Origin of the sequence: Salinicola sp. DM10 (assembly GCF_017306975.2) — a bacterium.
Taxonomy (GTDB): Bacteria; Pseudomonadota; Gammaproteobacteria; order Pseudomonadales; family Halomonadaceae; genus Salinicola.
Genome location: NZ_JAFLEN020000001.1, coordinates 1,216,367 through 1,328,650 on the forward strand (window position 1 = coordinate 1,216,367; position 112,284 = coordinate 1,328,650).

A 112,284-nucleotide genomic window follows, 5' to 3' on the forward strand; every position below is an offset into this window, starting at 1 on the left:
CGCTACCGCGAGGCCCTGGTGGCCTACTTCGAGGCCCATCGCGAGGTGCTCGACGAAGATTCACAGCGGCGCCTGACCAGCAACCCGCTGCGCATTCTCGACTCCAAGAACCCGGACATGGCCGAGATGCTCGCCGGTGCCCCGCAGCTCTTCGATCATCTCGACGACGAGTCGCGCGAGCACTTCGAGCAGCTCAAGGCGACCCTGGACGCCGCCGGTATCGGCTACCGTCTCAATCCGCGCCTGGTGCGCGGGCTCGACTACTACTCGCGCACCGTGTTCGAGTGGACCACCACGGCGCTGGGCAGCCAGGGCACGGTGTGTGGCGGCGGCCGCTACGATGGACTGGTCGAGCAGCTCGGCGGTAAGGCCGTGCCGGCGGTGGGCTTCGCCATCGGCCTCGAACGCCTGATGCTGCTGCTGGAGACCCTTGACCTGATCCCCGACGAAGCCATGGGCGGTGTCGACGCCTACCTGCTGGCGATGGGCGACGGCGCCGAGCGCCAGGCGCTGCTGCTGGGCGAGCGCATGCGCGACACTCTGCCGGGGCTGCGCCTTCAGGTACACTGCGGCGGCGGCAGCTTCAAGAGCCAGATCCGGCGCGCCGACCGCAGCGGCGCCCGGGTCGCGCTGATCCTGGGCGAGGACGAGATCGCCAACGGCCGTCTGACCCTCAAGCCGCTGCGCGATGACGGCGAGCAGCAGACCCTGGACCAGGACGCGGCCATCGCCTGGCTCGCCGAGCACATCGTCGGCGAGGCGTGATGCCAGGAAAAGCCCAGACGGCATCGATAGCGCGCCTGATTGAGCGGGCGCCGAGTCACACAGTGTAAGGAGACCGCCCGTGGCGGAGCTGAGAAGCGAAGAAGAACAGCTGGATGCGATCAAGGAGTGGTGGAAGTCCAACGGCACCGCGCTGCTGGTCGGCATCGTCGTCGCCGTAGCGCTGGTGCTGGGCTGGCACGCCTGGCAGCGCCATCAGGAGAACCAGTCCGCCGAGGCCTCGGTGACCTATCAGCAGCTCATCGCCATCGCTGCCAGCGATAGCCCCGATGACAAGGCGCGCGCCCAGGCCTTCGAGCTGGCCGACAAGCTCGAAAGCGATCACGCCGGCACGCTCTATGCCGATCTCGCTGGCCTGATCGAGGCCAAGCTGGCGGTGGGCGGCAACGACGACGCCCGCGCCCGGAAGGCGCTCGAACCGGTGATCGCCGACAGCGACCGCCCCTACATGCAGGGGCTGGCCAAGCTCGAACTGGCGCGCCTGCAGATCGCCGCCAAGGACGCCGACAGCGCCTTGAAGACCCTCGACGGCAGTTTCCCCGAAGCGCTCGAGGCGCAGCGCCAGGCGGTACGCGGTGACGCCTTCGTCGCCCTCGACCGCGACGACGACGCCCGTCAGGCGTATCAGGAAGCGCAGAACCTGGCGCAGGCGTCGGATCAGACGCTCTACGGCCTTCAGCTCAAGCTCGACGACCTCGGTGCAAAGGACGCTACCCCATGAAACTGACCCGCCTACTGCTGCCCCTGGGGCTGACCGCGACCCTGCTGGCCGGCTGCGCCGGTAGCGTCGAACCCCAGTATCCGCCCAAGGAGCTCAAGGACTTCCCCGCCACCGTCGAACTCGACGAGCGCTGGAGCCAGGACATCGGCGAAGGTCTGGGCCGCGCCCAGTATCCGCTGACCCCGCTGGTCGATGGCGGCACGATCTACGCCGTCGACCAGACCGGCGATCTGCGCGCGATCGACACCGACAGCGGTGACACCCAGTGGGAAGTGGAGCTCGGCACGCCGATCTCCAGCGGCATCGGCGCCGACCCCGGCCGCCTCTATCTGGGCACCCGCAACGGCGAAGTGCTGGCGGTGGACCGCACCGACGGCAGCATCGCCTGGCGTTCGCGGGTCTCCAGCGAGGTGCTGGCACCGCCCCAGGTCAACAGTCAGTTGGTGATCGCGCAGAGCGTCGACGGCGCGGTGACCGCCCTCGACCGAGCCGATGGTCAGGAAAAGTGGGTCTACTCCAGCGCGATCCCGGCGCTGACTCTGCGTGGCACCGGCACGCCGCGGACCATCGAGCCGGTCACCTTCGCCGGCTTCGCCAACGGTCGCCTGGTCACCCTCGACAACCGTAGCGGCCAGCCGCTGTGGGACATGCGTGTCGCTGTGCCCCAGGGCCGTACCGAAGTCGATCAGCTGGTCGATCTCGACGGCCAGCCGGTGCTGACCCGCGACGGTCGCCTGTTCGTGACCAGCTACAACGGCCGTCTCGTGGCGCTCGAAGCGACCTCCGGCAAGGTGCTGTGGGAGCGCAAGGAGTCGAGCTACCTGACTCCGCTGGTGGTGGGCAACTACCTGTTCACGGTCAATGCCGCCAGCCACGTGCTCGCCATCGAAGCCGACTCCGGCCGCGTGATGTGGGACGCCGACACCCTCGAAGGGCGCTGGCTGACCTCGCCCGCCTTCGTCGACGGCAATATCGCCGTGGGCGACTACGAGGGCTACGTGCACCTGCTCGATGCCACCACCGGCGAGATGAGCGGGCGCGTCCATGTCAGCGGCAGCGGCATCACCCTGCCACTGCTGACCGGCGACAAGCGTCTCTACGTCTACGCCAACGACGGCCGTCTGGTCGCCTACGACCTCAAGACCGTCAAGCCCTGAGACGCGCACTCTGCGTCTTGACGACGGCCCCGCCTAGGCGGGGCCGTCGTCGTCTGGGGCCTGGCGAGATCCGGCACACGCCGGTGAAGGATCGTGGTCTGTGCCCAGCGGCGGTGTATGCTAGAATCGCGCCAGAACGCGAGGCTGGTGCGCTTTCATCCTCGCCCATACCCTGACGTCGTCGGCGCTCTTCCCGCGTCGGCGCCATTCTCCCGCTGCTCGTTTGCGAATCGCCATGACCCCCGTTATCGCCCTGGTTGGCCGCCCCAATGTCGGCAAGTCGACGCTGTTCAATCGCCTGACGCGCTCGCGCGACGCCCTGGTGGCCGATTTCCCCGGCCTCACCCGAGACCGCAAGTACGGTAACGGCCAGCTCGGCGACAAGGCCTACACCGTCATCGATACCGGTGGTATCAGTGGCGATGAGCAAGGCATCGACGCCGCCATGGCGGAGCAGTCGCTCACCGCCATCGACGAAGCCGATATCGTGCTGTTCCTGGTCGACGCCCGCGCCGGGCTGATGCCGGCGGATCAGGCCATCGCCAATCACCTGCGGGTGAACCAGAAGAAGACCTGGCTGGTGGTCAACAAGACCGACGGCCTCGACGAACAGATCGGCATGGCCGACTTCTGGGGTCTGGGCCTCGGCGACCCGCGGCCGATCGCCGCCTCCCACGGGCGCAATGTCACCACGCTGATCGACGAAGTGCTCGAGCCCTTCCCCGCCCGCGATCCGCTGGCCGGCCCGCAGGGTGGCCACCCGGGGGTGCACATCGGTGTGATCGGCCGCCCCAACGTGGGCAAGTCGACCCTGGTCAACCGCATGCTGGGCGAAGACCGCGTGGTGGTGTTCGACGAGGCCGGCACCACCCGCGATGCCATCGAGATCCCCTTCGAGCGCCGCGGCAAGCCCTACGTGTTGGTCGATACCGCGGGTATCCGGCGACGCAAGAACGTCACCCTCACCGCCGAGAAGTTCTCGATCGTCAAGACCCTCGAGGCGATCAAGGAGTGCCATGTCGCGATCATGGTGCTCGACGCCCGCAGCGGCCTGGTCGAACAGGATCTGCACCTGCTCGACTACGTGCTGTCGAGCGGCCGCGCGCTGGTGCTGGCGGTGAACAAGTGGGATGGTCTGGAGCAGGAAGCGCGTGAGAAGATGCGCGCGGACATCAAGCGCCGCCTCGGCTTCGCCGACTACGCCGATCTGCACTTCATCTCGGCACTGCACGGCACCGGCGTGGGCGATCTCTACAAGTCGGTCGACAAGGCCTTCGCCAGCGCCAACAGCCACTGGTCGACCAACCGCCTGACCACCCTGCTGCAGGACGCGGTCAGCGAGCACCAGCCGCCGCTGATCAATGGTCGTCGGATCAAGCTGCGCATGGCCCACCAGGGTGGCAGCAACCCGCCGATCATCGTCGTCCATGGCAACCAGACGTCGGCGCTGCCGGAAGCCTACAAGCGCTATCTCACCAATACCTTCCGCAAGGTGCTCAAGGTGCGGGGTACGCCGATCCGCTTTGAGTTCCGCTCCGGCGACAACCCCTACGACAAGCACGCTGACGCCAACGATCGCGAGAAGGCGCGCGCGCGTCAGCTCAGCCGAACCAAGGAAGCGCGCAAGAACCGCCGCTGAAGTGCCCTGGAGGCAGGCACCCAACGGCAGCGTGCTCAGGTCTGTGGTGTGGCGTCCCGCGCCACCCGCACCTGATTGCGTCCGCCCTGCTTGGCGTCGTACATGGCGCGATCGGCGGCCTCCAGCAGCGCGCCGGCGTCGGTCCAGTCAAGGGTACTGGCCACGCCGGCACTGAAGGTGGCATGGAACACCGCCTGCCCCGCCACGCACTCGAGCTGAGCGAAACTCTCGCGGATACGTTCGATCGCTTCGCGCGCGTTATCCAGCGAGCATGCCGGCAATACGGCGACGAACTCCTCCCCCCCATAGCGGCCGATATGGTCGACCCGACGCAGGCGCTGGCGCAGCAGGTTGGCGAGCAGGCGGATCACGTAGTCGCCGGTGCCGTGACCATAGGTGTCGTTGATCGTCTTGAAGCGGTCGATATCGATCATCACCACGCACGCCTCGGCGCCGCTGCGCTGGGTGCGTGACTGCTCGATCTCGATCAGCTCCTTGATCGCCGGGTGCTTGATCAGCCCGGTCAGGCCGTCACGGGCCAGCGCCTGGCTCAGCTGGCGCGAGCGCTGGGCGCGTGCGGTCACCGCCGCGGTCAGCGCCACGTCGGAGATCGGCTTGACCAGGAAGTCGTCACCCGCCTGGGCCAGTGCCTGGGCCTGGCGCTGGGCATCGGACTCGGCCGAGAGATAGATCAGCGGAATGCGCAGCCAGTCGTCGTCGAAGCGAATCAGACGCGCCAGTTCCGGGCCCGAACAGCCCGGCATGTTGATGTCGATCAGCACCAGGTCGGGGACGAATTCACGCAGACCACGCAGCACGTCACGCGGGTGTTCGATCACCCGCGACTCGATGCCGGCGATCTTCAGCGTCAGGCGGAAGTGCTCGGCCAGCTCGGTGTCGTCGTCGACGATCAGCACGCGGTAGGGATCCTGCTGTGGCTGGCTGACCAGATGGCGCAGACGTCGCTCCAGCGCCGGCACGTCCACCGGATGGGTGAAGAAGCCGTCGGCACCGTCGCGCACCGCTTGCAGCCGGGCGTCGAAGCCGCCATCGGCGCTGAGCAGGATACGCCGGGCGCCGGGCACCGCCGCGGTGCATGCCTGCCACCTCGCCGGACTCAGCGAGGCGGTATCGATCACCGCCACGTCGGGCTGCCACTCGCGCCACTCGCTCGGGGTCGCCAAGCGCCGGCAGGCATAGCCGAAGCCGCTCAACGCCTGCTCCAGCACGTCGCTGGCATCCTGGCTCATGACACCTACCCGCACCGGGCGCTCCTCTCCCCCCGCGGCATGGCTGGCATGGGGTTCGGCCAGCGCTGGCACCTGAGTATCGGTAAGCACGCGATAGCTATCGCAGAGGCGGTCGTTGAGCGCGCTGAGCATGGGCGACGTCGGCGCCACCGCGGTCTCCAACACGGTCTGCACCCACAGCTCCATCTCACGCGCTTCCCGCCCCAGCGCCGGATAGCCGAAGGTGCCGGCGGAGCCGGCAATCCGGTGCAGCCCCTGGCGCAGCGTCTCCAGCGCCGCGGGCTCGACGCTGCGCTGGCGTGCGGCGAGTTCGCGCGCCTGGGCGATCAGCGTCTGCAGGTCGTTGCCGAGGCGCTCGGCGTACTGCACACGCAGTGCCGCCAGCCGCGCCTGGACGTCCTCATCGCTCATCCGTGCGCTCCCAGATCTCGCGTAGCTGGCTCGCCAACGTCATCGGATCGAACGGCTTGATCACCACGTCCAGCCCGCCGATGCTGCGGTAATGCTCGATCTCGCTGGGCTGCACCTTGGCGGTCATGAAGATCACCGGGATCTCCCGCGTGGCGTCCTGCTCGCGCAGTCGCGCCAGGGTGGTGGGGCCATCGATACCGGGCATCATCACGTCCAGCAGGATCAGGTCCGGCTGCCATTCGGCGGCCTTTTCCAGCGCCGACTGGCCATTGTCGCAGCTGGCGACCTCCATGCCGCCGACCACCTCCAGCGCGATCCGTGCCACCTCTTGGATCGACGGGTCGTCCTCGACGTGCAGAACCCGGTGTAACGCTTGCATCTCAGCTATCTCCTTGCGTGTCTTTGTCATCATCGCGGCGGCGACCCTGCAGCTGGCGGTCGAAGGCTTCACGCAGCTCCTCGGCGGAGAGCCCCGGGCGCGCGATGGCGGTATCGATCCGGCCGAGCAGGTTCGGTGCCAAGGTCTGCTCGGAGAGAATGATCACCGCCGGATGATGCGGCAACTGGCTCAGCAGCGGGATGATCTCCCAGCCAGGCCCATGATTTCCGGTCAGATCGAGTGAGATCAGGCCGTAGTCGTTGCTGTCGAGCAGATAGCGCGCCTCGGCCACCGAGCGCGCCACGTCCAGCGTCATGCTCGCCGCGATCTGACCGGCCACGCGGCGGGTCAGCTCGGCATCGCTCTCCACGTGCATGATGCGCTCGCGCTGCGGACGCCCCTTCAGCGAGCCCTTGAGCGCATGCGCCAGGCGTCGCTCATCGAACGGTTTGGCCAGCCAGTCGACGGCGTTGAGCTGCCCGCCAATCTCCAGCTGCCCTTCGCCGGCGATCGCCGACACCACCAGCACCGGCAGGTCGCGCGTCTCCGGCTGCTCACGCAGCTGGCGCAGCAGGCTCAGGCCGCTGCCATCGGGCAGCATCAGATCGAGGGTGATGGCATCGAAGCTGCGCCGCTCGATCCAGCCTAGCGCCTCCTCCAGGGTGTGCGCGACCTCGGCCTGATAGCCCCAGCGCCGAATCAGGATCGCCAGCAGCAGGGCGGTATCCGGATCGTCCTCGACGATCAGCAGGCGTGTCCCCGCAGCGCTCCCGCCCTCCTCCGCCTGCCCCGCCAGGCGCTCGGCCAGCGCCGAACGCTCGGCGGCATCCGGACGCACCAGACGCGGTAGCTCGAAGAAGAAGCAGGCCCCCTGGCCCTCCTCGGAGAAGAAGCTGATCGAGCCGCGCATGCGCTCGACCAGCTCCCGGGTGATCGCCAGGCCCAGCCCGGTGCCGCCCTGCTTGCGCGTGCTCGAACCGTCGGCCTGGGAGAACTTCTGGAAAATACGCTCGTGGAACGCCTCGGGGATGCCCGGGCCGTGGTCGATCACACTGACCCGCACCCGCTCACCGACCGCCTCCACGCGCACCTCGACCTGCATGTCGGGGGGCGAGAACTTGGCGGCGTTGGAGAGCAGATTGCTCAGCACCTGCTGCAGCCGCATGGCATCGATGTTGACCTCGGCCTCGTCCAGGCGCTCGGTGACCACATAGTGCACCTTGAACTGATCGGCGTAGGCCTGATTGGCCTCGATCGCCTGATCGATCAGCGGCATCAGCGGCTGTTCCTGCATCTGGAACGTCATCTTGCCGGCGACCAGCTTCTCCATGTCGAGCAGGTCGTTGATCAGCATGATCAGGCGCTGGGCGTTGCTGTGGGCCACGCTCAGCATCGAGCGCATGCTCTCCGGCGGCGTACCCAGGGCACCGCCCTGGATCAGCCCCAGCGAGCCGGAGATCGAGGTCAAGGGCGTGCGCAGCTCGTGGCTCACCGTGGAGATGAACTCGGTCTTCAGGCGCTCGCTGCGCTTGCGCTCGGTGACATCGTGCAGGAAGCCATGCCAGGTGGTGCTGCCATCCGCCTCGCGCTCGGGGATCGACTGACCCGACAGCCAGATGATCTCGCCATTGGCTTGCTGCACCCGATACTCGCAGTGCCATGGCGTCAGATTCTTCTCCGACTCGCTGATCGACGTCAGCAGCCGCTCCATGTCTTCCGGCACGATATGCTCGAAGACCTGCGTCGCATCGAGCTTGGCCTCCTCCGGCGTGACGCCGTAATAGGTACGTATCGCCTCGCTGGCATAAGGAAACGAGGGGCGTCCATCGAGATCCTGATGATACTGATAGATCAGCCCGGGGATCTGGGAGGCGATCTTGGCCAGGCGCTTGGCGATCTCGTCACGCGCCTCGACCTCCTGCCAGCGCATCAGGGTCGCCCCGACCCAGCGCGCCAGCAGGCGCACGAACTCGCGGTCGGCCTCGTCGAACGGCCGACCGCGGATTTGCTCGCTGCTGAAGGCGAGCGCGCCGAAGCGCTGGCCGTGGACCCAGATCGGTGCGCCGATATAGCTCTTGAGCCCGAACAGCAGGCGGCAGCGGTGGTCGTTCCAGCCCTCGGTGTCGGCGTCGGTGAATGCCACCACGTCGCTGCGCGCCACCACCGCGCTGCAGAAGGTATCGCTGGTCTTGAGCACCTGCCCGCGCGCGAAGCGATCGTCCGGAGAGTAGGCGGCCTGGATGATGTAATCGTCGCCATCGATCCGGTTGGCGATCGCGTACGGCATGTCGAGATGCGCCGCCCCCGCCTGGAGTGCGCGCTCAACCAGCAACGGAAAGGAGGTTTCCTGCAGCGCAGCGATATCGTTGAGCGTCTGCAGCGCCTCCTTCTGCGCCTCGAGGCTATGGTTGAGCCCGACCAGCGAGCGCTTCTGCTGCTCCAGGCGCTGCTGGTGGGCGAGCATGGTCTCACGCGTGACCCGACGCGTGCCCCACAGCAGCAGCAGCAGACAGGCTTCGGCGATCAGCCAGGCCAGCCCCCAGCGCAGCCAGGTGGCCATGACCAGCTCGTCGCGCTGCTCAAGCTGCTGCGAGATATCCTTCCAGATCGCCACCGCGGTGACCGGGCGCTGCATGACGTCACCGGCCTGGCTCAGCGGCACCAGGGTGAGCAGATAGCCGCGGCCGTCGTCACCCTTGACCACGCGCCAGGCGCTCTGCGTCGCAACGCGAGGCGCCTGCTGCTGGTCCAGCCACTGCGCGATCGGCCCAGCGGAACTCTCGCTTACGCGCCAGCGTGGCGTGGCATCGTCGCCACCGGCGCGAAGGAGAATGGCGACCCCGCTTTCCAACTGGTGCGACAAGGCTTCGACGTTGGGCACGACGCCGAACTCCACCTCGAGCAGACCGACCAGCGGCCCGTCACGCCCTTCGTCAGGATGCAGCACGGGAGCTACCCCACCGGTAGTGGCGCGCTGGCCGTCGAACTCGATGCCGAAGACCACCGTGCGCATGTGCTGCGCCCGGCTTAGTAGATAGTCGCTGTCACCCGTATGCTGCTCGTGCGTGTCGGGTGGATCCATGCTCACCAGCGGGTCGATGTCGTTGGCATCGGGGAGGAACAGATTGAGCTCCAGCGCCCCGCTCTCGCGCAGCGCCTCCCAGTAGGGCTGAAGATTGGCCCGCAGGCGATCGCGCAACATCGCATTGCGCGCCGGCGAGGCCGGCATCTCGCGCGCCGCCTGCAGCAGCAGGTTGCGGATCACCGGATCGGCGGCCAGAGTATTGGCGAGCACTTGCACGCGGCGCTCGAGCCCGGCGCGGGCAGCACTCACGGTGATGCCCTGCTCCTTCGACTGGAACGCCAGATCGCGCCGGAACGCCTCACGGTCGTTATGCAGTGCCTGGACCAGCATCCAGCCGAAGAACAGCGCCAGCAGTAGGCTACCCAGGAAAATGAGCAGCAGGGGCAGACGTAGGACTTTCACGCGAATCCTCTCGAGCAGCAAAGGTATGAGCGCGAACCTCATACCTTTTGACCAGAGGAACGCTCCTCGAGAAGAATATCGTATTCTATTGATATTGCATGGGCCGAATAGCCTGCGTTCCTACCCACTGACAGGCGAATTGCCACGCCGCACGTCCGCTGCGCACCCCGCGCAGGGTGGCGTAGCGCTTAGCCTCCGCTTGCGCCGCCTCGCCCCAACTCTCGGCGCCACCGAGATGCTCGACCCAGTGGCGGCACGCCTCGAGATAGGCCTGCTGGTCGAAGGGATGAAACGCCAGCCACAGCCCGAAGCGGTCGGAGAGCGAGATCTTCTCCTCCACCGCATCACCGTGATGCAGCTCGCCGTCGACCAGTTGGGTCTGCTGATTGTCGGCCATCGACTCCGGCAGCAGATGGCGACGGTTGGAGGTAGCGTAGAGCAGCACATTCTCCGGCGGCCCGGTCAGGGTGCCGTCGAGCACGCTCTTGAGCGCCTTGTAGGCGTCGTCGCTGCCCTCGAAGGAGAGATCGTCGCAGTAGACCACGAAGCGATGCTGGTGATCGCGCAGGCGCTGGACCAGCACCGGCAGCGCGACCAGATCGTGGCGGTCGACCTGGATCAGGCGCAGCCCCTCGCCGGCCAGGCTGTTGAGCAGCGCACGCACCATCGACGACTTGCCGCTGCCGCGTGCGCCCCACAGCAGCGCGTGGTTGGCCGGGCGCCCCTGCAGGAAGGCGCGGGTGTTGTCGACCAGCGCCCGCTTCTGGCGTTCCACGCCGATCAGGTCGTCGAGCCCCACCGCATCCCGCGGCGCCACCGGCACCAGTTGGCCGCCCAGCGGATGCGACTGCCACAGCGCGGCCACGTCACGGGTCCAGTCCACCGCCGGGGGCTGCTCGGGTAGCCACGCCTCGACACGTTCCAGCAGTCGGCTCAGCCGTTGGGCCAGCTCTCCATCCATCTTTCGGGTCTCCTCGGGTCGATATCGCACGTCAGGCGCTGGCGGGGGATTGCCAATCGCCACGATGGGCGTATCTTGTGCCGCGCGCGCCGTCGGGTCCAGTCGAGTCCGGGCTCGTTTTCCCCCTGACTCCCTCCGAGGAGAGACGATGACGTCTCGTATCCGCCTTGCCTGCGCTGTGCTGATGGTCTCCCTGCTCGGCGGCTGTCTCGCCCTGCCCCAGGTCGGTGTCCTGCTCGGACGTATCGCGCTCTCCTCGCTCGGCGTCGATAACGTACGTATCGGCAACTACCACTTCGCTCCCGGCCTAGAAGGCATCGACGAGCTGAGCCTGCTGAGCTCGGGGCTGGCCCTGGCCGGGCTGCCGGTGAACGTCGATCTGCCGCTGGCGCTCTCGCTGCCCGCCAACGTGCCGTCGCTCGAACTCCAGGGCTTTGCCTGGGAACTCCAGGTGCCCGGGGCAGAGCCGGTCGCCGGCGAATTCGATCAGCCGGTGCCGCTGCACGCGGGTGAGACCACCACGGTGACGCTGCCGGCGGCGCTGGAACCGCGCGGCATCGACGCCCTGTCCAGCCGCGAGCAGAAGGTCGCCGCGCTGCTCGATCTGGCACGCCGCCTCAGCGCCAGCGGCGAGCTGCCGCCGGGCAGCCACCTCAGCCTGACCCCGGCACTGCCGCCGGCGCTGGCACGGGTGGTCTCTGCCCCGACCGTGCAACTCGATGTCGGCACGCAGACCAGCGCCGAGACCGCCCCAGCGCCCACGCCTTGACGCCGGAGCCGGCCAGTGAGCGGTGCTCGACGCCCGGAATGCGCCCCGGTTGACCGCCCGGGCAGGCCGGGTATCTTGGACGGGCTGACGCGACGAACCGACTCGGTTACCGCCCTACCGGCCCGCCCTCGACGTCAGCCAAGACAGCAACGATAACGCCAGACTCGTATTCGGAGACCCGCATGTCACTCACCCTCTCGCGCCGCGCCCTGGGCGTTCTCGGCGTCGCGGCGCTACTCAGCGCCTGTAGCACCTCACCTCTGGGGCGCAACCAGCTCGCCTTCTACTCCGATGACGAGCTGGCCCAGATGGGCAAGCAGAGTTTCAGCCAGTACGAGCAGCAACTGCCCACGGTGGGCGGCGCCCAGGCGAGCTACGTGCAGTGCGTGGCCGACGCCATCACCGCCCAGGTGCCGGCCAGCGCCGGTATCGGCAAGTGGCAGGTGAAGCTGTTCAAGGATGACACTGCCAACGCCTTCGCCCTACCCGGCGGCTATATCGGTGTCAACACCGGGCTGCTCAAGGTCGCCACCAACCAGGACCAGCTCGCCGCGGTGATCGGCCACGAGGTCGGTCACGTGTTGGCGCACCATGCCAACGAGCGGGTCTCCACCCAGGCCGCCACCCAGACCGGGCTGTCGGTACTGCAGAGCGCCGCCGGGCTGCAGGGCGCGGGCGGCGAACAGGTGATGGGGCTGCTGGGCGCCGGGGCGCAGTACGGCGTGATCCTACCGTTCTCGCGCAAGCAGGAGTCGGAAGCCGATCTGGTGGGTCTGGATCTAATGGCGGACGCCGGATTCGACCCCCGCGCCAGCCTCGATCTGTGGCAGAACATGGCCGCCAACAGCCAGGGCGAGCCGCCGGCGTGGATGTCGACCCACCCCAGCAACGACCAGCGCATGAGTGGGTTGAAGAATCGTCTCGACGAAGCGGTACCGCGCTACGAACAGGCCAAGGCGGCCGGGCGGCGGCCCAACTGCAAGGCGTGATTCCAGGCAACCCCAACTGGTCACGACAACGGCCGCCGCCGGAATCCTCCGGCGGCGGCCGTCTGCTATCTGTGCCTTACGACTGGGCTTTACGCCCGCACTCTACGTTCGGCGACTGCACCAAGGGCTGAGATCGCAAACGGTTGACCGAGCGCGACGAGCAACGCGCGGTCTTAGGGAAAGCTGAATAAATCGCCGAACGAGATGAAGGGCCAGGCGCCCGGAACGCAGAAAGCGAGACATAACTTGGGGTTAGGCGAGCTTTCGAGTACCGCGTAACGCAGCCATTCGCGCGTGCAGGCATTTATGCAGTGTTTCCCTCAAAGCTCGGCGCGCAGCGTCTCGAGTAGCGCCGCAGTCTCCGGGCGTACCTGACGCCACAGCCAGAACGACTCCGCCGCCTGCTCGATCAGCATGCCCAGGCCATCCACCGTGCGCGCGCCGTGCGCTGCGGCCCAGCGCAGGAAGACCGTCGGCTCGGCGCCGTACATCATGTCGTAGGCCAGCGCCTCGGGGGCGAAGAGTGTCTCCGGCAGCGGCGGCAGCTCACCGGCAAGGCTCGCGCTGGTGGCGTTGATCACCAGGTCGAAGCCCCCTTCCAGCGCCTCGAAGCCGCAGCCCACGACCTGCCCGCTGCCGGCGAACAGCGCCGCCAGCGCCTGCGCCTTGGCCGGGGTGCGATTGGCCACGCGCAGGCTCTCCACGCCGGCCTCGAGCAGCGGCTGAATCACCCCGCGCGAGGCGCCACCCGCCCCCAGCAGCAGCACCCGCGCGCCCGTCAGCGGGGCGGCGTGCGTCTGCAGGTCGCGCACCAGCCCCACGCCATCGGTGGTATCACCGTGGACCCGGCCGTCGGCGTCCAGCCACAGGGTGTTCACCGCACCGGCGAGGTGCGCACGCGGGGTATGCACCTCGGCCAGGGCAAAGGCCTCCTGCTTGAACGGTACGGTCACGTTGGCCCCGCGCCCACCGTCGGCGACGAAGGCACGCCAGGCGCCGGCGAAATCGTCGCTGGGTGCCTCGATCGCCTCGTAGACCAGCGCTTCGCCGGTCTGCGCGGCAAAGGCGGCATGGATGCGCGGCGATTTCGAGTGGCCGATAGGGTTGCCGAAGACAGCGTAACGATCGCTCATGCGGGTTGCGGCTCCTGGGTGGCGTTCAGCCAGTCGTGCGGTTTGAGATAGGCGAGCAGGCGCGCTTCCGGAGTGCCCGGCTCCGGGGTCCACTGGTACTGCCAACGCGCGAGCGGCGGCATCGACATCAGGATCGATTCGGTACGCCCACCGCTCTGCAGCCCGAACAGGGTACCCCGGTCCCAGACCAGATTGAACTCGACGTAGCGCCCGCGGCGGAACGCCTGATAGTCGCGTTCGCGCTCACCGAACGGAGTCTCGCGGCGGCGCTCGGCGATCGGCAGATAGGCATCGAGAAAGCTGTCGCCGACCGCGCGCTGGAAGGCGAAGCACTGCTCGAACGGCCACTCGTTGAGATCGTCGAAGAAGAGCCCACCGACGCCGCGTGTCTCGTTGCGGTGCTTGAGGAAGAAGTAGTCGTCGCACCACGCCTTGAAGCGCGGATAGACCGACTCGCCGAATGGCTCGCAGGCGCGCTGCGCTACCTGGTGCCAGTGCTGGGCGTCTTCGAGGTAAGGGTAGTAGGGGGTCAGGTCGAAACCGCCGCCGAACCACCACACCGGCGCCTCGTCGGGCTTGTCGGCGATGAAGAAACGCACGTTGCCGTGGGCGGTGGGAATGTGCGGGTTGCGCGGATGCAGCACCCAGGAGACTCCCACCGCGTGGAAGCTGCGCCCAGCCAACTCGGGGCGAGCGGCGGTGGCCGAAGCGGGCAGCTCGGCGCCGTACACATGGGAGAAGTTGACCCCGCCCTTCTCGAACAGCGCGCCCTCCTCGATCACCCGGCTGCGTCCCCCGCCGCCTTCGGCGCGCTCCCAGCTGTCCTCGGCAAAGCTCTTGGCGCCATCCAGTGCCGCGAGCGAGTCGCACAGGGAGTCCTGCAGCGAGAGCAGGTAGGTCTTGACGCTATCGAGGTGCGAATGTGCCATGGTCGATGTCCTTCTGCGGGGTACGGGAAATGGGGCGCCGGCTGCCAGGGGGCGCGTGGCGGCTGTCAGGCGGGCGCGGCGCATGACAGCCGCCCGGTTCAGGGGCGCAGCACGCGGTCGCTGAGCAGGTCGCGGATCGTGCTGGGGCGATCGCGCCCCCCCAGCGGACCGTCGACGATCGCCGCCACGTCGCCGCCGAAGGTCTCACGCACCGCCTGCGCGCTCATCGCCGGCGCTTCGCCGGCACGGTTGGCCGAGGTCGAGACCAGCGGCCCGCCCCAGGCAGCACACAGTTGCTGCACCAGCGGATGGTCGCTGACCCGCACCGCCAACGTGGTGTGATCACCGCGCAGCAGCGGCTGAGCGCGCCCGTTGTCGGGGATCAGCCAGGTATTGGGGCCGGGCCAGCTCGCCGCCAGGCGCCCGCGCTGCTCGGCGTCCAGGCCGGCGAGCCACGGCTCCAGTTGCTCCAGACTGCCGGCGATCAGAATCAAGCCCTTGTCGCTGGCGCGCCCCTTGAGCGCGATCACTCGCGCCAGCGCATCGGCGTCGTCCGGGTCACAGCCGAGTCCCCAGACCCCCTCGGTGGGATAGGCGATCACGCCCCCCTGTTTCAGCGCCGCAATCGCGGCGGCCCACTCTGACATCTCTGCTTCCTCGAGTTGCCTTGTTCAAGCTGCGGCGATGGTAACACGCCGCCTCAGGCTCGCCTCCGCGCCCGAGCGTCGCACCCTGACGCAAGGCGCACCCAAGATCAGACCTTGGGCGCCAGGCATCGGACTGCGGCCAGCGAAGATGGCGCCCGCGGCGAGGGCCGGCCATAGTGAAACGAGTGGCAGCGTACCGAAACGTGCCCGGCGTCACCCCGACTCTCACCTTGTTGCAGGAGCCCACGATGACACGATCGCCTCTATCCCTCGCGCTGCTCGGCCTGGTCTGCGCCGGCAGCCTCAGCGCCTGCGCCCAGCAGCCGGCCCAGCAGACGAAACAGCCGCCGGCGCCGGCGCTCTCCGATCAGCTGGTGATGGCGACGCTGTGGATGCAGACCTCCGGTGAGTACGCCGCGCTGAGCCATCAGGCGTTCAATCTCGCGCGGCGTAACCTCGACCGCGCGCTGGCCGCCGCCGACGGGCAGCAGCGGCCCCCGGCGATCGTGGTCGATGTCGACGAAACGGTGCTCGACAACAGCCCCTACGAAGCGTGGCTGATCGCCAGCGGCGAGAACTATCAGAGCGATACCTGGCACCAGTGGGTGGACAAGGCCAGCGCTCGGGCGATGCCCGGAGCCAAGGCGTTTCTCGACTACGCCGCCTCGCGCGGGGTGGCGGTTTTCTACATCACCAATAGGCGCGCCGACGAGACCCAGTCCACGCTGCGCAACCTGCGCCAGGTCGGCTTCCCAGATGCCGACGAGGCGCACTTCCTACCGCGCATCGAGAGCAGCGACAAGACCGCACGCCGCCAGCGGGTGGCGCAGTCGCACTGGGTGATCCTGCTGATGGGAGACAATCTGGGCGACTTTTCGGCGGGCTTCGAGCGTGCCAGCGCCGAGGCCCGGCGCGCTGCCGTCGAGGCCCAGCCGGACGCCTTCGGCAGCCGCTACATCGTGCTGCCCAACCCCGCTTATGGCGCCTGGGAGGGCGCGCTCTATCACAATGACTGGAGCCTGGACGACGCGCAGAAAGCCAGCGCCCGGCGCAACCATCTGCAGCAGTGGGGTGGTCCGGAGACGCCCTGACCTAAAAGCCCATGTCCAAACCCTCTGACGATGGGCGCCGGGGGCAGGGCAAAGCGAGGGTCCTTTGCCAGGGATGGCAAAGGTAGCGCCCAGGGAAGGGTTCACAGCGCCCTCGCGACGCCCTGCCGCCGGACAAGCCCATGTCGTCAAGCGGTTGTGAAAGGCACTCTAAAGCGCATAGTCCCACGTAAAGACCGCCGGGCGGTGATCCGTCCAGCGGTCTGGCGCTGGCTCGGTGTCAACCGCGGCGGCGTACCCACCCTCCCGCGGTCTGCGCCGCTTGCCCTTCCAGCTCGAGTTCGAGCAGCGCCAGTTGCAGCGTGGCGACCGACTCGCCGCACGCTGCCACCAGTACGTCGATCGGCGTCGGGGTATCGCTCAGCTGCGCCAATATCCCGGCGTGCGGCCCGACCGACGCCTCCGGGCTCGTGACCGGTGGCGTGGCAGCCTCGGATGGCGCCATGTCCAGCTGCTCGCCAGCCGTTGTCGGTGTCCAGTGGCCCAGTTCGGCGAGTATGTCGTCGACGTTGCGCACCAGCGCCGCCTCGCCGCGCTGGATCAGCCGCAGGCAGCCGCTGGCCTGGGGGTTATGGATCGAGCCCGGCAGGGCGAACACCTCGCGCCCCTGTTCGAGCCCCAGGCGTGCGCTGACCAGCGAGCCACTCTTCTCCGCGGCTTCCACCACCAGCACCCCCTGAGACAACCCGGTGATCAGCCGATTGCGGCGCGGAAAGAAGCGCGGATGCGCGGCGGTATCGGCCGGATGCTCCGACAGCAGCAGCCCACACCCTGCCAGCAGATCGCGGTACAACCCGGCGTGGCGCGGCGGATAGACCACGTCGACGCCACAGCCGAGCACGCCGACAGTAGCGCCGCCGGCCTGCAGCGCGGTGTGCTGGGCGATGCCATCGATACCCAGCGCCATGCCGCTGACCACGCCGAAGCCGCGCGCGATCAGATCGCGTGCGAAGGCCGCGGCGTTGTCGCGCCCCTCACGGGTCGGCTTGCGCGTGCCGACGATGGCGATCGCCGGCGTCGCCAATGCGCTCAGATCGCCCTTGGCCCACAGCACCAGCGGCGGGTCGGGGAGCTGATCGAGCAGCACGGGCCAGGCAGCTTGCCCCGGATGCAGCAGATAGTGGCGCGGGCTCTCGGCCTGCCATGCCAGCGCCGCCTCGACTGAAGCCTCGAGCGGGCTATTCGTGGGGTGATCGAGCCACAGCCTCAGCGGCTGGGCCAGCCGAGCCGGTAGTGCCGCCAGCCAGCCCTGGGGCCAGGCTAGCGACTCGGGCTCGCGCCAGCGCTGCAGCAGCGGCGACAGCCGCGCGGGGCCGAGCCCAGGCAGTGCGGCCAGCGCCAGCCAGTCGCGCAGTGTCGGCCCCGCCGAGCTCACGGCGCCTCCGCGCGCGCCAGCGTGGCGCCAAGTGCCTGGGGCGTGATCAGCCGATCGCCCACCGCCAGCGCCTCGGAGGCCCGCATCACCAGCGCATAGGCGAGATGGTCGAAGACTCGGAACACCATCACCGCGCCCGCCTCGTGTGGCGGCAGGGTGATCCAGCCCTCGCCGTCGGCGGCGCGCACCCGCTCGCCCTGGCGCATCACCTGCAGCACGTGCCCCGGCGCCAGCCCGTCGGCACGCCCGCGATCGATCGCTACCACGTCGTCACGGCCGATGAAGCGCACCCCGCCAGGCACCGCGAGCAGGGTCGCGGTGATCGGCAAGGCCGGCGCCCGCGGCAAGAACTCGGTGGTGATGCCTCCATCGTCCAGCGTCAGCAGCGCATCCCCGGCGCGGATCTCGCGCCCGGCCTCGAGCACTTCCAGCTCGCTCACGTCAGGCTGGCGCTCAACCACCCGCGCCTCGCCCAGGCGCTGCAGTTCACGCCCCAGGGGAGCGCCGTCGGCAGGGGCACGATAGTCGTCTCCGGCGCGGTAGATGCCCAGCCGCGAGCCCACCGGCGGCAGCCGCCCCTGGGCGTAGAGCCGATCCCCGGCGCCGCTGAGCAGACGCCCGCCCTGCCCCGCCACCACCCGCGGCGCCGAATCCAGCAGGGCGGGGTCGACGATTCGGTAAGCCTTCAGGAAGACCCGCACCCGCTCCAGCGGCAGGCTGGGCAGCGCCTCTCTTACCGGTGCTCGGCGCACTTGGGGCGAGAGCCTGACCGTCTCGCCGCGGCCGCGCTCGACGCGCAGCGCGGGCCCACCGGCGCCGGGGTCGAGCACTAGCACATCGCCGGGGTAGAGCTGCTCGGGCCCGGCCACGCCGGGGTTGTGCCGCAAAAGCTCGCGCCAGGACCAGGGATCTTCGAGAAAGCGCGCCGCCACGCCCCACAGGGTGTCGCCCGGGCGAATCTGGTAGCGACTCGGGGCATCGGGCTTGAGGGTGTAGGCCAGCGCCGGCGCGGCACCCGGCCCGGTCAGCGTGAACAGCAAAAGCCCACAGCCGAGTGCCGATGACGCCAGGCGGCGAAAGAACCGAGTGGGTGAGAGCCGCAGGCCGTTCGCCATCGCTTTGTTCCTGACGCTGAATATCGGGCGCGCGGCGGTGCCGCGCCTGTCAGGAGTAGATCGGCTACTGCCGACGGGACTTGAATGCGCCCTCGGCTTTGCACGAAAACTACCTGCGCTCGGCAATACGGCGTTAAAAATCGTCTCAGAATGCTCATTTACACCCCGTAAACTCCGCGTTTTCGCCGATTTTTGCCTTGTCTTGCCTTCGCTCGCTGACTTTTCGTACAAACCCTAGAAAGGCGCGATCGCGTCGCGGGATTTTGAGAACGCACCGCCGCGGCTCTACAATAGAGGATTACGTCAACCATGCCGACGGGCACCCAGAACGCTATGGCCATCAGAACCATCCTCGAATATCCCGATCCCCGCCTGCGCACCAAGGCCGCCCCGGTGGCGCAGGTCGACGACGAGATCCGCGCCCTGGTCGACGACATGATCGAGACCATGTACGACGCCTCGGGCATCGGTCTGGCGGCGACCCAGATCGACGTACACCAGCGCGTCATCGTCATGGATGTCAGCGACGACCGTAGCTCGCCGCTGGTGCTGATCAACCCGAGCTACACGCCGCTGGATGACGAGCGCCAGCCGCTGCAAGAAGGTTGCCTGTCGATCCCCGACTACTACGCCGAAGTGCCGCGCGCCCTGCGCGTTCACCTGAAGGCGACCGACCGTGACGGCAAGGCCTACGAGCTCGACGCCGACGGTCTGCTCGCCCACTGCATCCAGCACGAGTGCGATCACCTCGAAGGCGTGCTGTTCGTCGACTACCTGTCGCCGCTCAAGCGCGACCGCGTGCTCAAGAAGATGCAGAAGCGCCACAAGCAGGATCAGGACGCCTGATCCGGATTCGCCCACGTCAGTCTTCGTTCGAGGCCGGCCGTCACCGCGACGCCGGCCTTTCGTGCTTCGAGAGGAACCCCGCCGCATGAGCCACAGCACCGACGGCCGCGCGCTACGCATCGTCTTCGCCGGTACGCCCGACTTCGCCGCCGAGAGCCTGCAGGCGCTGCTCGACTCGCGCCATCAGGTCGTCGCCGTCTACACCCAGCCCGACCGCCCCGCCGGTCGCGGGCGCAAGCTGACGCCGAGCCCGGTCAAGCAGCTGGCGCTGGATCACGCCCTGCCGGTGTGTCAGCCGACTTCGCTCAAGACGCCCGAGGCGCAGCAGACGCTGGACGACTTCGCGGCCGACGTGATGGTGGTGGTCGCCTACGGTCTGCTGCTGCCGCAGGCGGTGCTCGACCTGCCGCGGCTGGGGTGTCTCAACGTGCACGCCTCGCTGCTGCCGCGTTGGCGCGGTGCGGCGCCGATCCAGCGCGCCATCGAGGCCGGCGACAGCGAGAGCGGCATTACCCTGATGCAGATGGATGCCGGCCTGGATACCGGCGACATGCTGCTGGTGCGGCGCACGCCGATCGATGCCACCACCACCGGCGGCACACTCCACGACACCCTGGCCGCCCTCGGTGGAGAGACCCTGATCGCCGGCCTCGACGCGCTGAGCGAGGGCGACCTGACACCGACGCCGCAGCCTGACGACGGGGTCACCTACGCCAGTAAGCTCTCCAAGGCCGAGGCCGAACTCGACTTCCGCCAGCCCGCCGCGGCGCTGGCCCGCCGGGTGCGCGCCTTCAATCCGTGGCCGGTGGCCTGGACACGGCTCGACGGCGACAGCGTGCGCCTGTGGCTGGCCGAGGCCGAGACGGGCACCGCCCAGCCCGCCACGCCCCCCGGCACCCTGCTTGCCCCGGCGGACGATGCCCTGCGCATCGCCTGCGGTAGCGAGGGACGCGAGGTGCTGCGGGTCACCCGGCTGCAGCTGCCGGGCGGCAAGCCGCTGGCAGCACGCGACCTGCTCAACGCCAAGGCGTCACGGCTCGGCGCCGGGCAGCGCCTGGGCCAGCCAGACCAGGGCCAGTCAGAAGAGTCGACAGGAGCCGACGCATGAGCGCAATCAGTGCACGGGCCGTGGCCGCCAAGCTGCTGGTGCCGGTGATCAACGGCGAAGGCTCGCTTGCCTCACTCGACGGCGAGATCGCCGCCCACGCGGTGGCCGAGCGCGACCGCGGCTTCGTCAAGGCGCTCTGCTTCGGTGTCTGCCGCGCTTATCCGCGCCTAGATGCATTGGCCGCGGAGCTGCTGCGCCAGCCGTTCAAGAAGCGCGACAGCGACGTGCAGGCGCTGCTGCTGCTGGGTCTCTACCAGCTCCTGCACATGCGCGTGCCGGCGCACGCCGCCGTCAGCGAGACCGCCGGTGCCGCCCGCGGGCTGGGCAAGGCCTGGGCCACCCGCGTGCTCAACGGCTGCCTGCGCCGCTTCCAGCGCGAATCGGTGGCACTCCAGGCCAAGGTCGACCGTGACCCGCCGGTGGCGCTGTGGCACCCCGCCTGGCTGCTCAAGGCGCTGCGCCAGGCCTGGCCCGATGCCTGGCAGACCCTGTGCGCGGCCAACAACGAGGCCGGGCCCATGACCCTGCGCGTCAATCGCCGCCGGAGCACGCGCGAGGCCTACCTCGAACGCCTCACTGCCGCCGGCATCGAGGCCAGCGCCTGCCAGTTCGCCGCCGACGGCATCCAGCTCGCCGCGGCGGTGGACGTGCACCAGCTGCCGGGCTTCGACGAGGGCGACGTCAGCGTGCAGGATGAATCCGCCCAGCTCTGCGCCGACCTGCTGGCGCCAGCGCTCGACGGCCGCGATGGCGCCCGGGTGTTCGACGCCTGCGCCGCCCCCGGCGGCAAGAGCGCGCATTTGCTGGAGCGTTTCACCCTCGATCTCACCGCCAGCGATATCGACCCCGGCCGGCTGGCGCGGGTCGGTGCCACCCTGGAGCGGCTGGGTCTCGACGCCCGCCTGAGCGCCCTCGATGCCAGCAGCGCCCCGCTCGCCGAGACGCTGGGCCAGACCCCGCAGAATACCGACGCCGCGGCGCCGAGCGCGGGCTTCGATGCCATCCTGCTCGACGCCCCCTGCTCGGGTACCGGGGTGATCCGCCGCCACCCGGACATCAAACTGACCCGCCGCGCCAGCGATATCGGCGAACTCGCTGCGCTGCAGGCGCGCCTGCTCGACAACCTGTGGCGCCAGCTCGCCCCCGGCGGCACCCTGCTCTACGCCACCTGCTCGGTGCTACCGGCCGAGAACGCCGAGCAGATCGCCGCCTTCCTGGCGCGCACCCCGGATGCCCGCGCCACCACCCCCGACGACCTCGCCTGGGGCCAGCCCGCCGGCCAAGGCCGCCAGCTCCTGACCGCGCAGAACGGCCACGACGGCTTCTTCTACGCGCGGTTGGAGAAGGCGACGCCGTAACGGGCGGACCTCGGCGGCGGGGAGCCTGATCTCCCCGCCGACTTGCGCCCTGGCTGGTGCGCTTCGATACTGAGGGTGGATACCGGATCAGGGAGGCCGCCCGTGCCCGCCAAGAGCGTGTCAGGTTCCCGCGTGTCAGCCACTACCACCGACACGACCTGTGCGGTGGCCGCCAGCGAACCCGAACCCCAGAGCGAGACCGCGTTCACGCCGCACGTCCAGACCCAGCCTGCCTTGGCGTCCCTCGACGGTATCGCCGAGAACAGCGCGCTGGTGATCGTCGACGTGCAGCCCGACTTCATGCCGGGCGGTGCCCTGGCCTGCGCCGAGGGCGATGCGATTCTCCCGGGTATTGCCTGGCTGCTGGCGCAGCACGCCTTCGGCCACGTGGTGGCGACCCAGGATTGGCACCCCGCGCGACACGTCTCCTTCGCGTCATGCCATCCACCGCACCAGCCGTTCGAGGCGATCGAACTCTACGGCCACAGCCAGACCCTGTGGCCGGACCACTGTGTACAGCGCAGCGAGGGCGCGGCGCTGCACCCGGCCATCGACTGGTCGCCGTGCGACGTGATCATCCGCAAGGGCACCGACCCGCGCACCGACTCCTACAGCGCCTTTCGCAATAACATCGGCCCCGACGGCCATCGCCCCGCCACCGGGCTGGCCGGTTGGCTGCGCGACCGCGGCGTGAGCGATGTCTACGTCTGCGGCCTGGCCCGCGACGTATGCGTGCTGTGGACCGCCGAGGACGCGGTGGCCGCCGGTTTCCGTACCCATTTTCTATGGCCGCTGACCCGACCCGTCACCTTCGACACCGACGCCGACGTGCTTGCACGGCTGGCGGCGCTGGAGATCGCGGTGATCGAGGCCTGACGGCTGTCATTGCCCAGAAAACGTCATCACCCAGAAGGAGTAGCCCTATGAGCAACCACGTCTACAAGCAGGTCGAGATCACCGGTTCTTCCCCCGACGGCATCGAAGCCGCGGTGCAGAACGCCATCGCCAAGGCCAGCGAGTCGCTGCACGGCATGCGCTGGTTCGAGGTCACCGAAACCCGCGGGCACATCGAGAACGAGCGCATCGCCCACTGGCAGGTAACGGTCAAGGTGGGTATCTCCCTCGACTGATCGTTGCCCGACCGGCGCGGGCAGCGACACTGTCGCCGCCCGCGCCGGTGTTTGTTTTTCTCTTGCTTCCCGGCGTCACGCACCGCCCACGTGCGGGGTGGTGTCATTCGCCGTCCAGGGTCGTTATGCTACGCGCTGATCGAGGCGCGCCCGACCCCAGGCGGTGAACGGGCATTTCTCTCCCGCGCTTTTTTACTCAGTGCTTCCCTGACGGTTTGGCATGAAAATCATCATTCTAGGGGCCGGCCAGGTGGGCGGCACGCTGGCCGAACATCTGGCCAACGAAGAGAACGACATCACCGTCGTGGATATCAGTGAAGTGCGTCTGCGCGAGCTGCAGAACCGCCTGGATATCCGCACGGTCGTGGGCACCGCGTCCTACCCCAACATCCTGCGTCAGGCCGGCGGCGAAGACGCCGACATGCTGATCGCGGTGACCAGCTCCGACGAGATCAACATGATCGCGTGCCAGGTCGCGCACTCGCTGTTCCGCACGCCGACCAAAATCGGCCGAGTGCGCTCGACCGCCTATCTGACGCGCAAGAGCCTGTTCTCCAACGACGCCATTCCGGTCGACGTGCTGATCAGCCCGGAGCAGGTGGTCACCGACCATATCCGCCGCCTGATCGAGTACCCCGGGGCGCTGCAGGTGCTCGACTTCGCCGGTGGCCTGGCTCAACTGGTGGCGGTCAAGGCCTATTACGGCGGGCCGCTGGTGGGCCAGGAGCTGGGCTTTCTGCGCCGCCACATGCCGGATATCGACACCCGCGTGGCGGCGATCTACCGCCGTGACCGTCCGATCATTCCCTCCGGCGACACCGTGATCGAGGCCGATGACGAGGTCTTCTTCATCGCCGCGCGCAAGGATATCCGCACCGTGATGGGCGAGCTGCGCAAGGTCGACCGCGACTTCCGCCGCGTGGTGATCGCCGGCGGCGGCAACATCGGTGAGCGTTTGGCCGAGACCCTCGAGCACAAGCACCAGGTCAAGATCATTGAGCACGATCTGAGCCGCTGCGGCACGCTCTCCGAGAAGCTCGACCGCACCGTGGTGCTGCACGGCAGCGCCACCAGCAAGCGGCTGATGCTCGAGGAGAACATCGAGGACTGCGATATCTACTGCGCGCTGACCAACGACGACGAGGTCAACATCATGTCCTCGATGCTGGCCAAGCGCCTGGGCGCCAAGAAGGTGCTGACGCTGATCAACAACGCCGCCTATGTGGATCTGGTCCAGGGCGGCGAGATCGATATCGCCATCTCGCCGCAGCAGACCACCATCGGCAGCCTGCTGACCCACGTGCGCCGCGGCGACATCGTCAACGTGCACTCGCTGCGTCGCGGTGCCGCCGAGGCGATCGAGGCGATCGCCCATGGCGACAAGCGCTCTTCCCGGGTGGTCGGGCGCACCATCGGCGAAGTCGATCTGCCCAGCGGCACCAGCATCGGTGCCATCGTGCGCGGCAAGGAGGTGCTGATCGCCCACGATGACGTGCTGATCGAGAGCGGCGATCACCTGATCCTGTTTGTGATCGACAAGCGCCGCATCCGCGACGTCGAACGGCTGTTCCAGGTCGGGCTCACGTTCTTCTGATGCTGTTCGTCCCGATGTCGTTTATCTCAATGCCGTTCGCGAGCGTGTGCGCATGAATCTGTTCGTGACCCTGCGCATCGTCGGGCTACTGCTGATGCTGTTCAGCCTGACCATGGTGCCGCCGATGGTGATCGCGCGGATCTTCCACGACGGCAACTGGCACGCCTTCGGCATCGGCATGGCGATCTCGGTCGTCACCGGCGCCCTGCTCTACTGGCCCAACCGGCGCGCCCGGCGCGAGCTGCGCACCCGCGATGGGTTCATCATCACGGTGCTGTTCTGGGGCGTGCTGGGGCTGTTCGGTACCGTGCCGTTCATGGTCTCCGAGGCACCGGCGATGAGCTTCACCGATGCGGTGTTCGAATCCTTCTCGGGGCTGACTACCACCGGCGCCACGGTGCTTCACGGCATCGACCAGCTACCCGCGTCGATCCGCTTCTACCGCCAGCAGCTGCAGTGGCTCGGTGGCATGGGGATCGTGGTGCTGGCGGTGGCGATCCTGCCCACCCTGGGCATCGGTGGCATGCAGCTCTACCGCACCGAGATTCCCGGGCCGCTGAAGGACTCCAAGCTGACCCCGCGGATCACCGAGACCGCCAAGGCGCTGTGGTACATCTACGTGATCCTCACGGTGGTCTGCGCGCTGGCCTACTGGCTCGCCGGCATGGACTGGTTCGACGCCATCGGCCACAGCTTCTCGACCATCGCGGTGGGTGGCTTCTCCACCCACGACGCCAGCATGGCCTACTTCGACAGCGCCACCATCGAGCTGATCTGCGTGCTGTTCATGATCGTCTCGTCGATCAGCTTCGGGCTGCACTTCGCGGTATGGCGCGAAAAGCGCCTGCTGCAGTACATCCGCGACCCGGAGTTCTGCTTCTTCGTCTCCTTCCTCGGCCTGCTGGTGCTGATCACCGTGGTCACGCTGTTCGCCACCGGCACCTACCACGACGCCACCGGCCTGCGCCACGGGCTGTTCGAGGCGGTCTCGGTGGCCACCACCTCCGGCTTCAGCGTCGCCGACTTCACCCTGTGGCCCGGGGTACTGCCGATCATGCTGTTCATGGCGGCCTTCGTCGGCGCCTGCTCCGGCTCCGCCGGCGGCGGGATGAAGGTGATCCGTATCCTGCTGATCCTCAAGCAGGGCATCCGTGAGGTGCACCGGCTGATCCACCCCAATGCGGTGTTCGCGGTCAAGGTGGGCAAGATGCGCATCTCCGAGGGCGTGGCCGAAGCGGTGTGGGGCTTCTTCTCGGTTTATCTGATGCTGTTCGTGCTGATGCTGCTGGCGCTCTCGGCCACCGGGCTCGACCAGGTCACCGCGTGGTCGGCGGTGGGCTCGGCGCTCAACAACCTGGGCCCGGGGCTGGGTGCGGTCTCCACCGACTACGGCGACATTCCCGATCTGGCCAAGTGGATTCTGGTGCTGGCGATGATGCTCGGGCGCCTGGAGATCTTCACCGTGCTGGTGCTGTTCACACCGGCGTTCTGGCGCCGCTGAGCGCGGCGTCCCGCTGTTCGCGGCCGCCTTCCACTATCCACGGCGGCCTCCCACTGTCCACGGCTGCCTGCCACCACTATCCGCAGCCGCCTTCCACTAAAGGATAACGAGCGCGCTATCGCCAGGGGGGAAGCCCGGGGGTCGCCAATGATAGAATGCGCGGCTTTCCGGCGCCGCCAAGAGGCTCACGAGGCAGCGGTAGTGCCGTCCCCTACCTTTCGCATCACGAGAGAGTCATGTCCGTCAATTCGCAACGCCGCTCTTCCGCCCCGTCGTTCCTGCGGCTGGGTCTGATTCCCCAGATCGTCATCGGTATTCTCCTCGGCCTGCTGGTCGCCCAACTGGCGCCGGCACTGGCGCAGTCGTTCGAGATCCTGGGCCAAGTGTTCATCAGCGCGCTCAAGGCGATCGCGCCGATTCTGGTGTTCGTGCTGGTGATGGCCGCCATCGCCAGCCACGAGCGCGGCCAGCCGACCCAGATTCGCGGCGTGCTGGCGCTCTATCTGATCGGCACCCTGGTGGCGGCGCTGGTAGCGGTGAGCGCGAGCTTCCTGTTCCCTACCACGCTGATCATCGACGCCCCCCAGGCCGACGGTACCCCGCCCTCGGGGATCGCCGAGATCCTGCGCAATCTGCTGCTGAGCGCGGTGGACAACCCGGTGGCAGCGCTCACCAACGCCAACTTCATCGGCATCCTGGCCTGGGCGGTAGGTCTGGGCCTGCTGCTGCGGCGCGCCAACGACACCACCCGGCGCGGCCTCGCCGATCTCTCCGACGCCGTCTCTGGACTGGTGCGCTGGGTGATCCGGTTGGCTCCGCTGGGCATCTTCGGGCTGGTCGCCAACACCTTCGCCACCACCGGCATGAGCGCGCTGGCGGACTACGCCCATCTGCTCGGGCTGATCATCGGCTGCATGCTGTTCGTGGCGCTGGTGACCAACCCGCTGATCGTGTTCCTGTATACCCGCCAGAACCCCTATCCGCTGGTCTTCACCTGCCTGCGCGGCAGTGCCATCACCGCCTTCTTCACCCGCAGCAGCGCCGCCAACATCCCGGTCAACATGGAGCTGTGCAAGCGCCTCGACCTGCACGCCGACACCTACTCGGTGTCGATCCCGCTGGGCGCGACGATCAATATGTCCGGCGCCGCGGTGACCATCACCGTGATGACCCTGGCCGCCGCCCACACCCTGGGCCTGAGCGTCGACTTCTCCACCGCGCTGCTGCTGTGCATCGTCTCCGCCCTCGCCGCTTGCGGCGTCTCCGGGGTCGCCGGCGGCTCGCTGCTGCTGATCCCGATGGCGGCGAGCCTGTTCGGCATCTCCGCCGACGTCGCCATGCAGGTAGTGGCGATCGGCTTCGTCATCAGCGTGCTGCAGGACTCCACCGAGACCGCGCTCAACTCCTCCACCGACGTGCTGTTCACCGCCGCCGCCTGTCGTTCGCCCAAGGCCCGCGCAGCGCAGGAGACCAGTGGCGCAGTGGAAGAGGCGATCTGAGCCCAGCCCGGGCCAAGTCGGCCGGTTTTTCACCGGCCGGCTTGGCATCGCCGCCGTGACGTGCAATATGGGGCGATGACTTTTCTCTAGCCTTTGGAATTTCCCCTCGATGTCTGACTCCACAGCCGGCCCCCGCGAGGTCGTCGCGCTCGCCGAGCACGAGCTGACCCTGCTCGGCACCGCCCATGTCTCCCAGGCCAGCGCCGACGAAGTACGCGAGCTGATCGACTCCGGCGAGTTCGACGCCGTGGCGATCGAGCTCTGCACCTCGCGCCACCAGAGCCTGACCCAGCCCGACGCCATGGCCAAGCTCGACCTGTTCCAGGTCCTCAAGCAGGGCAAGGCGGGCATGGTCGCGGCGAGCCTGGCGCTCGGCGCCTTCCAGCAGCGGGTGGCGGCCCACTCCGGCATCGAGCCGGGGGCGGAGATGCGCGCCGCGGTCAAGGGCGCTCAGCGCGCCGGCCTGCCGCTCTACCTGATCGATCGCGAGATCGGCGTCACCCTCAAGCGCATCTATCAGAACGTGCCCTGGTACAAGCGCTTCGGGCTGATCTCGGGGCTGCTCGGCAGCGTGCTGTCGCGGCAGACGGTCTCCAGCGAGGAGATCGAGAAGCTCAAGGAGGGTGATGTGCTCGAATCCACCTTCGCCGAGTTCGCCGAGCAGTCGGAATCGCTCTATGTGCCGCTGATCGCCGAGCGCGACCGCTTCATGGCGCTCAAGCTGGTGGAGTCGCTGCCCGATGGGCAGGCCCGCCGGGTGCTGGTGGTGATCGGCGCGGGGCATCTCAAAGGCATGAGCGAGCACCTGCGGGCGCTGGACGCCCAGCCGCCGGCCGCGCTGGCAGTGCGCGAGGAGCGCGCGGCGCTGGAGTCCACCGCGCCCCGTGCGCGCTGGTGGAAGGCGCTGCCTTGGATCATCGTCGCGCTGGTGCTCACCGGCTTCGCCATCGGCTTCAGCCGCGATACCGCCTTCGGCTGGTCGCTGGTCGCCGAATGGGTGCTGATCAACGGCAGCTTCTCGGCGCTGGGGGCGCTGATCGCCCTGGGCCATCCGCTGACCATCGCCGCGGCCTTCCTCGGCGCCCCGCTCACCTCGCTAAACCCCACCATCGGGGTCGGCTTCGTCACCGCCGGGGTCGAGCTCTACTTCCGCCGCCCCACGGTGGGTGACTTCTCGCGCCTGCGCAGCGACGTCAGCCACTGGCGCGGCTGGTGGCGCAACCGGGTCGCACGCACCCTGCTGGTGTTCCTGCTGTCGAGCCTCGGCTCGGCGATCGCTACCTGGGTCGCCGGCCTGCGTATCGCCGGGCAGCTATTTGGCTAGCTCGGCGGCTGCGTCCTTCGCGAGCAAGCTCGCTCCTACAGGGGAAACCATCCAGCCGAGGTAGCGTTGGCTGCGGTGGTGTAGACACTCGCCTGGCTTTCATCTCTCTGAACGCTGCAATCTATCTGCTGTAGGCGTGAGCTCTGCTCGCGAATCGTTGGGTTTGGCCACCTTCGTCGGGACCGCCACAACGTTAGGGAAGTGCTGCATAAATGCCTGCGCTAGCGAGCTCGCACCTGATAGGGGGAGCCGTGCGGCTGCCCCGGGGCGTGCGCCCATAACGCCTGCCGCGCATTCGCCTGCTCTTCCATCTCCCCCTATTGAAAGACCTCCAACTGCCACCATTGTCTACTCCGGGTGCCGCCGAGGCCGCTGATATCGGGGCCGAGGACTGGGGAAGAAAAAATATCGCCGCGTGATGCCCTCCCCTCTTGAAAGCCGTTCAGGCGATCCTATTTAACATAACGTCGAGAGAGGAGCAGTCAGCCGACGGCATCTTGCATGCGTCATCCCCTCGACAGCGGACGCCGCCGAGCGGGTCCGCGACCGGTGGCCTGAGATGGGCTCGGGCACCCCAAGACTTCGCTGTCATTCAGGAGGTTGCACCATGAATACGATGTCTCTTTCTCCGCTGTTCCGCCGTTCCATCGGTTTCGACCGGCTCAACGATCTGTTCGAGACCGCGATGCAGAACGACGTACCCAGCTATCCGCCCTACAACGTCGAGAAGTATGGCGAGAACGATTACCGCATCGCCGTCGCGGTCGCCGGCTTCGGCGAAGGCGAGCTCGATGTCAACGTCGAGAAGCGCGTGCTGACCATCAGCGCCGGCAAGAACGGGCGCGACGATCAGGAACGCGTGCAGTACCTGCACCAGGGCATCGCCCAGCGCGCGTTCAAGCTCTCGTTCCGCCTCGACGAGAACATCGAGGTTCAGGGCGCACGGCTGGAAAACGGCCTGCTGATCGTCGATCTGCTGCGCGTGGTGCCCGAAGAGCAGCGCCCGCGCCAGATTCCGATCAATGGCAAGCAGCAGCAGCGCCTGAGCGACGCGACTCAGGGCGACGTGACGCAGGGCGAAACGGTAGAGACCGCCCACGCCTGAGCGTGAACCGGGCGCGATGACGGCCGCGACGGCCGCCAAGATCCGCCGGCCAGGCAGCCCACGCTGCCGGCACGCGGATAGCAGAAGGCCCGGCGGGATAAAACCCGCCGGGCCTTCTTTCGTCCGAGCCTGTGACGTTGGACCTCAGAGCACACCCTGCTCCCTGGCCATGGCATATGCCGCCCGCGGCCCGTGCCACAGGGTGGGAATCAGCAGGAAGGCCACCGGCACCGCCGGGATCACCAGGAACTGCTGCAGCACGCTGACCTGACCCGAGCCCATGTAGAGCAGGATCGCCGCCATCAGCGCGAAGGTGACGCCCCAGAAGGCGCGCAGCGCCACACCCGGGTCATCGTGGCCAGCACACACCACGGAGACCGCGTAGCTCATCGAGTCACCGGTGGTGGCGACGAAGATGGTGGTCAGCACCAGCACCGCCAGCGCCATCCAGGTGCCGCCGGGCAGCGCCTGCGCCACCGTCAGCGTGGCCACGTCGAACTGGAAGTTCTTGAGCGGCTCGGCCAGATCGATCACGCCATGAAGCTGGTAGAAGATGCCGGAACCGCCGAGCAGGGTGAACCACACCGTGGTCACGATCGGCGCCAGCACCGCAGTGGCGATGATCATCTCGCGGATGGTACGCCCGCGGGAGATCCGCGTGACGAAGATCGCCATCGGCGGCGCGAAGCCGACGAACCAGGCGAAGAAGAACACTGTCCACCACTTCAGCCAGCCCAGCGGCGCGGTGACCGTGGTCAGGGTCGACAGCTCGAAGAAGTGGCTCAGATAGCTACCGAAGCCCTGGAACCAACTATTGACCAGGAACAGGGTCGGCCCCAGCACCAGGATCACGCCACCAAGGATCATCGCCCAGATCACGTTGAAGCGGCTGAGAAACTGGATGCCGCGGTCGATCCCGGTCACCGCCGAGGTGACGTAGATCGCCCCCAGGCCGACGAGGATCATCAGCTGCACCTCGTAGCCGCGGGGAAAGCCGAACAGATCGTGGAGCCCGAAGCTGACCTGGGTCGCCAGGAAGCCGAGCGGCCCCACCGTGCCGGCGGTCACCGCGATGGCGCAGATGGCATCGATGACGCCACCGAGGACGCCTTTCATTCGCTTGTCACCGATCACCGGCGCCAGCAGCGTACGCGGCTGCAGCGGCAGGCCGCGCTGGTAATGCTGATGCGAGAGGATGCACACCGGCAGCGTGCCGAGAATGGCCCAGCCGGTGAAGCCCCAGTGGAAAAAGGCCTGAGCCAGGGCATTGGGCACCGCCGCAGGCGTACCCGCCTGGGTATCGAACGCCGGCGGGGTGACCACGAAATGGTAGATCGGCTCACCGGCGGCGAAGAACACCCCGCCACCCGCCAGCAGCGTGCAAAGGATGATCGAGACCCAGCGGAAGGTGCTCATGTCCGGCTTGTCGAGCCCGCCGATGCGCGCGCGGCCGGCCGGGGACAGCGCCACGCCGATGGCGATGAAGAAGGTCAACAGCATCAAGAGCTGGAAGGTACTGCCGAACAGCCGCGCGGACTGAGTGAAACCGACGTCGATGAGATGGGCCACGGTGTCGGGTGCGATCGCCGAAGCGGCGACGAACAGCACGATGAAACCCACGGTGAGTATGAGTACGACGGGGTCGCCAAAACGGCCACCTGTAGACGATGGCGCGTTGGGATCGGAAGTCATATGGGGGGAGCGTTCGTTAGGCATGAAGCGCGCCACCCTACCGGCCCGCGCCGCAGACGGCAAGCGCCGAGCGCGTCGGCGCTTGCCGCCGGCCGGGTTGCGCGCGCCGGTTTTCGAGGCGAGCGCTCAGCTTGGCAGCGCCCGGCGATAGCGCTTGAAGCGCTTACTCAGGGCCTTGGGCGACTCCGCCGCCAGCCGCGTGCCGAGCGGCATGGCGCTACGCTGCAGACTCAGGCGACGGCGCGCCACCAGCGAGCCGAGCGCCTGGCGCCGCTCGGCGGAGATACGCTGCATGTCCGCATCATCCAACGCCGCCGCCAGCATCGCCAGGTCATGATCGTCGCCGAGCAGGTCCGACAGCCGGTGCGCCTCTTCGGCGCGCACCGTCAGCGGCGCCTTCCATAGCGAACGCAGCAGCTCGCAGTGGTAGCGGTGATATTTCACCCGCTTGCGCCACTCGTGCAGCGCCACCACGCTGCCCTCCTCCGCGGCCGTCTCGCCGGCATCATCCAGGCGGCGGTAGGTCATGGCGAGCCCCGCCTGCCAGGCATCGCGCTGTGGCCCTTTCAGCCGCCAGCCGAGTACCGCCTGGCGCGCCTCATCGAGCGCCGCCTCGAGTGCGGCGGTGTCCACCGCGCCTTCGCTCCCAACCTTGCCCTCCCCACCTTTACCCTCCCCGCCTTTACCCTCACCGCCAAGCTCATCGGCCAGGGTGCGTTCACGACGCGCCTTCAGCCGCGCGCGGATCGCCGTGTAGTGGCGGCGGTCTATCTCGTCCCGATAGTGCGCCAGTAGCGCATCGAAGGTTTCCAGCAGCACCTGCTCGTCGCGCCGGCCCGAGACCTGGCGTGCCAGATCGCGGAAACGCCGGTTCTCACGGGCATAGCGCTTGCCCAGCGCCGGGCGTACCAGACGCAGCAGCGCGCGAATCTTCTTGCAGCGCTTGCGCAGCTCGTGGATCGCCTCCACCGGCGGCGCCTCCAACAGGGCACGCCGCGCCCGCGCAATCTGCTCGAGGGCGATTCGGCGGGTTTCGTCTTCCAGCGGTTGGGATAGATCGAGGCGATAAGGCATGGCTGGCTCCCACTCCGGCGATCAGGCGCTCTGTCAATTTACAGACTCACAGATTCACACCCTCCTGAATTCACAGCGTAGACCAGGCAGCAGACCGGAGCGGGCGGCTATCTCTATTCGCCCAAAAGCTAATGGAGAGGAGTTCTCTCTCGGTTCTAGGCTCAAGATGGACCTGACCGAGGGGGATCGATCCCGTGAAGAGTACACCGTTCATCACCGAAAGCCTGCTGACCCGCTGCCGCAAGGAGCAGAGCCTGCAGCACCAGCGCGCTCGGCAACCCTTCGACCCCGCATCGCTGAATGACCGCAAGGAGCTGTCGCTGATGGTCGAGGAGGCGATCCGCGAAGGCGAAACCTATGTCTCCATCGCCCGGGGTCACACCCATATCGGCCTCACCGAGAGCGATCTCAACGAGCTGGTCGGCCCCGAAGTCGCGATCCGCGATCGGATCGAGCGCTTTCAGCAGATTTGATTCGCGCCACCAGCGATCATCTCCGGCCGCTCATCGAGGCGGCCGGGTTTTCTACGCGTCGGGGTTGTCTCAGCGCACCGTGATGCGATCCGGCGTCTGCGCGACGATCTTGAGCGGCGTACCCGCGAGAGCAGTCTCCAGCGCCTGGCGAATGCTCATCGCCCCGGTGACCGCGTTGACCGGCACAGCAGCGGTTCGCGAGAGGTCGGTCTCGATGAAACAGCCCGTGGCATGGGCCAACTGCTGCGCGGTCTCGTCGAAGCGCTGAGCAGGAATGGGGTGCGCCGCCGGCTTGTCGCAGGCGCCTTTCGCCGCCGCCGGCGTCTCGGGTGCGGCCGCAGAGCTGCCCGCCGAATGGGCGGCCGGCGCATCTGGCTTCGGCGCCGCTGGTGCCGGGGCACAGCCGCAGAGCAGTGCTAAAGTCGCCCCGCCAAGTGCGCCTAGTGCAAAACGTCTGATCATGGTGACCTCCGTTTCTCGGTTCCCGTCTCTCGCGATACCTGCTTCTCGATAAACAAGCCGACAGCCCCGTTGGTTACGCCGTCTACCGCCGTAAGATGAGGCGTGTCGCCCAGGCGCTCAACGGGCGCAGTACTTCTGGAAGACCTTGGCCTGAGTATCGAGTGTCACCTGCTCATTGACCTGGCTGTAGTAGAAAGGCGCATAGGCAGTCTCCCCTTCGGCCCGATACTCGCCGCACAGGCCATAGCCCTTCTGCACCGACTGCAGATCCTTCATCTCTACCTTTTCCACCCCGCGCTGGGCGGCGATCAGCTGCGCCACGTCGTCATCGACCTGGCTATCGCTGAAGGCCTGATAGCCGAAGATGGCACCAAAGACGAGGAGGATCGCCACCACGGGTACGTAGACGTTATGCATGTCCGCTGCCTGTCAGAGAAAGAGAAGTCCGCCGGAAACTGCGCCGATGATACCGGATCGGCGCCGCTGAACGTAGACGGATGACTCAACCAGCTAGCGATGAGTCGCAGGGCAGACAGCGGAGGCTTGCGCTCAGGGCTCGGCATCGCGCCCCTGGCGGGAAGCCGGCGGCAACATTGCCTACCCCATACAGATATGTGATAACATAACAATATCGCACCATCGATTCAGCCATCCACGGCCCAGGAGAAACCGCATGAAAGACGGCATCCATCCCCAATACCGCACGGTGATCTTCCACGACACCAGCGTCGACAAGTACTTCAAGATCGGCTCGACCATGAGCTCGGACGAGACCATCGAGTGGGAAGACGGCAACACCTATCCGGTGGTACGCCTGGATATCTCCTCCGCCTCGCACCCCTTCTATACCGGCAAGCAGCGCGAGGTCGGCAGCGAAGGCCGCGCCGCCCAGTTCCAGCGCCGCTTCGGCAGCATCGCCGCCGCGCGCCGCAAGTGACCCCCGGCCCGGCCAGCGCGCCGGGCTTTTTTCGATACCTGCCAGACACCCACAGCCTGCGTACCGGATGCTTAAGTTCAGCGCCAGGCGTTGTCCGCCTGCCGCACCGGAATATCCGTCAGCGCCGGCTCTGCCAGCCGCGTATTGAGCGCGATCAGCGGTTCTGGATCACCGGGTAGCGTGCGGTAATGGCTCACACAGCCACATCTGGCACAGCGCACGAACTCGATCTCGCGATCACCGCGCTGCCACAGGGCCACCCCGGCCTCGCCGACCCGCAGGGTGACCTCGCCGGGCGCATAGTAGGCCCAGAGCGCCGCGTAGCGCCGGCAGATGCCGCAGTTGCAGGCGGTCACCTGCTCGGGTAACGCCGCAGTGACCTCGAGATTGCCGCAGTCGCAGCGCAGCGTCAGTTGCCCTGGCGTATTCATGGGCTGTGGGGTCATGGGCTCTCTTCTTCCGGGGAGCCGACCAGCGCCTGGAGCGAGTCGATCGGCGAGGTGACGAGATTCTCCAACGACTCCGATATCGCCTGCCAGATCACCACGCTCATATCCACGTTGCTGCCGCTGACGGTGGTATCGATGGGAATGTTGAGATTGATCACCCCGCTCTCCGCCTGCAACAACGCCACCAGATTCTTCAGTGGCAGCGAGCTGGCGTCCGGGTCGACCTCGCGACCCAGGTCGAGCTGCTTGAGGATGATATGGTTGCGCGCGGTCAACGCGCCGTCCTGCAGGCGGTAGTGAAGGTCGAGATCGGCACTGCCGTGCTCGATACGATAGCCCGCGAAACGCCGGATATAGGGCGCGAACTGGGACAGCGCCAGCCGCTGGGTGGTCAGATGCATGCGCGCACCCAGGCTATCACCGAAGCTCACCTCGCCTTCGATCATCACCGGCGTGCCGTCACTCACCCGGCCCTCGACATGGTACTTGGCGGGCTTGGCGGTACACGTATCGAAGCGCGTCAACTGACCCTGCAACCGACCGATATCCAGCGACACCACCGGTGACATGCGGCGATCCTCGAACGTCATCTCGCCCTGCTCGACACGCAGCTTATCCAGCGCCAGGGCCATACCGCCGGATTGACTGTCATCTCCGCTGCCTTGACTCTGATACCCGATGCTTGGGTTCTGGCCGGTCTGTCCCTGACTGCTCTGGGCCTCACTGCGCTCATTCTGAGCCTGCCCCGCCTGGGCCTGCTGGCTGCCGCCGAACTGCGCGAGGAGATTGAAGCGACCTTGATCATCCACCAGCGCGTTCAACTTGGGCGCGGTAAGCGAAAGCGAACCGATGACGAGATGGTCGCCGCTGGCGAAATCGATCTGCTCGGCCACGCCCCGCTGCACCGAGAACAGCGGCTGGCCCTGGGCGCCCTGGGTCTCGACGCCATTCAGCGTCACCCTGCCCTGATAGGCCACGGCGGCACGGCTCGCCTGGCCGAAGCGCAGCCTGCCATCGAGCGAGAACTGCCCGCCCACCACCCGCGCCGGCAGCGCCCGGGTCAACCAGGGGTCGAGCGCCGCGGCATTGACCTGCTGCGCCTTCAGCGCCAGATCACCGCTCAGCGGTAACACCCCGAACTGCCCCTCGAGATCGAGCTGGCCGCCGCCCACGATCGCCGTAGCCTGCCCCTGCATCGGGCCGCCATCCGCGCGCTGAAAATCTTCGAGCGTCAGATCGACCTCGTCCACCTGAATCCGGGGCTGCCCGGCAGCCGCCTGATCGACCCAGACAATACGCCCGTGCTCGGCGCGGATCCGGTCGATGGTCAGCGGCATCGGCTGACCCGCATCGTTCGACGCGGACGAGCCCTGCCCGAGTGCGGTCACGTTGAGCGGCCCGGAGGGCGGCGAGACCAGATTCAGATGCGGCGAGCCCAGGGTGACCGACTCGATATGGATACCCGGCTGCCACAGGCTATCCCAGGCGAATGCCACCCGGCCCGACGCCGCGGTGAGCATCGGCGTCTTGCCGCTGCCGATTTCCAGTGACGAGAACGACGCCGTGGCGGTGAAGGGATTGAAATAGAGACGCTCCAGCGTGACCGGCTCCCCCAGCGAGCGGGAAAAGTGGCTCTCCGCCCACTTCGTCAGCGCCCAGGGGCCGGCCACGATGGCCAGAAACAGCAGCGCCAGCGCCACGGTGAAAACGCCGATCCAGCGGCGGCGGGTCGCGCTCATGGACACACTCCCTTGCGTCGGTGATACAGCTCGATTGCCTATTGAGCGTAGCAACCCACAGCGGGCGTGCCGGCCGGAATGTCAGCGCGGATAGACTTTCTCGAACTGCTCCAACAGCAGCAGATCCTGCGGGCTGAAGGAGATACCGAGCTGGCTCGCCGCGCGCTCGAAATAGCGGCGGTGGGTCTCCCGCCACTGCGCTAGCGAGCGGTCACCCTCGCCCTCCCGATAAGCGAACCCGGCGGAGACCTGATCGAAAGGAGCAACCTCCACCTGCGTCGTCACGATCACGCACACCGGGTTCTGGGCCCAATCGACCACCAGCGTAAACGCACCTGGGGCCGGTTTATCGCGCCCCTCGATCTCATACGCTACCAACAAATCGCAGCTCGCACGCTTGATGCCCTGATCGACCAGACGCGCGCATTCATCGGTATCGGTCTGGTTGTCACAGAAAAAATCGACCTGAATCGCCGATGCCCGGTGCCGCTCCGGTTCATCCAGCGTGGCCAGAAAACGCTCAACGAACGCCTGCTGCTGCGGTGTCATATCCAAAGTCTCATCGTATTGCCTTACCGCCATGCCGTTTGCCAATCCACCGATAAGAGCGCCGCGACAGTTGTCACTCCCCCTGTAGGAGCGAGCTTCGCTCGCGAAGAACGAAGCCATCACCACCGCCCTGAAAGGCCGAGCCTATGCGGCATTGGTCGTTGCCAGCAGATTGTTGGGACCAAAGGCCATATTCAGCGCGAAACAGGCCGGGAGAAAGAGCCAGAGTTGGTGGAGGTTCATGGGAAGCTGCCCTACGGATATGGGGTAGAGCCGCTGGGTGTCGAAGCGGCCTACTGGGACAAGTCGTGATAGCGGCCGATTTGGCCCAGGCTATCGCTTTTGAAGCGAATTCAATACCGCCCGACACCACCGCAACGCCTATGTTGGTTTCAGCTTTCTCGAGACGGTAACCCACCAGACCAATGCGACAGCCCCACTGGCGCTGCGGTAAGCTCGAACCGTGCCCGCCACACGGCTCGCATCACTCGATGCCCAGCCGCCCATTCAAGGAAGAGAGACGATGGACCTCGCCCTCTGGATCACCTATCTCGGCGTCATCACCGCGCTGATTCTGTTTCCCGGGCCCTTTGCCCTGCTCTGCATGCATCACGGGCTGCGCCACGGGCGCCGCCGCGCGCTGGTCACGGTGGTGGGTGGCGCGCTGGCATCGCTCGCCCTGATGGCGCTGTCATCGCTGGGCCTCGGGGCCATTCTGGCCACCTCGGAAACCGCCTTCGTGGTGCTCAAGGTGATCGGCGCAGCCTATCTGGTCTATCTCGGCGTGCAGGCGTGGCGCGCACCGGCGGCGCCTGCGGTGTCTGCCGGGGAAGGCGCGCCATCCACACTCGGGCGGAGCCGGCGGCAGCTCTTCACCAAGGGCTTTACCGTGGGGATCAGCAACCCCAAGGACCTCTTGTTCTTCGGCGCGCTGTTTCCCAACTTCATCGACCTGAGCCAGCCGCAGTGGTCGCAGTTCGCGATCCTGGCGCTGACATGGCTCGTGGTCGATCTGGCCACCATGACCACCTACGCCTCGGTTGGCTCCAGCGTGAGCCGCTGGTTCGCCACGCCGCGTCGTGCGCGGCTGTTCAACCGCACCACCGGCAGCCTGTTCGTTGCCGCCGGGGGAGCCCTGGCCGTGTCACACCGCTGAACTCATCGTGATGGGGATTTTTCCATGCCAGAGAGCGCCCTGAACCGCCCTATCGCCGTCTTCGATGCCGGTATCGGCAGCTACGCCATTGTGGCCGAGATTCAGCGCCGCCTGCCCCGGCAGGACGTGATCTACTTCGCCGACCGCGCCAGCTTCCCCTACGGCAGTAAAGAGCCAGACGAACTCGCCGAGGTGATGGCACGCACCCTGCGCTTTCTGGAAGGCTTCGCCCCTTCCGCCATCGTAATGGCGTCGAATGCGCCTTCGATCACGGTGCTGGAGCGAGTGCGACCGCTCACTACGCTGCCGCTCTTCGGGGTCTTTCCGCCGCTGGCCGAGGCATTGGCGCTCGCCCCGCATGGCAAGGTAGGCATCATGGGGGTGCGCTCGCTGATCGAGAGTGACGAGCTGCGCGATTTCGTGGCAAAGCAGACGTCGGCGCCGGAGACCGTGAATCTGATCGACGCTTCAGCGATGGTGGAACTGGTGGAGAGTGGCGCCTTTCTGTTCGACCCCGAGGGGACGCAGGCGCAGGTGGATGCCTTCGTCAAAGAGCTGCATCGCCGGGTGCCGGGTCTCGAGGTGCTGACGCTATCGAGTACACACCTGCCCTGGCTCAAGGGGTTTTTCGAGACCGCCAGCCCGGATTGCCGCTTCCTCGACCCCGCCGAAGCGATCGTCGCCGGGCTGGGCGAAGGCACGCCGGGCAGCGGCCGCATCCGCGCGCTGGTAACGGAAGATGAGCGCTACAGCCTGGCGGATTTTCAACGCATGCTGGCCCGCCTGGGGGTCGAGCTACCGCTCGAGAAGGTGGCGTGATTACGTCTCGAGTGTCCGGATCAAGGAGGCGAGGCAGGTAACGCGGAAGGAATGGCGCCCGAAGCAGGACTCGAACCTGCAACCCACGGCTTCGAAGGCCGGTACTCTATCCAATTGAGCTATTCGGGCGCACGGCGGAGACGATAACACTCAAGGCGCCCCGCCGGCGAGCCGTTCGCTCGCTGCGGGCACCGCTGGCCGGCTCAGCCGCGCGGCGGGAAACCCTTGGCGCGGGCGGCCATGCGACGCTCGAGCAGGCGCTGCATGGGGGCGCTGGGCTTGTCGATCTTGTGGTAGAAGCGGCTCGCGGCGTAGCTCTGGTTGAAGGCGTCGAAGTAGTCGTCGAGCACCTCGGCGGCCACCGCGTCGCCGGTCTTGCGCAGCAGTTCGGCGGCGACCTCGGCGGTGCACAGGTGCGAGGCAGAGGCCGGCTTGCGCAGGCGGTAGCGGGTCAGGCGGTCGGTGTGCAGCGGCAGCACCGGCAGGCCGTCCAGATAGGGGCTCTTGCGGAAGATCCGCCGCGCCTGGCGCCAGGTGCCGTCGAGCAGAATGAATACGGGAATGAAGCCATCCTGCTTGACCCCAGCCACGGCGCGCTCGTCGACCACCCGATGCTGGTAGTCCGGCTGGTCGTCGGGAAAGATCACGAAGGGCACGTAGCGGCGGTCGGCGAGCAGTGCGAGCAGCCCCTCATCCGGCGCTGTGCGGTGCCAGTCGAAGACCCGGGTCTCCGGCAGCACATCGGCGATCAGCCGCCCGGTGTTGGTCGGCTTGTTGTGCTCCAGCGGGTGCGTGAGCAGCCAGACCTGGGCGTCGCTGGTGGTGCTCACCCGGTAGGGACAGAGACAGTTGAGCACCGGCAGGCGACAGCCGTCGCAACGCTCGACGAAGCTGCCGCGGGCCTTGAACTCGCGCCGCGGCGGGCGCGGATGGCCAGTCGCCGGGTCCTGCGCATCCTGGGTTGCCTCGGGGTCGTGCGCCGGGCGCGCCATCGTGGTGTCGGCATCGTCTCGCATCGGGTGCCGCTCTCCAGCCAGTCTCAAAGGCCGCGCAGTCTATCACTTTGCGCGGCGGGCCAAACGCAGCAATCAAGGAAAGTTTGCCACCGCAGGCGATGCCATCATCCCATCCTGGGTGCAGCGGGATAGCTCAGGGTGTCGCGATGTCGAGCCCTTCGCGCGCCAGCACGCGGGCGACGGCGGGCCGGGCGAGCATGCGCCGGGCGTGATCGCTCGAGACGGGGAAGTCGCTGGCCATGTCGTAGCCGAGCACGGCACCGGCGCCCCACTGCCAGAAGACGAAGAGATAGGGGTCGGCAACGCTGTAGCGCTCTCCCAGGGCCCAGGCGCCCGGGCGCTCGGCCAGGCGCGCTTCGATCATCTCGAACAGTTCGCGGGTGCTGCGGCGGGCGGTCTCGACCACATCGGCCTTGGCCGCGTCACCCGTGGCATAGCGCTCGGGGCGGCGCACATGGGCGTAGACGGGGTGCACGCCGGAGCCGAGGAAGGCGAGCCATTCGGCGCAGCGGGCATCCTCCAGCAGCGTGCTCGGCCACAGCACCGACTCAGGGAAGCGCTGGGAGACATAGCGCAGGATCGCCGGATTCTCGGTGATCACCGTCTCCCCCACCGCCAGCGCAGGCACTCGCCCCTTGGGGTTGATGCGCAGATAGGCCGCCGAGCGCTGCTCGCCCGAGGCGGTATCGATGCGCACCGCCTCGAACTCGGCGCCCGCTTCTTCCAGCGCGATGTGCGAGGCGAGCGAACAGGCGCCAGGGGCGTAGAAGAGTTTCAGATCCGCCATCTCGAATATCTCCTTGGGTGAGCCCGCGCCCCGAGCCGGAGAGCCCGGGGCTTTGGTCATGAGTACGCAACCGCGTGGTGAAGAACTCGCGCGAGTATGAAACCACGCGAGGACGAAACCGTGTCAGGCAATCAGCCCTTTGCGCGCTCGGCCTCTGGCTGCTTCGCCGCAGGCACCCCGCGCTGCTTCCAGTAGCCGGCGAGCAGCGAGCCGGAGACGTTGTGCCAGACCGAGAACAGCGCCCCGGGGAGTGCCGCGCCGGCGGTGAAGAACTGGTTGGCCAGAGCCACCGCGAGCCCGGAGTTCTGCAGCCCGACCTCGAAGGCGATGGTGCGCGCGGTGCGGATATCGAAGCCCAGCGCACGGCTCAGCCAGTAGCCGCCAGACAGCCCGATGGCGTTATGGGCGATCACCGCCAGCGCCACGATCGGCCCCAGGGTGGCCAGATTGCCGGCGTTGAGCGCGACCACGATGGCAATGATCAACACGATCGCCGCCATCGCCAGCGTCGCCAGGGCCGATTCGATCTTGCGGATGCGCGCCCCCAGCAGATGGTGGAACAGCACCCCGAGGGCGATCGGGGCGATGACCAGTTGAGCGATGCTCAGCAGCATGCCAAGTACCGGCACATCGATGCTCTGGCCAACCAGCAGCCAGGTGATGAAGGGCGTGGCCACCACCGAGATCACCGTGGAGACCATGGTCATGGTCACCGAGAGCGCCACGTGCCCGCCCGCGAGCCAGGTCATGACGTTGGACGAGGTGCCGCCGGCGGTGGCGCCGACCAGCACCATGCCGGTGGTGAGTTCCGGCCCCAGGCCGAGCACCCGCGAGACCAGCAGCGCGGCGAGCGGCATGATCAGAAACTGCAGGATGACCCCGACAGCGACCGGCTTGGGCGCCTTGACCACGCGGGCGAAGTCCTCGCGGGTCAGGGTCAGGCCCATGGCGAACATGATCACCACCAGCAGCATCTTGATATCGGCCTTGAAGCCGACGAAGAGCTGCGGCTGGAAGGCAGCGAGAGTGGCCAGCAGGATGGCCCAGACCGGAAACAGCCGGTTGATGCGTTCGAACATGACGATGTGTCCTGGCGTTGAATGATCGTGATGGCCGCTGCGCGCGGCTCTTGGCGTCGTCTTTGGGTCTACTTCTATTGTTCTGTTGTTTAGCTGCTTGGCTTCTCAACTGCTTGGCGTCTTGACTGCTTAATTCCTTAGCCGGCTATCATGCCGCAGGATTCGGGCGCGAGGAAGCCACCCATCGCAACGGCGACGCGAATCGTCGGCGCATATCCTCTGCTCGAAACCTCTGGGCGAACCCACTACTCGCCCCCGCTAATCGCCCCCACTACTCGAAGCCCCGCTCACCCCCGGCTACTCGAACCCGCCCAGGGCCTTCCAGCGCGCCACCAGAGTCGGTACGCCCTGACTGGCGGGTTCGGCGATGGGCGCCACACCCGGCGGTGCGAGGTCGCGCGCCTGGGGGTCGATCAGCCAGCAGGGGGCGTCCAGCGGCGCCTGTTCGAGCAGGAGCGCCGCCGGCATCACCGCCAGCGAGGTGCCGACCACCAGCAGCGCGTCGGCTTCGGCGACGATATCGCAAGCCTCGGCGTAGCGCGGCACCGCCTCGCCGAACCAGACCACGTCCGGGCGTAGCTGGCTGCCCTTGTCGCACAGGTCGCCCAGCGCGATACCGCCGCGAGTGAGCGGATAGCGCAGCTTGTCATCCACCGAGGAACGCGCCAGCAAAATCTCGCCGTGCAGGTGCAGCACCCGGGTCGAGCCCGCGCGCTCGTGCAGGTCATCGATGTTCTGGGTGATCACATCGACCCGGAAGCCGGCCGCTTCCAGCTCGGCCAGCGCGCGATGGGCGGGGTTGGGCCGGGCGCGGCGGGTCTGCTGGCGGCGCTCGTCGTAGAAGCGCAGCACGCTGGCCGGGTCGCGCGCCCAGGCCTCGGGCGTGGCGACATCCTCGACCCGATGGTTCTCCCACAGGCCGTCGCCGTCACGAAAGGTCTTGAGCCCACTCTCGGCGCTGATACCGGCACCGGTGAGCACGACGAGGTGGGGCATGCGAGTCTCGGTCATGGAAGATCCCTGGGGTGGCGCATCGCTTGACTAGGGTTTGTACGAAAAGTCGGCGAGCGAAGGCAGTTTTCGTATAGACCCTAGCGCACCCTAGCATGGCACCGCCTTGGCGACACTTGAGATCACCCTGCCCAGACCCGACAATAGCGCCCCACGCCACGACCCCGACAGTTTCGATGAACGCCGCCACGCCGCCCCTTCGAGTGATCTATCACGACGCCCAGATGATCGCGGTGGCCAAGCCGCCGGGCATGCTGGTGCATCGCACCGCCCTGGCCCGCGGCGAGACGCGCTTCGTGATGCAGACCCTGCGCGATCAGATCGGCCAGCACGTCTATCCGGTGCACCGGCTCGACCGCCCCACCGGCGGCGTGCTGGTGTTCGCCCTCGATAGCGAAGCCGCCGCCGCGTTGACCCAGGCGTTCACCGACAAGCGCGTGGCCAAGCGCTATCTGGCGGTGGTGCGCGGCTGGGGCCCGGAGGCGCTGAGCGTCGATGCCCCGCTGCGCGAGGAGGACGGCATCCGGCCCAAGTCGGAGATGCCGGCCCAGCCGGCGCTGACCCATCTGCGCCGGCTCGCCTGCGTCGAGATTCCGGTGGCGATCGAGCGCTATCCGCAGTCGCGCTATGCGCTGATGGAAGCGCGCCCGGAGACCGGCCGACGCCATCAGATTCGCCGCCATCTGGCGCGCTGCGGGCATCCGATCATCAACGATGCCAAGCACGGCAAGGGTATCCACAACCGCTACTTCCGCGACCATCTGGCGTGCCCGCACCTGCTGCTGCACGCCGCCGAGCTGCGCCTGTGGCACCCTTATGCCGCGCGCTGGCTGACGCTGAGCGCGGCGCCGGATGCCGCCTTCGCCGCGCTGCTGGCACGCTTCGGCTGGCAGGCCCACGCCGGCAGCGACAGCGCCCGCTTCGACCCGCCCAGCGTCGCCCAGACCGCCACCACGACGCCGGCAGAACCCAACCCCGAGAGCCCATGACCGACGACTACGACTTCCGCTTCGGCGGTATCCGCCGCCTCTACGGCAACCGCGCCGCCCACGCCTTCCGCCGCGCCCACGTGGTGGTGGTCGGGGTCGGCGGCGTGGGGAGCTGGAGCGCCGAAGCGCTGGCGCGCTCGGGGATCGGCAAGCTCACCCTGATCGATCTCGACGATGTCTGCGTCTCCAACGTCAATCGCCAGCTCCACGCCCTCGACGGCGAGATCGGCAAGCCCAAGGTGGCCGTGCTGGCCGAGCGCTGCCGCGCGATCTGGCCGGGTATCGAGGTGGTCGCCGACGAAGCCTTCATCACCCCGACCAATCTGGCCGAGCGCATCCCCGCCGACGCCGACCATGTGATCGACGCCATCGACCACGTCGGCGCCAAGGCGGCGCTGATCCACTACTGCCAGCGGCGCAAGCTGGCGATCACGGTGACCGGCGGCGCCGGCGGCCAAAGCGACCCGAGCCGGATCCAGGTGGCGGATCTCACCCGCACCGAGCACGACCCGCTGCTGGCCAAGGTGCGCTCGAAGCTGCGCCGGGACTACGGCTTCTCGCGCAACCCCAAGCGCCGTTTCGGCATCGAATGCGTCTACTCCGACGAACAACTGGTCTACCCTGGCAGCGATGGCGAGGTGTGCCAGCACAAGCCGGCGCCGGGTCAGGCCACACGGCTGGACTGCGCCGCCGGCTTCGGCGCGGTGAGCGTGGTCACCGGCAGCTTCGGTTTTACCGCCGCCGCGCGTGTCCTCAGCCGGCTGGCGCGGCGCGCCCAGGCGGCGCCCGAGGTTGGCACCCCGACTGACGCCGAGAGCGCTGCGGCCGAGACGCCGGGCGACGCGCCAGACAATACCTCGCCCGCCGCTACCCCCACGCAGGAGTCCGCATCGCATGAGTGATTCGAGCCGCCCAGTTCCGGGCATCTACCGCCACTACAAGGGCCAGCTCTACGAGGTGCTGGATGTGGCCCAACACAGTGAGAGCGAGGAGCGCCTGGTGATCTACCGCGCCCTCTACGGCGACTACGGCGTCTGGGCCCGGCCTCTGGAGATGTTCTGCGAGCAGGTCGACGTGAGCGGCGAGCCAGTGCCGCGCTTCGCCCTGGAGAAGGCGTTCCGCTGACCGATCGGTCAAGCCCTGACAGCATTTCTCATCCCGAGAGTGGCTGTCTGCGCGGCCCCATGACGGGTATAATGCGCCGCTTTCCAAACCGTATCTCGACGCCGCCTGACAACCCACAAGCCGCGGCGGTCGAGCCTTTCCCCCGGGAGGAAGCATGAGCGTACGCGTCGGCGTCATCATGGGGTCGAAGTCGGACTGGTCGACCCTCTGCCATACCGTCGAGACCCTGGAGCAGCTCGGCATCGAGCACGAAACCCAGGTGGTCTCCGCCCACCGCACCCCGGACCTGCTGTTCGAGTACGCCGAGACCGCGGCCGACCGGGGGCTAGAAGTGATCATCGCCGGCGCCGGCGGCGCCGCCCATCTGCCCGGCATGTGCGCGGCCAAGACCCGCCTGCCGGTGCTGGGCGTACCGGTCAAGTCGAGCACACTTTCCGGGGTCGACTCGCTGCTGTCGATCGTGCAGATGCCGGCGGGCATCCCCACCGCCACGCTGGCGATCGGCCGCGCCGGGGCGATCAATGCCGCCCTGCTCGCCGCCGCCATGCTGGCCAATCACGACGAACGCATCCGCACCGCGCTGGAGGCCTACCGCGCCGAACAGACGCGCAAGGTGCTCGAGTCCCCCGATCCGCGCCCCAGCGCCCCCGACCACGACCAGAGCGAGAGCTGATCATGCGAATCGGAATCGTCGGTGGCGGCCAGCTCGGCCGCATGCTCGCCCAGGCCGGCGCCCCGCTCGACCTGCGCTTCACCTTTCTCGACCCCGGCAGCGAGCCCTGCGCGGCGGCGCACGGCGAGCATCTGCAGGCCGACTGGCAGGACCCGGCGGCGCTCGCAGCGCTGACCGCGAACTGCGATGCGATCACCTTCGAGTTCGAGAACGTGCCGGCCGAGGCGGTCGCCCGTCTCGCCGAGCAGCGCCCGGCCTTCCCGCCGGCTCAGGCGCTCTCCACCGCCCGCGACCGCTGGCTGGAGAAATCGCTGTTCCGCGAGCTGGATATCGCCGTGCCGCCGATCGCGCGCATCGACAGCCAGGCCGATCTCGACGCCGCGGTGGCCGAAATCGGCCTGCCCGCGGTGGTCAAGACCCGCACCCTAGGTTACGACGGCAAGGGCCAGAAGGTGATGCGCGAGCCCGCCGACGTCAGTGGCACCTTCGCCGAGCTCGGCGGCGTGCCGCTGATCCTCGAGGGCTTCATCGACTTCGATCACGAGATCTCGGTGATCGCGGTGCGCGCCCGGGACGGCGAGATCCGCCACTGGCCGGTAGTGCGTAACGCGCATCGCCAGGGCATTCTGCACTGCTCGGTGCCACAGGTGGCGCACCCGCTGCAGGCCCAGGCCGAGGATTACGCCAGCCGGGTGATGCGCGAGCTCGACTACGTCGGGGTGATGGCATTCGAGTTCTTCGTCACCGACGCCGGCCTGCTGGCCAACGAGATCGCCCCGCGGGTACACAACTCCGGCCACTGGAGCATCGAAGGCGCGGTCACCAGCCAGTTCGAGAACCACGTGCGCGCGGTAGCCGGGCTGCCGCTGGGCGAGACCGCCCGCCTGGCGCCCTGCGCCATGCTCAACGTGATCGGCGCCTTCCCCGAGCGCGACGCGGTACTCGCCGTGCCCGGCACGCGCTGGCACGACTACGGCAAGGCGCCCAGGCCGGGCCGCAAGATCGGTCATATCACCGTGCTCGCCGCCGACGACGAGACGCTGGCCGAGCGGGTTGCCGCGGTGGAGGCGCTGTTGGTCAACGATCTGGGCTAGGCACTGCCTGAAAAGTACTGCGCTCGCCCATGCGGCGTTAAAAATCGGCTCAAAATGCTCATTTACACCCCGTAAACTCCGCGTTTTCGCCGATTTTTGCCTTGCCTGGCCTTCGCTCGTCGACTTTATCAGACAGCACCTAGGCTCCGTACGAAAACGAGTCGCCCTGCAGCACGCTCGAAAAACATGAAAGGCCCCGCTGTCGATGACAGCGAGGCCTTTCAGGTTCCAGCCTCTTGCTGGCTCGGGCCGGGTCCGCTCAGACTCGGCCCGCGGAGCGCATGCCGCCTGCGCTCACTCCTTCTCGTCGCCGAACATGTGCTTCTGCAGGTAGTTCTGGATACCGACCTTGTCGATCAGGCCCAGCTCTGCTTCGAGCTTGTCGATATGCTCTTCTTCGTCGTCGAGGATCTTGATGAACAGATCGCGGCTGACGTAGTCACGCACGGATTCGCAGTAGGGGATCGCTTCCTGCAGGTCGGCACGCGCCTTGTGCTCGATCTTGAGATCGCTCTCCAGCATCTCCTTGGCGTTCTCACCGATGTTGAGCTTGCCCAGATCCTGCAGATTGGGGATGCCTTCGAGGAACAGGATGCGCTCGATCAGCTTGTCGGCGTGCTGCATCTCCTCGATCGACTCCTCGTACTCCCACTTGGCGAGCACATTGAAGCCCCAGTCCTTGTACATCTTGCTGTGCAGGAAGTACTGGTTGATCGCCACCAGCTCGTTGCCGAGGACGGTGTTCAGATAGCTGATGACCTTCGGGTCGCCTTTCATTGTCGTGTTCTCCTCATGGGTAACTGGCGTGGGGAGGCAGCGGGCACTCCCTGACGGAGTACGCTACCACAAGGTGGCGTCGGTCCGATTGTCGCAGTATCCACAAGGAGTCGAGAAATTACAACCATTACAGTGACTTACGAAGCTTTCGCATCTGCTAGCAATTGGCAGGTGAAAACGCGGCTGATAACGAGTCGCGCTGCACTAGGAACCAATCGCTGACACACCGGCTCGCCAGCCCTTACCGGCAGCGGAAGACTTGGACTACTCAAGGGAAGCTCACCAGCAGGAAGTGCTGGCGTCATGCAGAAAGACAGGTATACAGGCTACCAATGACACGGAAAGGCAAGAGCGCGAAGGCGGGCAAAGCTGTCGATACGACCTGTCGTGGAGACGAAAAAAGCGCAGACGGACAACAGGCGAGACACGCGATGTGGGGATAGTGTCCGAGGGGTCACACCGCGTAGGCGAGATCCGGATCGAAGCTCAACTGTTCGCTGATCGCATCACGCATCACGCGCTTGCCGGTGCAGGCGCACTTGCCGCACTGTCCGGCGCAGCCGGTGACTTCGCGCACTTCGCGCCAACTGCGGGCGCCATCGCTCACGGCGCTTTCGATATCGCGGTCGGTGACACCCAGGCAGAGACAGACGTACACGGCAGATCCTCGCGCTCAACGTGACGGTAAATGTAAATGATTCGCATAGGCACTTTCAAGTCCGAATCACAATCATCTCGCTCACGTTAGCCACGCTTTCTTAGCGCAGACTTAGCAAAGGCATCAGCCGCCCTCTTCCGCCCTCTTCCGCCCTCTCTCTCGCTCGGACCGACCACCGCATCCCAGAACTCAGACGCCATTCGACGACCCCGAACCAACGCTAAACGCGCCTATCTGAAACGCCCCTATGTGAAACGCCCCAACGCAAGACGCCGCACTCCAGGAGTGCGGCGTCGTTCTGATCATCATGTGAGCCGAGGCACGGCGGCGCTGGGATCAACCGGTGCGGCGCAGCAGCCAGATGCCGAGCAGATAGCACACCGCGGTCGGCACCACCACCGCCAGCGCCGGCGAGAAGCCGAACAGCACCGAGGCGGGGGCCAGCAGATCCTGCAGGTACTTGAACGACAGCCCCACGATCACGCCGTAGAAGATCCGCGTGCCGGCGGCGACGCTGCGCAGCGGGCCGAACACGAACGAAGCCGCCAGCAGCACCAGCCCGGCCAGGGTGACCGGCAACAGGCTCTTCTGCCAGAAGTAGAGCAGCGGCTGGGTCGCCTCCTGCCCCTGGGAGCGCAGATAGCTGGCGTACTGCCACAGGCTGCTCATGCGCTGGCTGTTGAGCGGGCGCAGCAGGCGGTTGAGCTGGGCCGGCGTCAAATCGGTATGCCAGGTCGCGGTGGGCTTCGACTCGACCCGGGTGCCGTCGGCGTCGAAGTAGGTGGTCTTGACGTTCTCCAGCGTCCACGCCTTGCCGCTCCATACCGCGCGCTGGGCTTCGGAGGCTTCCACCAGGCGCTGGCCGTCGTACTCGTAGCGGCGCACGTTGATCACGGTGTCGTCGGCGCGGATGGTGCCGAAGCGATAGAAGTTGTCGCCCTCGCGCTGCCAGCCGCCACCGCGTTCGAGCACCGCATCGGCACCCTCGGACTGCTCCAGGCGCCAGGCCGCGGCGTGCTGCTCGGTGGCGGGGCTGACGAACTCGCCGATGCCCATGGTGATCAGGATCACCAGCAGCAGCGGCTTGAGCACGCCGACCAGGATACGCCCGAGCGAGCGCCCGGCGGCGCGCATCACGGTGAGCTCGTTGCTCGAGGCCATCGAGCCCAGCCCCACCAGCGCGCCGATCAGCACCGCCACCGGGGCGTATTCGTAGAAGCGCCAGGGCAGTCGCATCAACAGATAGAGCAGCACGTCGAAGGCGGAGTAGTTGCCGGAGACGTCACCCAGGTCGTTGATGTAGGAGATCACCAGATCGAGCCCCAGCACCATCACCTGCACCACCAGCATGGCGCCGAGGACGTTGCGCGCGATGTAACGGTCGAGACGGTCGAGCAGCATCAGCGGCCTCCTTGGCGCTGGTCGCGGCGCAGCAGAATCAGGCCGAGCAGCAGGTAGACGCCGTGGATCGGCCACATGCCGACGCTCGCCGGCAGGCTGCCGCGGGCGATCGCATCCTGGGCCGCCAGCAGCAGGCTCAGATAGCTGACATGCAGAAACAGCGCCGGCAGCAGCTTGGCGAAGCGCCCCTGGCGCGGATTGACCCGCGACAGCGGCAGCGCCAGCAGGGTCAGGATCGGTACCATCAGCGGCATCGACAGGCGCCACTGCAGCTGCGCCATCGCCTCGCTGTCGCCCTGCTCGACCAGCTTGCGGGTACTCATCAATTCGGTGTCGTCGCCGATATCGGTCTCGCCGTCGGTGGAGAGACGCACCGCATAGCTGCCGAAGGCGAGCCGTTCGGCCACCGGGCTACCCGGGTCGACGCTGTAGCGGGTGCCGTTGGAGAGCACCAGGAAGCGGCTGCCGGTCTTAGGGTCGACGGTCTGATAGCCGCTCTCGGCGCGGGTCACCACCTGCTGACCGCCGTCGCTGCCCTTGCCCTGCTCGCTGATGAAGACGTCTTCCATGCGCGAGCGGTCATCGTTGAGCGCCTGGGTGTAGGCGGTACGGCCACTGCCGAAGTCCTGGAAGCGCCCGGGGGTGAGCAAAGAGAAGTCGAGCTGGCTCTTCTGCTGCTCGATCAGACGCTCGTTGTGCAGCGCACCGTAAGGGGTCAGCCACAGGCTGCAGGCGCCGACCAGCGCAGCGATCAGCAGCGCCGGCAGCAGCGTGACCTGGAGCAGGCGGTTGGGGCTCATGCCACAGGCCACCAGCACGGTGATCTCGCTGTTGAGATAGAGCTGGCCGTAGGCGAGCAGGATGGCGATGAAGAACGCCAGTGGCAGCACCAGCTCCATGAAGCTGGGCATGTGGAACAGCATCAGCGACCCCAGGGCGCTGAGCGGCAGCTCGCCCTGGGCGGCGTCGGTGAAGTAGCGGATGAAGCGGCTGCCCATGATCACCAGCAGCAGCACGCCAGCGACCGCCGACATCGTCAGCAGGATCTCGCGGGTCAAATAGCGGAATACAATCAACATCGACTCCTGATCTGGCTTCCTGCCACCGCACGGCGTGCGTTCCGGCGGCGGGCGGGCTTGTGCATCGCCCCCCCGCTTTGCGTAAACTGAGGCGTCTTGCGGGCTGCGCCTGCAACCCCGGGCGCGGCGCTGGGCCGCGACGAGCGGCACACGCCGGCGCGGCCCAGGCCATTATCCCGATTACCCGCGCACTTGTCTCGTTGCCGAGACCTGTGACGCGAAGCCAGCGCAATCGTTCATTGGAGACGACATGGAATTTTCCGTACTCAGCGTCAACCCGGCCAAGGTCGAGACCGCCTGTCTGGTGGTGCCGCTGTTCCAGGATGGCGAGCTGCTGCCCACCGTGGCCAAGCTGGACGACGCCAGCGAGCGGTTGATCGCGCAGCTGCTGGAGCGCGGTGACTTCACCCCCAATCTGGGCGACGTACAGCTGGTGCCGTTCGCCCCGGGGCTCTCCGCCGAGCGCCTGCTGCTGGTGGGCCTGGGCGAGCGCGCCAAGTTCAACGAGGGCGGCCTGCGCAAGGCGCTGGACGCGGCCTTCGCCGCCGTCGCCAAGCTGCCGGTGGACAGCGTCGCGGTGGGCTTCAGCGATGCCGTCATCGCCGACCGTGATATCGCCTGGAACACCCAGATGACGCTGGATGCGGCGACCCGGGCGGTCTACCGCTTCAACGAGTGCAAATCCACGCCGAGCCCGCTGCCGGCGCTCAACCGGGTCGAACTGCTGATCGCCGACAGCGGCCAGAGCGAAGCGGCCGAGCGTGGCGCACGTATCGGGGCTGCCCTCGGCGACGGGGTCAACCTGGCGCGAACCCTGGGCAACCTGCCGGGCAATATCTGTACCCCCAGCTACCTCGCCGACCAGGCCGAGACGCTGGCCGGTGAAGCCGGCGGCAGCCTCGAGGTCGAGGTGCTCGACGAGGCCCAACTCGAAGCACTGGGCGCGCACTCCCTGCTCGCCGTGGGCCGTGGCAGCGCCGAACCCTCCAAGCTGATCGTGATGAAGTACCTGGGCGCGGCGGACCCCGAAGAGGCGCCCCACGTGCTGGTGGGCAAGGGCATCACCTTCGATACCGGCGGCATCTCGCTCAAGCCGGGCGCCGGCATGGACGAGATGAAGTTCGACATGTGCGGCGCGGCAAGCGTGTTCGGCACCATGAAGAGCGTGATCGCGCTAAAGCCCAAGCTCAACGTGATCGCCATCGTCGCCAGCGCCGAGAACATGCCGGACGGCCGCGCGATCAAGCCCGGCGATATCGTCAAAACGCTCAAGGGGCTCACCGTCGAGATCCTCAACACCGACGCCGAGGGGCGCCTGGTGCTGTGCGACGCCCTGGCCTACGCCGAGCGCTTCCAGCCGGCCAGTGTGGTCGATATCGCCACCCTCACCGGCGCCTGCGTGATCGCCCTGGGCGACCACGCCAGTGGGCTCTTCTCCAACGACGACGATCTCGCCCTCGACCTGCTCGAAGCCGGCGAGACCGCCTGGGACCGCGCCTGGCACATGCCGCTGTGGGACGACTATCAGGCCCAGTTGGAGTCCAACTTCGCCGATCTGGCCAATATCGGCGGACGCCCGGCGGGCAGCATCACCGCCGCCTGTTTCCTCTCGCGCTTCGCCGACAGCTACCCCTGGGCGCATCTGGACATCGCCGGTACCGCCTGGCACAGCGGCAAGCAGAAAGGCGCCAGCGGGCGTCCGGTGGGCCTGCTCACGCGCTACCTGCTCGACCGCGAGAGCGAGCACGTGGTCACCGACGAGACCTGAGCGGCACGTCTTTGAACCCAAGGGGCGCCTCACCGCCGCTCACCGGTCGTGATCGACCGATGACGCCGGACCGGTGATGACCCAGCGCTGCAGGCCGGGACCCGCCGTGGCGCCCCCCCGGGGGCTTCGCGGCGGGTTCTTTGACATCGATGAAAAGTGAATCAGGAGAGCCGTGGGATGTTCATCGTTTCACTCACCTACAAGGTGGCGCTCGAGCGTATCGAGCCGCATGTCGAGGGCCACATGGCGTGGCTCCATGACGCCTACGCCCAGGGGCTGCTGACCGCCTCCGGGCGCAAGGTGCCGCGCACCGGCGGCGTACTGCTCTCCCACGCCGAGCGCCCGGCGCTCAAGGCGTGCCTGGCCGCGGACCCGTTCAAGGTCCATGACCTCGCCGACTACGACATCGTCGAGTGCGCCATCACCCTGACCGCCCCCGGCTTCGAAGCGCTCAAGGACTGAGCCGGCGACACCGTGGCCGCCGCGCCGATGCGGCCACGGCCCCTCTTCGCAGAATACGCTTTGCATGCTAATTTGACCCTTCCGCCAGCGCCGCCCCGCGTTGACGTCGCCGCCGCGGCGCGTCCTCGCCCGAGCGCGTCGTGCGGACCCACCGTCACCGATCGTATGCCCGCCGGGCGGCGCGCGAATGCCACCGCGCCGCCATCATCCGGGGCCGCCAGGAGAAGTCGCAGTGTCCACTCAAGGATTCGAAGTTCGCCTCTCGTCCAACCCGCTCGATGCCAACCTGCGCAACGAGATTCTCGCCAATCCGGGCTTCGGCCGCTTCTTCACCGATCACATGGTGCACGTACGCTGGACCAAGCAGGACGGCTGGCAGCGTGGCGAACTTCGCCCCTATGGGCCGCTGCTGATCGACCCCGCCTCGCCGGTACTGCACTACGGCCAGGAGATCTTCGAGGGCATCAAGGCCTACCGCCATGCCGACGGCTCGGTGTGGACCTTCCGCCCGCAGAAGAACGCCGCGCGCTTCCGCGCCTCGGCGCGTCGCCTGGCGCTGCCGGAACTCGACGACGAGACCTTCCTCGGCTCCCTTGAAGCGCTGGTCTCCCAGGACGCCGCCTGGGTGCCGACGCCGCAGAACGACAGCGAAGAGTGCAGCCTCTACCTGCGCCCATTCATGATCGGCAACGGCAAGTCGCTGGGCGTGAAGCCGGCCGCCGAGGTCGACTACTACCTGATCGCCTCGCCGGCGGCCTCCTACTTCAAGGGCGGCGGCAAGCCGGTCTCGATCTGGCTCTCCTCCCACTACAAGCGCGCCGCCCCCGGCGGCACCGGCTTCGCCAAGTGCGGTGGCAACTATGCCGCCTCGCTGCTGGCCCAGGCCGAAGCCGAACAGCACGGCTGCGCCCAGGTCGCCTTCCTCGATGCGGCCGAGAACAAGTGGATCGAAGAGCTGGGCGGCATGAACCTGTTCTTCGTCTACCGTGACGGTCGCCTTGTCACCCCGGCGCTGAGTGGCACCATCCTCGAGGGCGTGACCCGCGACTCGATCCTCGAACTGGCACGCGATGCCGGCCTCACCCCGGAAGAGCGCCAGATCAGCATCGACGAGTGGCGCGACGGGGTCGCCAGCGGCGAGATCACCGAAGTGTTCGCCTGCGGCACCGCGGCGGTGATCACCCAGATCGGCGAGTTGGTGAGCGAGGATGAGCGCATCGCCACTCCGCCGGTGGAGGGTGAAGCGGTCAGCGCCCAACTGCGCAAGCGCCTGCTCGACATCCAGTACGGCCGCAGCGAAGACACCCGCGGCTGGCTGGTGCGTCTGGCCTGATCGCGCCCTGGCGCGAAGCGGCCCGGGTATCACCATTCACCGGGGAACCCCTATTCACTATCGCCACGGCCTTCGAGGATCACTATCGCCAAGGCCTTCGAGGAGAGCCCTATGTTCAGCCACATCATGATCGGCAGTAACGATATCGATCGCGCCCAGCGCTTCTACGACGAAGTGCTCGGCGTACTCGGTGCGCAAGCCGGCAAGCGCTTCGAGTACGACGGCCTGCAGCGTCTATCCTATCGCCATGACGGCAACGTCTTCGTCGTCACCGAGCCGATCAACGGCGAGCCCGCTACCGTGGGTAACGGCGACACCCTGGGCTTTACCTGCAGCTCTCAGGAGCAGGCGCAGCGCTTCCACGACACCGCGGTCGCGCTGGGCGCCACTTCGATCGAGGACGAACCGGGCGTGCGCCAGACGCCGATGGGCGAACTCTTCCTCGCCTATGTGCGTGACCCCGATGGTCACAAGCTCTGCGCCATGTATCCGCTCGAATCCGCGGCCTGATAGGCTGCCTGTCGACGTCGCGCTCGGGCGCGGCGCCGACTCTCTCACCCTGTTATCGGAGGAGCACATGAAACCCGTCATGATCGTGACCGGTGCCGGCCGCGGCATCGGCGCCGCCACCGCCCTCATGGCCGCCCAGAAGGGTTACGCCGTGGCCGTCAACTATCGCAGCGACAAGGCCTCCGCGGACAAGGTGGTCGCCGAGATCGAAGCCGCCGGTGGCCGCGCCATCGCCGTCCAGGCCGATGTGGTAGACGAAGCCGCCATCGTCACCATGTTCGAGACCGTCGACCGCGAGCTGGGCCGGGTCGATGTACTGGTCAACAACGCCGGGGTGGTCGACCAGATCAGCCGCGTCGACGAGATGAGCTTCGAGCGCGTCGATCGCATGATGAAAATCAACGTGGTCGGCCCCTTCGTCTGCGCCCGTGAAGCGGTCAAGCGCATGTCTACCCGCCACGGCGGCAACGGCGGCGCGATCATCAATGTCGGCTCGGCCGCCTCGCACCTCGGCGGTGCCGGCGAATACGTCGACTACGCCGCCTCCAAGGGCGCCATCGACACCATGACCGAAGGCCTGGCCAAGGAGGTCGCCGGCGAGGGCATCCGCGTCAACACCGTGCGCCCCGGGGTGATCCGCACCACCATTCACGCCAGCGGCGGCAATCCGGACAAGCCCGATGTCGCCGGTGAGGTGATCCCGATGGGCCGGATCGGCGAACCGGAAGAGATCGCCAACGCGGTGCTGTGGCTGGCCGAAGCCGGGTTCACCACCGGGGCGCTGGTCGACGTCGACGGCGGCGTCTGAGGCAAGATCGGGCCGACGCCGACTCAACGAGGAGGCGCTGAATCCAGCTTCGCGATGCGCATTGAAGCCCCCTCGGCTGCGCTCGCTTAGCTGGATTCGCCTTGCCTGAAACTAGCTCGCTCAATCGCGCGGGTTCGTGTGAGGCCACCCACCTCGCCGCTTACAGCTCCCCGAAGGGCATTTATGACCAAAGTCGACTTCTACATCCTTCAGGACACCACGCTGGAGGCGCGCTTCGATTTCGCCTGCCGCCTGGCGGAGACGATCTACCGCAAGGGGTATCGCCTGCATGTGCATACCCAGGACGAAGCGATGGCGCGCCAGTTCGACGAGCACCTGTGGAAATTCCGCGACGAGAGCTATGTGCCGCATGCGGTGGTGGGCGACGACGTGGGGCCGGTGCCGCCGGTGAGCATCGGCTGGCAGGCCGCCCCGGAACCCGGCGTGCAGGCGCTGCTCAACCTGCACGACGACATCCCCGAATGGTTCTCCCGGGTCGAGCGCGTCGCCGAGATCATCAACCAGCATCAGGACGTGCTGCGTACCAAGCGCGCCTGCTGGAAGACCTACAAGGATCGCGGCTACCGGGTCGAAGCGCACAAGCTGTAAGCGTCGCGACACCTCGGCCGCATGTACAGCGGACCGCTCCCCGCGCCGATGCGAACCTGACGCGCTCGCCCCTCAGCAGGTATAATCCTCGCCATTTTCGTCACGCCGCCCGCCTCTACGAGCGCCGCGTGCCCGCCATCGTTTGCCGAGTCAAGAAGCCGCCATGGACAAGACGTACCAACCCGATCAGATCGAAACCCGCTGGTATCAACGCTGGGAAGCGGATGGCCACTTCGCCCCCAGCGGTAAGGGCGAGCCGTTCTCGATCATGATCCCGCCGCCCAACGTCACCGGCAGCCTGCACATGGGTCACGCCTTCCAGGACACCATCATGGACACGCTGACCCGCTGGCGGCGGATGCGCGGCAACAACACCCTGTGGCAGGTGGGCACCGACCACGCCGGTATCGCCACTCAGATGCTGGTGGAGCGCAAGGTCGCCGCCGAGGAAGGCAAGAGCCGCCACGATCTCGGGCGCGAGGCGTTCACCGACAAGATCTGGGAATGGAAGGCGGAGTCCGGCGGCCATATCACGCGTCAGTTGCGACGCATGGGCGCCAGCGTCGACTGGAACCGCGAACGCTTCACCATGGATGACGGCTTCTACCGGGCGGTGCAGGAAGTCTTCGTGCGTCTGCATGAAGAGAAGCTGATCTACCGCGGCAAGCGCCTGGTCAACTGGGACCCGACCCTGCACACCGCGATCTCCGATCTGGAGGTGGAGAACCGCGAACAGCAGGGCCAATTCTGGCACTTCCGCTATCCGCTCGCCGACGGCGTCACCACCGCCGATGGCAAGAACTACGTGGTGGTCGCCACCACCCGTCCGGAAACCCTGCTGGGTGACACCGGCGTGGCGGTCAACCCGGAAGATCTGCGCTACGCCTCGCTGGTCGGAAAGTTCATCGAGCTGCCGCTGGTCGGCCGCCGCATCCCGGTGATCGCCGACGAGCACGCCGACATGGAGAAGGGCTCGGGCTGCGTCAAGATCACCCCGGCCCACGACTTCAACGACTATGAAGTCGGCAAGCGCCACGACCATGCACTGATCAACGTCTTCTCCAAGGATGCCACCATCCTCGAACGCGCCGAGGCGTTCGATCTCCAGGGCCAGCCGCGGGGCGACATCGACCTCAGCCTGCCCGCCGCCTACGCCGGGCTCGGCCGCTTCGAGGCGCGCGAGCGCATCGTCGCCGACATGGAGGCCGCCGGGCTGCTCGAACGGATCGAGACGATCAGCAACACCCTGCCCTACGGCGACCGCTCCGGTGATGTCATCGAGCCGCTGCTCACCGATCAGTGGTTCGTCGCCGTGGAGCAGCTGGCCAAGCCGGCCATCGTCGCGGTGGAGAACGGCGATATCCAGTTCGTGCCCAAGAACTACGAGAACATGTACTTCGCCTGGATGCGCGACCTGCAGGACTGGTGCATCTCGCGTCAGCTGTGGTGGGGCCACCGCATTCCGGCCTGGTACGACGCCGAGGGCAACGTCTATGTGGCGCGCAGCGAGGAAGAGGCGCGCACCAAGCACGGCCTCGGCGCCGAGGTCGCGCTCACCCAGGACGAAGACGTGCTGGATACCTGGTTCAGCTCGGGACTGTGGACCTTCGGCACCCTGGGCTGGCCGGAGAAGACCCCGGAGCTGGCGACCTTCCACCCCACCAGCGTGCTGGTGACCGGTTTCGACATCATCTTCTTCTGGGTCGCCCGGATGATCATGATGACGCTGAAGTTCACCGACGAGGTGCCGTTCAAGACCGTCTACGTCCACGGCCTGGTGCGCGATAGCCAGGGCCAGAAGATGTCGAAGTCCAAGGGTAACGTGCTCGACCCGATCGATCTGATCGACGGTATCGACCTCGAGACCCTGGTGGCCAAGCGTACCGGCAACATGATGCAGCCGCAGAAGGCGCGCGCCATCGAGAAGGCCACCCGCGCCGAGTTCCCGGAGGGTATCGAGGCCCACGGCACCGACGCCCTGCGCTACACCTTCCTCTCGCTGGCCACCACCGGCCGCGATATCAAGTTCGACATGGGCCGCCTCGACGGCTATCGCAACTTCTGCAACAAGCTGTGGAACGCCTCACGCTATGTGCTGATGAACGCCGAGGGCGAAGACGTCGGCCTCGACGACGCCCCGGTGGCGCTGTCGCTGGCCGACCGCTGGATCGTCTCGCGCCTGCAGCAGACCGCGGCCCAGGTCACCAGGGCACTCGAGGAGTACCGCTTCGACCACGCCTCCCAGGCGCTCTACGACTTCGTCTGGAACGAGTACTGCGACTGGTACCTGGAGCTCTCCAAGCCGGTACTGTGGGACGACGCCGCAGCGCCGGAAGCCAAGCGCGGCACCCGGCGTACCCTGGTGCGCGTACTGGAGACGGTGCTGCGTCTGGCGCACCCGATGATGCCGTTCATCAGTGAAGAGATCTGGCAGCGCGTCGCGCCGCTGGCCGGCACGGCCGCTGACGAGAATGCCAGCCTGATGACCCAGCCGTGGCCGGAGGCCGACGCCTCGCGTATCGACGAACAGTCGATCCGCGACATCGAGTGGCTCAAGGGTGTGATCGTCGCGGTGCGCAACATTCGCGCCGAGATGAACATCGCCCCCGGCAAGCCGCTGGAGGTGCTGCTGACCAAGGGCGACGCCGGCGACCGTGAACGCCTCGAGGCCAATCGGCTGTTCCTGGCCAAGCTGGCCAAGCTGGAACGCGTCACCTGGCTCGAAGATCCGGCCCAGGCACCGCTTGCCGCGACCCAACTGGTGGGCGACATGGAAGTGCTAGTGCCGATGGCCGACCTGATCGACAAGGAGGCCGAACTAACGCGGCTGGCCAAGGAGATCGACAAACAGGACAAGCTGATCGTCGGCATCGAGAAGAAGCTCTCCAACGACAGCTTCGTGGCCAAGGCGCCGGAAGCGGTGGTCGAGAAGGAGCGCGGCAAGCTCAATGAGTATCTGGCAGCGCGCCAGCATCTGGTCGAGCAGCGCAACAAGATCGCCGAACTCGACGGCTGATCGCCTCGCGCTGACCGACGGCCTGCAGTGACCCAAGCGGCCCCGCCATCTGGCGGGGCCGCTGGCTTTAGAGCCCATTTCCCAACCCTCTGACGAAGGGCGCCGGGGGCAGGGCAAAGCGAGGGTCCTTTGCCAGGGATGGCAAAGGTAGCGCCCAGGGAGGGGTTCACAGCGCCCTCGCGGCGCCCTGCTGCCGGATAAGCCCATGTCATATAGAGGTTTAGGGCGGCCCTGAGGGCGGCTCTGTAGCGGTTTCGGGACTGCCTGGCCGCGACGTCTGCCATCGAAAGATGTCAGGGAAAAGTCTGCGGGGTTAAGAAACATTGTTTCTTATGCTGAGCTTAACTTAAAATGACGGCCTTACCGCTTCTTGCAACGCCATCCGGCAAGGCTCGTTCATGACCCGTTCTCGTCTCGATCTCAAGCGTATCGTCGCTTTCAACGTCACCGGCCTGCTGCTGCTGTTGAGCTGGGCCTGGCCCCACGGCGTGCTGTGGAACGATCTCGACGACCGCATCTTCTGGTTCTTCAACGCCCTGATCACCCCCGAGCCCAACTGGTGGGACGACACTCTGGCGATCCTCAACCATCGCGCCTTCGACATGATCTCGCTGGCGATCATGGGCCTGCTGTTCCTGTGGGCCATGCGCCGCGATCCGCATCCTCAGCGCCTGACGCGCTGGATCGGTATCGGCGTGACCATGGTGCTCACCGCCGGCGTGCTGGCGCTGTTCACCACCAAGGGCATCAGCTATGGCCACCCCAGCCCGACCCGCTTCTTCGCCAACGCCATGCGCCTGACCGACGTGGTCTCGATTCCGACCAAGGATTCGGCATCGAACAGCTTCCCCGGTGACCACGGGCTGATGCTGATGGTGTTCGCCGGCTTCATGCTGCGCTTCGCCGCGCGCCGCATCGCCCTGCTCAGCGTGGCCTTCGTGGTGCTGCTGAGCGCGCCGCGCATCATGGTCGGCGCGCACTGGTTCAGCGACGTCTACATGGGCGCGCTGAGCATCGCCCTGATCGCCCTGCCGTGGGTCCTGTGTACGCCGCTGGCAGCCGCTACCGCCGGCCGAGTGCAGCGAGCGCTGGCGCGCTGGCTGCCGCAGCGTGTGCACCTGGGCTAAGGGACTGAGGGGCTGAGACTATAGCCCCTCTGATTCCAGCGCATCCTGCACCCCGCGTGACAACCGCCCGGCATTACGTGAGCTGGCGCTCTCGACATGCCCTTCGGATACCACCTGATTGCGCCCGGCCGACTTGGCGGCATACAGCCGCCGGTCGGCGAGCTCGATGATGCTCTGCAAATGCCCACCCTCGTCGGCACAGGCGATCCCCATCGACAGCGTCACCGGCATCAGTTGGCCGCTGAACTGACACGGGCGTCGCGCCAGCCGCACGCGAATGCGCTCGGCGACCGTCACCGCCTCGGCGATACCGGTCTCGGGCAACAGCAGCAGGAACTCCTCGCCGCCGACGCGCCCAACGTCGTCCTCACCCCGCAGCGCATCGCTGAGCACGCCGGCCAAGTGGTGAAGTACTGCGTCCCCCGCGGTATGCCCGAAGTTGTCGTTGATCTCCTTGAAGTGATCGGCATCCACCAGAATCATCGCGAACGGCGTCTGCTGGCGCCAGTAGCTCGAGGCCTTCTCGAAGATGGCGCGGCGATTGAGCACCAGGGTCAGCGAGTCGTGCATGGCATCCCGGCGATAGCGGTACTCGTGGCGATCGGTAATTGTCAGCATGCGCAAGATCACCGCACACAGCATGGCAAAGACCGCCACCAGCAGGATATTCGCGAGTAGATGCTCCTGAAGCCCCTCCGGTGAGGCATTTAGACTGGGTAGCCCAATCAGACTCAGGGCCAGCGCCGTCAGTCCAGCGGTCCACAGCAGCTTGGTCCGTCGGCGCAGATCGGAGAGCATCAGCTCCACTTCGGCGAACAGCAGGCAGTAGACGACGCTGCTGCCGCTGCCCAGCACCAGGGCACAGCAGATCAGCAGTAAGAGAAAGGCACTCAGCTTCACGCCCAGCGCCAGCGCAACCCAGAGGTGCCGATGCAGACGCAGCGCCAGCACATACGCGAGCACACAGACGAGATTCAAATGTCCCAGCATGCTATAGCCAAGCAGATAGAGACATGGGGCAATGACGATCTGTAGGCCGAGTGTCAGCAGATAGATTTCGGCCATGATCTCGAAACTGCGGCGGCGCTCTACCGGCAGACTATCGGGGGGACGCGTGACGCGCCGCCAAAGATGAAAGAGATAGCGGCTAGGCATGGTGGTAGGCTCGCAATCTTGTTATTCGCTTGGCACGGGCACGGCGCGCGCCCAAAAACCGGTATCGCCCGAATTTGAAGCGCGGGAACGTGAGAGCACTAGAGTATCGCTTTTTTTAACTTCAAATAACATTCGAATTTGCCGATTTACTTTGTAAGCCAATGCCGACATTGACGACACTGACTTTCTATTAACAAATTCTGATAACCTCGGTTTCCGCCGGGGCATCTAGACCTCCCCCGGAAACCGTCACCACTCTCTGCTACCACTCTCTAAAGAAGGACTCGCTCACCCATGCGCTTCATGCACAACGACGACCTAGGCAAACTGCTGCTACGACTCTGTGTGGGGATTCTGATCCTGCTTCACGGTCTGCACAAGCTCATGGACCCCACCAGTCTCAACGGTATCGCCTACCAGCTGGCGCAGATGGGCGTGCCCTCCTTTGTCGCCTATGGCGTCCTGGTGGGTGAAATCATCGCCCCACTGATGACAATCGTTGGCTGGCAGGCAAGGCTGGGCGGGATGCTGATGGCCATCAACATGCTGGTGGCCATCGTTCTGGTCCATCTATCGCAGCTCCACAGCCTCAACGGCCAAGGGGGCTGGACGCTGGAGCTGCAGGGGATGTTCCTCGGCGCCGCGCTGGCAGTCATGTTTCTGGGCAGCGGACGGATGGCCTTCAAGCCGGACTGAAGATTATCGTTTTTTCCTGCTCTGCTTTTTCCTGCATTAGTGGTGCATGACAGGCGGCTATTTTTTATTTTAAAGATTACTAATATTGAAGATAGGGCGTATTCACGCCCAGCCCAGCTGCGACAGACGCTGCGCCATCAGCTCGGAAAAACGCTTGAACCAGCGCTGATTGAGCGGTGACGGATGCGGCAATGGTGCCAGCGTAAAATGGCGTTGATGGCCGTCCGGCAGGCGCAGTTCGATCTGGTGCAGCGCCGAGAAGCGGTCCTCCCGCGCCCAGAAAGCGTCGAGCGCCGCACGCACCTCACGCGGCTGCTCGATGCCGAACCACAAGAAGGCTTCCCGTCCCAGGGTGATGATCCTCTCGCCCTGCCAGCAGGTATCGAGCAGATCCGCCACCAGCGGTCGAAAGCGGCGCTTGACCGCCATCGACCACGCCTTGTTGCCCTGCGGCTTGTAGGGCACGGTATTGATCCAGAACAGTTCGCGGCCGATCGCTAGAGACGTCTCGACATCCGGCAGCGGCTCACGGTGGCGGTGCCGGTAGAGTTCGCCCCGCACCTTCTGCCCGCCGGCGCCGACGAACGGCTCTCCGGTTTCGACCTCACGGGTGCCCGGGTCACGGCCGAAGATCGCCAGGGGCGCATCGCATGGGCCGAGCCCGACGATCGGCTCGCAGGGGTCGCGCCCAAAGCGCGCATAGGTGTCGCGATCCAGGCGCTCGAGCTCGGCTGCCTCCCGGCGCAGGGCCGCCTCGATGGTCGCCGGCAGCCGTACCGGGCGTGCGCTCGTCTTCATGTGCTCTCCTTAATGCACGCTCCTTCATGCGCCAACGCTGACCGTTCGTCGTCATCGGCCTACCTTCGCCGCGACGATTCAACCGGTGGGAAAATTGAGCACCAGCAACCCGGCATTGAGATAGCCGGCGAAGCTGACCCAGATCAGGTAGGGCAGCAACAGCACCACCGCCAGTCGCGAATAGCGCGAGAAGGTCACCAGCGTCCATACGATCAGCCCCCACATCAGCAGCAGATCGAGCAGCCCCACCAGCATCCAGTGGGCGCCGAAGAACAGCCACGACCACAGCGCATTGGCGACGAGCTGGGCGACGAAAGGCGTCAGGGCCTGGCGCCGCTGGCCCGACGGCGCCACCAGTGTGACCCGCCAAGCGGCCACCGCCATCAGCAGATAGAGCAGCGTCCAGGCCACCGGAAAGAGCCAGTCCGGGGGCGTCAGCGGCGGTTTGGTGAGCGCTTCGTACCAGGGGCCGGGCGGCGCCAGAATGCCGCTGCTGGCGGCGAGCGCCACCAGCAGCAACCAGCCGAGGAAGATCGCCAGCGAGCGATTCATACGGCTTACCAGGAGCCGGTGTTTTCCATCGACGCCCAGGGCTCCTGCGCCGGCTTCGGCTCGCCCTTCTGCAGCAGTTCGATGGAGATACCGTCAGGCGAACGCACGAAGGCCATATGGCCATCCCGCGGCGGGCGGTTGATGGTCACGCCGTTGGCCTGGAGCTTGTCGCACAGCGCATAGATGTCGTCGACGCGATAGGCCAGGTGGCCGAAGTTACGCCCGCCGGTGTAGGTCTCCGGGTCCCAGTTGTAGGTCAGCTCGACCATCGGCGACTTTTCGGCCTCGGCACGCGGGCGGTCGTTGGGCGTGGCGAGAAAGACCAGCGTGAAACGGCCCTTTTCGCTCTCCCTGCGCGACACCTCTTCGAGACCGAGCAGATCGCAATAGAAATGCAGCGAGGCGTCGAGATCCGACACGCGCACCATCGTGTGCAGGTATTCCATGGGAATCTTCCTGATTCGTCAGTGAGTTGAACCGTTTCATGGTAGACCAGGAACGCGCAGCGGTGAATGCCGGCGCCCGCTTCGTGCGGCTTCCTCCTCGGCGCCGCCGATCGCGACCTCGACGCCCCCGCGCGGCTCGCACACAATTCAGCCATCCCTATCGAGGAGTCAGCATGGATTCTCTGACACAAGCCTGCCTGGGCGCCGCGGTCGCCGGCGCGGTGATGCCGCGTCTGGGGTGCCGCGCGCTGCTGCTGGGCGCGGCACTGGGTACCCTGCCCGACCTGGACGTGGCGATCGACTACGGCGACGCAGTGGCCGACTACACCCGCCATCGCGGCTTCAGCCACTCCCTGCCTGTACTCGCCGCCCTGGCCACGTTGCTGGCGTGGCTGGCCAGCCGCTGGCGGCGTAGCCGCGAGATCGCCTCCTTCGCCCACTGGTGGTGGCTGTTCGCGCTCTGCCTCCTGACCCACCCGCTGCTCGACGCTTTCACCACCTACGGCACCCAGCTGCTGTGGCCGCTGCCGCTAACGCCGGTGAGCTGGCACAGCCTGTTCATCATCGACCCCGCCTACACGCTGCCGCTGCTGATCGGGGTGCTGGTGTTCGCGATCCGCCCGCGGCGGCGCCCGCTGGGTATCGCGCTGGGAGTCTCCTGCGCCTACATCGGGTTCAGCCTAGGCGCTCAGGCGTTCGTCGAGTCGCGGGTCAAGAGTGCACTGGCTGCCCGCGGCCTGGCACAGGCGCCCATGCTGGTGCAGCCGGCACCGTTGACCACCCTGCTGTGGCGGGTGACGGTGATCGATCAGGATCATGCCCTGGAGGGTTGGGTGGGACTGCTGGATGGCGACGCGCCGGTGACACTGACGCCCTGGCCGCTGGGTGACACCTGGCGCCAGAGCGCATTGGCCACGCCGGATGGCCAGCGCCTGGCCTGGTTCAGCGGCCCTTTTCTGCGCTACGACGTGGTCACGCCAGAAGACGCCCAACCGCGCCTGACCGCCACCGACCTGCGCCTGGGAATCCCCGGCCTACACCCATTCGTCTTCACCCTCGCCACCCGCGATGCCGCCGGCGACTGGCGACCCGTGCCCAGCGTGCGCGAGAGCCAGGGGCGCCCCGACCGCGCGCTGCTCGAACGCCTGCTGGCGCGAGTCGTCGACCCCGGCGTCGAACCGGTTCTCCCTCCTCGCGACGTGGCGGATGGGCCTGGATAGCATTCGCCACGCCCAACGACAAGCGCCCGCCACCGTCAGGTAGCGGGCGCTTGACCCAAGGCGATAGCGAACTCAGCAGTGAGTGCTGACGTACTCGGCAATCGCCTGCTTGGCTTCGGTCAGGGCCGCCTGCTTCTGGTCGTCGCCCATGTTGAGGCCTTCGGCATAGATGGCGTGGACATCCTTGATGCCGATCAGACCCAGCATGTGACGCAGGTGCGGCGTCTGGGAATCCATCTCGGTGCCGGCATACATGCCGCCGCGCGCCGCCAGGATCAGCCCTGACTTGCCCTCGAGTAGGCCCACCGGGCCGTTTTCGGTGTACTTGAAGGTCTTGCCCGCACGCAGGATACGATCGAACCAGGCCTTGAGCTGGCTGGGGATGCCGAGGTTGTAGAGCGGTACCGCGAGCACGATCAGATCGGCGGCCTCGACCTCGGCCAGCAGCACGTCGGAGTGGCGCGCCAGTGCGGCCTGCTCCGGGGTGCGCGCACTGGGCTCGGTCATCCAGCTACCCATCTCTTCACCGCTCAGGTGCGGCAGTTCGCTTGCGACCACGTCACGCTCGACCAGCGTGACATCGCGCCCTTCGAGGGCGGACTTGAAAGCCGCGGCGAGGCCGCGGGACTGGCCATTCTCGCCGAACAGCGAGCTGGTGATCAGCAGGATGCGTTGAGTCATGGACGAAGCTTCCCTAGCAGAGTGAGTGGGGCGCGGAGATGAAGCCCGCCGAGGACGGCGGGTGAACGCTGATCGCCATTATTCATTGTGGTTTTTGAAATGAAAACCGCGAATATTGGCACGAATCATTCGATGCAGTCGTTCAAATGTTAGCGCGTCGCCTCCACGCCCTGCCCACAACCCTGCCACTCGTGGCGCCCGTAGCGCAGGGTCACCTTGACCGGCCACGGCTGCCCGCTCATGTCATCGAAGCAGGCGCCGGCGCGCAGATCCATCTCCAGCGGCTGACGCCCACTGTCGCTGACCAGCACCATGCGTGCATCGCTGCCGTTCTTCACCGAGGCCACGCGGTAGTGGAAGGTATCGGTCGCCTGGCCGTAGTCGGACACCAGCGTCAGGGTGGTGGTCTGACGATCCAGCGAGACGTTCCAGCCCGGCTCGTTGCCGCTGGCGTAGAAGATGCTCTGGGGATGCGCCTGGCGCGTGGTGGTCGCGCGCTCGCTGGCCAGCGCGCAAACCAGTTGGCCATGGTCGCTCTCGACCCGGGCATCGCGGCCGTGGCGCTCGAAGGCGACCCCACCGAGTACATAGCGGTCACCGTCGGCCGCCACCGCACGCTGCAGTTCGGTGCTACCGAGGGCGGTCCACAGGCGCAGGCGCTTGGCATCCGGCGTGGTGGTCACCAGATTCTGCGACGGCGTACAGCGCCAGGCGCTAAAGCGCTCACCACCATCGGCAAAGAAAGCACTCGGCAGCAGCGGTGACTGCGGCGCGCTGGCGGAGGCCGGGTTGTCCTTGGCGATATCCGCGCCTGCTACGCCCGACGTCGGCTGGGTGCCCCCGGCACAGCCGGCGACCAGCGAAGCGAGCAGAAGTGTGGCTGCGAGCCCTGGCGCGCGGGGCGACGTCAGAGCGCGATGAAGAGCACGACGAAAAGCGACGAGAGGCGCAGAAGACATGAGCGAGTTCCCGAATATGGTTGTCTAAGAGTGGTTGTCTAAGAGTGGTTGGCTGAGAGCAATTGGCTGAGACCGTCTGTCTGAGAATGATCGGCCGCAAGCAGCGAGCGGTTGAACGATGAAAAGGCGACGCAAGCGAACTCACAACGCGTGACGCAGACTACCATGCGCGGTCGGCGCGGGTCCTGCCGGTGCGCCAGGCGCAGGCGCTTGCCCTACTTTTCGAGCGCTTCGCGGTCGAGTTCGCCTCGCCAATAGGCATCGACGGCCTTCTTCAGCTCGCGGTGAACACCGATCCGCGGATAGCCGGGCGTGCGAACCTGCGTCGTCATGGGTAGGGTCTCTGTGCAATAGCGGGTAACATCGGGGGCCGACGGCCAGACACGCAGTCTCGCCACGCCCTCTCCCTGAATCAACCGCGTTTTCTCAACCCCTGACGTGAACAATATTCATAGCATGCTCGAACTCCGCCACCTCCGTACGCTGATTGCCCTGCGAGATACCGGCTCGCTGGTCGAGGCGGCGGAGCGTGTTCATCTCACCCAGTCGGCGCTGTCGCATCAGATCAAGGATCTGGAGTCGCGCCTGGGCATGCCGCTGTTCGCGCGCAAGACGCGCCCGGTCGCCTTCACCCGCGCCGGCGAGCGGCTGCTGACCCTGGCCGAGCAGGTGCTGCCGCAGCTGCGCCTGGCCGAGCGCGATCTCGCTCGTCTCGCCGGGCACGAGCAGGGCCGCCTGCACATGGCGATCGAGTGCCATAGCTGCTTTCAGTGGCTGATGCCCACGGTCGACCACTTCCGCGATCACTGGCCCGAAGTGGAGGTGGACATCCCCAGCGGCCAGAACTTCGATCTGCTGCCGGCGCTGGTGCGCGAGGCCCTCGATCTGGTGATCACCGACAATCCCGAGCCGCTGCCCGGCATCCACTATGCCCCACTGTTCCGCTACGAGGGGCTGCTGGCGGTGGCCAAGCAACACGCTCTGGCCGGGCAGAGCTGGGTCGAGCCGCCGGATCTGGCCACCGAGACGCTGATCGTCTACCCCATCGACCACTCGCGGCTGGATATCTTCACCCAATTCCTGGAGCCGGCGGCGATTCGCCCGCGCGAGATCCGCAGCGCCGAGCTGACAGTGATGATGATGCAGCTGGTGGCCAGCGGTCGCGGCGTCTGCGCCCTGCCCAACTGGGCGCTGACCGAATATCTGGAGCGCGACTACGTCAAGGCGCTGCCGCTGGGCAAGGAAGGGGTGTGGAGCACGCTCTACGCCGCGGTTCGCGACAACGACCGGGCGCTGCCGTGGATGGAGGATTTCATTCGCACCGCGCGGGATACGTCGTTTGCGGTGCTGAGCGGTATCAAACCGGCCTGAGAGGGTGATTACAAAATGCCTGCGCTCGACAATACGGCGTTGAAATCGACCTCAAAATACTCATTTACACCGAGTAAACTCCGCTTTTTCGGCCGATTTCGCCTTGTCTTGCCTTCGCTCGCCGAATTTGTCCCCCCCCCCCCCTCTGAGCGACATCAGCGGCGCTCACTGAGCGCCGTCGTCGAAATTGAGCGGGCTGATCGATTCGCGCGCATGCAGCGGCAGCAGCAGGCTGAAGCGCGCCCCGCCCAGGCGCTCGCTGCGATCCACCACCACGTTGCCGCCGTGCCACGCCATGATCTTCTGCACGATCGACAGCCCCAGGCCATAGCCGCCGGAGCGACGCGTGCGGCTGTCGTCGAGCCGGGCAAAGGGCTTGAAGATGGCGATACGATCCTTCTCTGGCACGCCGGGGCCGTCGTCCTCGACATCGATACGAATTGCCCGCGGCTCGCGGTGAATGGTGACGCAGACCTGGGTCTCGGCGTGGCGACAGGCGTTGGCGACAAGGTTTTGCACCGCGCGCTGCAGATAACGCGGCTCCGCCTCCACCTCCAGCTCCTCGCCGTCGGCCACGGTCAGCGTCAGGTGCGGATGCAGTGGGCTCAAGATCTCCAACACCCGCCACGCCAGCGCGCGGCACTCCAGGCTTTCGGTCTTGAGCGTGACGCCCTGGGCGTTCTCACTGTCGAGCTTGGCATAGGTGAGGATCTCATCGATCAGACGATCGAGCTCGGAGATATCCTCGTCGATGCCCTCCAACTGCTTGCGCGCATGCCCCTCACCGTAGAGATCCTCGAGCATCTGCACCGCGAAGCGGATGCGCGCCACTGGCGTGCGCAGCTCGTGGGAGACCGCGCGGATCATCTCCTGCTGGCTGCGCAACAGCGACTGCACCTGCGCCGCCATACCGTTGAGTGCCATGCCCAGGCGGCCGAGAAAATCGTTGCCATCGACCCGCACGCGGGCGTTGAGATGGCCGGCAGCAATCCGCGTCGCCGCGCGCTCGAGCCGGCCGACCCGGCCTTCGACGCTCCACACGATCAGATAGATCGCCCCCGCCAAGATGATCAACACGATGATCAACAGCGACAGCGCCAGTGATAGCGGCATCGCCTCGAAGCTGGGCAGCGGGCCGATACTCAGCCAGCGGTCGGGGCCGACCCGAGCGTGGATATAGAGCGCGCTCAGGCTAGGGTCGAGACGCACCACCACCTCGCCGGCATCGAGCCGGGTGGCCTGGATCGGGTCGACGTTGGATGGCGGATCGGCGTGGAGCGCGACCGGCACGTGAAACTGCTGCTGCACCCGATGCAGGCGCTTGGCCTGCACCTTGCTCGACTCACCGCTGAGCCAGGTACGCAGGACCTCGGTGATGCCGCGCAGCTGCATCTCGTTGAGCGAGTTGATGCGCGCCGCCAGCACCCAGTCGGACTGCGGCACCTTGTAGAGCGAGCGCCAGCCCTCGCCGGTGGACTCGATCACCGGGCGCTTCTCTTCCAGCCGAGCACGTTCGAAATAATCCAGCGAGAGATCTTCCAGCCGAAACAGCCCCAGCGGCATGCCCAAGGTCGAGGCCATCGAGGCGAGCCAGTCGTCGCGCTTGCTGGGTGGCTGACGCGAGACCAGATCGGCGAGCAGCGCTAGAGGCCCGCTGACCAGATTTTCGCGGTAGTGCTCCTGACGTACCTTGTCGACCATCAGAAAGCCGAACAGCGCCAGCCCGAAGGTGATCACCAAGGCGGCCAACAGCGCCAGGTAGAAACGCAAAAAGGTGCTGTCGGTAAGCGAACGCCGCATCGCTGCTCTCGCGGGGAGTGAGGGGGTGGGTCGGCAAACGGCGGTGACCGCGGGGCGGTCACCGCCGCGGCTCAGCTATCCCTGACGAACAGGTAGCCTTTGCTACGCACCGTCTTGATGCGGTGGGGGTGATTGGGATCGTCGCCGATCTTGGGACGAATACGCGATACGCGCACGTCGATGGAACGATCCTGGCCGTCGTATTTGATCCCGCGCAGCTGCGAGAAGATCTCCTCGCGGGTGAGTACGCGTCCGGCGTTGTCGGCCAGCAACCAGAGCAGATCGAACTCGGCACTGGTGAGATCGATGCGCTGCTCCTCGAGCCAGGCTTCGCGGGTGGCGCTGTCGATCACCAGATTGTCGAAGGTCAAACGCGTGGCACCGCTCGACGACACCAGGCTGTCCGCGCGACGCATCAGCGCCCGCATGCGCGCCAGCAGCACCCGTGGCTGCACCGGCTTGGGTACGTAGTCGTCGGCGCCCATCTCCAGTCCCAGCACCTGATCCATGTCGTCGGTGCGGGCGGTCAGCATCAGAATGGGGCCGGCGTAGTGCGGACGCGCCCGGCGGCAGATGGAAAGTCCATCCTCGCCTGGCAGCATCAGATCGAGGATGACCATATCCGGCTGCTCCTCGATGATGCGCTCCACGCCGTGGCCGCCATCGTGCTCCAGTCCGACCTGGAAACCGTTGGCTTCCAGATATTCGCGCGTCAGATGCGCCAGCCGTTCGTCATCTTCGATGATCAGAACGCGATCTTGATGTGCAGTGCTGTCCAAGCTGTCTTCCATCCCTATGAGTTGGCCTCGAAACCCGGCCCTGCATACCACTGATTCATTTATTGTGTGACGCGCGAAGGCATCGACCGATTGATAGTGAACGGTGGACCAAGGTGGCCTATAACGCAACGAAATCTTGAGACAGGCTGCGAGGCGCCAAGCTCACCCGGCACAAGTGGTATCGGAGTATTCATGATACCTCATAAGCCCCCCATGCAACCTACTAACTCGGTTAGATAATTTGGCGTTAGTCACTATCCAGCACGCTTTCTCGAGAGAGACTTCAGGCTGGTTGCGTGAGATAACAGATAACCTTTCACTCATTAGACTTAGGAAAAGCTCACCTCAATCACTTCCGCATGTCGCGACTCGGTGACGCCATTGCGCCGCGATCATCGGCTGAGTTCGACCTCACGGGTCTTGCCATCGCGCAGCGTCACCTGCTTGATGATGATCGGACTACGCGCCTCACCGCCGGGCAACAGTACGCTGCCGGCCACATAGAACACCCCGGCGGGAATGCCCCGCACCACGAAGTAGCCGTTGTCGTCGGTCTTGGCGTAATGGGTGTAATCACGCGCTCGCGGGTCGGCCGGCTCGATCCGGCGGCCGGACAGCGCGACATCCGCGGCCTCGGCGGCGTAACGCGTCGCCGGCGCCACCGAGATCGTCTCGTTGGCACCGACAATCGTCTGACCACTCGGCGTGGTGTAGCTGAGTCGCCCCTGCACCGCGGCAGTGCCGTGCTTCTCGAGCTTGGCGTACTCCTCGGCCGGAAATGCGATCTGACGCTTGACCACATTCTCGTCGCGGGACTGGCTGCCGAAGATATCGGGCATCTCGAAGCTGCCGGTGGAAAGGCTCTCGCACCCGGTCAGCCCCAGCGTGATCAAAAGGGGTAACAGCCAGGGCCGCCACTGTGTCAGCGTCATCTTCGACTCCTTGCATGCAACGCGCGCGTTCATGGCCGGACATTCCTTACCCGGATAAACCACGATAGACGCTTATCTTACGTCACGCCGCACTGTCGATCTGTCCGACAGTGTCATCTTGGGTAACTCGAGAATTCGATTGTAAACGACAATCACGCAGAGATTACGCAAGCGTTGTCGCCACTGGGCGACGGACTGATCGAGCCGCTGGGCGACGGACTGATCGAGCCACTGGGCGACGGACTGGTCGAGAGAGGCGATTCAGGGACTACGCGGGCTCAGGGTCAGATGGTCGGCACGAATCTGGATATCGAAGCGGCCGAGAAAGCTCATGCCGAGCAGCACCATGTCATCGCCGATACCGGCATGGATCGATCCTGTCACCCGACGCGCCGACAGACCGCCCAGACGTACGCTGTCGAGCGTGGTGAGATGGCCCTGGACACGCCCATTGGCAGTGGTGAAGGTGGCCGCAGGGCCAGGTTGCAGCCCCAGGCGCTCGGCCAGCCCCCGCGACAGCGAGACATAGGTAGCGCCTGTATCGAGCAGAAAGGTGACCGGCTGGCCGTCGATCTCGCCCGGGGCGACGAAGTGGCCAGCTGCGTTGCGCGCTAGGGTAACCGGCGCGCCGGGGGCGGCGTGGCTGGAGAGCTCGAGATTGGGATTGGCACGCCGGCTTTCGACGCCGCGAAACCACCACATCGCCAACGCCAGCATCACCACCCAGCACAGCAGCATCATGCCGAGGCCGAGACGCCGGGTAGTGCGTTGCGCGTCAGCCATCGGCTCGCCTCCCATACGAATTCATCGGGTTCGATGCGACGCTCAGCGTGGGATCAAGGGTATCGATGCAGGTCACGCTGACCTCGGCCAGCACGTGTCCGCGCATCGCTGCGCGGACACGATTTAACTGCGATTGATCGACATGCCACCATCGACCAGCATCGCGCTGCCGGTCATGAACCCGGCATCCTCCGAAGCCAGGAACAGCGCCGCGCGAGCGAGTTCTTCCGGCCGCGCCAGACGCTTGAGCGCGTGCATCTGCGCAACTTGCGCCAGGGCCTCCGGCGTATCGTTCATCGCATCCGCCATCGGCGTCTGCGTGCCGCCAGGCAATAGCGCATTGACGCGAATGGCATGCGGACCGAACTCCGCCGCCAGCGCCTGGGTCAGGCCAATCAGGCCAGACTTGCTGGCAGCGTAGGCGGCGGTCCCGGGGAAGCCCACAGTGTAGCCAACGAAGGTGGACGTAAAAATCAGCGAACCGCCACCGCGTGCCAGCATCGCCGGAATCTGATGCTTGGCACCGAGGAAGGCCGCACTGAGGTTGGTGTCGAGCGTCTCGCGCCACGCCTGTGCATCCAGCTGGGGGGTCGGAATCAACGTCCCGAGCGTGCCGGCGTTGTTGAACGCGATATCCAGACCACCGAAACGCTCGATTGCCAGAGCCACCAGCGCCTGCGCATAGGGTTCGTCGCGGACGTCGCCGGCCAACCAAGCAGCCTGACCGCCGGCATCGACAATCTGTGCGGCGACGGCCTGCAGCGCCGCACCGCGCCGTGCCGCCAGCACCACACAGGCGCCCTCGCTCGCAAATAGCCGCGCCGCGGCCTGACCAATCCCGGAACTGGCGCCAGTGATTAGCGCGATCTTGCCTTGTAAGCGTTTCATCCATGTCTCCATTGTGTCGAAGGAACATGGATGATCGACAAAAGGCCACCTCGCTACTCGCCGTTTTCGGACCTGACAGTGGCGAAATGGCGATGGGACCTACGCGGGCGGTAGCGCAGGGTCTTCTGCGCCACGGCTTCTTCTTCGTTATCCAAGCCCCCGGCCATGGTGTGCAAGCCCAGGTCATTGGACGGGCCGATAAGCGAGCTCACCATCACGCCCTTCTGTTCGCCGAGACAGCCTCTCGATGGGCTCGCCGCGGTTGTCGCTAAAGCGCATGACGATCTCCTGTCTCTCCGGGGGGATCGCCTACTGGCCTGGAGTGATGCAAGGGCATCCGCGACCCACTGCGCAAGCGTCCTGCGGAGTGCTACAGTCGCCATCACGACGCAGCCACTCTGTACTCACCAAGCACCCACTCCCGTTCACCGATAACCCTAAGGTTCCCGCAGGCGTTTGTCATGACATATCTCGCTTCCCCCTCCCAGACGCCCGCCCAACTGGGCTTTCGCATGCCGGCGGAGTTCGCCCCCCACGATGCCTGCTGGATGCTGTGGCCACAGCGTCCGGACAACTGGCGCCTGGGGGCCAAGCCGGCGCAGCGCGCCTTCGTCGATGTCGCCCGCGCCATCGCCGAGAGCGAGACCGTGATCGTGGGCGTCAACGACGAGCAGTACGAGAACGCCCGCCACCAGTTACCGGCGCACATTCGAGTGGTCGAGCTCTCCAGCAACGATGCCTGGATGCGCGATGTCGGCCCGACCTTCGTCACCCACCCGGACGGGCGTATCGCCGTCGTCGACTGGGACTTCAACGCCTGGGGCGGGCTCAAGGGCGGGCTCTACTTCCCGTGGGACAAGGATCGCCGCATTCGCCGCAAGATCGCCGAGATGCTGGGCATTCCCTGCTTCACCGCGCCGATGGTGCTGGAGGGCGGCGCGATCCATGTGGATGGCGAGGGCACGCTGATCACCACCGAAGAGTGTCTGCTCAACCCCAACCGCAATCCTGAGCTCGACCGCGAGGCGCAGACCCAGCTACTGGCCGACTATCTGGGCATCGAGAAGGTGATCTGGCTGCCGGCGGGCTGCTACCAGGACGAGACCGACGGCCACGTCGACAACCTCTGCTGTTTCATTGCCCCCGGCGTGGTGGCACTGACCTGGACCGACGACGAGAGCGACCCGCAGCATGCCATCTCGCAGCAGGCGCTGGAGATTCTGCAACAGGCCACCGACGCCCGCGGCCGCCGCTTCGTGATCCACAAGCTGCCGCAGCCGGGCCCGCTCTATCTGGGCGAAGAGGAAGCCAGCGGCGTAGACCGCCTGTCGAGCTCGCGCCCGCGGCGCCCGGGGGATCGCATGGCAGCCTCCTACGTCAACTTCTATATCGGCACCAGCGTGGTAGCGATGCCGCTGCTCGACCCTGCCCACGACGCCAGTGTGCGCGAGATACTGGAAGGGCTCTTCCCGGGGCGCCGGGTGATCGGCGTGCCGGCACGCGAGATCCTGCTCGGCGGCGGCAACATCCACTGCATCACCCAGCAGCAACCCCGGCCCTGAACGCAGCGCCAACGCAAGCTGCCCTCATCGGCAGAAGGCAACGCCGCGCATCCCCAGATGGAAGTGGTTGGCGTGCGCGGCGTTGTAGTCGGGGCCGATCACGGTCCCGAAATAGCCGCATGCCCCCGCCTGTACCTCGCGCAGAAACGCAGCACGCCTGCCCTCGCCGTCCCAATCCTCGAGTAGGTCGATGCGCTCGCCGCTGGCCAGGGTGAAGCTTGCGACATCCAGCGCCGAGGCCGTGGCGTGCTCGCTGCGCCGCGCGTTCTCACGGTGATAGATATTACGGCAGGCGAAGGAGCCGAAATGGCGCACGGCATTGACGCGGCTGCCGAAGGTGCGCTCGGCCAGCGGCTGGAGTTCGTGACGCTCGAACATCGTCCATGCCAAGGCCAGCGGGCAGGTGGCGACGAAGCTCGAACTGAAGCGCACCCCGGTGCTCTGGAGACGTACCACGTCGGTCAGCGGGCAGCCCTGCACCGGGGTGTAGTCCGCCAGCGGCGTGAAACGCACCTCAGGCGCCGTGCGCAGCGCCGCGCGGCACGCCTCGAGGTCGCGTTCGACGCGCGCGAGCTTGAGCCGGGTGACCGGTGTCACCGGGTCGTCCACCGCCAGCGGCGCGAACGGATTCCACGCCCGGGGCACCTCGATGACATGCTTGTCGAGCGCCACACCCAGCGCGATCAGCGCCAGCCATCCCAGCGTCGTTGCGCGCATGTGCCTCCCTGCACCGTGTTGCCGATTCCAGGTCTAGCTTAGGTGGCTGCATCGCATTCCGCCCAAGACGATGTCGCCGCGCGGAGACCTTGACGCCACGACGAGGACATTGCGACCACTCTTCACTATTCCTGGGCACCAATCTCTTCTAATCTGGACACATGGGCTTACAGGGCGCTGCGTCGCGCTGCCCAACCGCGCCATCAACTCGATTACCCAGCTCGATTACCCAGATTGTCGCGTCAGGGAGGACCACAATGCCGGGATGCGCGAGACACGAATCGGTATGCCGGCGCTGCGATGCTCCGCTGCCGTTCGACTTCACCATGGCCTTCCAGCCGCTCGTCGACCTGGAACGTGGCGAAATCTACGGCTACGAGGCACTGGTACGCGGCAGCGACGGCGGCTCCGCGGCCAGCGTGCTCAGCCGGGTCGACGACGATAACCTCTACCGCTTCGATCAGGCGTGCCGGGTCAAGGCGCTGGAGCTGGCCCATCGACTCGGCCACCAGGGCCTGCTCTCGATCAACTTCCTGCCCAACGCCGTCTACGAGCCCGAGGCCTGCATCCAGGCCACACTGATCACCGCCGAGCGGCTGGGCTGGCCGTTGGACCGGCTCTGCTTCGAGATCATCGAGACCGAGAAAGTCCGGGATCGGCGTCACCTGCAGAACATCGTCGACACCTATCGCGACATGGGCATGACCGTCGCCCTGGATGATTTCGGCAGTGGCCACGCCAATCTGGATTTGCTGGTGGATATCATGCCCGACCTGCTCAAGATCGACCGCCGTCTGGTGGATGGCGTCGATAACGCCCCGCGCCAGCAGATCCTGATCGATCAGATCATTACGTTAGCCAAGAAGCTCGATATCGCCCTGATCGCAGAAGGCGTGGAGACGCTGGAAGAGGCGCGCTGGCTCTACCGGCGCGGTATCACTCGCCAGCAGGGCTACTGGTACGCGCGTCCGGAAACCGAGGGTCTGCCGCAGTGCCAGCCGGCCCAGTTCGCACTGGTACGCGGCCAGCACTGAGACTCACAGCAGCATCAGAAAAATGCGCGTACGGCCAGGAACAGCACCGTCGGCGCCAGCAGGATGCCCAGGCCAGTGTAGAAGGTCGCGGTCATCGCACCGTACGGCACCAGCCGCGCATCGGTGGCGGCGAGCCCTGCCGCCACCCCGCTGGTGGTGCCGATCAGCCCCCCGAAGATCATCGCCGAGCGCGGATTGTCGAGCCCGATCAGGCGCGCCGTGGCCGGGGTCGCGATCATGGTCAGGATCGACTTGACCAGACCGGCGGCGATCGACAGCGCGATCACCTCGGAACTCGCCCCGAGGGTGGCACCGGTCACCGGGCCGACGATATAGGTCACCGCACCGGCGGCGATGGTGGTGATGTCCACCGGGTCGGTATAGCCGAAGCCGACCGCGACCACCGCGCCGGCCACGAACGACACCAGCACGCCGAGAAACAGTGCGATCACTCCACGCAGCCCGGCCTTCTTGATCTCCTGGAAACGCACCCCATAGGCGGTGGCGATGATCGCCAGGTCGCGCAGCATACCGCCGCCCATCAGGCCCAGCCCCGAGAACAGGGTGACATCGGACAACCCCTTGCTGCCGCCGGTGGAGACGCCCCCCACGTAGGCCAGCACCAGGCCGATGATGATCGCGATGGCCGAACCGTGCAGGCGCCCGGCGGTGAGATGGCGGCTGAGCCAGTAGGCCACGTACATGGTCAGGCCGACCACGGCGAAGGCCGCGATCAGATGGTACTTGTCGACCAGCGACACGATGGAGTCGTTCATGCGGGCTCTCCCCTGTTGTTGTTAACGTGCGGAACGATCGGAAGCGGGCGCCCGGGAGGGCGGCATGGCGGCGCTGGCGGGCGGGTCCAGCGGTTGCGCGTCCTCTCCTTTCTTGCCGGTGAGCACCGGCACCAGCGCCAGCCCCAGCGCCACCGCCAGCACCCCGGCGACGATCGCCACCATGCCACCGCTGAAGGCCGCGGCCACGTTCTGGCTCGCCGCCATGGCGACCACGATCGGGATGTACATCGCGTTCCAGAAATTGATGCCGCTCTCGGTCGCCTCCGGCAGCTTGCCGCGGTCCTTGAGATAGCCGGTCACGAAGATCAGCAGCAGCATGGCGATACCCACGCCGCCCAGGTTGGCGCTGATACCCAGCAGTTGGCCCAGCACATCGCCGATGATCAGCCCCACCAGCATGCAGCCGGCGAGTAGCGCAACACCGTAGATCACCATCGTCATTCACCTCCGGGGCGTTGTTGTGGCGCCGGCGAGCCCCTGATCACCGGCGCTTGTTATGGCAGGAACTGGCGCAGACTGGCGCCGACCTCAGCGCGTCGCCGTGGCCGGTGTCTGGTAGATATCGGCGTAGCGCTCACGCAGCGCGTTCTTCTGCACCTTGCCCATCACGTTGCGCGGCAGGCTGTCGATGAAGAACACCCGCTTGGGCTGCTTGTAGCGCGCCACCTTGTCGCTGAGCGAGGCGAGCACCTGGGCCTCGTCGAGTGCAGCACCCGGCTTGAGCACCACCGCGGCGGTGACGCCCTCGCCCAGGTCCGGGTGGTTGACGCCGATCACCGCCGACTCGACCACCTCCGGCAGCTCGTCGATCCACTGCTCGATCTCCTTGGGATAGACGTTGTAGCCGCCGGAGATCACCAGATCCTTGTCGCGGCCGACGATCGACAGATAGCCGTCGCTGTCGATCACCCCCAGATCGCCGGTGATGAAGAAGCCATCCTCGCGGAACTCGGCGGCGGTCTTCTCGGGCATGCGCCAGTACCCCTTGAATACGTTGGGGCCGCGCACTTCCACCAGCCCGGTCTCCCCCGCCGCCAGCACCTTGCCGCTGTCGCGATCGGTGATGCGCACCTCACTGCCGGGCAGCGCGAAGCCGACCGTGCCGGGGCGGCGCTCGCCGTCGTAGGGGTTGGAGGTGTTCATGTTGGTCTCGGTCATGCCATAGCGCTCGAGAATGGCGTGGCCGGTGCGTTCGAAGAAGTCGCGGTGGGTCTCCGCCAGCAGCGGCGCCGAGCCAGAGACGAACAGGCGCATGTTGCGCACCGCCTCGCGGTCGAGACGCGGACTGGCGAGCAGGCGGGTATAGAAGGTCGGCACCCCCATCAGCACGGTCGCCCGCGGCATCAGCGTGATCAGCTGCTCCGGATCGAGCTTGGGCAGGAAGGTCATCGAAGCGCCGACGGTGAGAATGATGTTGCACGCCACGAACAGCCCGTGGGTATGGAAGATCGGCAGCGCGTGGAGCAGATGGTCATCGCTGCCGAAGTGCCAGGTCTCGGCCAGCGCCTGGCTGTTGGCGGCGAGGTTGGCGTGGGTCAGCATCGCGCCCTTGGAGCGCCCGGTGGTGCCGGAGGTGTAGAGAATCGCCGCCAGATCGTCACCGCCCAGCTCGGCGATCTCCGTGTCCGCTTCGGCCGCCTCGGCAAGCGCCATCAGCGAACCGTCGGCCGCCGCCCCCAGGGTCTCGACCGCGGTCGGTGTCTGATAAACATCGCCGCAGCGCTCGGCGAGCCGCTCGGCGCTGTCGCGGTCCTCTGGGCGGCACACGTAGAGTCGCGGTTCGGCATCGCCGAGGAAGTACTCGATCTCGGCCTCGGTGTAGGCGGTATTGAGCGGCAAATAGACGGCGCCGACCTGCAGACAGGCGAGATAGAGCATCACCGTCTGCGGGCTCTTGTCGACCTGCACCACCACCCGCTCGCCAGGGGTCACGCCGCGCTCGCGCAGTACCCGCGCCAGACGCCGCGAGGTATCGAGCACGTCGCGGTAGCGATAGCTCGCCCCCTCGGCGGTGTCGATCAGCACCTTCTCCGGCTGGCGCGAGAAGTTGTCGAAGAACTGAAGGTAAAGATTTTGATTCATGCCACTCTCCTGCGATTCATATCACGCTTGCGATTCATATCACTCTTACGATTCATGACTGGACTGCTGCTGGCCGCCGCGGCGACTCGCCTGCAAGCCAGGTACTATCTTTTTTCGGGCCATCTTTCGTCGGGCGATCGTTCGTCGGGCCTTCGTTCGCCGGGCCACACCCGATGACACTCGCGCCCGGTGTCCGCACGCCGGACCTCATGCCTTGGCCTTGGGATCGCCTTTGGCACCGGCCTTGGGGCTGCTCTTGGTATCGCCCTTGGCATTGACCTTGGCATCGCTCTTGGGCGCGGCGAGCAGGCGGCTGCGCGCCTGCTTGGCATCGCGCCGGATCTCCTGGGTGCATATCACGCTACCCTCGCGGCTGAACGCTTCGTGGTTCTGTTCGATCCGTTCGAGCTCGTAGAGATAGTTGACCATCAGCGCGTGGGACTGCTTGAGCCCCTTCTCCGACAGGTCACCCGGCCAGTTGAGGCGATGCAGGCTGGCGCCGTTGCCGAGATGGAAGCGCGCCACCGGATCGAGCGGCATACCGCTGTCGCCGCGCTTGACGTCGATCAGGTAGTGGGCGGCCAGCGCGCGCACGTCGGGGGCGAGCTTGTCACGCGCCTTGCCCGGCTCGCGCCAGTGCCCGGCGTCGAGCTCGGCGACGAGATCGTCGTGGAGGTCCAATTCACCCTGGTCGCGGGCCTGCTGCAGCCAGGCGGCGAAGCCCGGTACCGGCGACAGGGTGACGAAGTTTTCCAGATTGGGCAGCTCGCGCTTGAGCTCCTGCACCACCTGCTTGATCAGGAAATTGCCGAAGGAGATGCCCTTGAGCCCGGCCTGGCAGTTGCTGATGCTGTAGAAGGCGGCGGTATCCGCCTCCTGCGGCGGCACCTCGTCACCGCTCTCGAGGATGGTCTGGATGTTGTCGGGAATGCCGCGGCACAGCGCTACTTCGACGAAGATCAGCGGCTCGTCGCCGGTGGCCGGGTGGAAGAAGGCGTAGCAGTGGCGGTCATCGGGATCGAGCCGCCGGCGGAGATCGCCCCAGTCACGAATCGCGTGTACCGCCTCGTAGCGGATCAGCTTTTCGAGCACCGCCGCCGAGGTGTTCCAGTCGATGCTCTCCAGCATCAGGAAGCCGCGGTTGAACCAGGAGGCGAATAGATGCGCGAAATCCGCATCCAGCGGCGCCAGTTCCGGGTGGGCCTTGAGCAGACCGAGCAGATCGGCGCGCATCTTCACCAGCTCATAGGTACCGCCGGGGCAGAGATTGAGCCGGCGCAGCAGGTGCTGGCGACGCGGTTCGCACACTGCGAACAGCTGCGCCAGGCTGGCGTTGTCCTCGGCCGCCTGATAAGCCGCATAGGCGGCGTGAATTTGCTCGGGCTCGGCGGCGTAGTGCTCGGCGAGCAGCTGGAAGAAGGCCAGGCGCCCGGCGTCATCGAGAGAGGCATAGCGCTCCAGCGCCTCCTGGGCGATCAGGATCTGCGAGGCCTCCCCGCCGGGCAGCATCAGCGTCTCGCACACCGAGGTCAGGCGCGCGAGGCTGCTTGGGGTGTCGCGCTTGTCGGCGTGCGCGGCCTGACCGCGAGTGCGGCGGCCGATGCTCGACAGGAGTTCCTGCAGAAAATTCATGTTGACGTTCATGCCGGCCCTCTCGGGTATGGAATGGGTGCGCTCGCTGACTTTTCAGACTCGACTGCTCAGATCTGACGGTTCAGGTCTGACTGCCCAGGTCTGACGGTCAGAAAAAGCCTGACGGGATCTCACGGGCGCAGGTGTTAACATACAAGTCACCGTTCTGTTATATACAACAGTCACGACTCCCGACTTCACTGTCAACATGGGAAAAAGTCTAAGATGGCGGCACAGCTCCGCTACCAGGCGAGCCCTAGAAGGCTGAAAAGACGGTAAATTCTGGCAGGACTACGGAAGCGGAAAAGCAGAGGAGAATGTCGAGCATGGCCAGCGTCCCCCAGGCCCAGCGACTGCGCGATCTACTCGAGGACGCGATCGTCGAGGGCCACTACGCCCCCGGTGACCGCCTCGACCCCGAGGCGCTGGCGCGCGACTACGCCTGCTCGCGCACGCCGATCCGCGAGGCGCTGCAGCAGCTAGCCGCCTCGGGCATGGTCAAGGTGCTGCCCAAGCGCGGCACCTTCGTGGCCCAGTTGGGGGTGACCGAACTGGTCGAGCGCTTCGAGGTGATGGCGGAACTGGAGGGGATGTGCGCAAGGCTGGCGGCGCGGCGTGCCACCCCCGAGGAGCTGCAAGGCCTACGTGAGGCACATCGCGCGTGCCACGCGTGCCTCGAAGCGGGCGACGTCGATGGCTACTACTACGAGAATGGCGTTTTCCACCATCTGATCTACGCCGCCGGCCACAACGCCTTCCTGACTCAGGAGGCGACACGGCTGCACGCCATTCTCAAGCCCTACCGGCGCCTGCAGCTGCACGTGCGCCAACGCATGCAGAGCAGCTACGCCGAGCATCAGGCGATCATCGCCGCGCTGGAAGCCGGCGACGCCGCGGGCGCCGAGCAGGCGATCCGCGATCACGTGCAGATTCAGGGCGAGCGTTTCAACGATCTGGTGGCATCGATGCAGCGGCTGCAGGCCATGCGCCGCTGACGGCGGGCAACACGGCGGCGCCCGTCAGCGCACCAGCAGCGTCAACAGCAGAGCCACGGCCCCGACCACCAGTGCCACCGACACGCTCACGCTGACCAGACGATTGAGCCAGCGGTCGAAGCGCGACAGCGCCATCGGCGCGGCTCGCCGGGTAGCGCCCTGCGGGGCACGGCGGGGGGATCGGTTAGACATGAGCAGTGGGCAATCGGTTAAAGGAAAGGTGGGTGATACCAAGGTTAACGGCCGTGACTCCCGTTACATTAGGCCGCGCCGGGATTTTTCTCCACTGCCACGCGATCTTGCCACCCACCACCTCTCTCCCCACCCAGCTATCTCTCCTACGTTCTCTCTTCTACGTTCTCTCTCCTCTACCCTGTATTCATCCTCTGACCACGCCCACCGGCCACCGGCGCCCAGAAACGAAAAAGGGCCCCGCCGAATCGGGGCCCGATAGCGTACTCCGCCCACCACCAATGGCGAGCGGCACGCTTCAGCGCGGGTTGATGCGGCGGTTCTTGACGTCCGGCGCGCGGCGGTAGCGATCCTCGTCGGCCAGCTCTTCCGCCTCGAACGCATCCGCCCCCACCGGGGTCTCGCTGTGGCGGCGGTAGAGCGCGGTGAGCATCGCCTTGCGGTCGGCCCGGAGCTCCTTGATCATCACCGAGATCATGCCGTAGAGGATGAAGGTGAACGGCAGCGCCGAGAGCACCGCTGCCGACTGCAACCCCTTGAGGCCGCTCTCGCCGCCGGCGGAGAGCAGGGTCAGGCAGATCGCGGCGATCAGCACACCCCAGATCACGCGCTTGAGTAGCGGCGGATTGAGCGAGCCATTATCGGTCATCTGCGACACGATGTAGGTCGCCGAGTCGGCCGAGGTCACCAGAAAGATGAAGATCAGGCACAGCGCCACCACCGACAGCACGTTGGAGAACGGCATCAGATCGAACATGCGGAACAGCGCCGAGGTGATGTTGTCCGCGGTGGCCTGGGCAAGACCTGCGTCGCTGTGCAGCTCCATCTGGATCGCCGCACCGCCGAACACCCCGATCCACAGGCACGCCAGCAGCGGCGGCACGATCAGCACGCCGAACACGTACTGCTTGATCGTGCGCCCGCGCGAGATACGTGCCACGAAGGTCCCCACGAACGGCGACCAGGCGATCACCCAGGCCCAGTAGAAGATGGTCCAGCCAGCGGCCCAGTCGCTGCCGTTGTAGGGCGACATGCGCAGGCTCATGCCGATGAAGTTCTGCAGGTAGTCACCGATGCCCAGGGTGATGGTCTCCAGAATCTTGACCGTGGGCCCGGTGAACAGGATGTAGAACATCAGTGCGAAGCAGATGATCAGATTGAGGTTGGAGAGATTCTTGATCCCCTTGTCCAGCCCCGAGGTGGCCGAGATCATGTAGCAGACGAACATCGCCCCCATGATGATGAACTGCCAGGTCATGTTCTCCTCGACCCCGAACACCGAATGCAGGCCGCCGTTGATCTGCAGCACCGCCAGGCCGATCGAGGTGGCCACCCCCATTACCGTGGCGACCACCGCGAAGATGTCGAGCACCGGCCCCAGCCGGCGCAGCTTGGGGCGCTTGGCGGTGACCGAGGAGAGCACGTTGGAGACCATGCCCGCCTGACCCTTGCGGAACTGGTAGTAGGCGATGATCAGCCCGACCACCGAGAACGCCGCCCACTGGTGAATACCCCAGTTGAAGAAGCTGTACTGGATGGCGTAGCGCGCCGCTTCGGGCGTGGCCCCCTGGACGTCGCCGAACGGCGGGTTGAGATAGTGGGTCATGGGTTCGGCCATGCCGTAGAACACCAGCCCCACGCCGAAGCCGGCGGCCAGCAGCATGCTCACCCAGGAGAAAAAACCGTAGGTCGGCTTGCTGTCCTGGGGCCCGAGCCGGATCTTGCCGTACTTGCTGAAGGCCAGTACCACCAGGAAGGTCACGAAACCGAACACCGAGATCAGATAGAACCAGCCGAAATAGTGCGTGGTCGCACCGAGCGCGGTGTTGGCGAGTTCGCCGAAGCGGTTAGGAAAGATGGCACCGATGGCCACGATCGCGGCAATCAGCACCGCGGATACGATGAATACACCTTGCTTGCCAAGTCTGGCCATAAGGACTCCCCGGTCGTTGTCTCTCTTCCTTGAATCATGCCGGCGTCGCAACGCCGGGCTGGCCACAGTATAGACGAGGCGATTTTCGGCCCGCGTCGGCCGGCCCGGCACGACGGGCATGAATCAAACGTAGGCTGTGCACGAAAAGTCGGCGAGCGAAGGCAAGATAAGGCAAAAATCGGCGAGAGAGCGGAGTTTACACTGTGTAAATGAGCATCTTGAGCCGATTTTTAACGCCATATTGCCGAGCGCAGACAGTTTTCGTACCAGGCTTAATGTACGTAAGACTTCGTTAAGCCCCTCCACGGCAACCTACCCTCGACATCCTCTCCTTCAGACCCTGAAGGGGGCAGGAGACCGACCACGAGGGAAGACCCCATGCCCGGTTTACCGCTGACCTTTCCCACCGCCACGCTGCACTGGCGCGAATGCCAAAAGGCATCGGAGCGCGCCCAGCTCGAAGACTTCATTGCCACGACCTATCGGCGTCAGCACGGCGCCGAGCTGAGCCAGTTCGCGCCGCGTCTCTACGGCCTGTGGGAAGCCGACCAGTTGCAGGCCGCTGTCGGCGTGCGCCTGGCCGGCGACGCCCCGCTCTACCTGGAGCGCTATCTGAGCGAACCGGTCGAGTGCTTGCTGGCGCGCGAGCTTAACGCGCCGGTCGCGCGCCACGCGCTGGCCGAAATCGCCAACCTGGCGACGCTGCGCCCGGGCCTGGCGGTGCCGCTGATCCGCCACCTGATCGAGTCGCTAGTGGCCGAGGGCTGCGGCTGGCTCACCTTTACCGCCACCGCCGCGGTGCGCAACGGCTTCCGCCGGCTGGGGCTCGACGTGCGCCGGCTGGGTGACGCCGACCCTGCGTATCTCGACGCCGACGAGCGCGAGCGCTGGGGCAACTACTACCTGCATCGCCCGTGGGTCATGGGCGGCGACCTGATCAAGGCGTGGCGGCGGCTAGATCCCAGCCGCGAGCTCACCTATCCCGATAGCCCTACCCCACTCACCGTGACAGCCCAGGGCTGCCATCACAAGGTCGACCCCCATGCGTGAACGCTTTCTCGACCATCTCGGCGCGCTCGCCGTGAGCCAGCCGACGCAGGTCGCCCTCAGCGCCAACGGCGTGACGCTGACCTACGCCGAGCTGCCCGGCGAGATCGCCCGGCGCGGCCAGCAGCTGGCCGCAATGGGTGGACGCCGCGTGGCGCTGATGCTCGACAACGGCCTCGATTGGGCACTGTGGGACCTGGCGCTGATGCAGAGCGAGGCGGTCAACGTGCCGCTGCCGATGTTCTTCTCCCCGGCCCAGCTGGCCCACGTGGTCGCGCAGGCCGGGATCGACACCCTGATCGGCCCCGCCGCGGTCGCCGCGGCGCTGGGCTTTACCGCCAGCGACGACCTGCTGCTGTGGCAGCGCGAGGTGGCAGCGCCACCGAGGCTGCCAGCGGGGACGCACAAGATCACCTTCACTTCCGGCACCAGCGGCACGCCCAAGGGGGTCTGCCTCGATAGCGATACCCAGCTGACGGTGGCGGACAGCCTGGCCGAGGTGGCCCGCAGCGTGGGCGTGAGGCGGCATCTGGCGATGCTGCCGCTGGCCACGCTGCTGGAAAACATCGGCGGCCTCTACGCGCCGCTGTGGCTGGGCGGCAGCGTCACCCTACCGGGGCTGGGCGAACTCGGCTGGCGCGGCGCCAGCGGGTTCGACAGCACCCAGGCGTGGCGTGTGATCCGCGCCGAGGCCCCGGACAGCCTGATCCTGGTGCCGCAGCTGCTCAGCGCGCTGCTGATGCAGCAGGGCGAGACACCGCTCGAGTTCGGACGCTTCTTCGCGGTGGGCGGGGCCACGGTCTCCCCGGCGCTGCTGGCGCGTGCCGCCGAGGCCGGCTGGCCGGTCTTCGAAGGCTACGGGCTCTCCGAGTGCGCCTCGGTGGTGACACTCAACCGCCCCGGCGAGGTGCGCTCGGGTAGCGTCGGCCGCCCGCTGCCGCATGCCCGGATCACCCTCGCCGAGGATGGCGAGGTGATGGTCGAGGGCAGCCTGATGCTCGGCTACCTGGGTGACGACGCGCCGCGCCCGAGCCGCTGGCCCACCGGGGATCTCGGCGCCTGGGAGGGCGAGGCGCTGGTGCTCAAGGGGCGCCGGCGTCAGGTCTTCATCACCGCTTACGGGCGTAACGTCGACCCCGCCTGGGTCGAGGCCGAGCTCACCGCAGAACCGGCGATCGCCCAGGCCTGGGTCAGCGGCGAAGCGCAGCCGAGCAACCGCGCACTGCTGGTACCGCGCGGCGAATGGGTCAACGACCAGCAGCTCGAAGAAGCCGTGACTCGCGCCAATCTGCGCCTGCCCGACTACGCCCGCGTAGCGTGCTGGCAGCGTGGCGCCCCCTTCACGCCGGACAACGGCCTGGCCACGGCCAACGGCCGGCTGCGCCGCGAGGCGCTGGCCGAGCGCTACCGCCGCTGGCTGGACACCCCGGTCAGCGCGTGATGCGCCCGCAACCCGCTCGAGGAGAGCCGCCCATGTCTCACCCGCCTTCGACGCCAGAAGCTTCAACGCACGCAGACCCGACGCTTCAAGACACGACGCTTCAAGACACGACGCTTCAAGACACGACATCCGCGAAATCGACGCACGACGCCTCGACTCGCACCACCCCTGTCCATCATGCGGCCAGCAAGGCCGCCATGGAGAACGCCATGACCCCGTATCAGACCCTGCAGCAGCAAACCGCCGAACAGCGCCAGTGGCTGCTGGACACGCCGGTGATCCGCCGCGCCCTGGCCGGTGACATCGATCGCGCCACCTATCAGGCCTTCCTCACCCAGGCCTACCACCACGTCAAGTACACGGTGCCGCTGATGATGGCCTGCGGCGCGCGCCTGCCCGAGCGCCTGGAGTGGCTGCGCGGCGCGCTGGTCGAGTACATCGAGGAAGAGTACGGCCACCAGGCGTGGATTCTGGACGACATTCGCGCCCTCGGCGGCGACGCCGACGCGGTCGCCGCCGGGCGCCCGGCGCCGGCCACCGAGCTGATGGTGAGCTACGTGCGCGACGTGATCGAACACGGCAACCCGATCGGCTTCTTCGGCATGGTTCAGGTACTCGAAGGCACCAGCACCGCCATCGCCACCCAGGCGGCGGAGAAGATGCGCGACGGCGCCGGCCTGCCCGCCGATGCCTTCCGCTACCTGGAGTCCCACGGCAGCCTCGACATCGGCCACCTGGCGTTCTTCGAAGAGCAGATCAACCGCATCGAGTCGGCCCAGGACCTGCAGGCGGTGATCGATACCGCCAACATGGTCTACCGCCTCTACGGCGCGATGTTCCGGACCCTCGGCCAGGCCGCGGGCGACGCCCACACCAGCGAGGTACTCGCCGATGCGCTGGTCTGATCGCCGCATCCTGGTCACCGGTGCCAGCGGCGGTATCGGCGGCGCACTGGTGGCCGAACTCGCCGAGGCCGGTGCCACGCTGCTGATCGTCGGGCGCAACCAGCCGAGCCTGGATCGCCTGGCGGCGCTGGCACCGGACCGCATCCACGTGCTCAAAGCGGATCTCGCCCAAACGGAAGAGCGCCGCCGCGTGGTCGATGCCGCCAGCGAGGCACGCATCGACATGCTGATCAACGCCGCCGGCAGCAACCAGTTCGGCCTGTTCGAGGAGCAGGCCCCGGCGGCCATCAGTGCCATGGTCGAGCTCAACGTCACCGCCACCCTGCTGCTGACCCAGGCGCTGCTGCCGCGCCTGCTGCACCACGACCGCGCCTGGATCGTCAACGTCGGCTCGGCCTTCGGCGCCATCGGCCATCCGGGCTACGCCACCTACTGTGCCACCAAGTTCGCCCTGCGCGGCTTCAGCCAGGCGCTGCGCCGCGAGCTCGCCGACACCCCGGTGGCGGTGCTGCACATCGCCCCGCGGGCGACCCGCACCGGCATGAACAGTGCCGCCGCGGATTCGCTCAACGCCGCGCTCGGCAACGCCGTCGACGCCCCGGAGGCGGTGGCCGCGGCGATCGTCTCGAGCATCGAGAAACGTACCCGCGAACGTCAGCTGGGCTGGCCCGAGTGTCTGCTGGTCCGTCTCAACGGTCTGCTGCCCGGAATGGTCGACCGCGCGCTCAAGAAGCGCCTGCCGATCATCCAGCGCCACGCGCGTCGCGTCTCGACGCCCTCTTCCTGATTCGTGAGGTCACCATGACACCCGCTTCGTTCACCCCCATCGTCGCTCACGCCGGCATTCGTTCGCGCTCCCGTGGCTGGCGCCCGCTGGCCCTGGCACTGCTGCTCGGCCTGAGCGGCAGCGCCAGCCTGCTCGCCACCCCCGTGGCCGAAGCGCAGGCGGCCCCCGCCGCTGCCGCCACATCGGTGGCCGCCGGCCTGCACGAACTGCAGAGCCGCTGGGCCAACATCAGCTACCAACTGCCGGAATCGCGCCGCGAGGACGCCTTCGACCAGCTCTACAAGCGCGCCACCGCCCTGGTCGCCGCGCACCCGCAGAGCGCCGAGCTGCACACCTGGGCCGGTATCATCCGCGCCTCCGAAGCCGGCGCCGGCGGCGGCCTCAGTGCGCTCTCCCAGGTCAAGGAGGCGCGTCAGCAGTTCGAGAAGGCCCTGGCCATCGACCCCCAGGTGCTGAATGGCTCGGCCTATACCAGTCTGGGCACGCTCTATCACAAGGTACCCGGCTGGCCGATCGCCTTCGGCGACGACGACAAGGCGCGTGAGCTCTTACAGAAGGGGCTGGCGATCAACCCCGACGGCATCGACAGCAACTATTTCTGGGCCGACTTCCTGCACGACCAGGGCGATGACGCAAAGGCCCGCCAGGCGCTGCAGAAAGCGCTGGCCGCCGCTCCCCGCCCCGGTCGCGAGAGCGCCGATGCCGGCCGGCGTCAGGATATTCAGAAGCTGATGAGTCAATTGAAGAGCTGATCCCTGCCTGAGTGAGTTGCCGGCGCGGATCGCGCGGACCGCGCTTGCAATCGTGATGGGCGCCCTCATGATGGTAATCATGAGGGCGCTAAGGAAACTCGCCCGCCGTTTACGATCGAGGAGTCCCATGTCACGACTGGCCGACATTCCGCTTTCGGTGCTGGACCTGGCACCGATCACCCTCGACGGCACCCCGGCGGAGACCTTCCGCCATACCGTCGACCTCGCCCAGCAGACCGAGCGCCTGGGCTACAACCGCTACTGGCTGGCCGAGCACCACAACATCGATGGCATCGCCAGCGCCGCGACCAGCCTGCTGATCGGCCACGTCGCCGGCGCCACGTCGACGATCCGCGTGGGTAGCGGCGGCATCATGCTGCCCAACCATCCGCCGCTGGTGGTGGCCGAGCAGTTCGGCACGCTGGAGACGCTCTACCCCGGCCGCATCGACCTGGGCCTGGGTCGCGCCCCGGGCTCGGACGGTGTGACCATGCAGGCGATGCGCCGCGACCCCTATGCCGGGGTCAACGACTTCCCCGAGCGCCTCGACGAGCTGCGCCGCTATCTCGGCGACGCCACCCCGGGCCAGCGCGTGCGCGCAATCCCCGGCCAGGGCACCCACGTGCCCATCTGGTTGCTCGGCTCCAGCGGCTACAGCGCCCAGCTCGCCGCACGCCTGGGCTTGCCGTTCGCCTTCGCCGGCCAGTTCGCCCCCGGCTACATGCGCGAAGCCCTGCACCTCTATCGCGAGGGCTTCCAGCCCGGCGTGCTCGATGCCCCCCACGCCATGATCGGCATTCCGCTGATCGCGGCGGAAAGCGACGAGCGCGCGCGCTTCCTCGCCACCACCCAACAGCAGAAGTTCCTCAACCTGATCCGCGGCAAGAGCACCCGCACACGGCCGCCGGTCGAGCGGCTCGACTGGCTGCCCCAGGAAGAGGCCGCGGTGTCGCAGAACCTCGGCGCCGCCGTGGTCGGTGGCCCAGAGAGCGTGCGCCGTCAGCTCGACGCGCTGCTCGACGCCACCGGTGCCGACGAGATCATGGTCAACACCGACTGCTACGACCACACCGACCGGGTGCGCTCCTACGAGATTCTGGCCGAGGTATGGAAAAGCGCCTGAAGCCTCGGCGGGGGCCCTTCTCGCGCCCATGGCGTCTCTTGGGTAGTATCGTCGGATCGTCTTCGGGTCCCGCCTGCGGGTCGGGCCACGGGACGATACGATATCCCTATCGAGGTAGCCGGGGCGCATGACCAAGCTCACAGACCGGGTCTACACGATCCTGAGACGACAGATCATGTCCGGGGAGCTCTCCTCGGACATGCAGATCAAGGAGGCCCACCTTGCCGACATGCTCTCGGTCAGCCGCACACCGGTACGGGCAGCCATCCAGCGCCTCGCCGACGATGGTCTGATCTATCACCAGAAAGGTCGTGGCTCGTTCGTTTCGCCGTGGCAGCAGGACGATATCGTCGATATCTACGAGCTGCGCATCCTGCTGGAGTCACGTGCCGCCAGGCTGGCCGCCAGCCGCGCGACGCCGGAGCAGATCGCGCGCTTGCGCCACCATGCCAGCGTCATCGAGGGGCTCTACCGGGAGCAGCCCGACAAGTATCTGTTCAGCATCCAGAGCGAGAACCAGCTGTTCCATCAGGTCATCCTGAGCGCGGCGGGCTCGGTTCAGCTCAGCCGGATGGTCAGGATGCTGGTCGATTCGCCGATCACGGTGGGGTCTTACTATCTCTACTCCGAGACCGAGATGCAGCGCTCGATGCAGCAGCACCGCGACATCATCGATGCGATCGAGCGACGCGAGGCGCGCTACGCCGAGGACCTGATGCGGGTGCACCTGCGCATGGCCTACTGCGCCTTCATGGCCCGGCAGTCGGCGCGGGAGCAAGGAGAACCCGACAACGCCGCCGAGGAAGCGTGACGCGTCGCCGGCTTCCCGGCGGCGCGTCACGCTGGTTGTGTCTTGGCGTGTCTTGGCGCCGCCAAGTCAGGGTTCCGGCTCCATGTGGCGACGCGCCCGCTGCGGATCGGCCGCCATGGCCAGCTTCGACGGCCGCCCACGGTAGTGCGTCAGCAGGCGCCGAACCAGCGGCACCAGGATCGTCAGCACGATGAGCGTGACCATGACGATGGCGATGGTGCTGGAGAACAGAAACCCCACCTGATGGTGCCCGATCAGCATCGCCCGACGCAGGCTGGATTCCGCCACCGGCCCCAGAATGACCGCCAGCACCGCCGGTGCCAGCGGAATTCCCAGACGCTCCATGCCCCAGCCCATAACCCCGAACGCCAGCATCAGCCACACATCGAACAGGCTGTTGTTGATCGCATAGACGCCGATGGTGGTCAAAGCGATGATGATCGGCGCCAGCAGCAGCGCCGGCATGTACATCACGTTGATGAACAGCCGCGCACCCAGCCTGCCGATCACGAACAGCATGATCGACGTCACCAGCATGGCCAGGATGAAACCGTAGGTCACCGGCGCCGAGCGGGTGAACAGCTCCGGCCCCGGTAGCATGCCGTGCACCAGCAGCCCGCCCAGGATCACCGCCGATACGCTGCTGCCGGGGATGCCCAGGGTCAGGGCAGGGATCAGCGAGGCGGCGTTGTCGGCGTTGTTGGCGCACTCCGCCGCCGCCACGCCCTCCGGCGCCCCCTTGCCGAAGCGCGACTTGTCCTTGGCCACGCGCCGGGTTTCGTTCCACGACAGCATGGCGGCGATGTTGCCGCCGGTGCCGGGAATGATCCCCACGATCACCCCGATGGTCGAGGCGCGCACCCAGGTCGGCAGCAGGCGTCGCCAGCCAATACCGCTGTGCGTGCGTTTGCCACTGCCGCCACTGCTGCGACTCAGCAGCAGCGCCTCCTGCGCCAGGGTCAGTGCCGGCGGAATGGCATAGAGCCCGGTCAAAAGCACCAGGATGTCGATGCCGCCCATCAGCTCCATGACATCGAAAGTGAAGCGCTCGTTGCCGGTCATCGAATCGATACCCACCATGCCGATCACCAGACCGATACAGGCACTGATCAGCCCCTTGATCGGGGCATCGCTCAGCAGCACGGCGATCGCCGCCAGCCCGAAGATCGCCAGCCAGAAGATTTCGACGGGGCCGAACTTGAGCGCCATGGCTGCCAGCGGCGGGCTGAGAAAGAGCAGCGCCAGCGCGCTGATCGAACCGCCGACCGCCGAGGACACCAGCGCGATCTTCATCGCCTCGAGCCCCTGCCCCTTCTGCGCCATGGGGTGGCCGTCGAACACCGTGGCGATCCCCGCGGGCGTGCCGGGAATGCGCAGCAGAATGGCGGGAATCGCCCCGCCATACATCGCCCCGTTGTAGATCCCGGCCATCATCCCCAACGCCACCAGCGGCTGCATGGTGAAGGTCAGCGGGATCAGCACGGCGATCCCCATGGTGGCGGAAAGCCCGGGTAGCGCACCGATCAGCACGCCGATGGTGGTGCCGCCGGCCATCGCCAGCAGTACGGCCGGCGAGAACAGCAGCGGCAAGGCGGCAAGAATCGAATCCCACATGGCTTAGCTCCCGGTCACCAGACGCAGCGCCAGCTCCGGCGGCAGCGGTCTGTCGAGCACGATCTGGAAGATCAGATAGATCAGCAGTGAAAAGAGGATCGCGGTCGTCACCAGCCACTTGCCCTGGCGATAGCCGAGCAGCCATCCGCTCACTGGTACGAACAACAAGAAGGTGGTGGCGAAACCCAGCCTGGGGGCGATGGCGATCATGGCGACGGAGGTCGCCAGCAGGGTGAGAAACCGCCGCGCATGACCCGGGGCAAAGCGCAGCGTGTCGCTGCCTGCCTGGCGCAGCGACCAGGCCGCGCGAATCCCCCACACCAGCAGCAGCAAGGTCAGCAGACTCATCACCGCCGTGGGCAGATAGGCCGAGTCACGGGTGAAACTCAGCGCGTGCCAGAGCCCGCAGCCGCTGAGCACCGCCCCGGCCAGGGCGACACTCGTCTCCAGCGTGGCTTGACGCATGGTGTGCACTCCTCTCCAAAGTGACGACTCCCGAGCCAGGGCCGAGCCCGGAGCGGGAGGCAGGCGGCGGAGCGATTGCCCCGCCGGGGGCGTCAATCACTCCAGGGCGACTCGTTCCACAGCGCCTGGAAGCGCACCTGCAGATCCTCGAGCGTCTGCTGATAGGTGGTCGGATTCTGATAGTCGAGCGGCAGCGACTGCTGCGCGGCCGCCTTGCGGAAGTCCTCGTCCTGCATCGCGGTCGCGATGGCGCTGGAGAGTTTGTCGACGATCGGCCCCGGCACGCCGGCGGGCACGGCGATGCCGCGGTTGGAACCGATGATCAGCGGGTAACCCGCCTCGGCGGTCGTCGGCACGTCGGGCAGCTCCTTCGAGCGCTGCGCGGCGGCCTGGGCGAGCATTCTGACCCGCCCGGCCTTCACGTCGGACGCCGCCTCTCCGATGTTGAAGATGCCCAGGTCGATATGCCCGCCCATCAGCGCCTGGCGCACATCGGCCGCGCCGGGGAACGGCACGTGGGTCATCTCGATGCCCGCCTGACGTTCCAGCGCCAGCGCCGCCAGATGATCGTCAGAACCGACCCCAGTGGTGCCGTAGGTGATATCACCGGGATGCTGCTTGGCATAGTCGACCAGCGCCGCCAGCGAGTCGAACTGGCTGTCCGGCGCCACATTGAAGCCATCGGGATCGTCGACCACGCTCGCTACCGGCTGGAAGTCGGCCAGCGTATAGCGCGTCTTGCGCTCGATGGGGATGGTCAGCACGTTGGGCGTGTTGATGAAGCCGATGGTGTAACCGTCGGGCTGGGCGTTGGCGAGTGCCGTGAAGCCCACCTCGCCACCGGCCCCCGGCCGGTTGATCACGGTGATGTCGGCGCCCAGGGCTTTCTCGATGTAGGGCACCAGGGTGCGGGCAGCGATATCGGTGCCGCCCCCAGCGGAATACGCCACGATCATCTGGACGGCACGCTCGGGATAATCCGCCATGGCCGACAGCGGTGTCAGCACGAGGGCGGCGATGGCGAGTGTTCGGGTCTTCTTGCCGGGCTTCATTGGCTTCTCCTGGTTGACCGCCAGGGTCGTTCGTCGCGACCTGGCCTGGCGCGGTGCGCTGGCAGAGAGCCGTCGAGCACCCCACCGTTATTGTTCTTTCATAAAAACAAAATCATCGAACCATAGCGGACACCCCGCCTCAAGCGTCGATTTCGTCGATGCCGAACCGGCGCTCAGAAAACCCAACAAGTGATTGTTTATTATTGAAATTCATAATCATTAGACTTTTGTCTCGTATTGAAAAAACGGATCTCGGATAGACAGACCCTAAATATTGTTTTTTTATTGTACTAACCGGGATGAGTACGCCCCATCGCCGATCGAGCCACGACGACTGGCCCCCAGACGCTTTTCATCAGGACCTTTCACCAGGACTGTTCACTAGGGCTGTTCACTAGAACTATCCACCAGAACTATCCACCAGAACGATGGGAAGACGATATGACCTCGCAAGCCACGCTGGAGACGCTGAAGACCCTGGGCAGCGCAACGCTGCACGAAGCCCAGGGCCAACGCGGTGCCATGGACTGCGGCATCAAGCCGCTCGACCCCACCTTGAGACTGGCCGGCAGAGCCCTGACCGTCGACTGCGCTCCCGGCGACAATCTGCTGATCCACTACGCCATCTCCCAGGCGAAACCGGGGGACGTGCTGGTGGTCGATGCCAAGGGCTTCAGCGAAGGTGGCCCCTGGGGCGACATCCTGACCCTGGCCGCCAGCCTGGCGGGCATCCGTGGTCTGATCATCGATGGCATGGTGCGCGACGCCGATGCGATCATCGACTCCCGCTTTCCGGTGTTCTGCCGCGGCCTCTCGATCAAGGGCACCCACAAGCACCAGTCCGGCAAGGTCAACCACACCATCGTCTGCGGTGGCGTCTCGATTCGCCCCGGCGACCTCGTGGTCGGCGATCGTGATGGCGTGGTGGTGGTCGCGGCCGCTGAGCTCGATGCGGTCGTCACCGCCGCCCAGGCCCGCGAAGAGAAAGAGGAGGCCTTCCGGCGCGAGCTGGAGCGAGGCGCCAGCACGCTGGACCTGCTCGACCTGCGCGGCACCCTCGCGCGGCTCGGCCTGCAGTGAGGCCGACCTCGCCGGCCGGGCCGAGGGAGAGCCCCCTGTCGCTCTCCGCGCGGGTGCGTCACGCTCTGGTGCAGCGGCGGCTGGCACGCCTGCACAATCTGCACGACTTCGAGGCGGCCGCGCGGCGCTACCTGCCGCGGGCGATCTTCGCCTATATCGCCAACTCGGCGGAGGATGGCCGCGCGTTCCAGGCCAATCGTGACGCCTTCGACGACTACGGCTTGGTGCCACGCGTCCTGGTGGATGTCTCCCGGGTCAGCCAGGAGACGACGCTGCTGGGCCTGCCGATGGCCTCGCCCTTCGGTATCGCGCCGATGGGGCTGGGCGCCTTGTGGGCCTATCGAGCGGATGTGGTGCTGGCCGACGCGGCACGCGCCGCGGGCATTCCCATGATCATGAGCGGCTCATCGCTGATCCGCATGGAAACCCTCGGCGGCCAAGGCGAATCGACCTGGTTCCAGGCCTATCTCCCCGCCGGCCGGGAGGCCATCGGGGCGCTGATAGCACGGGTCCAGGCCGCGGGCTTCACCACCTTGGTGATCACCCTGGATACGCCGGTCGCGACCAACCCGGACAATCTCCGCCGGGCGGGCTTCTCCTCGCCGCTGAAACCTTCGCTCGGGCTCGCCTGGGATGGGCTCTCGCATCCCGGCTGGCTGTGCGACACCTTCCTGCGCACGCTGATGCGACACGGCATGCCCCACTTCGAGAACAACTACGTCACGCGCGGCGCGCCGATCTTCTCACCCCATGTCAATCGCGATATCTCCGACCGCGGCCACCTGAACTGGGACGATCTCGCGTTCATTCGCGAACACTGGCCGGGTCGCCTGGTGCTCAAGAGCGTGCTGCATCCCGCGGACGCCGCCCGGGCCAGGGCGCTCGGTGTGGATGCGCTGATCGTCTCCAACCACGGCGGCCGCCAGCTGGACGGCGCCCTCTCACCGCTGCGCGCGCTGCCGGGCATCCTCGCCGCCGCCGGTAATCTGCCGGTCATGATCGACAGCGGCTTTCGGCGCGGCACCGACGTGCTCAAGGCCCTGGCGCTGGGGGCCGCCTTCGTCTTCATCGGCCGCCCCTTCGCCTATGCCGCCGCCGTGGGCGGCGAGGCGGGCGTGGCCCACGCCATCGACCTCATGACCGCCGAAATCCGGCGTGACATGGCGCTGCTGGGTATCACCCGGCTGGATCAGCTAGGCCGCGATCACCTGGCCGCGCTGACGCTGCTGGGCGAGCGCGGCCTGGCCCAGCCCACCGCAACGTGCGCCCGCGAGCCCCACACCGACCGCCCACTTCATGATCAGCCATAGAGGACCCAGCCTTGACCCAGCACCCCGAACTCACCCCACTCGTGTCATCGTCATCACCGGCCGGGCCACGCGCTGGTCACCGCTCGGTGTTCCGGCTCGACGTGTGGTACGACGTCTCGATGCAGCAGCGCTATGCCGACCGCCCGGATATCGCCCTGACCACCCTTCCCGTGGCCAGCGCCCCCGAGGATCACGCCGACACCCTGCGCCAGGCCCATGCCTATCAGGTCTCCTCGGCCAAGGATGAAACTCCCGCCCGCTGGTTCGCCGACGAAACACTCCTGGCCCACACGCCCAACCTGCTGTGCGTCTCGACCTCCGGCTCCGGCTACGACACCGTGGACGTCGAGGCGTGCACCCGGGCCGGCGTGCTGGTCATGAATCAGGCGGGCGCCAACGCCCAGTCGGTCGCCGAGCACACCCTCGGATTGATGCTCGGCGTCAACAAGCGCCTTGCCGAGAGCGATCATCGCCTGCGCCGCGGCGGCGAGTTCTCGCGTGAGGATCTGATGGGTCGAGAGCTCTACGGCAAGACCCTGGGGCTGGTGGGGATCGGCCATATCGGCCGGCGTGTCGCCGAGCTGGCGCGCGCCTTCGGCCTGGACGTGATCGCCCATGACCCGCTGCTCGACGCCGAGACGATTCGCCAACGCGGCGCGCGCCCGGTGACGCTGGCGGTGCTGCTGGCCGAGGCGGATATCGTCTCGCTGCACTGCCCGCGCCAGGCCGACACCCTCGATCTCTTCGACGCGCACGCCTTCGCTGCGATGAAGCCGGGGGCGCTGTTCATCACCACAGCGCGCGGCGGCATCCATTCGGAAGCGGCGCTGACGGCAGCCCTCGAGAGCGGGCATCTGGCCGGCGCCGGCATCGACGTCTGGGACGTCGAGCCACCGCCGCGGGACCACCGGCTATTGCAACTGCCCAACGTCATGGCGACCTACCACACCGCCGGGGTGACGTACGAAGCGCGGCGCAACATCGCCACCTGGGCGGCGGAGCAACTGATCGCGACTCTGGATGGCCAGGTACCGCCACGCCTGCTCAACCCCGAGGCCTGGCCACGCTATGCCGAGCGCTACCGGCGAATACTGGAGCAGTGAACCCGCCACCCTAGCCACGCACATAGCAAAACACCCGGCACATGGCCGGGTGTTGGGGTCTAGCACGAGCAACCGAGAGGCGTATCAGGCGAGACGCTTGGCCAGCAGCCCTTCCAGCTTCTTCTGGTCGGCGGCGAAGTTGCGAATGCCTTCGGCGAGCTTTTCGGTCGCCATGGCGTCTTCGTTGTGCTCCCAGCGGAACTGGGCTTCGCTGATCCGGCCCGGATGCTCGGCACGATCGCTCTGATCGGTGACCTTGCGCGTCACCTCACCTTCGGTGGAGGAGAGCTCTTCCAGCAGGGCCGGCGAGATGGTCAGGCGGTTGCAGCCCGCCAGCGCCAGGATCTGGTCGGTGTTACGGAAGCTGGCCCCCATCACCACGGTCTGGTAGCCGTAGCGGCTGGCGTAGTCGCAGACACCGCGCACGAACTTGACCCCCGGGTCTTCGTCCGGGGCGTAGGATTCGGTACCGGTGGACTTCTTGTACCAGTCGGTGACGCGACCCACGAAGGGCGAGATCAGGAACACACCGGCCTCGAAGCAGGCGCGCGCCTGGGCATCGGAGAAGAGCAGCGTCAGGTTGCAGTTGATGCCCTCCTTCTCGAGCTTCTCGGCGGCACGGATGCCTTCCCAGGTGGAAGCGAGCTTGATCAGCACGCGATCCTTGGAGACCCCCTGCTTCTCGTAGAGCGAGATCAGGTGATGAGCCTTGTCGATGCTGGCCGCTTCATCGAAGGAGAGCTTGGCCGCGACTTCGGTGGAGACGCGCCCCGGTACGATCTTGGTGATCTCGGTACCCATCGCCACCGACAGCCGGTCGACCGCCTCTTCGATGCGCGCATCGGGGTCGGAGACCTCGGACTTCACCGCGGCCAGGGTCTCGTCGATCAGGTCCTGATAGCCGTCGAGATCGAAGGCCTTGAGAATCAAAGACGGATTGGTCGTGGCATCGTGCGGCTGATAGCGCCGGATGGCGTCGAGATCGCCGGTGTCGGCCACGACCATGGAAAGCTGTTTGAGAGAGTCGAGCTGCTGTGTCATGAATCGCTCCATCGTCTTGATGTGTGGATTGCACCCCTTCGCAATCCCAATCCCTAAAGGATAACACTGATCCGCCGGGCTCGCCGGGTCATCACACCTCGATCCGGCAGGCTCAGTCGGCGATCGCATACTGCGCCGCCAAGGTCTCGCGATAGTGGCGATAGAGGGTGTGATAACGCGCCACCACCTCGGGGCGCGGCCGCGTCAGCGTGGTCTCGTCCAGCGCCACCCAGGCCTGGCACAGCGCGGCGAGATCGATGTCAGCATCGCGCCGGTCGCACCAGCGCGCCTGAATCGCACCACCGAACGCGGCGGCTTCGGTCACTACCGGACACACCACCTCGACATCCAGCACGTCGGCGACGATCTGGCGCCACACTGCGCTCTTGGCGCCACCGCCGACCAGGCGCACCTGGGTCGCTTGATCGGCCAGCGGCCCCAGCAGCTCGAGCCCGTAACGCAGACCGAAGGTGGCGCTCTCCACCGCCGCCCGACACAGGTTGGCGGGGCGCGTATTGAGACTGGTGAGGCCATGCAGGCTGGCGTGGGCCTGGGGCAGCGCCGGTACCCGTTCGCCGCTGAAGAACGGCAGCAGGGTGACACCGCCGGCGCCCGGTTCGGCGCTCTCGACCGCGCGATTGAAGCCGGCGATATCGAGCCCCACCAGCTCCCTGATGGTGGTGGTGGCGGAGGTCACGTTCATGGTGCAGATCAGCGGCAACCAGCCGGCGTGGCTGGCGCAGAAGTTGGCCACCATGGCACTGTCGGGCACCACCGGCTCCGGCGAGTGCACGGCGATGGTGCCCGAGGTGCCGAGACTGATGGTCACCCGACCGGGCACGATGTTGCCGGTGCCGATCGCGCCCATCATGTTGTCGCCGCCGCCGCTGGCGACCAGCACGTCCTCGCCCAGGCCCAGCTCACGGGCGAGTTCGGGGCGCACCGTGCCAGCCGCTTCGCGCGAGTCGATCAGTCGCGGCAGCACCTGCGCCGGGTCGAGCTCCGGGGCAATGGTCGCGAACACATCGTGGCGCCACTGGCGGGTTCGGGTGTCGAAGTAGCCGGTGCCGGAGGCGTCCCCGGCCTCGGCCACGCGCTCGCCGGTGAGCCAGAAGTTGAGATAGTCGTGCGGCAGCAGCAGCGTGGCGATGCGCGCGTAGGCCTCGGGATGGGTCTCGCGCAGCCAGGCGACCTTGGAGGCGGTGTAACCGGTCTGCAGCACCAGGCCCAGCTTGTCGAGACAGCCCGCCTCGCCGCCGAGCCGTTCGATCAGATCCGCGTTCCAGGCCGCGGTCTCGGTATCGTTCCAGAGTTTGGCCGGATGCACCGCCACGCCCGCGGCATCCAGCGCCACCATGCCGTGCTGCTGGCCGGAGATACCGATCGCGCGCACCGCGCGGCCGTTGACCCCGGCCTGCGCCAGGGCTTCGTCGAGGGCGCCACGAAAGGCGTCGGTCCAGCTCTCGACGCGCTGCTCCCGGCGCCCGTTGTCGCCCTGATCCAGCGCGTGAGGTCGCGACGCCTCACCGACGATCCGCCCGTCCGCACCGTCGACCAGCACCACCTTGGTGCTCTGAGTGCCGCAATCCACGCCGATGTACATGCTGGTTTCCTTGTCTGTGTTGTCGCGGGTCCGGGGTATCGCGTATCAGGCGCCGATCAGGTGCTCGACGCAGGCGCGGGCGCCGTCGCGGTGCAGCCGTTCCAGGGCGTCGAGATAGGCCGCGCGAAAGCGTGGGTCGTCGGCCAGATCGCCGAACAGCTGGCGGTTCTCGATGAACGCCGTGGGTTCGTCGCGGTTGCGCTGGGCGATCGCCATCAGCGACTCCTTGAGCCGGTCGACCACCTCGATCGGCGCGCCCTGCTCGTCGACCCCTTCGGCATAGCGCGCCCAGCTGGCGACCACCGCCGCGCTGAGGCGGATATCGCCATCCTGGGCCAGCCGCTCACGGATCACCGGCACCAGCCACTTGGGAATGCGATCCGAACTCTCCGCGCAGAGCCGCGCCAGGGTGTCCTTGATCTCCGGATTGGCGAAACGCGCAATCAGAGTGTGCTTGTAGGCGTCGAGATCGACCCCCGGCACCGGTGAGAGCGTCGGCGTCGCCTCGCGATCCATGTAGGCGAGCAGGAAATCGACGAAGGTTCGATCCTGACACACCTCATGGGCGTAGCGGTAGCCTGCCAGATAGCCGAAGTAGGTCAGCGCCTGATGGCTGGCGTTGAGCAGACGCAGCTTCATCAATTCATACGGAATGACGTCCTCGACCACCTGCACCTCGACCGTCTCGAAGGCCGGCCGGCCGAGGCTGAAATGATCCTCCAGCACCCACTGGGTGAAGGGCTCGCACACCACCGGCCAGCGATCCTCGAGGCCGAAGCGCTCGGCGATCTCGTCGATGTCGGCGGCGGTGGTGACCGGCGTGATGCGGTCGACCATCGAGTTGGGGAAGCGCACCTCGGCCTCGACCCAGGCACCGAGTTCGGGATCGCGGGCGCGGGCATAGGCGACGAACATCTTGTGCGCGACTTCGCCGTTGCCCTGGATGTTGTCGCAGGACGTCAGCGTGAACGGCGCGATATCACGCGCCCGACGCCGCGCCAGCGCCTCGATGACGATGCCAAACGTGGTCCGCGGCGTCTGCGGCGAGGCCAGGTCGTGCTGCACATCGGGGTTGTCGAGATCGAACTCGCCGGTGACATGGTGAAAGTTGTAGCCGCCCTCGGTGACCGTCAGCGACACGATGCGGATACGCGGATCGGCCAGGGTCTCGAGCACCGCCTCGATATCGTCCGGGGCGTAGAGATAGTCGACGATCGAGCCGATCACCCGCGGCTGGTACTCGCCGTCGGGGTGCTTGACCACCAGCGTATAGAGGTGGTCCTGAGCCGCCAGCGCTGCCTGCATGCGCTTGTCGCCCGGCATCACTCCGACCCCGACGATGCCCCAGTCGAGCGCCTCGCCGAGGTTCATCAGGGTGTCGAGGTACATCGCCTGGTGGGCGCGGTGAAAGCCACCCACGCCGAAGTGGACGATACCCGGCGTGACCCGATCACGCGCATAGCTCGGGGTCGCCACGGCGGCATCGAGCTGGGTCAGATTGGCTTGGTTGAGTGCGGTCATCGGGGGTCTCCTTGGGCCGGCCATGGCCTGTATCCGTGTTGCCGCGCGCCCGGCGGCGCTGGGGCTTGAGCATGGGTGTGGCCCGCGCGACGCGGGCTCGGGATGAATCGACGCTTCGGCGTCAGCCAGCGGGGCCGGGTGAATCCGAGACTCTGCTTGAACCCGCGGTATCGATTGAACCCGCGGTATCGGACGAATCAGCGATAGCTGGCGCGCCCAAGGTCTCGGGCGCGTCCGACGTGCCGGCCAGAAAGTGCCAGTGCCAGTCCGGCGCCACCGAGTGGGCCTTGATCAGCTGGGCGTTGAGCATGTCCTTGGCATGGGTACGCCTGGCCGCCTCCGCCGCATCCTGGCCGAGGTCGTGCCAGCGCTGGAGCAGTCGTTCGACGAGCACCGCGTCGGGCACCTCGATGAACAGCGTGAGGTCGAAGAACGAGCGCAGCGCCCGCCAGGGCGCGCGGTCGAGCAGCAGATAGTTGCCTTCGACCAGCACCAGCCGGTGGCCGGGCTGGATCAGTCGCGCACCGGCCCGGGCCAGGTCCAGCGGGCGGTCGAACAGCGGTACCGCCACCGGGCCATCGTCGCGCCGCAGCCTGGCCAGGTCGTGGCTCAGCCCGGCGACATCGAAGGTCTCCGGTGCGCCCTTGATGTCGAGTCGACCCTGGGGAATCAGCACCGCGTTGTCGAAGTGGTAGCCATCCATCGGCACCAGCGCGACATAGCCCGGACGCAGCGCATCGATGCGCGCGCACAGCGCCTCGGCGAGGGTCGACTTACCCGCCGCCGGCGGCCCGGCGATGGCGACCAGGGTGCGCCGCTCGGCGCGGGAAGCCGCCAGCACGCGCTCGGCCATCACTTCGAGCGATGGCGACATGGGCAGCGCCGAACCATTGGCGTCAGGCGTGATCGACATGCGTCTGCTCCTCTGCGTAGATGATGTGATGACCTGATGTGATGACGTATGGGTCCGTCAATGACGTATCAGCAGGCCATTCGCTGACGTATCAGCAGGCGGTGTAGCCGCCGTCGATGCGCAGATCGGCGCCGTTGATCATCGCCGCCTCCCGCGAGGCCAGGAACATCACCCCGTGGGCGATCTCGGCCGGGGTGGCGAAGCGCCGGGTGGGGATCAGCGCCTTCATCCGTTCGCCCTTCTCGCCGGCCCAGCCGTAGCGCCCCAGCTCGGTGTCGACCACGGTCGGCGACACCGCATTGACGGTGATCCCGCGCGGCCCCCACTCCAGCGCCAGCGTGCGGGTCAGCCCGAGCACGCCGGACTTGCTGGTGCAGTAGGCGAGATGCCCTTCGAGCCCGACGCTCGCGGCCTGGGAGGCAAGATTGACGATGCGCCCGTAGCCCGCCGCCAGCATCTGCCGCCCCACCGCGCGGCAGCCGAAGAAGACCCCGCGCAGGTTGACCGCTTGGGTGGCGTCCCACAGCGCGGTCTCCATCGCCTCGGCCGCCGCCAGAGGGCCGATACCGGCGTTGTTGATCAGCACGTCGATACGCCCGAATCGCGCCACGGCGCGTTCGACCAGCGCCTCGACAGCGGCCTCGTCGGTGATGTCGAGCACCGCGGCCAGGGGCTCGCCTGCCAGTCCCGCCGCCACGGTCTCGATCTCGGCCTGCTTGTCGACCAGCACCAGACTGGCGCCGGCGGCGGCGAAGCGCTGGGCGAGCTCACGCCCGATGCCGTTGGCCGCCCCGGTGATCATCACCACGCTGGCGCTGAAGTCGAACTGCACCTGGGTCATGGCATCATCCTCATCATGAATCGCACGCGGGAGCATCGGCGGTGTCCTGGCAGGCGCGGGCGTAGGCGTCGAGCGTGCCCTCGATATGCCAGCGCACCAGCGCGCGCGGCTCGGGGGCGAACCGGCCGACGCGGATCGCCCGATACGCATCGGGCAGGTACTGGCTGATCAACGGCAGTGGCAGCGGATGCGCTTCCAGCGCCGCGAACAGCGACTCCAGTGTGGCCGCGACCGCGGGCACGCCCCAGTAGTAGCGAATGCGGTCGCTCAGGCTGTAGCGCCGGGCGAAACGCTGCTCGGCAGGGTCGCCGGGGTAGTAGGCGCGCCAGTAGCGCGGCTCGTCGAGCATCGCCCGCTCGACCGCAGCGTCCAGATCCGGCGCCTCGATACCCGGGGTCTCGGCGGCGATGGCGGCCAGGGCGAACAGCGCCTCGCGCATGGCGAAGGTCAGCGCGGGGCCGACCTTGAGAATGGCGAAGTGCCCCGCGACCAGCGCGCGGTAGGCCGCCGGCGTCTGGTAGTCGGTGGAGTGCGCCTCGAACACCAGATCGGGCCAGTCGAGGATCGCCTGGCTCAGCGCCCGGGCACCGGCCGGGTCGAAATCGACCACCTCGGCGTGGCCGAACTCCACGCCCGGCTGCACCACCACGCCGCGTACCCGGCGCCAGGCGTCGTCGAGCCCCTCATCGGCGAAGCGCGCGGCGTGAACCGCCAGCGTGCTGGCCAGATCGGCGGTGGTGGTGACCGCCACACCCTCGAGTCGCTCATGGGCACCGCCGGGGGTCGGCACCTCGGTACCGATCACATAGCGCAGCTCATTGCGGCGCCCACCGGCAGCGGCCTCGGCGGCGTGACACAGGCGCGCGGCGCGCGCCGCGATCTCGGCATCGTCGAGCGCCGCGGGGTCGTCGGCACAGCCCATGCTGGCGTCCAGATGCAGCTTGGTGAAGCCCGCCGCGGCGTAAGCCGCGACCAGCGTCTCGGCGCGTGCCATCGCCTCGGCGGCGGGCAGGTGCTGCCACGGCGAGGGGCCCAGGTGGTCACCGCCCAGGATCAGGCGGGCCGGGTCGAACCCGCGTCGCGTGGCGATCGCCACCACCCGCGCGCGAAAGTCTTCGGGGGTCTGGCCGGTATAGCCGCCCTCCTGGTTGACCTGGTTGCAGGTCGCCTCGATCAGCAGCGGCGAGCCATCGGCCAGAGCACGGTCGAAGGCCGCCTCGAGCACCAGCGGATGCGCCGAGCAGACAGAATAGATACCGCTGGGCCGCCCGGCGCGGTTGGCGGCGACGATGGCGTCGAGCAGATGGCCACTCATGTGAGATCTCCATGGGATGCGATCAGGGCGTCGAGGGTGGTGCGGTCGCTGGCCCCCTCCATGGGGCCTATCCGGGTCACCGCGTGGGCGCCGGCGGCGCTGGCCAGGGTCAGGGCGCGAGTGAGCGAATCGCCGGCGGCGAGTGCGGCGATCAGCGCCCCGCCAAAGCAGTCTCCGGCCCCCGTGGGGTCACTCTCGGTCACGCTGAAGGCGCCCACGCGCTGGTGCTCATCGGCACGGAAGGCTTCGCTGCCACGCTCGGCGCGCTTGAGCACCAGCAGCGACAGGCGCTTGGTCGCCAGCAGCCGGGCCACGGTATCGGCCTCCGTTTCACCCTCGCTCTCGCTCTGAACCGCGCCCTGGCCCTCTCCCCGCCCCAGCCAGGCGATGTCGGCCTCGCTGGGCAGGAAGATGTCGCAGTCGTCGACCCGGCGCAGGACCGCCTCGCGGCTGGCCGGGTCGCGCATCAGCTCCGGGCGGATATTGGGGTCGAAGCTGACCTGCCCGCCGCGGGCGTGGACCCGCTCGACCAGGGCATCGATCAGCGCGATCGCCGCCGACGAGGTGAGCGAAGAGCCCATCACGTGCAGGTAGCGGGTATCGGCGAGCCGGGCGAGCCCGGCTTCGTCCAGCGCCAGGCGCGCCGCCGCGCTGTGCGCCAGGTTGAACACGAAGTCGCGCTCGCCGTCATCGCGGTAGCGCACGAAGGCGGTGCCGGTGGGGCGCTCGGGATCGCAGGCGACGGCACCGATATCGATGCCATCGCCGATCAGGCGTTCACGGATCAACTCGCCGAAACCATCCGCCCCGACGCAGCCGGCGTAGGCGACCCGGGCGCCCATGCGTGCCGCCTGGGAGGCGAAGATCGCCGGCGCCCCGCTGGGAAAGGGGCCGAGAAAGCGCCCCGCCTCGGTGAAGCGCTGGCCGCGGCGCTCGGCGACGAACTCGGCGAGCAGCTCCCCGGCGGTGACGATGTCGAAGGTGGGCTTGGCATCAGACATGTCAGCTCATCCAGTTGCCGCCATCGACATTGAGCGTCTGCGCCACCACGTAATCGCTGTCGGCACTGGCCAGGAACACCGCCGCGCCCACGTGATCCTCCGGGCGCCCCATGCGGCCGTAGGGCACCGCCTCGCCCACCAGACGCTTCTTCTCCCCCAGCGGGCGCCCCTCGTAGCGGGCGAACAGGGCATCGACCTCGTCCCACATCGGGGTGTCGACCACCCCCGGGGCGATGCCGTTGACATTGATACCATGCTTGATCAGGTCGAGCCCGCAGGACTGGGTCAGGCTGATCACCGCGGCCTTGGTGGCACAGTACATGCTCACCAGCGCCTCGCCGCGGCGCCCGGCCTGGGACGCCATATTGATGATCTTGCCGCCTTCACCGCGCTCGACCATGTGCGCCGCCACCGCCTGCAGGGTAAAGAAGGTACCCTTGACGTTGACCGCGAACTGCTTGTCATAGCTCGCCTCGCTGACCTCGAGCACCGGCGCCATGTCGAATACCGCAGCGTTGTTGACGAGGATGTCGATCGGCCCCAGGCGCGCCTGGACCGCCTCGATCATCGCCGTACGCGATTCACTGCTGCAGATATCCAGACGCACCGCCATCACCGCATCACCGTGACGCGCGGCCAGCGTCTCCGCGGCCTGTTCCGCGGCGGCGAGATCGATATCGGCGATCGCTACCCGAGCGCCCTCTTCCAGATAGCGGCTGACGATCGCCAGTCCGATACCACGGGCCCCACCGGTCACCACTGCCGTGCGCCTATCGAGTTTCATCGCAATATTCCTGTGTTGATCACGCAGTCGTTGATAGCCCAATCTTTGATAGCCAGTCTCTGATAGACAGCCTTTGATGAAGCGGGCGTGGATGGCCCGCTCAGGCGGCGCGCCAGCGCTGCCAGCGGGCGACCAGCTCGCCGAGCCCGGTCATGTGCTCGAGCGTTGCCCAGGCCCCGGCGTCGCGCAGCCGTTCGGCGTGCCCGGCGTCGATATGGCTGGCACCGGTGAAACCGATGACCGTCATCCCGGCGGCACAGGCGGCGCGGGTCCCGGAGACGCTGTCTTCCACTACCAGGCAGTCGGCCGGCGCGGTGGCGAGCGTTTCCGCCGCCAGCAGATAGACGTCCGGCGCCGGCTTGGGTCGCGCCACCTGTTCGGCGGTGAACAGCGGCGCTGCCCCCAGCCGCGTGTCGAGCCCGGTGTGGGAGAGCGAGGCGAGCACCCGCGCGCGGCGGCTGTTGGAGACGATCGCCAGCGGCAGATCGAGACCGTCGATCGCCTCGCTGATGCCGGCGATCGCCTTGAGCTCGCCGGCCAGCCTACGTTCGATGGCCGCATCGATGCTGAGCAGCGCATCCGGCGGCAGCTGATGCACGCTGAGCCCCTCCAGATGGGCCAGGATCCCCGCCGTGGTCATGCCCAGCGCACCGCGCAGCTCGTGCTCGGCGGCCAGGTCCGGCAGCCAAGCCGCGAGCTGCTCGTGCAGCACGCTTTCGGCGATGGTCTCGCTGTCGACCAGCACCCCATCGCAGTCGAAAATCAGTAACCCCATGCCACCCTCCTCAGGACGCATCGGCAGCGGTCGAGGCGCGGTTCTGGCGCCGCTCGACATCGACCAGCGGGTGGCGCTCGAGGTGGCTCAGGGCCAGGCCATCGTCCGCGAACAGATGCGCCCGCGCCGGGGCGAAGCCGAAGCGCACGCTGTCGCGCACGCGGTGGGCGACTTCACCGTCGGTGACCAGAATCCACTCCTCGCCATGGCACTGCACGTAGAGTGAGGTGACCCCGCCGAGGCGTTCGATCACCGTGATCTCGCCCTCCAAAGGGCCGGCGTCGTCTAGCACCAGGTGTTCGGGGCGAATGCCCAGGCTCAGGGTATCGCCGGCCTGGCAGCCGCTGCCGTCCACCGGTACCGCGTACTCGCCGCCACCGGGCAGGCGCACCGAGACGCCCTCAGCGCGGGCGTCGCGCACCTCGACATCGATGAAGTTCATCTTCGGTGAACCGATGAAGCCGGCGACGAAGCGGTTGCGCGGGTGGTGGTAGAGCTCCATCGGTGAGCCCACCTGCTCGACGATGCCGCCCTGCAGCACCACGATCTTGTCGGCCATGGTCATCGCCTCGATCTGATCGTGGGTGACGTAGATCATGGTGGCGTCGAGCTCTTCGTGCAGACGCGCCAGCTCGATGCGCATCTGCACCCGCAGCGCGGCGTCGAGGTTGGAGAGCGGCTCGTCGAACAGGAAGATGCTGGGGTTGCGCACGATCGCGCGGCCGATCGCCACGCGCTGACGCTGGCCGCCGGAGAGCGCCTTGGGCTTGCGCTCGAGCAGGTTCTCGAGCTGCAGGATGCGCGCCGCCTCGAGCACCTTTTCACGCCGTTCGGCCTTGGGCACCTTGGCCAGGCGCAGGCTGAAGCCCATGTTGTCCTCGACGGTCATGTGCGGGTAGAGCGCATAGCTCTGGAACACCATCGACAGCCCGCGTTCGGCCGGGCCCACTTCGTTCATGCGCTGGCCGTCGATCAGGATGTCACCGCTGGAGACGCTCTCCAGCCCGGCGATCATGCGCAACAGGGTCGACTTGCCGCAGCCTGAGGGGCCGACGAAGACCACGAACTCGCGATCCTTGACCTCCAGGTCGACCCCCTTGATGACCTGCGTGCCGGCGAAGTCCTTGACGATATTGTTGAGTTCGAGCGTTGCCATGATGCATTCCTTATTTGACGGCGCCGAAGGTCAGACCGCGAACCATCTGCTTTTGGGTCATCCAGCCCAGGATCAGAATCGGCGCGATGGCCATCGTCGAGGCGGCGGAGAGCTTGGCCCAGAACAGCCCTTCGGGGCTCGAGAACGAGGCGATGAAGGCGGTCAGCGGGGCCGCGCTGGAGGTGGTCAGGTTGAGACTCCAGAACGCCTCGTTCCAGCTCAGGATCACCGACAGCAAGCCGGTGGAGGCGATCCCCGGCAGGGTCAGCGGCACCAGCAGATAGAGCACCTCCTGCAGGGTGCCGGCGCCATCCATGCGTCCCGCCTCGAGGATGTCCTTGGGCACATCCTTGAAGAAGGTGTAGAGCATCCACACCACGATCGGCAGGTTCATCAGCATGTAGATCACGATCAGCCCGCTCAGGCTGTCGAGCAGCCCCAGATCGCGAAACAGCAGGTAGATCGGCATCAGCACACCCACCGGAGGCAGCATCTTGGTCGAGAGCATCCACAACAGCGTGCCGCGGGTGCGCGGCGTGGGCAGAAACGCCATCGAGTAGGCCGCCGGCACCGCGATCAGCAGCGCCAGCAGGGTCGAGCCGAGCGACACCACCACGCTGTTGATGGCGAACTTGACGTAGTCGGCCCGTGCCATGACCTCGTGGTAGCCGCTCAGGGTGGGCTCGAAGAACAGGCTGGGCGGCGTCGCCACCGCTTCGCCCTCGGTCTTGAAGCCGGTGAGGATCATCCAGAAGATCGGGAAGAACACGACCAGCGCGATGGTCCAGGCCAGCAGCGTGATCGCCAGTTTCTTGGTGATGGGAGAGTGCATGCGCTACCTCGCCTCAGGTCTCGAGATGCCGGGCCACGGTGCGGATCAGGAAGATCGCCACGATGTTGGCCAGAACGATGGCGATCACGCCGCCGGCGGACGCCCCGCCGACATCGAAGTCGAGCAGTGCGCGGATATAGATCAGGTAGGCCAGATTGGTCGATGCCAGCCCCGGCCCGCCGGAGGTGGTGACGAATATCTCGGCGAAGATCGTGAGCAGAAAGATCATCTCGATCATGATCACCACGCTGATCGCCCGCTTCAGGTGCGGCAGGGTGATGAACCAGAAGATCGCGATGGGCCCGGCGCCATCCATGCGTGCCGCTTCGACCTGATCGTCATCGAGGGACTGGATCGCGGTGAGCAGGATCAGCAGGGCGAACGGCAGCCACTCCCACGACACGATGATGATGATCGAGGTCAGCGGCAGCGACGAGAACCAGTCCACCGCCTGGAAGCCGAACAGGTTGAACAGCCATGCCAGCACCCCGTTGACCGGGTGCATCATCATGTTCTTCCAGATCAGCGCGCTGACCGTGGGCATGATGAAGAACGGCGCGATCACCAGCAGGCGCGCGATGCCGCGGCCGAAGAACTCCTGCTGGAACAGCACCGCCAGCAGCGTGCCGCCGACCACGGTGATCGCCAGCACCCAGCCGACCAGCAGCAGGGTATTGCCCATCGCCGTCCACAGCGCCGGATCGGTGAGCAGGTAGGTGTAGTTGTCGACCCCGGCGAAGCCGGAGATAAACGGGTTGAGCAGGTTGTAACGCTGGAACGAGAACCACAGCGTCATGCACAGCGGTACCAGCATCCACAACAGCAGCAGGGAGACGGCGGGCGCCTGCAGCAGGAGCGAACGCATTCCGCCTACGGTGCGACCGGAAGCTCTATGACGCATGGCTAGGCCCATCGGTAAGCGTGGGAGGGAAGCGCGGCCGGATTCGAGCGGGCCGCGCCGTGACAATCGATGGCGCCCGCGAGCGGGCGCCGGGACGATCCTAGTCCTGCCGGATCAGTCCCTATACCGGATCAATCCTTGTAGTAACCGGCCTGACGCATGGTGCGGTCGGCGCTGCGCTGGGCGTTGCTCAGCGCCTGGTCGACCGTCTGCTGCCCGGCCAGGGCGGCGGCGATCATCTGGCCGACCTGGGTGCCGATGGCCTGGAACTCGGGGATATCGGCGTACTGCACCCCGGTGTAGGGCACCGGCTTGGCGCTCGGGTCGGTGGGATCGGCGGTCTCGATCGCCTTGAGCACGAAATCGGCGAAGGGTGCAGCCTGCTGGTACTTGGGATTGTCATAGGTCGACTTGCGCGTGCCCGGCGGTACGCTGGTCCAGCCCTTCTTCTCGCCGACCAGGTCGACGTAGCCCTTGGAGGTCGCCCAGGTGATGAAGGTCTTGGCGGCGTCCTTGGACTGCGACGATTCAGGAATCGCCAGGGCCCAGGACCACAGCCAGTGCGAGCCCTTGGGGGTCTTGGCGATCGGCGCCGGGGCGAAGCCGAGTTCGTCGGCGACCTTGGATTCGCTGGGGTCGAAGATGCGCCCCGCCGCCGAGGTGGCGTCGACCCAGATGCCGCACTTGCCGCTGGAGAACAGCGCCTGGTTCTCGTTGAAGCCGTTGGAGGTGGCGCCCGGGGGGCCATCGTGCTTCATCATGTCGACATAGAACGAGACCGCTTCCTTCCATGCCGGCGAGTCGATCTCCGGGTGCCACTTCTCATCGAACCAGCGCCCGCCGTAGGTGTTCACCAGCGTGGAGAGGAACGCCATGTTCTCGCCCCAGCCCGGCTTGCCGCGCAGACAGATGCCATAGACGCCGTTGTCCGGATCGTTGAGCTTGTCGGCCCAACCGCGCACCTCCTTCCAGGTCGGCTGCTCGGTCACCTGGATACCGGCCTTCTCGAACAGATCCTTGCGGTAGTACATCATCGAACTTTCGCCGTAGAACGGCAGCGCATAGAGCTTGCCCTTCTGGCTCAGGCCGTCGCGGATCGGCTTGAGCAGATCGTTC

At 66.8% G+C, this 112,284-nt stretch carries 108 protein-coding genes, 1 tRNA gene and 2 pseudogenes (2 of these 111 only partly in view); 50 read left to right on the forward strand and 61 right to left on the reverse strand.

Translation table 11 applies throughout. From position 1 onward, the window contains the following. The 4 genes from hisS to der form a co-directional block, all read left to right on the forward strand. A protein-coding gene (hisS, locus tag J0A90_RS05395; protein WP_207032049.1) for a histidine--tRNA ligase crosses the window boundary here: on the forward strand, positions 1-765 show its 3' portion. It extends 525 nt beyond the left edge of the window; 765 of the gene's 1,290 nt are visible here — the last part of the coding sequence; its start codon lies beyond the left edge, outside the window; it ends in the stop codon at positions 763-765. 79 nt (positions 766-844) lie between these two features. Then, positions 845-1,504 carry a tetratricopeptide repeat protein gene (locus J0A90_RS05400; RefSeq protein WP_207032052.1) on the forward strand — a complete coding sequence of 220 codons (660 nt, stop codon included), beginning with the start codon at positions 845-847 and terminating at the stop codon, positions 1,502-1,504. Beyond that, the gene (gene bamB, locus J0A90_RS05405) at positions 1,501-2,661 is read left to right on the forward strand and encodes an outer membrane protein assembly factor BamB (RefSeq protein WP_207032054.1); all 1,161 of its coding nucleotides are present in this window, start codon (positions 1,501-1,503) and stop codon (positions 2,659-2,661) included. The genes J0A90_RS05400 and bamB overlap by 4 nt, the downstream gene beginning before the upstream one ends. Positions 2,662-2,896: 235 nt before the next feature. Then, positions 2,897-4,300: a ribosome biogenesis GTPase Der gene (gene der, locus J0A90_RS05410; protein WP_035469833.1), complete on the forward strand. Its 1,404-nt coding sequence runs from the start codon at positions 2,897-2,899 to the stop codon at positions 4,298-4,300. A 35-nt stretch (positions 4,301-4,335) separates the two neighbouring features. Here der and J0A90_RS05415 read toward each other — a convergent pair whose 3' ends face one another. The 4 genes from J0A90_RS05415 to J0A90_RS05430 all read right to left on the reverse strand — a co-directional run bounded on the left by J0A90_RS05415 (position 4,336) and on the right by J0A90_RS05430 (position 10,788). Continuing rightward, positions 4,336-5,961, reverse strand: a complete 1,626-nt coding sequence (locus J0A90_RS05415; protein WP_207032070.1) for a diguanylate cyclase — start codon at positions 5,959-5,961, stop codon at positions 4,336-4,338. After that, complete coding sequence (locus J0A90_RS05420) at positions 5,951-6,340, reverse strand: response regulator (protein ID WP_207032072.1); 390 nt, start codon at positions 6,338-6,340, stop codon at positions 5,951-5,953. Before J0A90_RS05420 ends, J0A90_RS05415 begins: the two co-directional genes overlap by 11 nt. A 1-nt stretch (position 6,341) precedes the next feature. Then, the gene (locus tag J0A90_RS05425) at positions 6,342-9,827 is read right to left on the reverse strand and encodes an ATP-binding protein (protein ID WP_207032074.1); all 3,486 of its coding nucleotides are present in this window, start codon (positions 9,825-9,827) and stop codon (positions 6,342-6,344) included. 85 nt (positions 9,828-9,912) lie between these two features. After that, on the reverse strand, positions 9,913-10,788 hold the full coding sequence (locus tag J0A90_RS05430; protein WP_207032076.1) for an ATP-binding protein: 876 nt from the start codon (positions 10,786-10,788) through the stop codon (positions 9,913-9,915). A gap of 148 nt (positions 10,789-10,936) precedes the next feature. On the opposite strand from J0A90_RS05430, the gene J0A90_RS05435 reads away from it, so the two are divergent. Beyond that, positions 10,937-11,557: a hypothetical protein gene (locus tag J0A90_RS05435; protein ID WP_207032079.1), complete on the forward strand. Its 621-nt coding sequence runs from the start codon at positions 10,937-10,939 to the stop codon at positions 11,555-11,557. Positions 11,558-11,739: 182 nt separating this feature from the next. Further along, entirely contained in the window at positions 11,740-12,546 is an 807-nt protein-coding gene (locus J0A90_RS05440) for a M48 family metallopeptidase (RefSeq protein ID WP_035469822.1), read from the forward strand. A gap of 320 nt (positions 12,547-12,866) precedes the next feature. On the opposite strand, the gene aroE is transcribed toward J0A90_RS05440, so the two are convergent. The 3 genes from aroE to J0A90_RS05455 form a co-directional block, all read right to left on the reverse strand. Then, the gene (gene aroE / locus J0A90_RS05445) at positions 12,867-13,679 is read right to left on the reverse strand and encodes a shikimate dehydrogenase (RefSeq protein ID WP_207032081.1); all 813 of its coding nucleotides are present in this window, start codon (positions 13,677-13,679) and stop codon (positions 12,867-12,869) included. Continuing rightward, positions 13,676-14,608: an oxygen-dependent coproporphyrinogen oxidase gene (hemF, locus tag J0A90_RS05450; RefSeq protein WP_207032083.1), complete on the reverse strand. Its 933-nt coding sequence runs from the start codon at positions 14,606-14,608 to the stop codon at positions 13,676-13,678. The genes aroE and hemF overlap by 4 nt, the downstream gene beginning before the upstream one ends. Before the next feature lie 98 nt (positions 14,609-14,706). Beyond that, positions 14,707-15,255, reverse strand: a complete 549-nt coding sequence (locus J0A90_RS05455) for an L-threonylcarbamoyladenylate synthase (RefSeq protein ID WP_035469810.1) — start codon at positions 15,253-15,255, stop codon at positions 14,707-14,709. Between the two features lie 248 nt (positions 15,256-15,503). Here J0A90_RS05455 and J0A90_RS05460 point away from each other — a divergent pair, with 248 nt between their 5' ends. After that, complete coding sequence (locus J0A90_RS05460; RefSeq protein WP_207032092.1) at positions 15,504-16,346, forward strand: 5'-nucleotidase, lipoprotein e(P4) family; 843 nt, start codon at positions 15,504-15,506, stop codon at positions 16,344-16,346. Positions 16,347-16,584: 238 nt separating this feature from the next. Here the strand turns inward: J0A90_RS05460 and dprA are convergent, their stop codons facing one another. Next, a complete protein-coding gene (gene dprA, locus J0A90_RS05465; RefSeq protein ID WP_207032102.1) occupies positions 16,585-17,739 on the reverse strand; it encodes a DNA-processing protein DprA in 1,155 nt (384 codons plus the stop codon). Next, positions 17,736-18,854 carry a LysM domain-containing protein gene (locus J0A90_RS05470; RefSeq protein WP_207032104.1) on the reverse strand — a complete coding sequence of 373 codons (1,119 nt, stop codon included), beginning with the start codon at positions 18,852-18,854 and terminating at the stop codon, positions 17,736-17,738. The genes dprA and J0A90_RS05470 overlap by 4 nt, the downstream gene beginning before the upstream one ends. 333 nt (positions 18,855-19,187) lie before the next feature. On the opposite strand from J0A90_RS05470, the gene def reads away from it, so the two are divergent. The 10 genes from def (at position 19,188) to J0A90_RS05520 (ending at position 30,319) form a co-directional block, all read left to right on the forward strand. Beyond that, positions 19,188-19,700 (forward strand): peptide deformylase, encoded by a 513-nt coding sequence (gene def, locus J0A90_RS05475; RefSeq protein WP_035469807.1) that lies wholly within the window; start codon positions 19,188-19,190, stop codon positions 19,698-19,700. Positions 19,701-19,785: 85 nt separating this feature from the next. Continuing rightward, positions 19,786-20,808 carry a methionyl-tRNA formyltransferase gene (gene fmt / locus J0A90_RS05480; RefSeq protein ID WP_207032106.1) on the forward strand — a complete coding sequence of 341 codons (1,023 nt, stop codon included), beginning with the start codon at positions 19,786-19,788 and terminating at the stop codon, positions 20,806-20,808. Beyond that, positions 20,805-22,166 carry a 16S rRNA (cytosine(967)-C(5))-methyltransferase RsmB gene (rsmB, locus tag J0A90_RS05485; RefSeq protein WP_207032108.1) on the forward strand — a complete coding sequence of 454 codons (1,362 nt, stop codon included), beginning with the start codon at positions 20,805-20,807 and terminating at the stop codon, positions 22,164-22,166. The genes fmt and rsmB overlap by 4 nt, the downstream gene beginning before the upstream one ends. Before the next feature lie 132 nt (positions 22,167-22,298). Continuing rightward, a complete protein-coding gene (locus J0A90_RS05490) occupies positions 22,299-23,042 on the forward strand; it encodes a nicotinamidase (protein ID WP_233076519.1) in 744 nt (247 codons plus the stop codon). Between the two features lie 47 nt (positions 23,043-23,089). Then, positions 23,090-23,296, forward strand: a complete 207-nt coding sequence (locus J0A90_RS05495; RefSeq protein WP_035473958.1) for a dodecin — start codon at positions 23,090-23,092, stop codon at positions 23,294-23,296. A 220-nt stretch (positions 23,297-23,516) separates the two neighbouring features. Then, the gene (trkA, locus tag J0A90_RS05500) at positions 23,517-24,890 is read left to right on the forward strand and encodes a Trk system potassium transporter TrkA (protein WP_035473960.1); all 1,374 of its coding nucleotides are present in this window, start codon (positions 23,517-23,519) and stop codon (positions 24,888-24,890) included. A gap of 52 nt (positions 24,891-24,942) precedes the next feature. After that, the gene (locus J0A90_RS05505; protein ID WP_035473962.1) at positions 24,943-26,391 is read left to right on the forward strand and encodes a TrkH family potassium uptake protein; all 1,449 of its coding nucleotides are present in this window, start codon (positions 24,943-24,945) and stop codon (positions 26,389-26,391) included. Between the two features lie 236 nt (positions 26,392-26,627). Continuing rightward, positions 26,628-27,890 carry a serine/threonine transporter SstT gene (sstT, locus tag J0A90_RS05510; RefSeq protein ID WP_207032110.1) on the forward strand — a complete coding sequence of 421 codons (1,263 nt, stop codon included), beginning with the start codon at positions 26,628-26,630 and terminating at the stop codon, positions 27,888-27,890. Positions 27,891-27,999: 109 nt separating this feature from the next. After that, on the forward strand, positions 28,000-29,214 hold the full coding sequence (locus J0A90_RS05515; protein ID WP_207032113.1) for a TraB/GumN family protein: 1,215 nt from the start codon (positions 28,000-28,002) through the stop codon (positions 29,212-29,214). A 607-nt stretch (positions 29,215-29,821) separates the two neighbouring features. Then, positions 29,822-30,319, forward strand: coding sequence for an Hsp20 family protein (locus J0A90_RS05520; RefSeq protein WP_207032115.1), 498 nt, complete (start codon positions 29,822-29,824; stop codon positions 30,317-30,319). A 144-nt stretch (positions 30,320-30,463) separates the two neighbouring features. On the opposite strand, the gene J0A90_RS05525 is transcribed toward J0A90_RS05520, so the two are convergent. Together J0A90_RS05525 and J0A90_RS05530 are read right to left on the reverse strand one after the other, a co-directional pair. Next, positions 30,464-32,011 (reverse strand): BCCT family transporter, encoded by a 1,548-nt coding sequence (locus J0A90_RS05525; protein WP_207032118.1) that lies wholly within the window; start codon positions 32,009-32,011, stop codon positions 30,464-30,466. Positions 32,012-32,137: 126 nt separating this feature from the next. Further along, positions 32,138-33,085 (reverse strand): CHAD domain-containing protein, encoded by a 948-nt coding sequence (locus J0A90_RS05530; RefSeq protein ID WP_207032119.1) that lies wholly within the window; start codon positions 33,083-33,085, stop codon positions 32,138-32,140. A 194-nt stretch (positions 33,086-33,279) separates the two neighbouring features. Here J0A90_RS05530 and J0A90_RS05535 point away from each other — a divergent pair, with 194 nt between their 5' ends. Further along, positions 33,280-33,558 (forward strand): hypothetical protein, encoded by a 279-nt coding sequence (locus J0A90_RS05535; protein WP_106419704.1) that lies wholly within the window; start codon positions 33,280-33,282, stop codon positions 33,556-33,558. A 69-nt stretch (positions 33,559-33,627) separates the two neighbouring features. Here J0A90_RS05535 and J0A90_RS05540 read toward each other — a convergent pair whose 3' ends face one another. Continuing rightward, positions 33,628-34,020, reverse strand: coding sequence for an STN domain-containing protein (locus J0A90_RS05540; protein WP_207032122.1), 393 nt, complete (start codon positions 34,018-34,020; stop codon positions 33,628-33,630). A 117-nt stretch (positions 34,021-34,137) separates the two neighbouring features. Next, positions 34,138-34,437: a hypothetical protein gene (locus J0A90_RS05545; protein ID WP_207032124.1), complete on the reverse strand. Its 300-nt coding sequence runs from the start codon at positions 34,435-34,437 to the stop codon at positions 34,138-34,140. Between the two features lie 256 nt (positions 34,438-34,693). Here J0A90_RS05545 and J0A90_RS05550 point away from each other — a divergent pair, with 256 nt between their 5' ends. After that, on the forward strand, positions 34,694-34,957 hold the full coding sequence (locus tag J0A90_RS05550; protein ID WP_106419701.1) for a type B 50S ribosomal protein L31: 264 nt from the start codon (positions 34,694-34,696) through the stop codon (positions 34,955-34,957). 77 nt (positions 34,958-35,034) lie between these two features. Here J0A90_RS05550 and J0A90_RS05555 read toward each other — a convergent pair whose 3' ends face one another. The 4 genes and pseudogenes from J0A90_RS05555 to J0A90_RS18715 form a co-directional block, all read right to left on the reverse strand. Further along, complete coding sequence (locus tag J0A90_RS05555; protein WP_207032126.1) at positions 35,035-35,403, reverse strand: GFA family protein; 369 nt, start codon at positions 35,401-35,403, stop codon at positions 35,035-35,037. Next, complete coding sequence (locus tag J0A90_RS05560) at positions 35,400-37,145, reverse strand: DUF748 domain-containing protein (RefSeq protein WP_207032128.1); 1,746 nt, start codon at positions 37,143-37,145, stop codon at positions 35,400-35,402. The genes J0A90_RS05555 and J0A90_RS05560 overlap by 4 nt, the downstream gene beginning before the upstream one ends. Positions 37,146-37,226: 81 nt before the next feature. Next, the gene (locus tag J0A90_RS05565) at positions 37,227-37,814 is read right to left on the reverse strand and encodes an ASCH domain-containing protein (RefSeq protein WP_207032130.1); all 588 of its coding nucleotides are present in this window, start codon (positions 37,812-37,814) and stop codon (positions 37,227-37,229) included. Positions 37,815-37,844: 30 nt separating this feature from the next. Then, positions 37,845-37,937: pseudogene (locus tag J0A90_RS18715) on the reverse strand (LysE family translocator); the annotation flags it as partial. Positions 37,938-38,217: 280 nt separating this feature from the next. On the opposite strand from J0A90_RS18715, the gene J0A90_RS05570 reads away from it, so the two are divergent. Together J0A90_RS05570 and J0A90_RS05575 are read left to right on the forward strand one after the other, a co-directional pair. After that, a complete protein-coding gene (locus J0A90_RS05570; RefSeq protein WP_207032133.1) occupies positions 38,218-38,850 on the forward strand; it encodes a LysE family translocator in 633 nt (210 codons plus the stop codon). Positions 38,851-38,874: 24 nt separating this feature from the next. Beyond that, on the forward strand, positions 38,875-39,669 hold the full coding sequence (locus tag J0A90_RS05575; protein WP_233076520.1) for a glutamate racemase: 795 nt from the start codon (positions 38,875-38,877) through the stop codon (positions 39,667-39,669). Between the two features lie 52 nt (positions 39,670-39,721). Here the strand turns inward: J0A90_RS05575 and J0A90_RS05580 are convergent. The 5 genes from J0A90_RS05580 to J0A90_RS05600 all read right to left on the reverse strand — a co-directional run bounded on the left by J0A90_RS05580 (position 39,722) and on the right by J0A90_RS05600 (position 43,562). After that, positions 39,722-39,798: transfer RNA gene (locus J0A90_RS05580), tRNA-Arg, on the reverse strand. 74 nt (positions 39,799-39,872) lie between these two features. Next, entirely contained in the window at positions 39,873-40,661 is a 789-nt protein-coding gene (locus J0A90_RS05585; protein ID WP_207033626.1) for a tRNA-uridine aminocarboxypropyltransferase, read from the reverse strand. Positions 40,662-40,818: 157 nt separating this feature from the next. After that, the gene (locus J0A90_RS05590; protein ID WP_207032135.1) at positions 40,819-41,472 is read right to left on the reverse strand and encodes a glutathione S-transferase family protein; all 654 of its coding nucleotides are present in this window, start codon (positions 41,470-41,472) and stop codon (positions 40,819-40,821) included. Positions 41,473-41,603: 131 nt separating this feature from the next. Continuing rightward, positions 41,604-42,551 (reverse strand): bile acid:sodium symporter family protein, encoded by a 948-nt coding sequence (locus J0A90_RS05595; protein ID WP_207032137.1) that lies wholly within the window; start codon positions 42,549-42,551, stop codon positions 41,604-41,606. 297 nt (positions 42,552-42,848) lie between these two features. After that, entirely contained in the window at positions 42,849-43,562 is a 714-nt protein-coding gene (locus tag J0A90_RS05600; protein ID WP_207032140.1) for an NAD-dependent deacylase, read from the reverse strand. 176 nt (positions 43,563-43,738) lie between these two features. Here J0A90_RS05600 and J0A90_RS05605 point away from each other — a divergent pair, with 176 nt between their 5' ends. The 5 genes from J0A90_RS05605 (at position 43,739) to J0A90_RS05625 (ending at position 47,443) form a co-directional block, all read left to right on the forward strand. After that, complete coding sequence (locus J0A90_RS05605; protein ID WP_207032142.1) at positions 43,739-44,551, forward strand: pseudouridine synthase; 813 nt, start codon at positions 43,739-43,741, stop codon at positions 44,549-44,551. Further along, complete coding sequence (gene tcdA / locus J0A90_RS05610) at positions 44,548-45,453, forward strand: tRNA cyclic N6-threonylcarbamoyladenosine(37) synthase TcdA (RefSeq protein ID WP_207032144.1); 906 nt, start codon at positions 44,548-44,550, stop codon at positions 45,451-45,453. The genes J0A90_RS05605 and tcdA overlap by 4 nt, the downstream gene beginning before the upstream one ends. Beyond that, complete coding sequence (locus tag J0A90_RS05615) at positions 45,446-45,676, forward strand: DUF1653 domain-containing protein (RefSeq protein ID WP_207032146.1); 231 nt, start codon at positions 45,446-45,448, stop codon at positions 45,674-45,676. Before tcdA ends, J0A90_RS05615 begins: the two co-directional genes overlap by 8 nt. A 154-nt stretch (positions 45,677-45,830) precedes the next feature. Next, the gene (purE, locus tag J0A90_RS05620) at positions 45,831-46,349 is read left to right on the forward strand and encodes a 5-(carboxyamino)imidazole ribonucleotide mutase (RefSeq protein WP_035473996.1); all 519 of its coding nucleotides are present in this window, start codon (positions 45,831-45,833) and stop codon (positions 46,347-46,349) included. A gap of 2 nt (positions 46,350-46,351) precedes the next feature. Continuing rightward, entirely contained in the window at positions 46,352-47,443 is a 1,092-nt protein-coding gene (locus J0A90_RS05625) for a 5-(carboxyamino)imidazole ribonucleotide synthase (RefSeq protein ID WP_035473998.1), read from the forward strand. 294 nt (positions 47,444-47,737) lie between these two features. On the opposite strand, the gene bfr is transcribed toward J0A90_RS05625, so the two are convergent. The 4 genes from bfr to lptF form a co-directional block, all read right to left on the reverse strand. Further along, positions 47,738-48,220, reverse strand: a complete 483-nt coding sequence (gene bfr / locus J0A90_RS05630; RefSeq protein ID WP_035474000.1) for a bacterioferritin — start codon at positions 48,218-48,220, stop codon at positions 47,738-47,740. Positions 48,221-48,674: 454 nt separating this feature from the next. After that, positions 48,675-48,878, reverse strand: coding sequence for a (2Fe-2S)-binding protein (locus J0A90_RS05635; RefSeq protein WP_035474002.1), 204 nt, complete (start codon positions 48,876-48,878; stop codon positions 48,675-48,677). A 336-nt stretch (positions 48,879-49,214) separates the two neighbouring features. After that, a complete protein-coding gene (lptG, locus tag J0A90_RS05640; RefSeq protein WP_207032154.1) occupies positions 49,215-50,279 on the reverse strand; it encodes an LPS export ABC transporter permease LptG in 1,065 nt (354 codons plus the stop codon). Next, positions 50,279-51,355, reverse strand: coding sequence for an LPS export ABC transporter permease LptF (gene lptF / locus J0A90_RS05645; protein WP_207033628.1), 1,077 nt, complete (start codon positions 51,353-51,355; stop codon positions 50,279-50,281). The genes lptG and lptF overlap by 1 nt, the downstream gene beginning before the upstream one ends. A 253-nt stretch (positions 51,356-51,608) precedes the next feature. Between lptF and J0A90_RS05650 the strand changes: the two genes are divergently transcribed. The 8 genes from J0A90_RS05650 to J0A90_RS05685 all read left to right on the forward strand — a co-directional run bounded on the left by J0A90_RS05650 (position 51,609) and on the right by J0A90_RS05685 (position 60,991). Next, entirely contained in the window at positions 51,609-53,126 is a 1,518-nt protein-coding gene (locus tag J0A90_RS05650; protein WP_207032156.1) for a leucyl aminopeptidase, read from the forward strand. Positions 53,127-53,303: 177 nt separating this feature from the next. Continuing rightward, positions 53,304-53,588, forward strand: a complete 285-nt coding sequence (locus tag J0A90_RS05655) for a YciI family protein (RefSeq protein WP_207032158.1) — start codon at positions 53,304-53,306, stop codon at positions 53,586-53,588. Positions 53,589-53,775: 187 nt separating this feature from the next. Further along, positions 53,776-54,921, forward strand: a complete 1,146-nt coding sequence (locus J0A90_RS05660) for a branched-chain amino acid aminotransferase (protein WP_207032160.1) — start codon at positions 53,776-53,778, stop codon at positions 54,919-54,921. A 111-nt stretch (positions 54,922-55,032) separates the two neighbouring features. After that, entirely contained in the window at positions 55,033-55,431 is a 399-nt protein-coding gene (locus J0A90_RS05665) for a VOC family protein (RefSeq protein ID WP_106419684.1), read from the forward strand. Positions 55,432-55,498: 67 nt separating this feature from the next. After that, the gene (locus J0A90_RS05670; protein ID WP_207032162.1) at positions 55,499-56,239 is read left to right on the forward strand and encodes an SDR family oxidoreductase; all 741 of its coding nucleotides are present in this window, start codon (positions 55,499-55,501) and stop codon (positions 56,237-56,239) included. Between the two features lie 183 nt (positions 56,240-56,422). Beyond that, the gene (locus tag J0A90_RS05675; RefSeq protein WP_207032164.1) at positions 56,423-56,848 is read left to right on the forward strand and encodes a DNA polymerase III subunit chi; all 426 of its coding nucleotides are present in this window, start codon (positions 56,423-56,425) and stop codon (positions 56,846-56,848) included. A 163-nt stretch (positions 56,849-57,011) separates the two neighbouring features. Further along, on the forward strand, positions 57,012-59,864 hold the full coding sequence (locus tag J0A90_RS05680; RefSeq protein ID WP_207032169.1) for a valine--tRNA ligase: 2,853 nt from the start codon (positions 57,012-57,014) through the stop codon (positions 59,862-59,864). 398 nt (positions 59,865-60,262) lie between these two features. Further along, on the forward strand, positions 60,263-60,991 hold the full coding sequence (locus J0A90_RS05685) for a phosphatase PAP2 family protein (protein ID WP_207032174.1): 729 nt from the start codon (positions 60,263-60,265) through the stop codon (positions 60,989-60,991). 18 nt (positions 60,992-61,009) lie between these two features. Here the strand turns inward: J0A90_RS05685 and J0A90_RS05690 are convergent, their stop codons facing one another. Beyond that, positions 61,010-62,056, reverse strand: a complete 1,047-nt coding sequence (locus J0A90_RS05690) for a GGDEF domain-containing protein (RefSeq protein WP_207032175.1) — start codon at positions 62,054-62,056, stop codon at positions 61,010-61,012. A gap of 384 nt (positions 62,057-62,440) precedes the next feature. On the opposite strand from J0A90_RS05690, the gene J0A90_RS05695 reads away from it, so the two are divergent. After that, on the forward strand, positions 62,441-62,842 hold the full coding sequence (locus J0A90_RS05695; protein ID WP_370635729.1) for a DoxX family protein: 402 nt from the start codon (positions 62,441-62,443) through the stop codon (positions 62,840-62,842). 102 nt (positions 62,843-62,944) lie between these two features. Here the strand turns inward: J0A90_RS05695 and J0A90_RS05700 are convergent, their stop codons facing one another. The 3 genes from J0A90_RS05700 to J0A90_RS05710 form a co-directional block, all read right to left on the reverse strand. Further along, positions 62,945-63,640 carry a uracil-DNA glycosylase family protein gene (locus tag J0A90_RS05700; RefSeq protein ID WP_207032176.1) on the reverse strand — a complete coding sequence of 232 codons (696 nt, stop codon included), beginning with the start codon at positions 63,638-63,640 and terminating at the stop codon, positions 62,945-62,947. Between the two features lie 78 nt (positions 63,641-63,718). Next, positions 63,719-64,192 (reverse strand): TspO/MBR family protein, encoded by a 474-nt coding sequence (locus J0A90_RS05705; protein WP_207032177.1) that lies wholly within the window; start codon positions 64,190-64,192, stop codon positions 63,719-63,721. 5 nt (positions 64,193-64,197) lie between these two features. Continuing rightward, complete coding sequence (locus J0A90_RS05710; protein ID WP_207032180.1) at positions 64,198-64,638, reverse strand: VOC family protein; 441 nt, start codon at positions 64,636-64,638, stop codon at positions 64,198-64,200. Positions 64,639-64,811: 173 nt separating this feature from the next. Between J0A90_RS05710 and J0A90_RS05715 the strand changes: the two genes are divergently transcribed. Then, positions 64,812-65,858: a metal-dependent hydrolase gene (locus J0A90_RS05715; RefSeq protein WP_207032181.1), complete on the forward strand. Its 1,047-nt coding sequence runs from the start codon at positions 64,812-64,814 to the stop codon at positions 65,856-65,858. Between the two features lie 72 nt (positions 65,859-65,930). Here J0A90_RS05715 and J0A90_RS05720 read toward each other — a convergent pair whose 3' ends face one another. The 3 genes and pseudogenes from J0A90_RS05720 to J0A90_RS05730 form a co-directional block, all read right to left on the reverse strand. After that, the gene (locus J0A90_RS05720; protein ID WP_207032182.1) at positions 65,931-66,539 is read right to left on the reverse strand and encodes an FMN-dependent NADH-azoreductase; all 609 of its coding nucleotides are present in this window, start codon (positions 66,537-66,539) and stop codon (positions 65,931-65,933) included. A 149-nt stretch (positions 66,540-66,688) separates the two neighbouring features. Then, a complete protein-coding gene (locus J0A90_RS05725; RefSeq protein ID WP_207032183.1) occupies positions 66,689-67,498 on the reverse strand; it encodes a C-type lysozyme, inhibitor in 810 nt (269 codons plus the stop codon). A 218-nt stretch (positions 67,499-67,716) separates the two neighbouring features. After that, positions 67,717-67,830: pseudogene (locus tag J0A90_RS05730) on the reverse strand (hypothetical protein); the annotation flags it as partial. Between the two features lie 124 nt (positions 67,831-67,954). Here J0A90_RS05730 and J0A90_RS05735 point away from each other — a divergent pair. Continuing rightward, on the forward strand, positions 67,955-68,869 hold the full coding sequence (locus J0A90_RS05735) for a LysR family transcriptional regulator (RefSeq protein WP_207032185.1): 915 nt from the start codon (positions 67,955-67,957) through the stop codon (positions 68,867-68,869). Between the two features lie 165 nt (positions 68,870-69,034). On the opposite strand, the gene J0A90_RS05740 is transcribed toward J0A90_RS05735, so the two are convergent. The 5 genes from J0A90_RS05740 to J0A90_RS05760 all read right to left on the reverse strand — a co-directional run bounded on the left by J0A90_RS05740 (position 69,035) and on the right by J0A90_RS05760 (position 74,063). Next, a complete protein-coding gene (locus J0A90_RS05740) occupies positions 69,035-70,669 on the reverse strand; it encodes an ATP-binding protein (RefSeq protein ID WP_233076521.1) in 1,635 nt (544 codons plus the stop codon). 71 nt (positions 70,670-70,740) lie between these two features. Further along, positions 70,741-71,460 carry a response regulator transcription factor gene (locus tag J0A90_RS05745; RefSeq protein WP_207032193.1) on the reverse strand — a complete coding sequence of 240 codons (720 nt, stop codon included), beginning with the start codon at positions 71,458-71,460 and terminating at the stop codon, positions 70,741-70,743. A gap of 380 nt (positions 71,461-71,840) precedes the next feature. Then, positions 71,841-72,380 carry a carboxypeptidase regulatory-like domain-containing protein gene (locus tag J0A90_RS05750; RefSeq protein WP_207032195.1) on the reverse strand — a complete coding sequence of 180 codons (540 nt, stop codon included), beginning with the start codon at positions 72,378-72,380 and terminating at the stop codon, positions 71,841-71,843. A 261-nt stretch (positions 72,381-72,641) separates the two neighbouring features. Beyond that, positions 72,642-73,163: a TIGR02281 family clan AA aspartic protease gene (locus J0A90_RS05755; protein WP_207032198.1), complete on the reverse strand. Its 522-nt coding sequence runs from the start codon at positions 73,161-73,163 to the stop codon at positions 72,642-72,644. Positions 73,164-73,286: 123 nt separating this feature from the next. Next, complete coding sequence (locus tag J0A90_RS05760) at positions 73,287-74,063, reverse strand: SDR family oxidoreductase (protein ID WP_233076522.1); 777 nt, start codon at positions 74,061-74,063, stop codon at positions 73,287-73,289. A gap of 449 nt (positions 74,064-74,512) precedes the next feature. Here J0A90_RS05760 and aguA point away from each other — a divergent pair, with 449 nt between their 5' ends. Next, a complete protein-coding gene (gene aguA / locus J0A90_RS05765) occupies positions 74,513-75,613 on the forward strand; it encodes an agmatine deiminase (RefSeq protein WP_207032210.1) in 1,101 nt (366 codons plus the stop codon). A gap of 24 nt (positions 75,614-75,637) precedes the next feature. On the opposite strand, the gene J0A90_RS05770 is transcribed toward aguA, so the two are convergent. Next, complete coding sequence (locus tag J0A90_RS05770; RefSeq protein WP_207032212.1) at positions 75,638-76,330, reverse strand: extensin family protein; 693 nt, start codon at positions 76,328-76,330, stop codon at positions 75,638-75,640. A gap of 257 nt (positions 76,331-76,587) precedes the next feature. On the opposite strand from J0A90_RS05770, the gene J0A90_RS05775 reads away from it, so the two are divergent. Further along, a complete protein-coding gene (locus J0A90_RS05775) occupies positions 76,588-77,364 on the forward strand; it encodes an EAL domain-containing protein (protein WP_207032214.1) in 777 nt (258 codons plus the stop codon). Between the two features lie 14 nt (positions 77,365-77,378). Here J0A90_RS05775 and madM read toward each other — a convergent pair whose 3' ends face one another. From madM to J0A90_RS05795, 4 genes are all read right to left on the reverse strand, one after another. Continuing rightward, a complete protein-coding gene (gene madM / locus J0A90_RS05780) occupies positions 77,379-78,140 on the reverse strand; it encodes a malonate transporter subunit MadM (RefSeq protein ID WP_207032216.1) in 762 nt (253 codons plus the stop codon). Positions 78,141-78,161: 21 nt separating this feature from the next. Next, positions 78,162-78,602: a malonate transporter subunit MadL gene (madL, locus tag J0A90_RS05785; protein WP_233076523.1), complete on the reverse strand. Its 441-nt coding sequence runs from the start codon at positions 78,600-78,602 to the stop codon at positions 78,162-78,164. 87 nt (positions 78,603-78,689) lie between these two features. Then, positions 78,690-80,243, reverse strand: coding sequence for a malonyl-CoA synthase (locus J0A90_RS05790; RefSeq protein WP_207032218.1), 1,554 nt, complete (start codon positions 80,241-80,243; stop codon positions 78,690-78,692). A 207-nt stretch (positions 80,244-80,450) separates the two neighbouring features. Then, the gene (locus J0A90_RS05795; RefSeq protein ID WP_207033636.1) at positions 80,451-81,875 is read right to left on the reverse strand and encodes a malonyl-CoA decarboxylase; all 1,425 of its coding nucleotides are present in this window, start codon (positions 81,873-81,875) and stop codon (positions 80,451-80,453) included. 326 nt (positions 81,876-82,201) lie between these two features. Here J0A90_RS05795 and J0A90_RS05800 point away from each other — a divergent pair, with 326 nt between their 5' ends. Beyond that, positions 82,202-82,870, forward strand: coding sequence for a GntR family transcriptional regulator (locus J0A90_RS05800; protein WP_207032220.1), 669 nt, complete (start codon positions 82,202-82,204; stop codon positions 82,868-82,870). A gap of 24 nt (positions 82,871-82,894) precedes the next feature. On the opposite strand, the gene J0A90_RS05805 is transcribed toward J0A90_RS05800, so the two are convergent. Continuing rightward, entirely contained in the window at positions 82,895-83,062 is a 168-nt protein-coding gene (locus J0A90_RS05805) for a hypothetical protein (RefSeq protein ID WP_207032222.1), read from the reverse strand. A 298-nt stretch (positions 83,063-83,360) separates the two neighbouring features. Further along, positions 83,361-84,995: a BCCT family transporter gene (locus tag J0A90_RS05810; protein WP_207032224.1), complete on the reverse strand. Its 1,635-nt coding sequence runs from the start codon at positions 84,993-84,995 to the stop codon at positions 83,361-83,363. A 378-nt stretch (positions 84,996-85,373) separates the two neighbouring features. Between J0A90_RS05810 and J0A90_RS05815 the strand changes: the two genes are divergently transcribed. The 7 genes from J0A90_RS05815 to J0A90_RS05845 all read left to right on the forward strand — a co-directional run bounded on the left by J0A90_RS05815 (position 85,374) and on the right by J0A90_RS05845 (position 91,861). Next, a complete protein-coding gene (locus J0A90_RS05815; protein ID WP_207032227.1) occupies positions 85,374-86,045 on the forward strand; it encodes a thermostable hemolysin in 672 nt (223 codons plus the stop codon). Continuing rightward, positions 86,038-87,483, forward strand: coding sequence for an AMP-binding protein (locus tag J0A90_RS05820; RefSeq protein WP_207032229.1), 1,446 nt, complete (start codon positions 86,038-86,040; stop codon positions 87,481-87,483). The genes J0A90_RS05815 and J0A90_RS05820 overlap by 8 nt, the downstream gene beginning before the upstream one ends. 209 nt (positions 87,484-87,692) lie before the next feature. Continuing rightward, positions 87,693-88,388: a TenA family transcriptional regulator gene (locus J0A90_RS05825; protein WP_035474077.1), complete on the forward strand. Its 696-nt coding sequence runs from the start codon at positions 87,693-87,695 to the stop codon at positions 88,386-88,388. After that, on the forward strand, positions 88,375-89,175 hold the full coding sequence (locus J0A90_RS05830; RefSeq protein ID WP_207032231.1) for an SDR family oxidoreductase: 801 nt from the start codon (positions 88,375-88,377) through the stop codon (positions 89,173-89,175). The genes J0A90_RS05825 and J0A90_RS05830 overlap by 14 nt, the downstream gene beginning before the upstream one ends. Before the next feature lie 14 nt (positions 89,176-89,189). Continuing rightward, positions 89,190-89,927 (forward strand): hypothetical protein, encoded by a 738-nt coding sequence (locus J0A90_RS05835; RefSeq protein WP_207032233.1) that lies wholly within the window; start codon positions 89,190-89,192, stop codon positions 89,925-89,927. Positions 89,928-90,054: 127 nt separating this feature from the next. Next, positions 90,055-91,050: an LLM class flavin-dependent oxidoreductase gene (locus J0A90_RS05840; RefSeq protein WP_207032235.1), complete on the forward strand. Its 996-nt coding sequence runs from the start codon at positions 90,055-90,057 to the stop codon at positions 91,048-91,050. Between the two features lie 127 nt (positions 91,051-91,177). Continuing rightward, positions 91,178-91,861: a GntR family transcriptional regulator gene (locus tag J0A90_RS05845; RefSeq protein ID WP_207032237.1), complete on the forward strand. Its 684-nt coding sequence runs from the start codon at positions 91,178-91,180 to the stop codon at positions 91,859-91,861. 66 nt (positions 91,862-91,927) lie between these two features. Here the strand turns inward: J0A90_RS05845 and J0A90_RS05850 are convergent, their stop codons facing one another. The 3 genes from J0A90_RS05850 to J0A90_RS05860 all read right to left on the reverse strand — a co-directional run bounded on the left by J0A90_RS05850 (position 91,928) and on the right by J0A90_RS05860 (position 94,992). After that, positions 91,928-93,475, reverse strand: a complete 1,548-nt coding sequence (locus tag J0A90_RS05850; protein WP_207032246.1) for a tripartite tricarboxylate transporter permease — start codon at positions 93,473-93,475, stop codon at positions 91,928-91,930. A gap of 3 nt (positions 93,476-93,478) precedes the next feature. Beyond that, entirely contained in the window at positions 93,479-93,940 is a 462-nt protein-coding gene (locus tag J0A90_RS05855) for a tripartite tricarboxylate transporter TctB family protein (RefSeq protein ID WP_207032248.1), read from the reverse strand. Between the two features lie 92 nt (positions 93,941-94,032). Continuing rightward, the gene (locus tag J0A90_RS05860) at positions 94,033-94,992 is read right to left on the reverse strand and encodes a tripartite tricarboxylate transporter substrate binding protein (protein ID WP_207032250.1); all 960 of its coding nucleotides are present in this window, start codon (positions 94,990-94,992) and stop codon (positions 94,033-94,035) included. A 441-nt stretch (positions 94,993-95,433) separates the two neighbouring features. On the opposite strand from J0A90_RS05860, the gene J0A90_RS05865 reads away from it, so the two are divergent. From J0A90_RS05865 to J0A90_RS05875, 3 genes are read left to right on the forward strand one after another with little or no spacing between them, the layout of a single operon-like run. Beyond that, positions 95,434-96,072, forward strand: coding sequence for a 4-carboxy-4-hydroxy-2-oxoadipate aldolase/oxaloacetate decarboxylase (locus J0A90_RS05865; protein WP_207032252.1), 639 nt, complete (start codon positions 95,434-95,436; stop codon positions 96,070-96,072). Then, positions 96,069-97,382 carry an alpha-hydroxy acid oxidase gene (locus J0A90_RS05870; protein WP_233076524.1) on the forward strand — a complete coding sequence of 438 codons (1,314 nt, stop codon included), beginning with the start codon at positions 96,069-96,071 and terminating at the stop codon, positions 97,380-97,382. Before J0A90_RS05865 ends, J0A90_RS05870 begins: the two co-directional genes overlap by 4 nt. An 11-nt stretch (positions 97,383-97,393) precedes the next feature. After that, positions 97,394-98,485, forward strand: a complete 1,092-nt coding sequence (locus tag J0A90_RS05875) for a hydroxyacid dehydrogenase (RefSeq protein WP_233076526.1) — start codon at positions 97,394-97,396, stop codon at positions 98,483-98,485. Positions 98,486-98,569: 84 nt separating this feature from the next. On the opposite strand, the gene tal is transcribed toward J0A90_RS05875, so the two are convergent. From tal to J0A90_RS05940, 13 genes are all read right to left on the reverse strand, one after another. Then, on the reverse strand, positions 98,570-99,526 hold the full coding sequence (tal, locus tag J0A90_RS05880) for a transaldolase (RefSeq protein WP_207032254.1): 957 nt from the start codon (positions 99,524-99,526) through the stop codon (positions 98,570-98,572). A gap of 112 nt (positions 99,527-99,638) precedes the next feature. After that, positions 99,639-101,129, reverse strand: coding sequence for a xylulokinase (gene xylB, locus J0A90_RS05885; protein WP_207032256.1), 1,491 nt, complete (start codon positions 101,127-101,129; stop codon positions 99,639-99,641). Positions 101,130-101,174: 45 nt separating this feature from the next. Further along, positions 101,175-102,650 carry a mannitol dehydrogenase family protein gene (locus tag J0A90_RS05890; RefSeq protein WP_207032264.1) on the reverse strand — a complete coding sequence of 492 codons (1,476 nt, stop codon included), beginning with the start codon at positions 102,648-102,650 and terminating at the stop codon, positions 101,175-101,177. Between the two features lie 121 nt (positions 102,651-102,771). Further along, complete coding sequence (locus tag J0A90_RS05895; RefSeq protein WP_370635734.1) at positions 102,772-103,563, reverse strand: nucleoside triphosphate hydrolase; 792 nt, start codon at positions 103,561-103,563, stop codon at positions 102,772-102,774. A gap of 91 nt (positions 103,564-103,654) precedes the next feature. Continuing rightward, positions 103,655-104,404 (reverse strand): GolD/DthD family dehydrogenase, encoded by a 750-nt coding sequence (locus J0A90_RS05900; protein WP_207032266.1) that lies wholly within the window; start codon positions 104,402-104,404, stop codon positions 103,655-103,657. A gap of 13 nt (positions 104,405-104,417) precedes the next feature. Next, complete coding sequence (locus tag J0A90_RS05905; protein WP_233076527.1) at positions 104,418-105,719, reverse strand: D-tagatose-bisphosphate aldolase, class II, non-catalytic subunit; 1,302 nt, start codon at positions 105,717-105,719, stop codon at positions 104,418-104,420. Beyond that, positions 105,716-106,720, reverse strand: a complete 1,005-nt coding sequence (locus J0A90_RS05910; RefSeq protein ID WP_207032270.1) for a sugar kinase — start codon at positions 106,718-106,720, stop codon at positions 105,716-105,718. The genes J0A90_RS05905 and J0A90_RS05910 overlap by 4 nt, the downstream gene beginning before the upstream one ends. Position 106,721: 1 nt before the next feature. Then, the gene (locus J0A90_RS05915) at positions 106,722-107,504 is read right to left on the reverse strand and encodes an L-iditol 2-dehydrogenase (RefSeq protein ID WP_207032272.1); all 783 of its coding nucleotides are present in this window, start codon (positions 107,502-107,504) and stop codon (positions 106,722-106,724) included. 100 nt (positions 107,505-107,604) lie between these two features. Beyond that, the gene (locus tag J0A90_RS05920; RefSeq protein ID WP_207032274.1) at positions 107,605-108,279 is read right to left on the reverse strand and encodes an HAD family phosphatase; all 675 of its coding nucleotides are present in this window, start codon (positions 108,277-108,279) and stop codon (positions 107,605-107,607) included. 10 nt (positions 108,280-108,289) lie between these two features. Beyond that, positions 108,290-109,435 (reverse strand): ABC transporter ATP-binding protein, encoded by a 1,146-nt coding sequence (locus J0A90_RS05925; RefSeq protein WP_207032276.1) that lies wholly within the window; start codon positions 109,433-109,435, stop codon positions 108,290-108,292. A 10-nt stretch (positions 109,436-109,445) separates the two neighbouring features. Next, positions 109,446-110,267 carry a carbohydrate ABC transporter permease gene (locus tag J0A90_RS05930; RefSeq protein WP_207032278.1) on the reverse strand — a complete coding sequence of 274 codons (822 nt, stop codon included), beginning with the start codon at positions 110,265-110,267 and terminating at the stop codon, positions 109,446-109,448. Between the two features lie 13 nt (positions 110,268-110,280). Next, positions 110,281-111,132, reverse strand: coding sequence for a carbohydrate ABC transporter permease (locus J0A90_RS05935; protein ID WP_207032280.1), 852 nt, complete (start codon positions 111,130-111,132; stop codon positions 110,281-110,283). Positions 111,133-111,299: 167 nt separating this feature from the next. Further along, positions 111,300-112,284 carry the 3' portion of a sugar ABC transporter substrate-binding protein gene (locus tag J0A90_RS05940; RefSeq protein WP_207032282.1) on the reverse strand. The gene runs 329 nt beyond the window's last position, so the window shows 985 of its 1,314 coding nt (coding positions 330-1,314); its start codon lies beyond the right edge, outside the window; the stop codon is at positions 111,300-111,302.

Excerpts from the sequence above, each read along its gene's own strand:
- bamB (WP_207032054.1), top strand. The coding sequence starts at position 1,501 with ATGAAACTGACCCGCCTACTGCTGCCCCTGGGGCTGACCGCGACCCTG.
- der (WP_035469833.1), top strand. The coding sequence starts at position 2,897 with ATGACCCCCGTTATCGCCCTGGTTGGCCGCCCCAATGTCGGCAAGTCG.
- J0A90_RS05415 (WP_207032070.1), bottom strand. The coding sequence starts at position 5,961 with ATGAGCGATGAGGACGTCCAGGCGCGGCTGGCGGCACTGCGTGTGCAG.
- J0A90_RS05420 (WP_207032072.1), bottom strand. The coding sequence starts at position 6,340 with ATGCAAGCGTTACACCGGGTTCTGCACGTCGAGGACGACCCGTCGATC.
- J0A90_RS05430 (WP_207032076.1), bottom strand. The coding sequence starts at position 10,788 with ATGGATGGAGAGCTGGCCCAACGGCTGAGCCGACTGCTGGAACGTGTC.
- J0A90_RS05435 (WP_207032079.1), top strand. The coding sequence starts at position 10,937 with ATGACGTCTCGTATCCGCCTTGCCTGCGCTGTGCTGATGGTCTCCCTG.
- J0A90_RS05440 (WP_035469822.1), top strand. The coding sequence starts at position 11,740 with ATGTCACTCACCCTCTCGCGCCGCGCCCTGGGCGTTCTCGGCGTCGCG.
- aroE (WP_207032081.1), bottom strand. The coding sequence starts at position 13,679 with ATGAGCGATCGTTACGCTGTCTTCGGCAACCCTATCGGCCACTCGAAA.
- hemF (WP_207032083.1), bottom strand. The coding sequence starts at position 14,608 with ATGGCACATTCGCACCTCGATAGCGTCAAGACCTACCTGCTCTCGCTG.
- J0A90_RS05455 (WP_035469810.1), bottom strand. The coding sequence starts at position 15,255 with ATGTCAGAGTGGGCCGCCGCGATTGCGGCGCTGAAACAGGGGGGCGTG.
- J0A90_RS05460 (WP_207032092.1), top strand. The coding sequence starts at position 15,504 with ATGACACGATCGCCTCTATCCCTCGCGCTGCTCGGCCTGGTCTGCGCC.
- J0A90_RS05470 (WP_207032104.1), bottom strand. The coding sequence starts at position 18,854 with ATGGCGAACGGCCTGCGGCTCTCACCCACTCGGTTCTTTCGCCGCCTG.
- def (WP_035469807.1), top strand. The coding sequence starts at position 19,188 with ATGGCCATCAGAACCATCCTCGAATATCCCGATCCCCGCCTGCGCACC.
- fmt (WP_207032106.1), top strand. The coding sequence starts at position 19,786 with ATGAGCCACAGCACCGACGGCCGCGCGCTACGCATCGTCTTCGCCGGT.
- rsmB (WP_207032108.1), top strand. The coding sequence starts at position 20,805 with ATGAGCGCAATCAGTGCACGGGCCGTGGCCGCCAAGCTGCTGGTGCCG.
- J0A90_RS05495 (WP_035473958.1), top strand. The coding sequence starts at position 23,090 with ATGAGCAACCACGTCTACAAGCAGGTCGAGATCACCGGTTCTTCCCCC.
- trkA (WP_035473960.1), top strand. The coding sequence starts at position 23,517 with ATGAAAATCATCATTCTAGGGGCCGGCCAGGTGGGCGGCACGCTGGCC.
- J0A90_RS05505 (WP_035473962.1), top strand. The coding sequence starts at position 24,943 with ATGAATCTGTTCGTGACCCTGCGCATCGTCGGGCTACTGCTGATGCTG.
- sstT (WP_207032110.1), top strand. The coding sequence starts at position 26,628 with ATGTCCGTCAATTCGCAACGCCGCTCTTCCGCCCCGTCGTTCCTGCGG.
- J0A90_RS05515 (WP_207032113.1), top strand. The coding sequence starts at position 28,000 with ATGTCTGACTCCACAGCCGGCCCCCGCGAGGTCGTCGCGCTCGCCGAG.
- J0A90_RS05520 (WP_207032115.1), top strand. The coding sequence starts at position 29,822 with ATGAATACGATGTCTCTTTCTCCGCTGTTCCGCCGTTCCATCGGTTTC.
- J0A90_RS05525 (WP_207032118.1), bottom strand. The coding sequence starts at position 32,011 with ATGACTTCCGATCCCAACGCGCCATCGTCTACAGGTGGCCGTTTTGGC.
- J0A90_RS05530 (WP_207032119.1), bottom strand. The coding sequence starts at position 33,085 with ATGCCTTATCGCCTCGATCTATCCCAACCGCTGGAAGACGAAACCCGC.
- J0A90_RS05540 (WP_207032122.1), bottom strand. The coding sequence starts at position 34,020 with ATGATCAGACGTTTTGCACTAGGCGCACTTGGCGGGGCGACTTTAGCA.
- J0A90_RS05545 (WP_207032124.1), bottom strand. The coding sequence starts at position 34,437 with ATGCATAACGTCTACGTACCCGTGGTGGCGATCCTCCTCGTCTTTGGT.
- J0A90_RS05550 (WP_106419701.1), top strand. The coding sequence starts at position 34,694 with ATGAAAGACGGCATCCATCCCCAATACCGCACGGTGATCTTCCACGAC.
- J0A90_RS05555 (WP_207032126.1), bottom strand. The coding sequence starts at position 35,403 with ATGACCCCACAGCCCATGAATACGCCAGGGCAACTGACGCTGCGCTGC.
- J0A90_RS05560 (WP_207032128.1), bottom strand. The coding sequence starts at position 37,145 with ATGAGCGCGACCCGCCGCCGCTGGATCGGCGTTTTCACCGTGGCGCTG.
- J0A90_RS05565 (WP_207032130.1), bottom strand. The coding sequence starts at position 37,814 with ATGGCTTCGTTCTTCGCGAGCGAAGCTCGCTCCTACAGGGGGAGTGAC.
- J0A90_RS05570 (WP_207032133.1), top strand. The coding sequence starts at position 38,218 with ATGGACCTCGCCCTCTGGATCACCTATCTCGGCGTCATCACCGCGCTG.
- J0A90_RS05575 (WP_233076520.1), top strand. The coding sequence starts at position 38,875 with ATGCCAGAGAGCGCCCTGAACCGCCCTATCGCCGTCTTCGATGCCGGT.
- J0A90_RS05585 (WP_207033626.1), bottom strand. The coding sequence starts at position 40,661 with ATGGCGCGCCCGGCGCACGACCCCGAGGCAACCCAGGATGCGCAGGAC.
- J0A90_RS05590 (WP_207032135.1), bottom strand. The coding sequence starts at position 41,472 with ATGGCGGATCTGAAACTCTTCTACGCCCCTGGCGCCTGTTCGCTCGCC.
- J0A90_RS05595 (WP_207032137.1), bottom strand. The coding sequence starts at position 42,551 with ATGTTCGAACGCATCAACCGGCTGTTTCCGGTCTGGGCCATCCTGCTG.
- J0A90_RS05600 (WP_207032140.1), bottom strand. The coding sequence starts at position 43,562 with ATGACCGAGACTCGCATGCCCCACCTCGTCGTGCTCACCGGTGCCGGT.
- J0A90_RS05605 (WP_207032142.1), top strand. The coding sequence starts at position 43,739 with ATGAACGCCGCCACGCCGCCCCTTCGAGTGATCTATCACGACGCCCAG.
- tcdA (WP_207032144.1), top strand. The coding sequence starts at position 44,548 with ATGACCGACGACTACGACTTCCGCTTCGGCGGTATCCGCCGCCTCTAC.
- J0A90_RS05615 (WP_207032146.1), top strand. The coding sequence starts at position 45,446 with ATGAGTGATTCGAGCCGCCCAGTTCCGGGCATCTACCGCCACTACAAG.
- purE (WP_035473996.1), top strand. The coding sequence starts at position 45,831 with ATGAGCGTACGCGTCGGCGTCATCATGGGGTCGAAGTCGGACTGGTCG.
- J0A90_RS05625 (WP_035473998.1), top strand. The coding sequence starts at position 46,352 with ATGCGAATCGGAATCGTCGGTGGCGGCCAGCTCGGCCGCATGCTCGCC.
- bfr (WP_035474000.1), bottom strand. The coding sequence starts at position 48,220 with ATGAAAGGCGACCCGAAGGTCATCAGCTATCTGAACACCGTCCTCGGC.
- lptG (WP_207032154.1), bottom strand. The coding sequence starts at position 50,279 with ATGCTGCTCGACCGTCTCGACCGTTACATCGCGCGCAACGTCCTCGGC.
- J0A90_RS05650 (WP_207032156.1), top strand. The coding sequence starts at position 51,609 with ATGGAATTTTCCGTACTCAGCGTCAACCCGGCCAAGGTCGAGACCGCC.
- J0A90_RS05655 (WP_207032158.1), top strand. The coding sequence starts at position 53,304 with ATGTTCATCGTTTCACTCACCTACAAGGTGGCGCTCGAGCGTATCGAG.
- J0A90_RS05660 (WP_207032160.1), top strand. The coding sequence starts at position 53,776 with ATGCCACCGCGCCGCCATCATCCGGGGCCGCCAGGAGAAGTCGCAGTG.
- J0A90_RS05665 (WP_106419684.1), top strand. The coding sequence starts at position 55,033 with ATGTTCAGCCACATCATGATCGGCAGTAACGATATCGATCGCGCCCAG.
- J0A90_RS05670 (WP_207032162.1), top strand. The coding sequence starts at position 55,499 with ATGAAACCCGTCATGATCGTGACCGGTGCCGGCCGCGGCATCGGCGCC.
- J0A90_RS05675 (WP_207032164.1), top strand. The coding sequence starts at position 56,423 with ATGACCAAAGTCGACTTCTACATCCTTCAGGACACCACGCTGGAGGCG.
- J0A90_RS05680 (WP_207032169.1), top strand. The coding sequence starts at position 57,012 with ATGGACAAGACGTACCAACCCGATCAGATCGAAACCCGCTGGTATCAA.
- J0A90_RS05685 (WP_207032174.1), top strand. The coding sequence starts at position 60,263 with ATGACCCGTTCTCGTCTCGATCTCAAGCGTATCGTCGCTTTCAACGTC.
- J0A90_RS05690 (WP_207032175.1), bottom strand. The coding sequence starts at position 62,056 with ATGGCCGAAATCTATCTGCTGACACTCGGCCTACAGATCGTCATTGCC.
- J0A90_RS05695 (WP_370635729.1), top strand. The coding sequence starts at position 62,441 with ATGCGCTTCATGCACAACGACGACCTAGGCAAACTGCTGCTACGACTC.
- J0A90_RS05700 (WP_207032176.1), bottom strand. The coding sequence starts at position 63,640 with ATGAAGACGAGCGCACGCCCGGTACGGCTGCCGGCGACCATCGAGGCG.
- J0A90_RS05705 (WP_207032177.1), bottom strand. The coding sequence starts at position 64,192 with ATGAATCGCTCGCTGGCGATCTTCCTCGGCTGGTTGCTGCTGGTGGCG.
- J0A90_RS05710 (WP_207032180.1), bottom strand. The coding sequence starts at position 64,638 with ATGGAATACCTGCACACGATGGTGCGCGTGTCGGATCTCGACGCCTCG.
- J0A90_RS05715 (WP_207032181.1), top strand. The coding sequence starts at position 64,812 with ATGGATTCTCTGACACAAGCCTGCCTGGGCGCCGCGGTCGCCGGCGCG.
- J0A90_RS05720 (WP_207032182.1), bottom strand. The coding sequence starts at position 66,539 with ATGACTCAACGCATCCTGCTGATCACCAGCTCGCTGTTCGGCGAGAAT.
- J0A90_RS05725 (WP_207032183.1), bottom strand. The coding sequence starts at position 67,498 with ATGTCTTCTGCGCCTCTCGTCGCTTTTCGTCGTGCTCTTCATCGCGCT.
- J0A90_RS05735 (WP_207032185.1), top strand. The coding sequence starts at position 67,955 with ATGCTCGAACTCCGCCACCTCCGTACGCTGATTGCCCTGCGAGATACC.
- J0A90_RS05740 (WP_233076521.1), bottom strand. The coding sequence starts at position 70,669 with ATGCGGCGTTCGCTTACCGACAGCACCTTTTTGCGTTTCTACCTGGCG.
- J0A90_RS05745 (WP_207032193.1), bottom strand. The coding sequence starts at position 71,460 with ATGGAAGACAGCTTGGACAGCACTGCACATCAAGATCGCGTTCTGATC.
- J0A90_RS05750 (WP_207032195.1), bottom strand. The coding sequence starts at position 72,380 with ATGACGCTGACACAGTGGCGGCCCTGGCTGTTACCCCTTTTGATCACG.
- J0A90_RS05755 (WP_207032198.1), bottom strand. The coding sequence starts at position 73,163 with ATGGCTGACGCGCAACGCACTACCCGGCGTCTCGGCCTCGGCATGATG.
- J0A90_RS05760 (WP_233076522.1), bottom strand. The coding sequence starts at position 74,063 with ATGGAGACATGGATGAAACGCTTACAAGGCAAGATCGCGCTAATCACT.
- aguA (WP_207032210.1), top strand. The coding sequence starts at position 74,513 with ATGACATATCTCGCTTCCCCCTCCCAGACGCCCGCCCAACTGGGCTTT.
- J0A90_RS05770 (WP_207032212.1), bottom strand. The coding sequence starts at position 76,330 with ATGCGCGCAACGACGCTGGGATGGCTGGCGCTGATCGCGCTGGGTGTG.
- J0A90_RS05775 (WP_207032214.1), top strand. The coding sequence starts at position 76,588 with ATGCCGGGATGCGCGAGACACGAATCGGTATGCCGGCGCTGCGATGCT.
- madM (WP_207032216.1), bottom strand. The coding sequence starts at position 78,140 with ATGAACGACTCCATCGTGTCGCTGGTCGACAAGTACCATCTGATCGCG.
- madL (WP_233076523.1), bottom strand. The coding sequence starts at position 78,602 with ATGACGATGGTGATCTACGGTGTTGCGCTACTCGCCGGCTGCATGCTG.
- J0A90_RS05790 (WP_207032218.1), bottom strand. The coding sequence starts at position 80,243 with ATGAATCAAAATCTTTACCTTCAGTTCTTCGACAACTTCTCGCGCCAG.
- J0A90_RS05795 (WP_207033636.1), bottom strand. The coding sequence starts at position 81,875 with ATGAATTTTCTGCAGGAACTCCTGTCGAGCATCGGCCGCCGCACTCGC.
- J0A90_RS05800 (WP_207032220.1), top strand. The coding sequence starts at position 82,202 with ATGGCCAGCGTCCCCCAGGCCCAGCGACTGCGCGATCTACTCGAGGAC.
- J0A90_RS05805 (WP_207032222.1), bottom strand. The coding sequence starts at position 83,062 with ATGTCTAACCGATCCCCCCGCCGTGCCCCGCAGGGCGCTACCCGGCGA.
- J0A90_RS05810 (WP_207032224.1), bottom strand. The coding sequence starts at position 84,995 with ATGGCCAGACTTGGCAAGCAAGGTGTATTCATCGTATCCGCGGTGCTG.
- J0A90_RS05815 (WP_207032227.1), top strand. The coding sequence starts at position 85,374 with ATGCCCGGTTTACCGCTGACCTTTCCCACCGCCACGCTGCACTGGCGC.
- J0A90_RS05820 (WP_207032229.1), top strand. The coding sequence starts at position 86,038 with ATGCGTGAACGCTTTCTCGACCATCTCGGCGCGCTCGCCGTGAGCCAG.
- J0A90_RS05825 (WP_035474077.1), top strand. The coding sequence starts at position 87,693 with ATGACCCCGTATCAGACCCTGCAGCAGCAAACCGCCGAACAGCGCCAG.
- J0A90_RS05830 (WP_207032231.1), top strand. The coding sequence starts at position 88,375 with ATGCGCTGGTCTGATCGCCGCATCCTGGTCACCGGTGCCAGCGGCGGT.
- J0A90_RS05835 (WP_207032233.1), top strand. The coding sequence starts at position 89,190 with ATGACACCCGCTTCGTTCACCCCCATCGTCGCTCACGCCGGCATTCGT.
- J0A90_RS05840 (WP_207032235.1), top strand. The coding sequence starts at position 90,055 with ATGTCACGACTGGCCGACATTCCGCTTTCGGTGCTGGACCTGGCACCG.
- J0A90_RS05845 (WP_207032237.1), top strand. The coding sequence starts at position 91,178 with ATGACCAAGCTCACAGACCGGGTCTACACGATCCTGAGACGACAGATC.
- J0A90_RS05850 (WP_207032246.1), bottom strand. The coding sequence starts at position 93,475 with ATGTGGGATTCGATTCTTGCCGCCTTGCCGCTGCTGTTCTCGCCGGCC.
- J0A90_RS05855 (WP_207032248.1), bottom strand. The coding sequence starts at position 93,940 with ATGCGTCAAGCCACGCTGGAGACGAGTGTCGCCCTGGCCGGGGCGGTG.
- J0A90_RS05860 (WP_207032250.1), bottom strand. The coding sequence starts at position 94,992 with ATGAAGCCCGGCAAGAAGACCCGAACACTCGCCATCGCCGCCCTCGTG.
- J0A90_RS05865 (WP_207032252.1), top strand. The coding sequence starts at position 95,434 with ATGACCTCGCAAGCCACGCTGGAGACGCTGAAGACCCTGGGCAGCGCA.
- tal (WP_207032254.1), bottom strand. The coding sequence starts at position 99,526 with ATGACACAGCAGCTCGACTCTCTCAAACAGCTTTCCATGGTCGTGGCC.
- xylB (WP_207032256.1), bottom strand. The coding sequence starts at position 101,129 with ATGTACATCGGCGTGGATTGCGGCACTCAGAGCACCAAGGTGGTGCTG.
- J0A90_RS05890 (WP_207032264.1), bottom strand. The coding sequence starts at position 102,650 with ATGACCGCACTCAACCAAGCCAATCTGACCCAGCTCGATGCCGCCGTG.
- J0A90_RS05895 (WP_370635734.1), bottom strand. The coding sequence starts at position 103,563 with ATGTCGATCACGCCTGACGCCAATGGTTCGGCGCTGCCCATGTCGCCA.
- J0A90_RS05900 (WP_207032266.1), bottom strand. The coding sequence starts at position 104,404 with ATGACCCAGGTGCAGTTCGACTTCAGCGCCAGCGTGGTGATGATCACC.
- J0A90_RS05905 (WP_233076527.1), bottom strand. The coding sequence starts at position 105,719 with ATGAGTGGCCATCTGCTCGACGCCATCGTCGCCGCCAACCGCGCCGGG.
- J0A90_RS05910 (WP_207032270.1), bottom strand. The coding sequence starts at position 106,720 with ATGTCTGATGCCAAGCCCACCTTCGACATCGTCACCGCCGGGGAGCTG.
- J0A90_RS05915 (WP_207032272.1), bottom strand. The coding sequence starts at position 107,504 with ATGAAACTCGATAGGCGCACGGCAGTGGTGACCGGTGGGGCCCGTGGT.
- J0A90_RS05920 (WP_207032274.1), bottom strand. The coding sequence starts at position 108,279 with ATGGGGTTACTGATTTTCGACTGCGATGGGGTGCTGGTCGACAGCGAG.
- J0A90_RS05925 (WP_207032276.1), bottom strand. The coding sequence starts at position 109,435 with ATGGCAACGCTCGAACTCAACAATATCGTCAAGGACTTCGCCGGCACG.
- J0A90_RS05930 (WP_207032278.1), bottom strand. The coding sequence starts at position 110,267 with ATGCACTCTCCCATCACCAAGAAACTGGCGATCACGCTGCTGGCCTGG.
- J0A90_RS05935 (WP_207032280.1), bottom strand. The coding sequence starts at position 111,132 with ATGCGTTCGCTCCTGCTGCAGGCGCCCGCCGTCTCCCTGCTGCTGTTG.